121 protein-coding genes, 3 pseudogenes and 3 riboswitches (2 of these 127 only partly in view) are annotated in these 115,343 nt (G+C 37.6%); of the genes and pseudogenes, 37 read left to right on the top strand and 87 right to left on the bottom strand.

The window, feature by feature from the left end; translation table 11 throughout:
• Positions 1-59 carry the beginning of an epsilon-toxin family protein gene (locus tag ACE1MS_RS10940; RefSeq protein WP_012294440.1) on the bottom strand. It extends 922 nt beyond the left edge of the window, so only the first 59 of its 981 coding nucleotides appear in the window; it begins with the start codon at positions 57-59; the stop codon falls past the left edge of the window.
• Between the two features lie 498 nt (positions 60-557).
• Positions 558-896: an epsilon-toxin family protein gene (locus ACE1MS_RS10935; protein ID WP_258858680.1), complete on the bottom strand. Its 339-nt coding sequence runs from the start codon at positions 894-896 to the stop codon at positions 558-560.
• 1,189 nt (positions 897-2,085) lie between these two features.
• On the opposite strand from ACE1MS_RS10935, the pseudogene ACE1MS_RS10930 reads away from it, so the two are divergent.
• Together ACE1MS_RS10930 and ACE1MS_RS10925 are read left to right on the top strand one after the other, a co-directional pair.
• Positions 2,086-2,445 (top strand): annotated as a pseudogene (locus tag ACE1MS_RS10930) (glutathione-dependent formaldehyde dehydrogenase); the annotation flags it as partial.
• Between the two features lie 184 nt (positions 2,446-2,629).
• A complete protein-coding gene (locus tag ACE1MS_RS10925) occupies positions 2,630-3,286 on the top strand; it encodes a response regulator transcription factor (protein WP_012294438.1) in 657 nt (218 codons plus the stop codon).
• A gap of 103 nt (positions 3,287-3,389) precedes the next feature.
• Here the strand turns inward: ACE1MS_RS10925 and ACE1MS_RS10920 are convergent, their stop codons facing one another.
• From ACE1MS_RS10920 to ACE1MS_RS10890, 7 genes are all read right to left on the bottom strand, one after another.
• Positions 3,390-3,557 carry an IS3 family transposase gene (locus tag ACE1MS_RS10920; protein ID WP_080695197.1) on the bottom strand — a complete coding sequence of 56 codons (168 nt, stop codon included), beginning with the start codon at positions 3,555-3,557 and terminating at the stop codon, positions 3,390-3,392.
• The gene (locus ACE1MS_RS10915; RefSeq protein ID WP_012294436.1) at positions 3,499-3,825 is read right to left on the bottom strand and encodes an IS3 family transposase; all 327 of its coding nucleotides are present in this window, start codon (positions 3,823-3,825) and stop codon (positions 3,499-3,501) included. The genes ACE1MS_RS10920 and ACE1MS_RS10915 overlap by 59 nt, the downstream gene beginning before the upstream one ends.
• 3 nt (positions 3,826-3,828) lie before the next feature.
• Positions 3,829-4,200: an IS3 family transposase gene (locus ACE1MS_RS10910; RefSeq protein ID WP_081112813.1), complete on the bottom strand. Its 372-nt coding sequence runs from the start codon at positions 4,198-4,200 to the stop codon at positions 3,829-3,831.
• Positions 4,201-4,416: 216 nt separating this feature from the next.
• On the bottom strand, positions 4,417-5,049 hold the full coding sequence (locus ACE1MS_RS10905) for a type 1 glutamine amidotransferase family protein (protein ID WP_012294434.1): 633 nt from the start codon (positions 5,047-5,049) through the stop codon (positions 4,417-4,419).
• Positions 5,050-5,125: 76 nt separating this feature from the next.
• Entirely contained in the window at positions 5,126-6,088 is a 963-nt protein-coding gene (locus ACE1MS_RS10900; RefSeq protein ID WP_012294433.1) for a helix-turn-helix transcriptional regulator, read from the bottom strand.
• A gap of 307 nt (positions 6,089-6,395) precedes the next feature.
• Positions 6,396-6,818: a hypothetical protein gene (locus ACE1MS_RS10895; protein WP_036161646.1), complete on the bottom strand. Its 423-nt coding sequence runs from the start codon at positions 6,816-6,818 to the stop codon at positions 6,396-6,398.
• Between the two features lie 430 nt (positions 6,819-7,248).
• A complete protein-coding gene (locus tag ACE1MS_RS10890) occupies positions 7,249-7,872 on the bottom strand; it encodes a CPBP family intramembrane glutamic endopeptidase (RefSeq protein ID WP_012294431.1) in 624 nt (207 codons plus the stop codon).
• Between the two features lie 174 nt (positions 7,873-8,046).
• Between ACE1MS_RS10890 and ACE1MS_RS10885 the strand changes: the two genes are divergently transcribed.
• From ACE1MS_RS10885 to ACE1MS_RS10875, 3 genes and pseudogenes are all read left to right on the top strand, one after another.
• Positions 8,047-8,493, top strand: a complete 447-nt coding sequence (locus ACE1MS_RS10885; protein ID WP_012294430.1) for a LytTR family DNA-binding domain-containing protein — start codon at positions 8,047-8,049, stop codon at positions 8,491-8,493.
• A gap of 4 nt (positions 8,494-8,497) precedes the next feature.
• Positions 8,498-8,935, top strand: a complete 438-nt coding sequence (locus ACE1MS_RS10880) for a DUF3021 domain-containing protein (protein ID WP_080695195.1) — start codon at positions 8,498-8,500, stop codon at positions 8,933-8,935.
• Between the two features lie 322 nt (positions 8,936-9,257).
• Positions 9,258-9,446: pseudogene (locus tag ACE1MS_RS10875) on the top strand (DUF6262 family protein); the annotation flags it as partial.
• Between the two features lie 799 nt (positions 9,447-10,245).
• Here the strand turns inward: ACE1MS_RS10875 and ACE1MS_RS10870 are convergent.
• Both ACE1MS_RS10870 and ACE1MS_RS10865 read right to left on the bottom strand, forming a co-directional pair.
• Positions 10,246-11,847 carry a DUF4179 domain-containing protein gene (locus ACE1MS_RS10870; RefSeq protein WP_447402967.1) on the bottom strand — a complete coding sequence of 534 codons (1,602 nt, stop codon included), beginning with the start codon at positions 11,845-11,847 and terminating at the stop codon, positions 10,246-10,248.
• Between the two features lies 1 nt (position 11,848).
• Entirely contained in the window at positions 11,849-12,385 is a 537-nt protein-coding gene (locus ACE1MS_RS10865; protein ID WP_036161640.1) for an RNA polymerase sigma factor, read from the bottom strand.
• 1,163 nt (positions 12,386-13,548) lie between these two features.
• Between ACE1MS_RS10865 and ACE1MS_RS10860 the strand changes: the two genes are divergently transcribed.
• Positions 13,549-15,153: an ABC-F family ATP-binding cassette domain-containing protein gene (locus ACE1MS_RS10860; RefSeq protein ID WP_031418205.1), complete on the top strand. Its 1,605-nt coding sequence runs from the start codon at positions 13,549-13,551 to the stop codon at positions 15,151-15,153.
• 49 nt (positions 15,154-15,202) lie between these two features.
• On the opposite strand, the gene ACE1MS_RS10855 is transcribed toward ACE1MS_RS10860, so the two are convergent.
• From ACE1MS_RS10855 to ACE1MS_RS10840, 4 genes are all read right to left on the bottom strand, one after another.
• Positions 15,203-15,946, bottom strand: a complete 744-nt coding sequence (locus tag ACE1MS_RS10855; protein WP_036161638.1) for an amidohydrolase family protein — start codon at positions 15,944-15,946, stop codon at positions 15,203-15,205.
• Between the two features lie 164 nt (positions 15,947-16,110).
• Positions 16,111-17,346 (bottom strand): beta-ketoacyl-ACP synthase II, encoded by a 1,236-nt coding sequence (gene fabF / locus ACE1MS_RS10850; RefSeq protein WP_012294423.1) that lies wholly within the window; start codon positions 17,344-17,346, stop codon positions 16,111-16,113.
• A gap of 19 nt (positions 17,347-17,365) precedes the next feature.
• Positions 17,366-17,923, bottom strand: a complete 558-nt coding sequence (locus ACE1MS_RS10845; RefSeq protein ID WP_012294422.1) for a TetR/AcrR family transcriptional regulator — start codon at positions 17,921-17,923, stop codon at positions 17,366-17,368.
• A 79-nt stretch (positions 17,924-18,002) separates the two neighbouring features.
• Complete coding sequence (locus tag ACE1MS_RS10840) at positions 18,003-18,473, bottom strand: DinB family protein (protein WP_447402954.1); 471 nt, start codon at positions 18,471-18,473, stop codon at positions 18,003-18,005.
• A gap of 169 nt (positions 18,474-18,642) precedes the next feature.
• Here ACE1MS_RS10840 and ACE1MS_RS10835 point away from each other — a divergent pair, with 169 nt between their 5' ends.
• A complete protein-coding gene (locus tag ACE1MS_RS10835) occupies positions 18,643-19,251 on the top strand; it encodes a hypothetical protein (protein ID WP_036161635.1) in 609 nt (202 codons plus the stop codon).
• Positions 19,252-19,312: 61 nt separating this feature from the next.
• Positions 19,313-20,137 (top strand): S1C family serine protease, encoded by an 825-nt coding sequence (locus ACE1MS_RS10830; protein WP_031418196.1) that lies wholly within the window; start codon positions 19,313-19,315, stop codon positions 20,135-20,137.
• A 52-nt stretch (positions 20,138-20,189) separates the two neighbouring features.
• Here the strand turns inward: ACE1MS_RS10830 and ACE1MS_RS10825 are convergent, their stop codons facing one another.
• The 3 genes from ACE1MS_RS10825 to ACE1MS_RS10815 all read right to left on the bottom strand — a co-directional run bounded on the left by ACE1MS_RS10825 (position 20,190) and on the right by ACE1MS_RS10815 (position 21,743).
• Positions 20,190-20,675, bottom strand: coding sequence for a YkvA family protein (locus tag ACE1MS_RS10825; protein WP_036161631.1), 486 nt, complete (start codon positions 20,673-20,675; stop codon positions 20,190-20,192).
• 324 nt (positions 20,676-20,999) lie between these two features.
• Positions 21,000-21,200 carry a cold-shock protein gene (locus tag ACE1MS_RS10820; protein WP_004230088.1) on the bottom strand — a complete coding sequence of 67 codons (201 nt, stop codon included), beginning with the start codon at positions 21,198-21,200 and terminating at the stop codon, positions 21,000-21,002.
• Between the two features lie 222 nt (positions 21,201-21,422).
• The gene (locus ACE1MS_RS10815) at positions 21,423-21,743 is read right to left on the bottom strand and encodes a DUF1033 family protein (RefSeq protein ID WP_227256844.1); all 321 of its coding nucleotides are present in this window, start codon (positions 21,741-21,743) and stop codon (positions 21,423-21,425) included.
• Between the two features lie 87 nt (positions 21,744-21,830).
• Between ACE1MS_RS10815 and ACE1MS_RS10810 the strand changes: the two genes are divergently transcribed.
• From ACE1MS_RS10810 to ACE1MS_RS10795, 4 genes are all read left to right on the top strand, one after another.
• Entirely contained in the window at positions 21,831-23,558 is a 1,728-nt protein-coding gene (locus ACE1MS_RS10810) for a methyl-accepting chemotaxis protein (RefSeq protein ID WP_012294415.1), read from the top strand.
• Between the two features lie 42 nt (positions 23,559-23,600).
• The gene (locus ACE1MS_RS10805) at positions 23,601-23,882 is read left to right on the top strand and encodes an acylphosphatase (RefSeq protein WP_031418192.1); all 282 of its coding nucleotides are present in this window, start codon (positions 23,601-23,603) and stop codon (positions 23,880-23,882) included.
• Between the two features lie 722 nt (positions 23,883-24,604).
• Positions 24,605-25,255 carry a 5-bromo-4-chloroindolyl phosphate hydrolysis family protein gene (locus ACE1MS_RS10800; RefSeq protein WP_012294412.1) on the top strand — a complete coding sequence of 217 codons (651 nt, stop codon included), beginning with the start codon at positions 24,605-24,607 and terminating at the stop codon, positions 25,253-25,255.
• On the top strand, positions 25,252-26,325 hold the full coding sequence (locus ACE1MS_RS10795) for a toxic anion resistance protein (RefSeq protein ID WP_447402953.1): 1,074 nt from the start codon (positions 25,252-25,254) through the stop codon (positions 26,323-26,325). Before ACE1MS_RS10800 ends, ACE1MS_RS10795 begins: the two co-directional genes overlap by 4 nt.
• A 46-nt stretch (positions 26,326-26,371) precedes the next feature.
• On the opposite strand, the gene ACE1MS_RS10790 is transcribed toward ACE1MS_RS10795, so the two are convergent.
• The 9 genes from ACE1MS_RS10790 to ACE1MS_RS10750 form a co-directional block, all read right to left on the bottom strand.
• Positions 26,372-26,569, bottom strand: coding sequence for a DUF6501 family protein (locus tag ACE1MS_RS10790; RefSeq protein WP_012294410.1), 198 nt, complete (start codon positions 26,567-26,569; stop codon positions 26,372-26,374).
• 271 nt (positions 26,570-26,840) lie between these two features.
• Entirely contained in the window at positions 26,841-27,575 is a 735-nt protein-coding gene (locus tag ACE1MS_RS10785) for an amino acid ABC transporter ATP-binding protein (protein WP_012294409.1), read from the bottom strand.
• Between the two features lie 12 nt (positions 27,576-27,587).
• Positions 27,588-28,313 carry an amino acid ABC transporter permease gene (locus ACE1MS_RS10780; RefSeq protein WP_012294408.1) on the bottom strand — a complete coding sequence of 242 codons (726 nt, stop codon included), beginning with the start codon at positions 28,311-28,313 and terminating at the stop codon, positions 27,588-27,590.
• A gap of 169 nt (positions 28,314-28,482) precedes the next feature.
• Positions 28,483-29,340 carry a transporter substrate-binding domain-containing protein gene (locus ACE1MS_RS10775; RefSeq protein WP_031418189.1) on the bottom strand — a complete coding sequence of 286 codons (858 nt, stop codon included), beginning with the start codon at positions 29,338-29,340 and terminating at the stop codon, positions 28,483-28,485.
• 118 nt (positions 29,341-29,458) lie between these two features.
• Positions 29,459-29,645, bottom strand: a riboswitch (Lysine riboswitch).
• A gap of 297 nt (positions 29,646-29,942) precedes the next feature.
• Positions 29,943-31,199, bottom strand: a complete 1,257-nt coding sequence (gene odhB, locus ACE1MS_RS10770; RefSeq protein WP_031418188.1) for a 2-oxoglutarate dehydrogenase complex dihydrolipoyllysine-residue succinyltransferase — start codon at positions 31,197-31,199, stop codon at positions 29,943-29,945.
• Positions 31,200-31,290: 91 nt separating this feature from the next.
• Positions 31,291-34,116 carry a 2-oxoglutarate dehydrogenase E1 component gene (locus ACE1MS_RS10765; RefSeq protein ID WP_036168246.1) on the bottom strand — a complete coding sequence of 942 codons (2,826 nt, stop codon included), beginning with the start codon at positions 34,114-34,116 and terminating at the stop codon, positions 31,291-31,293.
• Positions 34,117-34,348: 232 nt separating this feature from the next.
• Positions 34,349-35,734, bottom strand: coding sequence for a HAMP domain-containing sensor histidine kinase (locus tag ACE1MS_RS10760; protein WP_036161625.1), 1,386 nt, complete (start codon positions 35,732-35,734; stop codon positions 34,349-34,351).
• Positions 35,731-36,408 carry a response regulator transcription factor gene (locus ACE1MS_RS10755; RefSeq protein WP_036161622.1) on the bottom strand — a complete coding sequence of 226 codons (678 nt, stop codon included), beginning with the start codon at positions 36,406-36,408 and terminating at the stop codon, positions 35,731-35,733. The genes ACE1MS_RS10760 and ACE1MS_RS10755 overlap by 4 nt, the downstream gene beginning before the upstream one ends.
• A 113-nt stretch (positions 36,409-36,521) precedes the next feature.
• Positions 36,522-38,549 (bottom strand): sensor domain-containing diguanylate cyclase, encoded by a 2,028-nt coding sequence (locus ACE1MS_RS10750; RefSeq protein WP_012294402.1) that lies wholly within the window; start codon positions 38,547-38,549, stop codon positions 36,522-36,524.
• 541 nt (positions 38,550-39,090) lie between these two features.
• On the opposite strand from ACE1MS_RS10750, the gene ACE1MS_RS10745 reads away from it, so the two are divergent.
• Entirely contained in the window at positions 39,091-39,639 is a 549-nt protein-coding gene (locus ACE1MS_RS10745) for a GNAT family N-acetyltransferase (RefSeq protein WP_012294401.1), read from the top strand.
• 72 nt (positions 39,640-39,711) lie between these two features.
• Here the strand turns inward: ACE1MS_RS10745 and ACE1MS_RS10740 are convergent, their stop codons facing one another.
• Positions 39,712-40,788, bottom strand: a complete 1,077-nt coding sequence (locus ACE1MS_RS10740) for an undecaprenyldiphospho-muramoylpentapeptide beta-N-acetylglucosaminyltransferase (RefSeq protein ID WP_012294400.1) — start codon at positions 40,786-40,788, stop codon at positions 39,712-39,714.
• A gap of 170 nt (positions 40,789-40,958) precedes the next feature.
• Between ACE1MS_RS10740 and ACE1MS_RS10735 the strand changes: the two genes are divergently transcribed.
• Positions 40,959-42,308 carry an MATE family efflux transporter gene (locus ACE1MS_RS10735; RefSeq protein WP_099805155.1) on the top strand — a complete coding sequence of 450 codons (1,350 nt, stop codon included), beginning with the start codon at positions 40,959-40,961 and terminating at the stop codon, positions 42,306-42,308.
• A gap of 41 nt (positions 42,309-42,349) precedes the next feature.
• Here ACE1MS_RS10735 and ACE1MS_RS10730 read toward each other — a convergent pair whose 3' ends face one another.
• From ACE1MS_RS10730 to ACE1MS_RS10705, 6 genes are all read right to left on the bottom strand, one after another.
• The gene (locus tag ACE1MS_RS10730) at positions 42,350-43,429 is read right to left on the bottom strand and encodes a Ger(x)C family spore germination protein (protein ID WP_031418179.1); all 1,080 of its coding nucleotides are present in this window, start codon (positions 43,427-43,429) and stop codon (positions 42,350-42,352) included.
• Positions 43,419-44,447, bottom strand: coding sequence for a GerAB/ArcD/ProY family transporter (locus ACE1MS_RS10725; RefSeq protein ID WP_197223963.1), 1,029 nt, complete (start codon positions 44,445-44,447; stop codon positions 43,419-43,421). Before ACE1MS_RS10725 ends, ACE1MS_RS10730 begins: the two co-directional genes overlap by 11 nt.
• Positions 44,444-45,877 (bottom strand): spore germination protein, encoded by a 1,434-nt coding sequence (locus ACE1MS_RS10720; protein WP_447402952.1) that lies wholly within the window; start codon positions 45,875-45,877, stop codon positions 44,444-44,446. The genes ACE1MS_RS10725 and ACE1MS_RS10720 overlap by 4 nt, the downstream gene beginning before the upstream one ends.
• Before the next feature lie 222 nt (positions 45,878-46,099).
• Entirely contained in the window at positions 46,100-46,786 is a 687-nt protein-coding gene (locus ACE1MS_RS10715; protein WP_012294395.1) for a CAP domain-containing protein, read from the bottom strand.
• A 444-nt stretch (positions 46,787-47,230) separates the two neighbouring features.
• Entirely contained in the window at positions 47,231-48,133 is a 903-nt protein-coding gene (locus ACE1MS_RS10710; protein ID WP_447402951.1) for a CobW family GTP-binding protein, read from the bottom strand.
• A 71-nt stretch (positions 48,134-48,204) separates the two neighbouring features.
• Positions 48,205-49,719, bottom strand: a complete 1,515-nt coding sequence (locus ACE1MS_RS10705; RefSeq protein WP_031418171.1) for a lmo1851 family serine protease — start codon at positions 49,717-49,719, stop codon at positions 48,205-48,207.
• Positions 49,720-50,521: 802 nt separating this feature from the next.
• Between ACE1MS_RS10705 and ACE1MS_RS10700 the strand changes: the two genes are divergently transcribed.
• The gene (locus ACE1MS_RS10700) at positions 50,522-50,794 is read left to right on the top strand and encodes a hypothetical protein (protein WP_012294394.1); all 273 of its coding nucleotides are present in this window, start codon (positions 50,522-50,524) and stop codon (positions 50,792-50,794) included.
• 56 nt (positions 50,795-50,850) lie between these two features.
• Here ACE1MS_RS10700 and ACE1MS_RS10695 read toward each other — a convergent pair whose 3' ends face one another.
• The 3 genes from ACE1MS_RS10695 to fabZ form a co-directional block, all read right to left on the bottom strand.
• Positions 50,851-51,597, bottom strand: coding sequence for a polysaccharide deacetylase family protein (locus ACE1MS_RS10695; RefSeq protein ID WP_036168261.1), 747 nt, complete (start codon positions 51,595-51,597; stop codon positions 50,851-50,853).
• Positions 51,598-51,993: 396 nt separating this feature from the next.
• Complete coding sequence (locus ACE1MS_RS10690) at positions 51,994-52,329, bottom strand: hypothetical protein (protein ID WP_447402950.1); 336 nt, start codon at positions 52,327-52,329, stop codon at positions 51,994-51,996.
• 140 nt (positions 52,330-52,469) lie between these two features.
• On the bottom strand, positions 52,470-52,895 hold the full coding sequence (gene fabZ, locus ACE1MS_RS10685; RefSeq protein ID WP_099805159.1) for a 3-hydroxyacyl-ACP dehydratase FabZ: 426 nt from the start codon (positions 52,893-52,895) through the stop codon (positions 52,470-52,472).
• Between the two features lie 244 nt (positions 52,896-53,139).
• Here fabZ and ACE1MS_RS10680 point away from each other — a divergent pair, with 244 nt between their 5' ends.
• Positions 53,140-53,757, top strand: coding sequence for a LysE family translocator (locus ACE1MS_RS10680; RefSeq protein ID WP_012294389.1), 618 nt, complete (start codon positions 53,140-53,142; stop codon positions 53,755-53,757).
• 92 nt (positions 53,758-53,849) lie between these two features.
• Positions 53,850-54,332 carry a DinB family protein gene (locus tag ACE1MS_RS10675; protein WP_289449028.1) on the top strand — a complete coding sequence of 161 codons (483 nt, stop codon included), beginning with the start codon at positions 53,850-53,852 and terminating at the stop codon, positions 54,330-54,332.
• 130 nt (positions 54,333-54,462) lie between these two features.
• On the opposite strand, the gene ACE1MS_RS10670 is transcribed toward ACE1MS_RS10675, so the two are convergent.
• Positions 54,463-54,627 (bottom strand): hypothetical protein, encoded by a 165-nt coding sequence (locus ACE1MS_RS10670; RefSeq protein WP_171821090.1) that lies wholly within the window; start codon positions 54,625-54,627, stop codon positions 54,463-54,465.
• A 141-nt stretch (positions 54,628-54,768) separates the two neighbouring features.
• On the opposite strand from ACE1MS_RS10670, the gene ACE1MS_RS10665 reads away from it, so the two are divergent.
• Both ACE1MS_RS10665 and ACE1MS_RS10660 read left to right on the top strand, forming a co-directional pair.
• A complete protein-coding gene (locus ACE1MS_RS10665) occupies positions 54,769-55,611 on the top strand; it encodes a copper amine oxidase N-terminal domain-containing protein (protein WP_031418166.1) in 843 nt (280 codons plus the stop codon).
• A gap of 82 nt (positions 55,612-55,693) precedes the next feature.
• A complete protein-coding gene (locus ACE1MS_RS10660; RefSeq protein WP_036161610.1) occupies positions 55,694-55,873 on the top strand; it encodes a hypothetical protein in 180 nt (59 codons plus the stop codon).
• 49 nt (positions 55,874-55,922) lie between these two features.
• On the opposite strand, the gene ACE1MS_RS10655 is transcribed toward ACE1MS_RS10660, so the two are convergent.
• From ACE1MS_RS10655 to ACE1MS_RS10645, 3 genes are all read right to left on the bottom strand, one after another.
• Positions 55,923-56,306 carry a VOC family protein gene (locus ACE1MS_RS10655; RefSeq protein WP_012294384.1) on the bottom strand — a complete coding sequence of 128 codons (384 nt, stop codon included), beginning with the start codon at positions 56,304-56,306 and terminating at the stop codon, positions 55,923-55,925.
• Positions 56,307-56,355: 49 nt separating this feature from the next.
• Positions 56,356-56,640 (bottom strand): ArsR/SmtB family transcription factor, encoded by a 285-nt coding sequence (locus ACE1MS_RS10650; RefSeq protein WP_375142630.1) that lies wholly within the window; start codon positions 56,638-56,640, stop codon positions 56,356-56,358.
• A gap of 576 nt (positions 56,641-57,216) precedes the next feature.
• The gene (locus ACE1MS_RS10645) at positions 57,217-57,687 is read right to left on the bottom strand and encodes an Lrp/AsnC family transcriptional regulator (protein WP_012294382.1); all 471 of its coding nucleotides are present in this window, start codon (positions 57,685-57,687) and stop codon (positions 57,217-57,219) included.
• Between the two features lie 215 nt (positions 57,688-57,902).
• On the opposite strand from ACE1MS_RS10645, the gene ACE1MS_RS10640 reads away from it, so the two are divergent.
• Positions 57,903-58,769 carry a DMT family transporter gene (locus ACE1MS_RS10640; RefSeq protein ID WP_012294381.1) on the top strand — a complete coding sequence of 289 codons (867 nt, stop codon included), beginning with the start codon at positions 57,903-57,905 and terminating at the stop codon, positions 58,767-58,769.
• 27 nt (positions 58,770-58,796) lie between these two features.
• Here ACE1MS_RS10640 and ACE1MS_RS10635 read toward each other — a convergent pair whose 3' ends face one another.
• From ACE1MS_RS10635 to ACE1MS_RS10620, 4 genes are all read right to left on the bottom strand, one after another.
• Complete coding sequence (locus ACE1MS_RS10635; RefSeq protein WP_447402949.1) at positions 58,797-61,859, bottom strand: hybrid sensor histidine kinase/response regulator; 3,063 nt, start codon at positions 61,857-61,859, stop codon at positions 58,797-58,799.
• 152 nt (positions 61,860-62,011) lie between these two features.
• Positions 62,012-62,350: a hypothetical protein gene (locus tag ACE1MS_RS10630; RefSeq protein WP_036161603.1), complete on the bottom strand. Its 339-nt coding sequence runs from the start codon at positions 62,348-62,350 to the stop codon at positions 62,012-62,014.
• Between the two features lie 165 nt (positions 62,351-62,515).
• Positions 62,516-63,019, bottom strand: coding sequence for an NUDIX hydrolase (locus ACE1MS_RS10625; protein ID WP_447402948.1), 504 nt, complete (start codon positions 63,017-63,019; stop codon positions 62,516-62,518).
• Positions 63,020-63,047: 28 nt separating this feature from the next.
• A complete protein-coding gene (locus tag ACE1MS_RS10620; RefSeq protein WP_036161596.1) occupies positions 63,048-63,518 on the bottom strand; it encodes a peptide-methionine (S)-S-oxide reductase in 471 nt (156 codons plus the stop codon).
• Positions 63,519-64,189: 671 nt separating this feature from the next.
• Between ACE1MS_RS10620 and ACE1MS_RS10615 the strand changes: the two genes are divergently transcribed.
• From ACE1MS_RS10615 to ACE1MS_RS10605, 3 genes are all read left to right on the top strand, one after another.
• Positions 64,190-64,669 (top strand): DUF6530 family protein, encoded by a 480-nt coding sequence (locus tag ACE1MS_RS10615; protein ID WP_012294376.1) that lies wholly within the window; start codon positions 64,190-64,192, stop codon positions 64,667-64,669.
• Positions 64,670-64,686: 17 nt separating this feature from the next.
• Positions 64,687-66,066, top strand: a complete 1,380-nt coding sequence (locus ACE1MS_RS10610) for an MATE family efflux transporter (protein WP_012294375.1) — start codon at positions 64,687-64,689, stop codon at positions 66,064-66,066.
• A gap of 323 nt (positions 66,067-66,389) precedes the next feature.
• On the top strand, positions 66,390-67,568 hold the full coding sequence (locus ACE1MS_RS10605; RefSeq protein WP_012294374.1) for a Ger(x)C family spore germination protein: 1,179 nt from the start codon (positions 66,390-66,392) through the stop codon (positions 67,566-67,568).
• Positions 67,569-67,596: 28 nt separating this feature from the next.
• On the opposite strand, the gene ACE1MS_RS10600 is transcribed toward ACE1MS_RS10605, so the two are convergent.
• Complete coding sequence (locus ACE1MS_RS10600; RefSeq protein WP_012294373.1) at positions 67,597-68,157, bottom strand: AAA family ATPase; 561 nt, start codon at positions 68,155-68,157, stop codon at positions 67,597-67,599.
• 96 nt (positions 68,158-68,253) lie between these two features.
• Here ACE1MS_RS10600 and ACE1MS_RS10595 point away from each other — a divergent pair, with 96 nt between their 5' ends.
• Positions 68,254-68,559 (top strand): hypothetical protein, encoded by a 306-nt coding sequence (locus tag ACE1MS_RS10595; protein ID WP_012294372.1) that lies wholly within the window; start codon positions 68,254-68,256, stop codon positions 68,557-68,559.
• 32 nt (positions 68,560-68,591) lie between these two features.
• Here ACE1MS_RS10595 and ACE1MS_RS10590 read toward each other — a convergent pair whose 3' ends face one another.
• The 3 genes from ACE1MS_RS10590 to ACE1MS_RS10580 form a co-directional block, all read right to left on the bottom strand.
• Positions 68,592-69,620: a serine hydrolase domain-containing protein gene (locus tag ACE1MS_RS10590; protein ID WP_012294371.1), complete on the bottom strand. Its 1,029-nt coding sequence runs from the start codon at positions 69,618-69,620 to the stop codon at positions 68,592-68,594.
• A gap of 211 nt (positions 69,621-69,831) precedes the next feature.
• Positions 69,832-70,248 (bottom strand): GNAT family N-acetyltransferase, encoded by a 417-nt coding sequence (locus ACE1MS_RS10585; protein ID WP_281486481.1) that lies wholly within the window; start codon positions 70,246-70,248, stop codon positions 69,832-69,834.
• 112 nt (positions 70,249-70,360) lie between these two features.
• Entirely contained in the window at positions 70,361-70,495 is a 135-nt protein-coding gene (locus ACE1MS_RS10580; protein ID WP_257216129.1) for a hypothetical protein, read from the bottom strand.
• 186 nt (positions 70,496-70,681) lie between these two features.
• Here ACE1MS_RS10580 and ACE1MS_RS10575 point away from each other — a divergent pair, with 186 nt between their 5' ends.
• Positions 70,682-71,212, top strand: coding sequence for an N-acetyltransferase family protein (locus ACE1MS_RS10575; RefSeq protein WP_447402947.1), 531 nt, complete (start codon positions 70,682-70,684; stop codon positions 71,210-71,212).
• A 51-nt stretch (positions 71,213-71,263) separates the two neighbouring features.
• Positions 71,264-71,536 carry a hypothetical protein gene (locus tag ACE1MS_RS10570; RefSeq protein ID WP_036168217.1) on the top strand — a complete coding sequence of 91 codons (273 nt, stop codon included), beginning with the start codon at positions 71,264-71,266 and terminating at the stop codon, positions 71,534-71,536.
• Between the two features lie 62 nt (positions 71,537-71,598).
• Here the strand turns inward: ACE1MS_RS10570 and ACE1MS_RS10565 are convergent, their stop codons facing one another.
• Complete coding sequence (locus ACE1MS_RS10565) at positions 71,599-72,069, bottom strand: GNAT family N-acetyltransferase (RefSeq protein WP_281486482.1); 471 nt, start codon at positions 72,067-72,069, stop codon at positions 71,599-71,601.
• Positions 72,070-72,254: 185 nt separating this feature from the next.
• Between ACE1MS_RS10565 and ACE1MS_RS10560 the strand changes: the two genes are divergently transcribed.
• The 3 genes from ACE1MS_RS10560 to ACE1MS_RS10550 all read left to right on the top strand — a co-directional run bounded on the left by ACE1MS_RS10560 (position 72,255) and on the right by ACE1MS_RS10550 (position 73,957).
• The gene (locus ACE1MS_RS10560; RefSeq protein WP_031418153.1) at positions 72,255-72,464 is read left to right on the top strand and encodes a YjcZ family sporulation protein; all 210 of its coding nucleotides are present in this window, start codon (positions 72,255-72,257) and stop codon (positions 72,462-72,464) included.
• A gap of 706 nt (positions 72,465-73,170) precedes the next feature.
• Positions 73,171-73,293 (top strand): hypothetical protein, encoded by a 123-nt coding sequence (locus ACE1MS_RS10555; RefSeq protein ID WP_257216131.1) that lies wholly within the window; start codon positions 73,171-73,173, stop codon positions 73,291-73,293.
• A 322-nt stretch (positions 73,294-73,615) separates the two neighbouring features.
• A complete protein-coding gene (locus ACE1MS_RS10550; protein WP_031418152.1) occupies positions 73,616-73,957 on the top strand; it encodes a hypothetical protein in 342 nt (113 codons plus the stop codon).
• Positions 73,958-74,801: 844 nt separating this feature from the next.
• Here ACE1MS_RS10550 and deoD read toward each other — a convergent pair.
• A complete protein-coding gene (deoD, locus tag ACE1MS_RS10545) occupies positions 74,802-75,509 on the bottom strand; it encodes a purine-nucleoside phosphorylase (RefSeq protein ID WP_031418150.1) in 708 nt (235 codons plus the stop codon).
• 111 nt (positions 75,510-75,620) lie between these two features.
• Complete coding sequence (locus ACE1MS_RS10540; RefSeq protein WP_447402946.1) at positions 75,621-75,839, bottom strand: YozE family protein; 219 nt, start codon at positions 75,837-75,839, stop codon at positions 75,621-75,623.
• Positions 75,840-76,086: 247 nt separating this feature from the next.
• Between ACE1MS_RS10540 and ACE1MS_RS10535 the strand changes: the two genes are divergently transcribed.
• Positions 76,087-77,928, top strand: a complete 1,842-nt coding sequence (locus tag ACE1MS_RS10535) for a methyl-accepting chemotaxis protein (RefSeq protein ID WP_031418148.1) — start codon at positions 76,087-76,089, stop codon at positions 77,926-77,928.
• Positions 77,929-78,146: 218 nt separating this feature from the next.
• On the opposite strand, the gene msrB is transcribed toward ACE1MS_RS10535, so the two are convergent.
• The 5 genes from msrB to ACE1MS_RS10510 form a co-directional block, all read right to left on the bottom strand.
• Positions 78,147-78,575, bottom strand: coding sequence for a peptide-methionine (R)-S-oxide reductase MsrB (msrB, locus tag ACE1MS_RS10530; protein WP_012294357.1), 429 nt, complete (start codon positions 78,573-78,575; stop codon positions 78,147-78,149).
• Positions 78,568-79,101, bottom strand: a complete 534-nt coding sequence (gene msrA / locus ACE1MS_RS10525; RefSeq protein WP_012294356.1) for a peptide-methionine (S)-S-oxide reductase MsrA — start codon at positions 79,099-79,101, stop codon at positions 78,568-78,570. Before msrA ends, msrB begins: the two co-directional genes overlap by 8 nt.
• 12 nt (positions 79,102-79,113) lie before the next feature.
• Positions 79,114-79,695, bottom strand: coding sequence for a YpmS family protein (locus ACE1MS_RS10520; protein ID WP_012294355.1), 582 nt, complete (start codon positions 79,693-79,695; stop codon positions 79,114-79,116).
• Positions 79,696-79,699: 4 nt separating this feature from the next.
• A complete protein-coding gene (locus ACE1MS_RS10515) occupies positions 79,700-80,629 on the bottom strand; it encodes a GDSL-type esterase/lipase family protein (protein WP_227256843.1) in 930 nt (309 codons plus the stop codon).
• 198 nt (positions 80,630-80,827) lie between these two features.
• Positions 80,828-81,670, bottom strand: coding sequence for a DegV family protein (locus ACE1MS_RS10510; protein WP_031418146.1), 843 nt, complete (start codon positions 81,668-81,670; stop codon positions 80,828-80,830).
• A 274-nt stretch (positions 81,671-81,944) separates the two neighbouring features.
• On the opposite strand from ACE1MS_RS10510, the gene trhA reads away from it, so the two are divergent.
• Entirely contained in the window at positions 81,945-82,580 is a 636-nt protein-coding gene (gene trhA, locus ACE1MS_RS10505) for a PAQR family membrane homeostasis protein TrhA (RefSeq protein ID WP_031418145.1), read from the top strand.
• Positions 82,581-82,704: 124 nt separating this feature from the next.
• Here the strand turns inward: trhA and ACE1MS_RS10500 are convergent.
• From ACE1MS_RS10500 to ACE1MS_RS10490, 3 genes and pseudogenes are all read right to left on the bottom strand, one after another.
• Positions 82,705-82,970: pseudogene (locus ACE1MS_RS10500) on the bottom strand (IS5/IS1182 family transposase); the annotation flags it as partial.
• A 254-nt stretch (positions 82,971-83,224) separates the two neighbouring features.
• Entirely contained in the window at positions 83,225-83,719 is a 495-nt protein-coding gene (locus tag ACE1MS_RS10495) for an HIT family protein (protein ID WP_099805169.1), read from the bottom strand.
• Positions 83,720-83,778: 59 nt separating this feature from the next.
• Entirely contained in the window at positions 83,779-84,255 is a 477-nt protein-coding gene (locus tag ACE1MS_RS10490) for a dihydrofolate reductase (RefSeq protein WP_012294348.1), read from the bottom strand.
• 161 nt (positions 84,256-84,416) lie between these two features.
• On the opposite strand from ACE1MS_RS10490, the gene ACE1MS_RS10485 reads away from it, so the two are divergent.
• Together ACE1MS_RS10485 and ACE1MS_RS10480 are read left to right on the top strand one after the other, a co-directional pair.
• Positions 84,417-85,334, top strand: a complete 918-nt coding sequence (locus ACE1MS_RS10485) for an alpha/beta hydrolase (RefSeq protein ID WP_031419847.1) — start codon at positions 84,417-84,419, stop codon at positions 85,332-85,334.
• Between the two features lie 62 nt (positions 85,335-85,396).
• A complete protein-coding gene (locus ACE1MS_RS10480) occupies positions 85,397-86,593 on the top strand; it encodes a class I SAM-dependent rRNA methyltransferase (protein WP_036161571.1) in 1,197 nt (398 codons plus the stop codon).
• 86 nt (positions 86,594-86,679) lie between these two features.
• Here ACE1MS_RS10480 and ACE1MS_RS10475 read toward each other — a convergent pair whose 3' ends face one another.
• The 3 genes from ACE1MS_RS10475 to ACE1MS_RS10465 all read right to left on the bottom strand — a co-directional run bounded on the left by ACE1MS_RS10475 (position 86,680) and on the right by ACE1MS_RS10465 (position 90,465).
• Entirely contained in the window at positions 86,680-88,668 is a 1,989-nt protein-coding gene (locus ACE1MS_RS10475; RefSeq protein ID WP_447402945.1) for a S9 family peptidase, read from the bottom strand.
• A gap of 71 nt (positions 88,669-88,739) precedes the next feature.
• On the bottom strand, positions 88,740-89,417 hold the full coding sequence (locus tag ACE1MS_RS10470) for a precorrin-3B methylase (protein WP_447402944.1): 678 nt from the start codon (positions 89,415-89,417) through the stop codon (positions 88,740-88,742).
• Positions 89,418-89,469: 52 nt separating this feature from the next.
• Positions 89,470-90,465, bottom strand: coding sequence for an ABC transporter substrate-binding protein (locus ACE1MS_RS10465; RefSeq protein WP_447402943.1), 996 nt, complete (start codon positions 90,463-90,465; stop codon positions 89,470-89,472).
• A gap of 164 nt (positions 90,466-90,629) precedes the next feature.
• Positions 90,630-90,817, bottom strand: a riboswitch (cobalamin riboswitch).
• Positions 90,818-90,992: 175 nt separating this feature from the next.
• Here ACE1MS_RS10465 and ACE1MS_RS10460 point away from each other — a divergent pair.
• Positions 90,993-92,933: a GTP-binding protein gene (locus ACE1MS_RS10460; protein ID WP_281486489.1), complete on the top strand. Its 1,941-nt coding sequence runs from the start codon at positions 90,993-90,995 to the stop codon at positions 92,931-92,933.
• A 108-nt stretch (positions 92,934-93,041) separates the two neighbouring features.
• Here ACE1MS_RS10460 and ACE1MS_RS10455 read toward each other — a convergent pair whose 3' ends face one another.
• The 4 genes from ACE1MS_RS10455 to ACE1MS_RS10440 form a co-directional block, all read right to left on the bottom strand.
• Positions 93,042-93,800 carry a hypothetical protein gene (locus tag ACE1MS_RS10455; protein ID WP_036168153.1) on the bottom strand — a complete coding sequence of 253 codons (759 nt, stop codon included), beginning with the start codon at positions 93,798-93,800 and terminating at the stop codon, positions 93,042-93,044.
• 232 nt (positions 93,801-94,032) lie between these two features.
• A riboswitch (cobalamin riboswitch) is annotated at positions 94,033-94,216 on the bottom strand.
• A 712-nt stretch (positions 94,217-94,928) separates the two neighbouring features.
• Positions 94,929-95,162, bottom strand: coding sequence for a hypothetical protein (locus ACE1MS_RS10450; protein WP_012294341.1), 234 nt, complete (start codon positions 95,160-95,162; stop codon positions 94,929-94,931).
• Positions 95,163-95,395: 233 nt separating this feature from the next.
• On the bottom strand, positions 95,396-95,659 hold the full coding sequence (locus ACE1MS_RS10445; RefSeq protein WP_036216056.1) for a DUF4190 domain-containing protein: 264 nt from the start codon (positions 95,657-95,659) through the stop codon (positions 95,396-95,398).
• Between the two features lie 319 nt (positions 95,660-95,978).
• On the bottom strand, positions 95,979-96,359 hold the full coding sequence (locus ACE1MS_RS10440) for a PH domain-containing protein (RefSeq protein ID WP_012294339.1): 381 nt from the start codon (positions 96,357-96,359) through the stop codon (positions 95,979-95,981).
• Between the two features lie 102 nt (positions 96,360-96,461).
• Between ACE1MS_RS10440 and ACE1MS_RS10435 the strand changes: the two genes are divergently transcribed.
• Both ACE1MS_RS10435 and ACE1MS_RS10430 read left to right on the top strand, forming a co-directional pair.
• Positions 96,462-96,608, top strand: a complete 147-nt coding sequence (locus tag ACE1MS_RS10435) for a hypothetical protein (RefSeq protein ID WP_227256842.1) — start codon at positions 96,462-96,464, stop codon at positions 96,606-96,608.
• Between the two features lie 27 nt (positions 96,609-96,635).
• Positions 96,636-96,866 carry a hypothetical protein gene (locus ACE1MS_RS10430; protein WP_447402942.1) on the top strand — a complete coding sequence of 77 codons (231 nt, stop codon included), beginning with the start codon at positions 96,636-96,638 and terminating at the stop codon, positions 96,864-96,866.
• 42 nt (positions 96,867-96,908) lie between these two features.
• Here the strand turns inward: ACE1MS_RS10430 and ACE1MS_RS10425 are convergent, their stop codons facing one another.
• The 20 genes from ACE1MS_RS10425 to ACE1MS_RS10330 form a co-directional block, all read right to left on the bottom strand.
• Complete coding sequence (locus tag ACE1MS_RS10425; protein ID WP_031419855.1) at positions 96,909-97,634, bottom strand: ABC transporter ATP-binding protein; 726 nt, start codon at positions 97,632-97,634, stop codon at positions 96,909-96,911.
• 13 nt (positions 97,635-97,647) lie between these two features.
• The gene (locus ACE1MS_RS10420) at positions 97,648-98,394 is read right to left on the bottom strand and encodes an ATP-binding cassette domain-containing protein (RefSeq protein WP_447402941.1); all 747 of its coding nucleotides are present in this window, start codon (positions 98,392-98,394) and stop codon (positions 97,648-97,650) included.
• Positions 98,387-99,196 (bottom strand): ABC transporter permease, encoded by an 810-nt coding sequence (locus tag ACE1MS_RS10415; RefSeq protein ID WP_036168142.1) that lies wholly within the window; start codon positions 99,194-99,196, stop codon positions 98,387-98,389. Before ACE1MS_RS10415 ends, ACE1MS_RS10420 begins: the two co-directional genes overlap by 8 nt.
• Entirely contained in the window at positions 99,193-100,161 is a 969-nt protein-coding gene (locus ACE1MS_RS10410; protein WP_031419857.1) for an ABC transporter permease, read from the bottom strand. The genes ACE1MS_RS10415 and ACE1MS_RS10410 overlap by 4 nt, the downstream gene beginning before the upstream one ends.
• Positions 100,151-101,737: an ABC transporter substrate-binding protein gene (locus ACE1MS_RS10405; RefSeq protein ID WP_447402940.1), complete on the bottom strand. Its 1,587-nt coding sequence runs from the start codon at positions 101,735-101,737 to the stop codon at positions 100,151-100,153. Before ACE1MS_RS10405 ends, ACE1MS_RS10410 begins: the two co-directional genes overlap by 11 nt.
• A 28-nt stretch (positions 101,738-101,765) precedes the next feature.
• On the bottom strand, positions 101,766-102,572 hold the full coding sequence (locus tag ACE1MS_RS10400; RefSeq protein ID WP_099805261.1) for an urease accessory protein UreD: 807 nt from the start codon (positions 102,570-102,572) through the stop codon (positions 101,766-101,768).
• Positions 102,565-103,194 carry an urease accessory protein UreG gene (gene ureG / locus ACE1MS_RS10395; RefSeq protein ID WP_036168136.1) on the bottom strand — a complete coding sequence of 210 codons (630 nt, stop codon included), beginning with the start codon at positions 103,192-103,194 and terminating at the stop codon, positions 102,565-102,567. Before ureG ends, ACE1MS_RS10400 begins: the two co-directional genes overlap by 8 nt.
• A 17-nt stretch (positions 103,195-103,211) precedes the next feature.
• Positions 103,212-103,952, bottom strand: a complete 741-nt coding sequence (locus ACE1MS_RS10390) for an urease accessory protein UreF (RefSeq protein WP_227256840.1) — start codon at positions 103,950-103,952, stop codon at positions 103,212-103,214.
• Complete coding sequence (locus ACE1MS_RS10385; RefSeq protein WP_012294328.1) at positions 103,894-104,340, bottom strand: urease accessory protein UreE; 447 nt, start codon at positions 104,338-104,340, stop codon at positions 103,894-103,896. The genes ACE1MS_RS10390 and ACE1MS_RS10385 overlap by 59 nt, the downstream gene beginning before the upstream one ends.
• A gap of 52 nt (positions 104,341-104,392) precedes the next feature.
• Positions 104,393-106,108 (bottom strand): urease subunit alpha, encoded by a 1,716-nt coding sequence (gene ureC, locus ACE1MS_RS10380; protein ID WP_197223983.1) that lies wholly within the window; start codon positions 106,106-106,108, stop codon positions 104,393-104,395.
• Entirely contained in the window at positions 106,105-106,473 is a 369-nt protein-coding gene (locus ACE1MS_RS10375; protein ID WP_012294326.1) for an urease subunit beta, read from the bottom strand. Before ACE1MS_RS10375 ends, ureC begins: the two co-directional genes overlap by 4 nt.
• Before the next feature lie 14 nt (positions 106,474-106,487).
• On the bottom strand, positions 106,488-106,790 hold the full coding sequence (gene ureA, locus ACE1MS_RS10370) for an urease subunit gamma (protein ID WP_012294325.1): 303 nt from the start codon (positions 106,788-106,790) through the stop codon (positions 106,488-106,490).
• A gap of 467 nt (positions 106,791-107,257) precedes the next feature.
• Positions 107,258-108,502 (bottom strand): methyl-accepting chemotaxis protein, encoded by a 1,245-nt coding sequence (locus tag ACE1MS_RS10365; RefSeq protein WP_447402939.1) that lies wholly within the window; start codon positions 108,500-108,502, stop codon positions 107,258-107,260.
• A gap of 158 nt (positions 108,503-108,660) precedes the next feature.
• The gene (gene aspA / locus ACE1MS_RS10360; RefSeq protein WP_012294323.1) at positions 108,661-110,082 is read right to left on the bottom strand and encodes an aspartate ammonia-lyase; all 1,422 of its coding nucleotides are present in this window, start codon (positions 110,080-110,082) and stop codon (positions 108,661-108,663) included.
• A 284-nt stretch (positions 110,083-110,366) separates the two neighbouring features.
• Positions 110,367-110,996 carry an NAD(P)-dependent oxidoreductase gene (locus tag ACE1MS_RS10355; RefSeq protein ID WP_012294322.1) on the bottom strand — a complete coding sequence of 210 codons (630 nt, stop codon included), beginning with the start codon at positions 110,994-110,996 and terminating at the stop codon, positions 110,367-110,369.
• A gap of 72 nt (positions 110,997-111,068) precedes the next feature.
• Positions 111,069-111,482, bottom strand: a complete 414-nt coding sequence (locus ACE1MS_RS10350) for an Rrf2 family transcriptional regulator (protein WP_031419864.1) — start codon at positions 111,480-111,482, stop codon at positions 111,069-111,071.
• 114 nt (positions 111,483-111,596) lie between these two features.
• Positions 111,597-111,803 carry a thymidylate synthase gene (locus ACE1MS_RS10345; RefSeq protein WP_198695974.1) on the bottom strand — a complete coding sequence of 69 codons (207 nt, stop codon included), beginning with the start codon at positions 111,801-111,803 and terminating at the stop codon, positions 111,597-111,599.
• A gap of 44 nt (positions 111,804-111,847) precedes the next feature.
• Positions 111,848-112,036, bottom strand: a complete 189-nt coding sequence (locus ACE1MS_RS10340) for a hypothetical protein (RefSeq protein WP_012294319.1) — start codon at positions 112,034-112,036, stop codon at positions 111,848-111,850.
• A gap of 178 nt (positions 112,037-112,214) precedes the next feature.
• Positions 112,215-113,192: a thymidylate synthase gene (locus tag ACE1MS_RS10335; RefSeq protein WP_447402938.1), complete on the bottom strand. Its 978-nt coding sequence runs from the start codon at positions 113,190-113,192 to the stop codon at positions 112,215-112,217.
• Positions 113,193-113,270: 78 nt separating this feature from the next.
• The gene (locus tag ACE1MS_RS10330) at positions 113,271-114,194 is read right to left on the bottom strand and encodes a hypothetical protein (RefSeq protein WP_447402937.1); all 924 of its coding nucleotides are present in this window, start codon (positions 114,192-114,194) and stop codon (positions 113,271-113,273) included.
• Positions 114,195-114,383: 189 nt separating this feature from the next.
• On the opposite strand from ACE1MS_RS10330, the gene ACE1MS_RS10325 reads away from it, so the two are divergent.
• A protein-coding gene (locus tag ACE1MS_RS10325) for a sensor histidine kinase (RefSeq protein WP_447402936.1) crosses the window boundary here: on the top strand, positions 114,384-115,343 show its start. 1,239 nt of this gene lie beyond the right edge of the window; the window shows 960 of its 2,199 coding nt (coding positions 1-960); it begins with the start codon at positions 114,384-114,386; the stop codon falls past the right edge of the window.

Below are 115,343 nucleotides of genomic sequence, written 5' to 3'. Positions count from 1 at the left end.
GAAAGTAAACTTAGACCAATAGTAGCTCCCATTAATATTACTTTTGCTTTGTTTTTCATAATTTCTCCTCCAATTTTAGTATGTATAATTTAGCGTATGGCTACATACTAAGTTTAGTTGTTATTATTTTTGGATTAATAAACAAAAAATATTAATTTTATAATACATAATCCATAAAAATTAATAATTGGTAGAATAATATAATTTTTAATTGAATGTTCAGTAATGGAATATCTACAGTATGATTGGGGCTTGAAGTGGTATGGTTTTAATTCATTCATCTCACCCAGTACTGTACAAGACATGATTAAAAGATATTAACCTTTTGTGGAAAAACTATAACAGAAACTGAACGGAAATAAGAGCAGAGAATTTACATACTTAGTACTATACCTCATACTGATGGGCAACTCCCCAAATTCAGTATAATGGTAGCGTCTAAACTAAAACCGTAGTGAACGAGGTGAAGGCCCCATAACTTTCGATGTTATCAAACACAAATAATAGAACTAAGAATAAATAAGCACTGATTTACAATGTTTTTTAGTTTATAGGAATTATTTTTGTTTCGACAAATGCCTGTATATTTTATTTGGTGGAACTTTAACAGCTTGTGAATTGGCAGTAATGGTGCTTGTTGTACTAATTGTAGTGGACAAATTAAATTCAAGGATTGCAGATACCTCACCCTCTGCTACAAAAGGAATACCAACTTTGCCTTTTGTAGTAATGGATGATTTGAATCCACTTTCTATGGAAGTGGATGTACTTTTGGTAATTGATTCACTAAAAGAAGTAATATTAAATGTCTGTTCTTGCTCTGAATTATTTATAAAAGTATTTTCTCCCATAAATATAGGTACCACATTTGTAACATTATTTTGTTTGAAATTTATTCCAGAGTATTCAACATCTTCACCGAATACAGGAGTACGAAGATATGGTATAAAACCAGCTATGGGTGGAATCGGCTCCTTGTGGACCTGTGTTTTCCATATTTAGAATATTATTTCTATGCTCTTGAACTTCAGCAGCTTTGACAATATTAGGAATAAGACCACTACCTAATAAAGTAACATTATTAATCCACTAGATACATATTTTCTTTTTATTCTAGAATCACATCCTAATAATTTATTTATTAATAGTTTATTAGATTTCACAGTATTTTACAAATTGTCCATAAACATACTCAAAAGAGGCTCATAATGTGGGGTTTTTCTTACTTTTTCACACTTTGTATTATAAATAATATTGAAATCAACGTGATAATACTTAATTAGAGCAGTAAAAAAATAAAATTCTTCATCAAATGACACATTTTTTTATGTAATTATGAAGTTTTTAATGGAGTAACTTTGTATGTTAAGCAATCTGGGACCCGATGGGGTAATGATTTGCAGTAAGCGTGGGGGGCACTGAAGAGTTCCGGAGTAACTTACACTTTAATACCTCCAATAAGGTTACACTATTGTACCTCTCTTCCTTATTCTAAATAGTCTTGTTTTCTCAGGATATATTTCTTATTTTAAAGTCTCTCATTCTTAGATTAAGTTTAGCTAGAATCTCTATTGTTTCAGTTGTTGCTTGCAATATGGCATCATTGGTCAAATGGTGCTTTCAGGATTTGATTTGTTGGAGCCACCCATATATCAAAAGTATAATGCAAAAACAGATTCGCTAAAAAGGACTTAGTAAACAACATCTGGGTGTAACCTCAGTTCGGTCAATTTTTTTCTTTTTATTTGATAAATTGCGCTTTGATTCCATCTTTTAATGTAGAATAGTATCAGGTTTAATTACATACTAACGTACTGCTTGCATAATAAATTTTTGAACAATATTATCGAACAGTAATGAACTCTATTACATAAGCAAAATACCAACAATGATTTCCCTTCGATTTTTATTGAATTTGGATAGGCTACTACCAACAACCCGATCCAACCGTTGACAAAGATATATGCTTTCAAGTTCTGTTTATAATTATTGTATAAGTCTATTTTAACTACTTAATATGGACAATCTTCTTAATTAAAACTATTCATTCCCCCATACCTGAATTTCCCCTACTCCCCCTCTTTCAAAATGACGCCTCTCGAATTTCTTTCAAGTGGCGTAAAACTTCAAAGTGGTGCTATGGGAGCTATCGTCACAGCCAGTCAAGCTGTACGTAAAGGAGGAACTATCCAAATTACAGGTGTATATGGAGGTCGATACAACGCCTTCCCACTCGGAGATATGTTCCAGCGTAATGTAGCGATTCGTACTGGACAAGCCCTAGTTGTTCATATCATGCCTCATGTCTATAACTTAATCGCAGATGGTAAAGTGAACGCAGGTGATATCATTACACACGTCCTCCCTCTTGAAAAAGCAAAACATGGTTATGAAATATTTGATACAAAACAGGAAGACTGTATTAAAGTGGTTTTAAAACCCTAAATATAGCGTTTTGGTACTTTTGTCTCTCTATTGCAAAAGTACCTTTTTCAATAGATCCGGGGCATTGAATCATTCTTAAAAACCACTACCACCTATTTTAAATGAGTAATTTTGTAGAAAATCTAGGTTTCTCCACATAAACTACAGATAGCGTGGTTATAATGTCAAACTAGGGGGATATCAAATGAACTATAAAATTTTTGCAGTAGTAGACGATTTAAAAGTTCAAGAATTAATTAAGCAGTTTTTGATGACACATAATTATTATGTAGAAGTAGTATCTGATGCAGACGAGGGAATAAAGAGACTAAAATCCCAATCCTATGATTTGATTCTCCTCGATATAAAAATGCCCAAAAGGTATGAAGTGGTCAAAATGTTTCGCAGTCAATTTAATATACCCATTATATTTCTAACTGCTTTAGAAGAAGAACTAGGTAAAATAAAAGGCTTTGATCCTGGGATTAACGATTACATAACTAAGCCATTTCCATTTCATGTGTTGATTAGACGAGTACAAGCAGTACTTAGAAGAAGCAATAATACAAATCTCGAAAATTATTTGTATTTTAATCAACTTCAAGTTGATTGTAAAAGAATTAAAGTTTATGTAAATAAAGAGGAAATACAGTTAACCACAAAAGAATTTAAAATTTTACAGCTACTACTTCGTAACGAGAAAAAGGTTCTTACTAGAAATACCATTATACAAAAGGTTTGGGATTATGAATATTCAGGAGAAACACGGAAGATTGATGCCCATATAAAAAATATAAGAAAAAAGTTAAATATACCCTATATTAAAACAGTAAGAGGTATCGGATACAAAATTGATGAATAGCATTGTAGAATCATGAAGAGGAATTCAATCAAACGATTTAAAACCACGCCTTTATATTTGAACTGCTCCCTGTCAAGTAGACAGTGGAAATAATAAAAAGCTTTTAAGCGGCTTTAGCCCTGTATTCTAATGGGCTTAAGCCGTTTAATCGTTCTTGGTATCTATCGTTATTGTAAAACTGGATATAATCCTCAATCGCTTGTTGTAACGCTTCAAATGTTTGGTGTGTACTGATAGCAACGATCACTATGAAGTAACGGTTGTTCTCCATCTTTTAAAGTAAGCATTGCTAAATCAAACGTCTTAAATACCAATTCATTATTATTTGAATGCCCCAATACATAACTGATAATAGAGCCATCGTAAAGATCTAGAATAGCGCTTAAATAAGCTTTCTTTCCATTTCCTAATTTGAACTCCGTCACATCTGTTACCCATTTTTCGTTGGGTTTTCTTGCAGTAAATTCACGATTTAATCGATTTTCAGCGACATGTTGTGCAGGTGAAGAAACATATCGCTTTCTTTTTCGACGAATCACGGATTATAAACCACTTATTTGCATTAATCGATAAATACGTTTGTGATTGAGCTTTTTATTGTATTTACGATTGATATTTAAAGTCATTCTTCGATATCCATAAATTTCTTCGACTTGTCGATAAATAGCTTGGATATCCTGAAGAATCGCTTTATTCTCTAGCTCTCTAACTGTTGGCGTACGTTGTAGCCATTTATAATAGGCAGCACGAGATAAACCGGCAATATCACATAAAAGGATTACTGGCAGATTTTCTTTCGCATGTAACTCTTGAATCGCTCTATATTTATTTTGTAAACGAACGCTTGTTAACGATTCCTCCTTTCGAGTTCTTCCAACTTTTTTTAAAAGGCATTTTCTCACGTAATCGTTCATTTTCACGTTCTAAACGTTTCATTTCTAGCTTGAATTTTTCTTCAGCTGTTAACTCCTGTTCTTCTTTCTTACGACCACGTTTATCCTGCAGAGCCTCTTCACCATATTTACTTACATAAACATATTTAAGTAATATACAAAAACCATGCTTTGACATTGTGTCTAAAGCATGGTTTTTATTTGAACTAATATAAAACTGCTAAGTTGATTTTTAGATCAGCTATTTATTGAATTCATTAACTGGAAGAAGTATTCAGTTTTATGAGTCTTATTTAGGTTATACCATGAATGCAATGTGTCAGGTGTAAATACATCTAATTTTTTCAGTACTTCCATAGTAAATTCTAGAGGTGCTACCCCTGATGCAGTAATTAAATTCACACCTGATACCGCAGGTCCCATCTCATGAAATTTTTCTCCTTTATAATTAGGACAGACCATTTTAATATACTCTAAGTCATTGCTTGTGTGTTTTCTAGAATCTAAGTATCCCATATTCGCAAGAGCCTCAGTTGCACCACAAATTGCAGCAACAATAGTACCAAGTTTTAAAGCTTCGCCAATTCTTCTTAAGATCGGTTGATGAATATCTTCTCTCCAAGTAGTCCCACCAGGTAAGACTAAAAGATCTTTACTCTTAAGCGTACATTCATCAAGAGAAATATCTGGTTGTATGCTCAGTCCTCCCATTGTAGTAATCATTTCTTTATTAGCTCCTACTGTAACTACTCTTAATGGGGCTAAATCTTTTTTGAAATATCTCCCTGAGTTTAGTTCAGCAATTAAATATCCATATTCCCAGTCTGACATTGTATTAAAAACATAAAGATAAACTTTTTTTGTTTGCATTAAATAACTCTCCTATCCGAATTGATATGCCTAGTATAATACAACTTCCCTGACACCTAACGTCAGGGAAGTTGTATTATACTTGATGAAATTTTATTAATTCCGACAGAACTTCAATAAGTCTTTTCTTAAGACTTATTGGCTCAATAACTTGAATAGATTTACCATACGGTAAAAGTAAATATGGTACATATGTATGTATAATATCCTTTTCAAGAAGAAATACTGCTTGATTAGAAGTACGTTCTTGTAAATAATGTCCTAAAAACCAATGTTGGCAAATATCTCCCAACGTCCCTGTATTCCCATTAATAACTAAAGAAGTAATCCCTTCCTTATCTTCTATAGTTGGAAGGAGGTTTTTCATAAAAAAGTCACTTGCTGAAAAATTTTCTGGCCGGTTAAACTTATTTTCGGTTAGCATTAGACTTTCAATTCGATCAATTCTAAAACTACGGATATCATTCCTAAGATGACAAAATCCAATCACATACCACTTATTATTCCAATAGATAATTCTGTACGGATCGACCAATCTATAATTTAATTGCTTTTCGCCACTTTTATGGTAAAGAATTTTTACTGAGTACCCGTCAGCTACGGCCTGCTCCAACTCCTTCAAAAAAGGTTCCAGAGAGAGTGAACCTAATCGACTTATTACTTCAAGACTAGTTAAATGTTGATTTATCTTTGTTTCCTGCTCTTGATTTGAGTATTTACTTAGTTTTGAAATGGCCCTATTTAGTGCTTCACCTCCATAATATCCGGCTTCTTCTGCAAAAACAGCAGCGTGGAATAGTGAAGTTTGCTCCTCAAAATCAAAAAAAAGAGGAACTTCAATAAAATTATTTAATAATGTATATCCACCGTTATGTCCTGTGTCTGAAATTATTGGTACACCACTTGTTGAAAGTGTATCAATATAACGATAAACAGTCCTTATATTCATCTCTAACTTTTCTGCAATTTGTTTTGCAGTAATTTTTTCACCTGAACTAAGCATCCATATAATTGCTAACATATTGTCAATTTTAGGCATATAAATCCACCTCTATTTGGAATTTACTATCTATCATATAAGTTTATTTTACTTAATTAGTAAAAATAAATTTTACATTTATCATTAGAATTTAACTTATTTCCATGAATTAGACAATTCTGTCTTGTTAATTTAAGTATAATTCTTCATAATCTAATTCTATTTTTGGGCATAACTCATCAACTGTGTTATTCAACAATCTGGCTCGGAGGTTGAACAACAAGTTAAAAAACACTCTTCAACTAAATGCCTCGTTAGTTTAGTAAGTTCAACAAAAAGAAGGCTAATTTTATTTTAAGTTGAATCTTTAGTTTTCTATGCGGATAAAGTATTTTTCATAAATATCTATTGCATCAATCTGTAGATTATTTAAGTTAATTTTCAAATCACCCTCACGCTCTTCATCTTCTTCACCCAACCAACAAATATAAACTTCACAATAATCACCTTGTGGAAGTAACTCTTTTAGTAAGTGACATAAATAGAGAAAAGTCTTTTTGGATTTTTTGTAGTTATGTGGTGAATGCATCTTTTGATATTCATTCATTTGCCAAATAGGCTTACCTTTCTCAGAAACTTCATAAATATAGGGCGTAGTAAAATGCTTCTGTTTAACTACATTACGATTTTCTTGATCTGAGAAAACGTAATCAATTTCAACTTCATCCTTTGTATAATACTCATTAAGTTTTACTGAAAAATTCAAACCAATATAGGTTGCCATACTCATTTTAATAAACTCCTTTTATAGGGTGACTTTTATAACGCTTCACTATACTATCAGCCTCTTCTTCAACTAAACTGCCCCGTTAGTTCAATAAGAGAAAAGAGCTACATTATGCAGCTCAATGATCTTCAAGTAAAGCTCCCTTTAATGGAATAACTAAAATATGGGCTTATTCCTAAAATCGCTTATAGCTTGTTGAACTAAATCACTCCGTTAGCCATCACGTCGGGTAAAATCGATGCTTCATCACAGAAAATGAAAGATTACTCCGTTTTTTTTATAGGAATTCAAGAGCTTAGATTAAACAACTGAACCTCATAGGTCCTGAAAAAACTTCAAATTTGCTAACAGTGGTAAATTAAATAACCTTTTCCCATAAAATTATTTAATATCGAGAGGCGAAATTACACAACATCCCTCTCAATTATTACCATTAATTTTTATTTAGCTGCCATTTCCCTGAAATAGCAGCTAGCATCAACCATGGCTCTATTACCATATTGATTAGAATATGGGCTACAATTGGTGCAAAGGTGCTCCTTCCAGTATAAATATAGAGCATAGCAAGTAGACAACCTAAGATTGTCGTTGAAAGAATTGCTGGAAGCGCAATTTTCATCTCTCCTCGCAATAACACCCATGCGCCATGAGCAATTCCAAACGCAATTCCTGAGATTATTACTTGTGAAAGATTTGAAAATCCAATAGATAATACATACTCCATGAGCAAATGTCTAAATACGACTTCTTCTACTATTCCACTTACAATAGCAGCCCATATACCAATCAATTTAAGCCAAGAAAATGTAAACAAATTGCTTTTTACTAAAGGTATTGCAGAAATTGTATAGGAAATATACCCGATTACGATGAATGCAGTGAAAAACCACATAGGTAAGTTCAAGTGCAGTTCCAGAGAATAGCCCAACCCATTCTCAATAAATTTTTTAGGATTAGTTACATACCAATAAATAACACTTAATGAAAGCATACTTGATATGCTTGCTAATATCCATCCTGCCTTTCTTTGCTCTTTTAGCGTTGTGATCTCGTTCATATTAACTGTCCCCTTATATTAAATTAATGTTTCTAAGGCCTAATATAACGACATCAAAGTTTAGCAACAATACGTTACATGTAACATGTCTTTATTGAAAGGTGAAATGCTTTTTATGGATGACAACCTGCATTATTCGATTTGTAATTTATGGTATATTTTTATAGAGAGGTGATGGAGTTGAAGATAGACATAAAAATTGATCCACAAATTGATGAACCCTACATAACAATCTGCGTTTCTAAATTAACGCCAACTATACAGGCTGCAATCTCACTCTTACAACAAGAAGAACAACAAATTTTAACAGGGACCGCTAACAATAAAGTGCATATTATCGAGCCTAATTCTGTTATAGCTATTAGGACGGAAGGCAAAGATTTAGTACTATATAGCGACGATGGTAATCGTGTACTTATGAATAAACCTTTGTACGAGTTAGAGCAGCAACTAGGGGAAGGATTTATTCGGATTTCTAAATCTGCCATCATTAATCCTAGAAAAATCAGAAATATTGAAGCTTCCTTTAATGGCACAATGGAAATCGAGCTTACTTTAGGAATAAAAGAAGTCATTTCACGCAATTATAAAAAATCATTTAAAGAGCGCTTGGGGGTATAAGTACATGAACTTTTTCAAGAATTTATGGTTTGGAATAAGTATGGGCTGTACAGTTTTTGTTTTTGTAAATCTTATTGGATATTGGTTGAAAGGGGATTTGTTTTTAGAAGCTGTTATATCTAATTTTCCACAACAAATTTTGGGATCAGTTACTGTTGGCATTGCCTGTATACTACCTTCATACGTCTATAGGACAGAACGTTTAACATTTTTACAACAAAGTGCTTGTCATTTTTTTATCGCTATAGGGACCTTTATAGCTGTCGCCTTTTCTTTAAAATGGCTTCCAACATTTTCGATAAAACTAACGATTCTATTGTTACTATTTAATGTATTAATTTTTGCACTAGTTTGGCTGTTATTTTATTTTTATAGTCAATCAGAAGTAAAAAAAATGAAGCAGAAAATCATTGTTCATACAGACAGTAGTAATAATCAATAGATTTCTTTGATAGAAAATTATTTAAAGAGGTTAATCAACATAAGAAGCCTCTTTTGTATTCAAGCCTCATTTTCCGGATATTTCCATTCGTTTTCAAACGACTTAAATTAAACAGTCTCCATCTTTATCCCCTACTAACTATTCTTCGGCTCATACAGCTATAACTGCATGAGCCGAAGATTATACAACTAACCTGACCTGTTAGTTTAAGTGAGAAACTTCACAATCTCACTCTGAATTTTAACAACAATATCAAATCCCGTTGAAAAGTGTTCCTCCACAATCTGGCCAAAGTTTGTAATATGAGGTTAGCCAGTTTTTTCTGGTTGACCTTTTTCTTTTAGGTCTAGCTAACACACATCAAAAAGTAGATGAAGCAATTAAAAGGCTTATAAAAGCGAATGAACGGATAAATTTTAATAGTGTGTCTGGCGAAGCTTATGTATCGAAAGCAACACTTTATAACAACAAGGACATCCGTTCGAGAATAGAAACACTACGAACTCAACAAGATTCTCCGGAGAAGGTGTTTGTAACGAAGCAAATTGTGTTGAGGTGTTTTTATTTGTCTCGTTTTAGTTAATCCTAGCTGAATATTGGATTGACAACAACTGCACCTATCGTGATGGTTTGTTGAACAGTCAAATTGGTTTATACTAATTTTCGCAACGACTGTTGTAAATTTCTTGAAAAGATAATATCGTAACTAAAGTTTTATTCATTACAACAAACCAGAAAGAATAGAAACAAAAGTTAGTATGGCAACAGGGAAAGTATTTATCAAAGCATATAAAGCACAAAATCTAGTTAAGAAATCATAACAGTTGATTTTTTCAAAGAGGAAATTCCTCAATTAGATGCAGATGTATTGTATTTAGCGGTCGTGGAAAGCTTTTTGAGGCGAAGCTTTCAATACATAAACACAAGTAAAGCAAACAAAAATCACTCATTTAGATGCGTTAAGCGTTGAAAAGCAATAATCTTTTCGAAAACAACAACCAAGGAAATAGTAAAGCGTATTTTGAATTAATCAAAACACGCTTTTTTTATACTCAAATGAGTCATCCTTTTATTATCATGTTGTTGACTTACAGTTCTTCACAGTCTCCTTAATCTACCATAAAACACCAAGCAGTCGTGTACTTTCGCTACGAAAAGACTTATATAAAACATTTGTAACTGCCGTTTCACTTACGTTACATAAAACATTTGTAACTGCCGTTTCACTTACGTTACATAAAACATTTGTAACTGCCGTTTCACTCACGTTACATAAAACATTTGCTGAAAGAAGTTACACTGCAAACGATTTACTGTAAAACAATAGTTTTAGCTCGATCCTCATTGACAGTATAAAGGAAGAAGTTTAATGTAATATCTTTTTCTTTTATATTTTTAAATGTTTCTACTTGGTTGTGTGTTCTTAACACTCCGTCATTAGAACGAGTTTCAGCAAAGATTCTTTTGCCATTCTCATAAATAACATTTTGTGTGATACCTCCAAATTGCTCGTTCTTACTTTCTGATTCAACAATTAAATCATTACCTTTCGTATAGTAGGTAATATCAATGGGATACCCGTTTAATTCTGCATTGATAGTCTTTGGAACTTCAGAAATATTTGTTAGCTCTACTTTGTCTTGCTTCCCAGCTTCATAAGAAACCTTCGCATCATTTAAAGTAAGAGAAATTTCTTTATTCGTAATATCCTTTATAAGCCCCAGTGTTTCAAAAGAAATATAATCTTTAAAATTATATCCCGATAATTCCTGTTCACCAATTCGTAATTTAAACTGACGATAGTTGAAATGAGCTATATTAGAATTAGAATCTATATATTTTTTATCAAAATAAAGCTTTACCTCACTCGGTGTAATAACAAGCTCATTAAATTGAAGTTGCTGAGAGCCTATCTCAATTTTTTCGTCTATATTCATAACAAATGTAGATTTTTTAGCAAGATCCTGATTGTATTGGAAATCTAGGCTCCATGTATCTGGTTTATAGCTTACTGTATCAGTATAACTTAAAAATACCCCTAATTTTTCTACCATTTCTTGTGGTATCTCTAGTGAATCACTACTTTTAATGACATTTGGTTGTGGACGTTTATAAGTAACGCCAAAATTGGCAATGTTTTCACCTTGAATTTTATAAGATAAATATGCATTTTCTATGTTATTGGACTTTTCCAGATCAATAAGATAATCCAATGTATACTGCCCGTTTTGATATTCATTTGAAGTGAATTCTATATGTGATATTCCATCTTGATTAATAGTAATCTTTTCAGGGAACGCATTTGATTGAAGCACATCTTTTAACTCTACACTTTTCAACTGTGTCTCCTTTACACCTCCAAGTTGAAGTGTAACATTGCTGTTGTGCGGGATTCCCTCATCTGTATGTAGAATCCCTACTATTTGATCCGTTTCCTGATTATATACTGCGTTAGTCTCCAGCTTTATTTCTTTTCCGTCATTTATTTTGAGTAATGCTTGTTCAAAATCTGCTGCATCGATTGGATATTTATGATCAATATCTAAGCTAAAGTTAATAGTAGTACCATTTTGATCTGAAATTATATTATGGATATTTAATAAACCAGCTTCGTTTTCTACAGTTTTATTGACTTCCTGTCCAAAGCCATTTTCTAAAGAAGTAATAATGCCTGATCTATTCATATTTCGCATCCAGTCCAAGATTTCTGTTGTATATTTAGCAAATACAGGTGTGGCTGATAAAACAATTGTGAACATAATGACGGTTAATATAACTTGTGGTTTATAGCTATGTTTTTTAGTTTTAAAATTATGATTTTGTTGTTTACGGATGATTTTACTCCACATTTCATTCTCAGTAGGATAATCTACTTGATCGTACTTCACTTTTTCTTTCATTAAATCGTCCATATTACTCACGATGATCCCTCCATTCAAATAACAAATTTTCATCTACTTGGATAAACTCTTTCGTTAATTTTTTACCTTTAAAAAGCCTCGATTTAACCGTCCCTTCAGGTATTTTTAGAATTTCAGCGATTTCTCTATCTTTACAATCATGCACATATTTCAATACCATTACCTTCCGTATACGAACAGGTAGTTTGTTCATTAAGTCGACTAACTCACTTTTATTTTCATTGAGCTGTATTGTTCGCTCAATATTTTGGGTATTGTCAACTCGTATCAATGATAGGAAATCAAGGTTTTCTTTTAATAGCAGTCTGTTCTTTTTCTTTAAATAATTTCGAGACATATTCATAGAAATACTAAGTAACCAAGATTTTTGATTTTGTATAGATTGGAAATCTTCACTCAAAGCTTTTGCAAATACATCCTGACAAAGGTCCTCTGCATCGTATTTATTTTGAAGCATGTAATAGCAAGCTCTGAAGACGTCCTTATAATATGTTTGAAACAAGACCCTTTCATTGCTAATTTGTTCCACAATCCCACCTCCTTTTCCGATTTCTACACAAGTAACAATTTAGCATTATAAATAGTTCATTTTTCAAATGAATACTTTCTTCGAATTTGATGGAGAAAGCACTTTATATAATTCAAAAACACTTATTATAATTATAAACTTCTTTAAACTAACGGCGTGCTTACTTTAACAAGCAAAAGACAAATCACCGACTTGATACTCAGCAACCGGGCGCTATTCCAGAGCAACGATAAAAGCCAAATTTCTCAATTTTAATGATGAGAAATTTGGCTTTTTATACTTATCGTTAGAATAGGTGGGAAATGATTCCTAAAGTGACACTTCAAGCTCCTTCAACTGGCGAATCTAAATTTTGATCAACAGAACTAACTCTCACATAACCAAAAATTAATATGTATTGATTCCTTTAATTCAACAACTTTTAACAAACAACTCAATACATTGATATTACTACATTATCGTTTTGTTTAACTAGGGTCTACTTAAAATGAACATTTATTAATAAGCTTTAAATTTAATATTGAACAGATGAATCCAATCACATGCCACTTAATATTCCAATAGATATTTATAGGGGTTTCGCCATAAAACAAAAACCCCGAATAGTCTACACTTTTTAAGTGTCTACGATTCAGGGTTTCAAGATGTATTCAAGAAGCTAGGTTTAAATAAATGTAATCAATTCTAAGCAGATATTACACAGACTTTATATCTCGTTTCCTTATCTATTGAAATCTCAGTAATTACTCTGAATTCTTTCATTTCAGCAAGTCTAAAAGATAAGGAATAAGCTATTTTATAATCTGGTGTATCATAACCATCATATTGGTATTATCTCCAGATTGCTTGGGTTGTAAGCTAGGCTGAAAAACAACATCATCCATTCTCAATGCTTTTACTTTTCTAGACATTTAATATCTTCCTTTCAATTAAGTATTAAAAGGTAATAAATTAGGGATAAATCAATTTCATTTACTTACCTGTTCTTTTCCCTAAAAACGTTTAAAAACCTTACTTATTTCGATTCGTATTTCCACACTCCATTATTCCTACACATATCCCGTTCAAGCAATTGCCAATAAACCTTGCTGTCATAATGTTTATAGACTATGGAACATATTTCATGATATACTAGAGCCATTGTGAAAAAAGGAGGAACTTGCATGATTCAAGTTAGTAATGTAGGTCTTCGCTATGGCGATCGTAAACTATTTGAAGACGTAAATATAAAATTCACACCAGGTAACTGCTATGGTTTAATTGGCGCAAACGGTGCTGGTAAATCAACATTCTTAAAAATTCTTTCTGGTGAAATTGAAGCACAAGAGGGTAACGTATCAATGGGCAAGGACGAACGTTTATCTGTCCTCAAACAAAACCATTTTGAATACGATGATCATACAGTGCTTGACACTGTTATTATGGGGAATAAACGCCTCTATGACGTAAAAACAGAAAAAGATGCTATCTATGCAAAGGAAGATTTCTCCGATGAGGATGGTATGCGTGCCGCTGAGCTAGAAGGTGAATTTGCAGAGCTAAACGGTTGGGAAGCTGATTCAGAAGCAGCAACATTATTAAACGGTTTAGGTATCTCTGATGACCTTCACTACATGCTAATGGGTGATCTTGAAGGTTCTGATAAAGTAAAAGTATTACTGGCACAGGCCCTATTTGGTCAGCCTGATGTACTATTACTCGATGAGCCTACCAACCACCTTGACTTAAAAGCTATTCAATGGCTAGAAGAATTCTTAATTAACTTTGAAAACACAGTCATTGTTGTATCCCATGACCGTCACTTCTTAAACAAAGTATGTACACATATTGCCGATTTGGACTTCTCTAAAATCCAATTATATGTAGGTAACTATGATTTCTGGTATGAATCTTCTCAATTAGCTCAAAAAATGGCTCAAGACCAAAATTCTAAAAAAGAAGAAAAAATTAAAGAATTACAAGCCTTTATCGCACGATTCTCTGCCAATGCTTCTAAATCGAAGCAAGCGACATCTCGTAAAAAAATGCTGGATAAAATCGAGTTAGATGACATTAAACCATCAAGCCGTAAATATCCATTCATCAATTTCCAAATTGGTCGTGAAATCGGGAATGATGTATTAACAGTTGAAGGTCTAACTGCCAGCCATGAGGGCGAATCACTATTCAAAGATATTCGTTTCTCCATGAACAAAGAAGATAAAATCGTTTTACTGGGTAGCCCACTTGCTAAAACGGCGCTTCTTGATATCTTAATGGAAGATAAAGAAGCAGATGCTGGTACATTTAAATGGGGTGTAACTACCTCTCAAAGCTACTTCGAAAACGATCATGACAAGTACTTCGAAGGCACAGAAAAATCATTAGTGGAATGGTTACGTCAATATTCTCCTGATGATGAAACAGAAAGCTTCCTACGTGGTTTCTTAGGACGCATGCTGTTCTCTGGTGAAGAAGTGAAAAAATCACCTTCTGTTTTATCAGGAGGAGAAAAAGTACGTTGTATGCTATCAAAAATGATGCTTGCAACAGCAAACGTGATTTTACTAGATGAACCAACAAACCACCTTGACCTTGAATCCATTCAAGCATTGAACGAAGGCTTAATTCGTTTCAAAGGGGCAATGATTTTCACATCTCATGACCATCAGTTCATTCAAACAATTGCTAACCGTGTAATTGAAATCCGTGAAGACGGTTCAATTTTAGATAAGCAATTAACATATGATGAATTCTTAGAGTGGAAAGATAGCCAAGGTTTAAGCTAATCCCAATAAAAATCCTCTACCGTACGTTTGGGTAGAGGATTTTTTGCATTTACTTGTTATACCATTTCCTAGCATTTTGATAGAGAATTTTATCCGCAGCCTGTTCATCAAAAAGCTCTTGAATCATTTCAACATCCGCCCATTCAAAAGGTCGTTTAGCTCTTGTCGATGGCAAATCTGTTCCAAACATTAACGCATCTGGATTGATGCTATAGATGGCTTGCAAAGCATTTTTCACATTCAATTCTACCCGTCCGAAACCAGTCGCTTTCACACGTATACCCTTTTCTACAAGCTTTAGCAAATGTGGTAGCCCTTCCTCCGATAAGCCCAAATGGTCAATTGAAATAGCTGGTAATGCTTCAAGCGTTGAAGCAATCTCAGGTAAATATTTGGCATCTATATAAAGTTCACTATGCCAGCCTGCCAGCTCAAACACTCTTCTTGCCAGGCTATCAAGTCTTGATAAATCCTCTGAACCGCCTCGTTGACTATTAAAGCGTAAGGCTCTAACCCCATTTTTATGTAAATGAAGGATTTCATCATCAGTCACTGTATACGGTAATTGTGTCACGCCACAAAAAGCAGGACCTAATTGTGTCAAAGAATTCAATAAATAATTCTGATCGAATTCTTGAAAGGAACCAGAGACAAGGGCGCCCCCCTCTACATTAAAAAGAGCTGTTTCCTTTTGATAATCCTCTACCACATAGCTTGGCGGTGTATAGCCTTGATTTTCTATAATTGGAAAATCAAAATTAATAATATGGAAATGCGCATCAAAAATTCTCACTATCCATCCCCCCCTTCTTTTAAACATATCATAGAAAGAACATAAGCGAAAATATTGATTATTTGTGTAAGTCCATAAGTAAAACTTATTATACAGGTGTAAACCCTTTCCTATAGACCATAAAAAAATGGTATGAAACGTTTATTTCATACCATTGAATGCTATTATTCCTCAAACTTTCTAAAAGCCAATACAGCATTATGACCACCAAAGCCAAAACCGTTAGACAAAGCTATGTTGACGGTTTGATGAAGCGCCTCGTTTGGAACATAATTCAAATCACACTCTGGATCAGGCGTTTCGTAATTGATCGTTGGTGGAATGATGTCTTCCATAATACTTTTTAAGGTAATGATGGCCTCGATTCCACCAGCCGCCCCAAAAAGATGACCTGTCATCGACTTAGTAGAGCTCACTTTTAATTGATAGGCATGCTCACCAAATACACTTTTAATAGCCTTTGTTTCCGATTTATCTCCCTCTGGTGTACTCGTACCATGGGCATTGATATAATCGACAGCGGTCACGTCAATATCGGCCATTTTTAATGCCAGTTTCATCGCACGAGCCGCCCCAGTATAGTCAGGGGCTGTTATATGGAAAGCATCTGTCGTCACCCCATAGCCTACAATCTCTCCAAGAATTGTTGCGCCCCTTTGCTTAGCATGTTCATATTCCTCTAGGAACACAATCCCTGCTCCCTCTGACATTACGAAGCCATCACGTTGACTATCAAATGGTCGACTAGCTTGTTCTGGTGCATCATTTCTAGTAGACATCGCCTTCATACGGGAAAATCCAGCAAAGCTCAGCGGATTTATCGGTGCCTCAGCCCCACCAGCTAAAATTCCATCTGCATAGCCGTGACGTATATTTAAAAATGCTTCACCAATCGCTTGGTTACCCGTTGCACAAGCAGAAACTGGTGAAAAGCTTGGCCCTTTAAAGCCTGTTTTAATCGCGATAATCCCTGCGGCCATATTGCTAATCATCATCGGCACCATAAACGGTGAAACCTTCCTTGGTCCATTATCAAGCATGGCTTGATGATTCGCTAAAATCGTCTCAATTCCTCCAATACCTGAGCCAATATAAACACCTAGACGTTCCTTCTCAACTTGCTCCATATTTAAGTTTGCTTGCTCCAAAGCCTGCTGAGATGCAGCCAGTGCATATTGTACAAAAAGATCATATTTACTTACTTCCTTTTTATCCATATACTTAGTGGCATCAAAGTCAGTGATAGAACCAGCAATTTGCGTATTAATGCCGTGGAATTCTTCTGCTTCTAACCTTTTAATACCTGATTGTCCTTCTTTAATATTCCCCCACAAGTCTGATACTGTTTGACCAAGTGGTGAGATGACACCATATCCTGTAACAACTACTCTACGTACCATCTATGTTTCTCCTCCTCGTTTACTTTAACAGTTCCTTTAATTGATCTAGCACTTTGTGAAAGAAATCTTCCCCTAAAACGCGTTTGTATTGCAAGGCACCCTTCGTACTAGAAATGAGCAATATGGCTAATGCCTCTAAATCCATTGTCGACTTTAATGAGCCATGGTGCTTAGCATCCTGAAGTAAGTCCACCAAGACATCTACTTCCATTTGGCTAAGTTGTTGAACTTTTTCTTGCATCGCAGGTGATAATTCTTGATAGTCCGCATGCAATGCTGAAATGGGACAAACACCATCTTGTTCTAGGAATTTTATCCGTTGTAATATAAAAGCGAAAGGTTTATCCTCAGCTGCAACTGTAGATTCCTTAATGAATGTATAAACCTCCCTTAATCCTTTTTGAATTCTTTCGCAAACTGCCAGCCCTAAGTCTTCCTTCTTTTCAAAATGATAATGAATACTTGCTTTAGTGACACCGAGCTCTTTCGCTAAATAATCATAACTAAATGATGTGAAACCTTTTTCTTGAATATTCTTCAATGTTAATTCGATAATTTGTGATTTTCTATTTGTCATGGCTCTATACTAACTTACTAGTAGGTAAGTGTCAACTAAAAATACAGCAGATACGTTGTTTATCTGCTGCAATGGAAGTCTATTGCATTTCCTTTGTTGGTCCCATAACACCCGGTACTGGTAAACCAGCTTGACGAAGTAGCACTGTCATTTGTCCGCGATGATGTGTTTGATGATCGATTAATGCACGTAATAATGCGCCTTTTGGTATTGGTCCTTTAAAGCCATTCACAACTTCAAGTAAATCTTCATTTGAAAGCTTTGCCGCTTCCTCTTTTATACCATTCACAACTTTCGCATACGCTTGTACAATTTCTACTGCTGATGTTGGTACAGGGTCTTCTTGACGAATCATTGGTACCTTTAAGCCTGCTAGATAACTAAAATATCCAGCCGCTCCAACTAAATGCCAACCAAGCCAGCCGAGTGTACTATGACCCTCCACGATACTTTGATCTAACTTGTCATCAGTTACTGCCTGTAATACTTTCAATGTTCCTTCTGCAGCCATTGTCCATTCCTGTAAAAAATCATCCGCTTGTCTATACATAACCATGCCCCCCATTTTTTAACTTCAATTCTATGTTAGTTAAATTTTTTCCTAGTTACAAGTTTCTAGCTTTTAGTTTACATAATAATATTATAATAAACATTAGCTATGATTCGTATAATTCCCTGCATTCACGTATAATTATAAAAAGTAGCGAAGGAGTGTGCCCATGAAACATCCTATTCTCATACTTACTGTTGCCCTTTTACTGACAGGGTGCAATGAAGAAATAAAAAATGAACCTGTGCACCCAATTGTCCAAGATCAAATGTCCCTACTCACCTTTTTCCCACCTGATGGCTCTATCGCTTATTTTCAAGGTGAAGGAAATGAATTTGCAAGCTTTACCCTACAAACTACCTATCTAGATCCACAACATATCGCTCAGGTTGAAGATAATGGTGGTGTCACCCTATTAAAAATTTATCGCATTACAGATTCAAAGATTGAGCTTATCTATCGTGAACCCGTTGACAGCAACCCTCGTTTACCTAGTTCAACAGAAGTAGCTGCTTACCCTGTGCTAGAAACAGTACTGCAACAACCTATACAAGTAGGGACAAGCTTTCAAGGCTGGACCATTCAATCCATAACCGCTAAAGTCGATACAGGAACAAAAGTCTATTCGAATGTCATCCAAGTTACACGCACGGAAGATCAATTCACAACGACCAATTATTTTGCACAAGGGGTTGGACTCATCAAAAAGGAAGATAGAATGGAGTCTGATCAAGAGCAGCCATTTGTCGTAACATCAACCTTACAAAAAATAGAATAGTATGATGATAGCAGGCGTTCTGCTTGGGCGCCTGTTATGTAGCAAAAGGAGGCATCATCCTATGAGTGACCTACATAAGCCAGCTAACGAGCAGGAAGAATTAACGGAAGAAGAATTTATTGAGCTTGTGTTAACTGAACAGCAAAAAGCATTAGCACAAGAGCAAGAAGACCGTCTTCAAGGCAAAAAAACAAAAAAACCCAAGCCATTCGTACGCTGGATTGTATGGAGTATGGCTTTCGTCCTGTTTTTCAATACATTCGCACTTATTTTTCAAATCTATTCCATTCCAGCTATCGAATTTATGAAAGTATCAACAAAGCTATCCGCACAAGAAGATATACAAACCTACAAAAAAGCTGTTGTGGAAATTTCGACAGCTTCCAGTAAAGGCACTGGTTTTGCCATCTCACCTGATGGTCTTATTGTCACCAATGCCCATGTAGTAGGACAAGCACGAACTTTATCCGTTGTGTTTCCTGATGAAGGAGTAATGGAAGCAGAGCTAATCGAAAGCTATCCGGATGTGGATTTAGCCTTATTGCAAGTACAAGCAGAACAGCTCCCTTATCTTCCGTTAGCAGATGATCCAACCTTCCCTTCCAATGAGCATATCCATTTTATCGGTAACCCCCTTGCCTTTACAGGAATAGCTAATGAGGGAACATTGCTGGAATCCATTCAATTAGACGAGTGGCAAGAACCCGTAATGATGCTGAAAGCGCCCGTTTATCGGGGTAATAGTGGTAGCCCCGTCATTAATCAACAGGGTGAGGTCATCGGTGTTATCTTCGCAACAATGAAATATGAACCTATAGGACGAGTTGGTCTGTTTGTCCCTGTCCAGCAACTCCACCACATATTAGAACAGGCGAACAAAAAATGAACCTGTAAGATACAGGTTCATTTTTATCAGCTATTAAGTTTACATAATAATATTATTTATCTTTATTTTCCTGTTTCACAAACTGAGCAATGGCTGATTTCACAGGTATTTTACTTACAACCTCATCACTAATCTCAGCGACCTTCTGGAGGGCATGCAAAAGATGATCATCCCCTGACCAATGCTTTTCCAGCACTTCTGGCCCTAATTTATTAATAATCGTATTCACCACAAATGTTGCCAACACAATATCATCTAAATAGCCACCAAATCCTAATATTCCCTCAGGCATCAAATCCATTGGAAACACAAAATACGCAATTGACGCACCAATCAATGCCCGACTTTTTTTATCCACCCCTGCATCGGTTAATGTTTTCACTAATAGATGAAATAAATCAGGCACAAACATTAAATACGGTGTAAATTTACTGCTTTTCCCCTTTTTCGACCCAAGAAATTCTACTAATTTTGTACGTAACTTCTGATAAAAATCTTGCTGCTCCTGTTCATTCGGTAATTTTGCTAAATTTTCCATAATAAATCTACCTCCAATAGTAAGTACCCTTGTTTGCCTTTTTATGACGCTAATCAGTTACTTTCATGGCACAATCCTTCACGTTTGTGGTTCTATCCGTCACTCTGCTCATTCTATCCACCGCTTTGCGCGTGATCCAGTACTTTGACACTTCTATCTGCATCTTTTGCCGCGCTATCCATTTCATAGCACATTGCCAGTACTACTTTATATTTATCCCATTTTAAGATTTATAATCATTGAACATTGCAATGATATAAAAAAAAGACATCCTATTTGCATAGGATGTCTGGGTTTAACGAAAGTAATTTTAATTTCTGAGAATTAAAGTTTAGTTACGTTAGCAGCTTGTGGTCCGCGGTTGCCATCTACAACTTCGAATTCCACTTTTTGACCTTCGTCAAGAGTTTTGAAACCTTCGCCTTGGATAGCTGAGAAGTGTACGAATACGTCGTTTTCACCTTCAACTTCGATGAATCCAAAACCTTTTTCTGAGTTAAACCATTTTACTGTACCTTGTTTCATTTAAGAAAACCTCCAAAAAATAAAAGTGAACAATATGTAATTTCTTCAGCGATTGAAAAAAATTCACATATTACAAAGAGTACCGTACTAATGCGATCACTTTTTGTAATATGTGAATTCATGTTTCCGGTGAAGCAATTAAATTGTTAACCTAAGTATAACCATCATTCATAATTTTGTCAAATAAAGAAAATTGTTTTTTTACTTTATTTCAAAAAATTTTTACATATCTTCCATTTTACATGCAATAATTCCATGATATACTTGTGCGTCATCATCACATGCCTCACAGTAGAAACTTTCATCCTCTGACCAAAAAGCCCAATATTGCCCTTCTTTTACTGCTTCATTATCATATGTTGAACGAAAGTGTGCTAATTTATGCTGTAAAGCCAGCTCAAACTGCTCCTTTGCTTCAAATGTATCGTGTGTTTGAATAAAAGCTTCCCAGCCCTCAAATTTCCACCAAGGCTCATAGTCTGCTTTCATGTAAATAATTGTATACATATTTGCCCATTCCTTGCTGTCATAAGATATTTTCATTTTAGCAAACACACCCGAAATGTCTATTAAAACCACCTGAATTATGCTATTATTACCTTATTATACATAATTTTTGGAGGTTTTTATATGTTTTCAAGCATTCGACCTAAAGCTGAGCTAGAAGAACTACTAAAACGTGGTACAGATTTACGTGCAACAGGCCGATTCCATCAAACATTGGCATTTAACCATTTCAATACGCAAGATGAAGAGCATTTAAAGACGCTCTACGAAAAGCTAAAAGATATTACTCCTTCTATGAATGCCATTTTTCACCACTATTTAAGTGAGATATCCCCTACCTCTCAATTAACCATTAGTGAAGAAAACATTAATCAATACTTAACACAATTTTTCCTAGCAACGCGGGATGACGAATATGTGGATGAAACCGTCAAGTTTTTCAATTTATTCCGTAAGCATCAATATGAGCCTGGTAAATTAATTGTCGTTTTCAATCAGTTTGCCTTTTATATTACTACTTATATTTTACATAACTTTGGAATGAAGCCCAATAAAGCCTTCCAGTTTATGAAATCCTTCCAGTCCGCTGTCAATGTCGATCAGGAACTATTAGTGGAGGTATTGACGGAGCGCATCATTGAGAATGTTGTGGGTGAAATATCATCCTTGATGGACGTCAATGCCAAAATCATGTATATGAAAGATTTAGTATTTAGTTTAGATAAGCAAAATGAGGAGATCCAGTCCTCTACAGCTGCTACTGAGGAAATTGCCGCTTCAATCAATGAAGTTGCCCGCATGTCCTCTCATATATCTGAGAAAACAACTGAATCTGTTGACCATGCGACACAAGGTAAAAATGCCATTGAACATGCATTATCAGAAATCTTTAAAACGGAAGAAACGTTTACTTCGATTGTAGAATCTTTTTCAGAATTACAAAAACGGGTGAATGATATTGAACAAGTCGTGACATTAATCAACCAAATTGCGGACCAGACCAATTTACTGGCTCTAAATGCCTCCATTGAAGCTGCACGTGCGGGTGAACATGGCAAGGGCTTTGCGGTTGTCGCACAAGAAGTACGAAAACTTGCGGAAAGCACAGTCTCGGCTTTGAGCGAGGTTTCAACGAATGTTCACCATTTAAAGAGCTATTCCAATGAAGTCTCCGACTCGATTACTGAAACAACAGCAATCATTAAAGAAGCAACTGTTGAGGCGAAAGAATCGTTACCATTATTGAATGCGATTGTCCATGCGATTGAAGGTATTAACTTAGATGTGACCAATACAGCAGCGATTTCGCAGCAACAGGCGGCAGCCATCGATGAAGTCTCCTCTAGAATGATTGAAATTTCTAGCTTGCAGGAAGATATTCGAGATTATAGTCATAATACATCCAGTGATATCCACCTTTTAGGGAAAGAAATCAATCGTTTCCGTAATGATATTATTGCCAATAATAATGTACAGCTTTCATCCATAGCCCTTTTACAGCTATCTAAAGCTGATCATATTTTATGGAAATGGCGCATTTATAACATGTTCCTTGGCCTAGAACATGTTGAACCAAGTGATGTTTCTTCGCATAGAGAATGTCGACTTGGCAAATGGTATACAGCTTCTCGTACGGTGGAGCGTTTCGGTCATTTACAGGATTATCATGATTTAGACAATTATCATTTACTTGTCCACGAATCAGCGAAGCGTGCGGCAACAGCCTTTAAAGCTGGCAATATCGCACAAGCTGATAGCCATCTTAAAGAAGTAGATGAAGCGTCAACTCAAGTTCTATATTATATTAATAACTTAATTGCCTATTTAGAAAAGGAACGAGTTATGCAATAAAGAGAGAGGCTCATCCCCTCTCTAATGGTAGGAGGTATTTCCTTGAACAAACGAGCAAGTATTAAATTTTTTGGTGACGTCTATGGGACAGGCTACCGATTCTTTATTAAACAAAAAGCCATTGAATTAGGGCTAAAAGGGTATTGTAGATTGAATGCTGCCGAGCAAATTGAGGTTGAAGTAGAAGGACCTGAAAAAGCGCTGAATGAATTCCTTCTTTTTGTCCAAAAGGGTGTTAGTCCCCAAGCCGATTCCAATTCATTTTCTTTAGAGTTATATGATGATTTAAAAGGATATGTACGAATGGAGTCAGACATTGTTTAGTCTGGCTCTTCTTTTTTACAAGGTATTAAAGGTAAATGCACCCTATAATAATTAATGATTTATATTCTTTTTTAGGTATTTATTATTGAATATGGCGACCTCTATTAAACCAATCATACATACGGCTAAAAATAATATAGACCAATTGATTTTTCCAGATAATACAAATGTATAGATAACGTCAATTACACAGTATAAGAGTATGATGCTAGCAATAATTATTCCTTTTTTATTGTTCATTTTTCCACCGCTTTCTTTTTTCACAATCCTATTATCATATATACCGACTTTATTATACAATAATTATCCTATTTTGGTTTATTAAACTATTTTAAAATAAGCACTTAGATTGGTGGTTCGTTTAAAAGCAGTTGTTGATGTTTTGTATTAGGGAATAAAAAAGTAACATCCATGCTTAATTCTTACACTAGGAAATAGAACCGCACGATCGAAAAATAAGTCAACACGTTTATTTCAAGCTAGACAGCACATAAACCTAATCATTAGAATTTCGAATCCATACGATATGATGTTCACAAATCTCTTAAAAATAAGTGGACATACATACTGAACAACTTAATCCTAGTTATTCTAGGTAATATCATTGAGAAAATTTGCGATTCGCAGTAAAATTTATGTAAGGTTTCATTTTTCATTGAAACTTTATGTCGATTATTTCGTATAAGAAGATAGACATATTGAAATGCAAGGAGGAAGAAACAATGCTTAGTATTGGACAGTTTTTTTCTAGACATACTGCTAGCTTCGTTATTTCGCTAACAACTGTTTCTATCGCAGCAATTGCAGCAAATCCTGGATTCTTCCTTGGTGGTTTACTGTTTGCTGGTTCATATGCGACGAGTACAGCGTTGCTGAAACATAGACAAAAAAAGAAAGTCATGCAAATAGCAGGTATCACAAAAGAAGAATTCAAACACATTGAAACACAATTATCAACCGCTAATAAGCAAATTCAAACATTAAGTCAAAACTATTTACGTGTACGTTCCGTATCTGCTTTTAAACAACTACTGGAGATGACCCGTATTTCAAAAAACATCGTCAAAATTGTCAAGACAGACCCACGTAAGTTTTACAATGTTGAACCCTTTTTCTATGCACATTTACCTTCAGCAGTGGAATTAACGGATAAGTATACAATGCTTTCTAGACAGCCTGTGAAGGATAAAGAAATTCAATTGACGTTATCAAAAACGCGTGAAACACTAACGGACTTAAATGATACGATTCAAATTGATTTAAAGGATGCGCTTGCGAATGATATTGACCACCTACAAATGGAGATTGAATTCGCAAATCGTTCTAATCTTAGACGTAGAGAACAATTGGACTGGCGAGGCGATGACAAATGACGGCAGATGAACATGCTTTTCAATTAAATACCATTCCTGGTCTTTCTCCATTAGTACAATCTTATTTAGAAACAACTCCACAAAATGAGGCGATGGCGACGTACGAAACGCTATCGCCTCTTGCGCAAAGTCGGGCTTTACTATATGCCAGCCAAATTGATTTAACTGATTTTGAATCATTGCTGTCTTTAGGACAGGATTCACAGCGTTCCCTGTCCCAGTTTGCGGATCGAATGTTAGCGCAGGTGAAGCAAAAGGACGTGACCAAAATAGGTCAAATGCTAGACTCCTTAATGCAAACCTTAGATCGCGTAGACCCGACAGCTTTAGAGCCAAAAAAACAAACCTTTTTCAAAAAAATATTTGGTGGTAAAACAGAGCCTACTGTGAAACAAACCCTAACAGAATTTGAGCGTATTAGTATTCAGGTGGAACGTATCGGGGTGCAATTGGAACGTGCTCAGCTCCAACTAATTCGGGATGTAGAGAATTTAGAAGCACTTTATACACATAATCGAGGATTTTTCGAGGAACTAGCTACTGCGATTGCAGCTGGTCAAATGAAAAAGCAGCAGGCCATTGAGGTGGAGCTTCCTACAAAAATAACAAGTGTCCAAGCAAATAAACAGCCTCTTGCCATTCAACAACTAAATGATTTCGCTGCACAAATTGAGAGGCTGGATCAACGTATTTATGATTTACAGGTTTCTCAACAAGTAGCCCTACAAACGGCACCACAAATTCGTATGATACAGCAAGCGAATCAAACATTAGCTGAAAAAATTGAGTTTTCCATTGTCACATTAATTCCTTTATGGAAAAATCAACTAGCAATGATGCTATCCATGCATATGGATCATCATTATGCACAGCTTGAGGAACGATTATTACAGACACAGGATCGTTTTGCAAGACCTTCATTCGAACAGCAAGTATCGAAATTTAAGGAAACGCAATATGAGCTACAAACAGCTATAAAAGATGTGTTCGCCTTACATACGGCGACGGAACAGGAAAAGCAACAGTTGCAAAATACGACGGATATAAGAGGCTATCAGAGGGATTCATGAAAAAAAGGGTGGCTCAGTAAATGATCTGAACCACCCTATCTTCTTTTTATGCAAAATAATCTTTATAGTAGCCACCGACGTTGCCAGTGTTATCAATGATAAAAATGAACTCTTCTGTTTCATTTTTTACTTCATATTCTTTTCCTACTGTTAAAACATTTGATACTAGGTATTTTGATGCATTGGTATGTTTGCAAGTCACTGTTCGTAATGTTGGCGCATCTTTCCATTTTAAATGTAACATATTCTCTCTACCTCTCTTTACTAGCATAAAGCTAATGTCTAATGCCTATTTTATAATATTTTTAGGCTTTTGTGGAGAAAAAAGAAATACAATACCTAATCTATCCAAAAATAATTTTACATTTGAGGTGTTATGATGAGCTTTGGCGGTGTACCACAATGGTTTTTTATTATTGCAATAGCATTCGTAATCTGCTTTGTCCTTTATGCAGAATGGAATTCCAGAAAGTAAGTGAGTCTCTATTATAGGACTCACTTTTTTTGATGAGGTCCTACTGCTTTAATGTTCGTTTTAAAAACTCTTTCGTCCGATCATGCTGAGGGTTTATTAATACCTGTGATGGTGGGCCCTCTTCGACAATTACACCTTTATCCATAAAGACTACGCGATCTGCTACCTCTTTGGCAAACTCCATCTCATGCGTTACAATCAGCATCGTATTGCCTGCATCAGCTAATTGACGCATCACTTTTAATACCTCCCCTACCATCTCAGGGTCTAGTGCTGATGTAGGTTCGTCAAAAAGCATCACTTCAGGATTCATGGATAATGCTCTGGCAATGGCTACGCGTTGCTTTTGCCCCCCTGAAAGCTGTCGAGGCTTTGCGTTTACATATTGTTCCATACCAACAATGTTCAAATATTTAAGCGCTGTTTCCTCTGCTTCCTTCTTCGAGCGTTTTAAAACTTTTATTTGCCCCACCGTACAATTATTTAAAACATTGTGGTTGTTAAATAAATTGAATTGCTGGAATACCATCCCTAAATGTGTTCGATATTCTTGGATATTGTGTTTTTCATCTAGGATGTCTTCCCCTTGATAAATAATTTGCCCACCACTTGGTGTTTCTAATAAATTAATGCAACGAAGTAAAGTGGATTTGCCTGAACCAGAGGAGCCTATTAAGCAAACAACTTCTCCTTTTTCCACTTGAAAATTAACATCTTTTAACACTTGGTTACGTCCAAATGATTTACTTAAATGTTCAATTTTAATGACTGCCATTTGTGCGTCCCCCTATATTGCTTCTTTTTGTTCTTTTTGATAGGCATCTGGTCCATCTAAACGTTTTTCAACATAGAGAAGGATTCGTGATGCAGTGAATGTCATTATGAAATAAAGAATACAAGCTACAAAGAACGATTCAAAATAACGGAAGTTGTTACCGGAGATTGATTTTGTTTGGAAGAATAATTCTGTTACTCCAATAACGTTTAGTACAGCTGTATCTTTAATATTCATAATTAATTGGTTGCCTGTCGCAGGCAGTACGTTTCGTGCTACTTGTGGTAGGACTACGTGAAGCATGATTTGGAAGTGATTCATACCGATAGCTGATGCTGCCTCATATTGACCATTATCAATCGATACGATACCACCTCGGACAATTTCTGCCATATAGGCACCTGTATTAAGTGAAACGACTAAAATCCCCGCTGTAATAAAGTGCATGTCTATGCCAAATGCGATATCTAATCCATAGTAGACAACCATAGCCTGTACAATCATTGGTGTACCACGGAAAAATTCAACATAGCATGTGAGTATAAAATTAATAAGCTTTAAGCTATAAAATTTCACACCTTTTTTACGAACTGGAATCGTATGCATAATTCCGATGAAAAATCCGATAAATGCACCAATAATTGTACTTATAGTCGAAATCAGTAACGTATAATACGCACCTCGTAAAAACATTTGCCAGTTGTTTTCAATAATTGAAAGTATCCATTCAAGACTCATGATGTTCCTCCTTACAATGTCATGTTGCTTGCTATCTTTTTCGTGCCCTAGCTTTTTCTACTAGTCTATGATTTATTTCGCTAGGACATTATCATTATGTAGAGAGGTTCTCATTTTAATAATGATGAAATGATAGTGCACGGACTAGCAACTAGTCCGTGCCATTTTTTTATTGTGCTGCTGGTTGCTGAGAAATAGCTTCTTCCATTATCGCTTGACGATCATCTTCAGAAATACCTTTTAGGATTTCATTGATTTTTTCTAGATTAGCATCATCTTTACGTAAGCCTACAGCAATCGAAGTATTTGAAAGATCTGTATCAAAGCCTTCTTCAAATGCTACGTATGTGAATTTATCGTTGGCAGCTGCCGCAGAAATTCCTTCAGGACGTTCGGCTACATATCCATCAATTTTGCCTGCCTCTAAAGCTACACGCATCGCTGGGAAGCTTTCCATTGCTGTTTGTTTATTGACACCTTTAATTTGATCAATCACATTGTAGTTGGAAGTATTCAGTTGTGATGTAATTTTTGCGCCAGAGAAATCTTGGATTGATTTGACACCTTCATATTTACTACCTTTTTTAATAACCATTACAAAATCAGAAGTATAGTAGTTTTCAGTAAAATCAATTGTTTTCTTACGTTCTTCTGTTGGCGACATTCCCGCGATGATTGCATCAATTTTATTAGATTGTAGCGCTGGTACTAAGCCGTCCCATTCCAATTTGACGATCACTAATTCTTTGCCTAAACCTTCAGCGATTTTTTTCGCCATTTGTACATCATAGCCACCTGCATACTCTGCGTTATCTGCAATTTTTACTGCTCCATTTGCATCGTTTTGCTGTGTCCAGTTGAATGGTGGGTAGCCCGCCTCCATTCCAATTCGGAATTCACCGCCGCCTTCTTCTTTATCTGCGCCAGCATCACCTGAACTACTTTCTTTTTTGTCACTAGTGCCACATGCAGCTAGCACAATTGCCGTCATGATAGAGATCATTACTAACAACCATTTTCTTTTCATGAAAAACTCCCCTTTTCTGTAAAAAAATAAGACAACTGTACGAAAAAAGACCTAAGTCTTGTGAACTTAGGTCTTACCTTTTATGACAGTTGCCCAAATCCTCACTAGTATTCCATGTTTCCGAGATAGCACAACCTAGTAAACCTGGAAATGAATTTACTAGGACAGTCCTGCACTTATTCACTGCAGACCCAGCATAAAAGTACGAGCTCCTTTTATACTTCGGCGATATTTCCTTCTTCATTGCGTCTTTGTTTGCTTGTACTCAACAATGAACTAATAAATACCGCGCCTCTACCTCACTGATGTTTGTTAGTGAGGTTTGTTTATTTAATTGATATTTAGATACTACTATAAAACTAGTATGTACGTCAAGAGAGTTTTATCATTTTTCTGACTAATGACAATATTAGGGTATTATGCTTGCCCTATCCATTATTAATCTACGTATTTTTATCCATATATCTGCTGGAAAACAACATATTTTTACTACCTATTCTTTTTATACTAAGTAAATAGTTTTGGATTATCAAAATTACTAATGACTTTAGTGATACAGAAGCCAAGAAAAAACCCTGCAAAGTTTGCAGGGTTTAAAGGAATTATGAATTTAATAATAAATCTTCAGGATTTTCGATTAACTCTTTAACTGTTTTTAAGAATCCTACAGAATCTTTTCCATCGATGATACGGTGATCGTAAGAAAGTGCTACATACATCATTGGACGGATTTGAACTTCACCATTTACTGCAACCGGACGGTTTACAATGGAGTGCATACCTAAAATACCAGCTTGCGTACCGTTCATAATTGGTGTTGACATTAATGAACCGAATACACCACCATTTGTGATTGTGAATGATCCACCAGCCATGTCATTTAAGCCTAATTTTTTATCACGAGCTTTTGTCGCTAAGTTAGCGATATCTTTTTCGATTTCTGCAAAGTTTTTGCTATTCGCATCGCGTACAACTGGTACTACTAAACCTTCTTCAGTTGATACTGCAATACCGATATCAAAGAAGTTATTTAAATGAATTTCATCGCCAGAGATTTGAGCGTTTACGTATGGGTATTTTTTCAGTGCTGCAACAACAGCTTTAGTGAAGAATGACATGAAACCAAGTTTGATGTCGTTTGCTTTCACAAACTCTTCTTGTTTACGTTTACGAAGTGCCATGATGTTTGTCATGTCAATTTCGTTGAATGTTGTTAACATTGCTGTTGATTGTTTAACTTCTAATAAACGTTTTGCAATTGTTTGACGACGACGGCTCATTTTTTCAATCGTTACACGGTCAGAATTAGCTGCTGGTGTGAATACAACTGGGCCACCTGTAGTTGCTACTGGTGTAGGTGCTGCTACTACTGGTGCTGTACCATGTGCCGCTACATCTTGTACACGTACACGGCCTTGTGGATCTACTGGTGATACCGCTGCAAGGTCAATACCTTTTTCACGTGCAAGTCGACGTGCCGCTGGAGATGCAATGACACGCTCACCAGAAGTTTCTTCTACTACAGGTGCTGCTGCTACTGGTGCTGCAGGTGCTGCTTGTGGCGCTGCTGGAGCTGGAGCTGCTTCAGCTGGTGCTGCCGCTACTGGTGCAGCTGCTGCGCCTTCGCCTGCTTCTACAATTGCGATAACTTGACCAACTAGTACAGTATCGCCTTCTTCAGCTAAAATTTGTGTTAATACACCTGCTTCTTCAGAAATGATTTCAGCGTTTACTTTATCTGTTTCAAGTTCAACGATGAATTCACCTTTTTCAACGCGATCGCCCACTTTTTTTACCCACTGTGCGATACTACCTTCTGTAATCGATTCTGCTAATTCAGGGACTTTAATTTCAGCCACTTTCATTTCCTCCTTTGATTAACGTGCATGATGCACATAAAAGGGCTACTGCTTATGGGCAAGTAGCCCAGCTATCAATATTTATATGTGATTATTTAACCTTTACTGGCTCAGCAACTGCTTCTTCAATAAGTGATGATTGAGCTGCTTTATGAGAATCTGCATCTCCTTCAGAAGTTGAGCTCATTGCAGGACGACCTACATAGCGAAGCTTTTTACCTTCTGCAAGTTCATATAATGTTTCTAGAGCATAATTCCATGAGCCTTGGTTTTTAGGTTCTTCTTGTACCCATACGATTTCTTTAGCATTAGGATACTTAGCAATAATACCAGCAACTTGCTCTTTTGGGAATGGGTAAAGTTGTTCTACACGAACAATGTGTAAGTGATCGAAACCTTCTCCATCTTTCACGCGATCTGCTAAGTCGATCATCACTTTACCAGTACCTAATACGATACGCTCTACAGCATCCGTTTTTGTACCTAAGCCAGGTTGTTCAATCACTTCTTGGAATGAACCATCTGCTAATTGCTCAGCATTAGCTGCTGCTAATGGATGACGCAATAATGATTTTGGTGATACAACCACAAGTGGACGAACACCTTCAGTACCTAATAACGCTGCTTGGCGGCGTAATAAGTGGTAGTAGTTACCTGCATTTGAACAGTTTGCTACAAACCAGTTATTTTCTGCTGACATTTGTAAATAACGTTCCATACGGCTTGAAGAGTGCTCTGGACCTTGGCCTTCATAACCATGTGGTAATAGAATCACCATGCCAGATTTTTGACCCCATTTAGAGCGTGCCCCTGAAATGAAGTTATCAAACATTACTTGTGCCATATTCGCAAAGTCACCAAATTGTGCTTCCCAAACTGTTAATACATGGCCATTTTCTAGATTGTAACCATACTCAAAGCCAACTACCCCTGCTTCAGTCAGTGGTGAGTTGTGTACTGTAAAGGATGCACTTGCACCAGAAATATGATGAAGTGGTGTAAAGACATTACCATTGTTTTTATCGTGAAGCACTAAGTGACGTTGTGAGAAAGTACCACGTTGAGCATCTTGACCTGTGAAACGTACTGGTGTGCCATCTTGGATAATTGTTGCATATGCTAAAGTTTCCGCATGACCCCAATCGATTTTTGCAGATGCAAATGCATCACGACGTTTTTCTAAAATTTTTCCAAGCTTTTTCTGTGGCTCGAAGTTTTCTTCAAACACTAGAAGCTCTTCGTTGATTTTACCTAAACGTTCTGCACCAACTGCTGTATCAATTTGTGGGAACTCTACTTTTAATTCTTCTGGCATTTCTAATTGATGATGCTCATCTTTTGAAGCCATTTCTTTTACATGATCGTAAGCAGCTTGCATTTCTGCATAGATAGCTGTATCTAATGCTGCTACATCTTCAGTTGATACAAGACCTTCTGCTACTAATGCTGCACCATATAACGCACGAACAGTTTCGTGCTTAGAAACTAATTTATATGTTTCTGGGTTTGTAACCGTTGGATCATCTGTTTCGTTATGACCGTGACGGCGGTAACCAACTAAATCAACAACAATATCTTTACCAAATTTTTGACGATAGTTAGCTGCAAAGCGACCTACTTGAGCCACTGCTTCTGGACTATCTGCATTCACATGAACTACTGGTACTTCATACCCTTTTGCTGGGTCAGATGAGTAAACAGAAGAACGAGAATCATATTGTTCCGTAGTGAAACCAATCATATTGTTCGCGATAATATGAATAGTACCACCAGTTGTAAATCCTTCAGTTTTAGCGAAGTTTAATACTTCAGTTACGATACCTTGACCTGGGAATGCTGCATCACCGTGTACTAGGATTCCTAAGCCTTTTGTACGATCATGAACCGCTTGACCTGGCTTTGAAGTGTCATCTTGTGTTGCACGAGTAGCACCTAGAACTACTGGGTTGCCCACTTCTAAGTGAGATGGGTTGTAGGCAAGTTTCACATTCATACCTGAATCACGGTTATAAGAAGCACCCATATGGTATTTCACATCACCTGTCCACCCTTTTGTAATTTCAAGGCGACCATTTTCCGGCATAAATAAATCATTTGATACATGTGCAAAGTCAGAGAACATCATGTCATAAGGTTTATTTAAAATATGTGTTAAAACATTTAAGCGACCACGGTGTGCCATACCAATACGTACTTTTTCAACACTTAGCGCTTCTGCAGTTTTAATGATTTCATCAAATAGTACAATTTGCGTATCTAAGCCCTCACCAGAGAAACGCTTTTGTCCTACAAATGTTTTATGGATAAATTTCTCAAAATTTTCAACACGTGTTAAACGATCTAATAAGGCTTTCTTTTCATCAGAAGAAAGTGCTTGTTGGAAAGAGCCTGATTCAATTTGCGCTTGAATCCAATTACGTTCTTCTGTAGCTACTACATGTTCATATTCAAACGCTACTTTATTTGTATAAATAGCTTTTAAATAGTCAATTGCATCCTTACCATTTTTCACGTTTGCTGGCACATCTTTGAAGAAGATTGCTGCAGGAATTTCAGCTAAATCTGCAGCGCTTAAGTTGAACGCGCTTTCGTCAATTTGAGCTGTTTGTAGTTCACGGTTTTTCAGAGGATAAATATCTGCCGCTAAATGACCGCGTGAACGAATTGCATCGGCTAATCTCACAGCGGCTAACACTTTTTTGTAATCGCCAGCAGGAGCCGCTGCTGTATGACTAGCTACAGCTACTTCACCTTCTACTACTACTGGTGCACCAAATTGTTGGAATAAAGAAACTAACTCCGGTTCTACTTCTTCAGGAGACTGTAAGAATAAGTCGTATTGCTCCATCACATATCCTAGGTTAGGACCAGAGAAAGCTGACCATGGAGAACTTACAGTTGTAACGTTGTTCGACATGAAAAATGACCTCCAAATTTTGCCTTACGGCAGTTCCATTAATTAAATTGCAATTAATTATATAATATTTAGCCGTTCTTTAAAAGAATGTTTCACACTACTTTTCCATATTTTAAAGAACGTTTTTTCCATCTCAATCTTACTACTCTTCACAAAAAATACAACTCTTTTTAGCAAATTAAGCAATTTTTTTCGCAAAGGATAGAATAATGAAATAAAGCGTGCATTTTTCTTAATATTTTAGCGGGATCTTTAACGAGAAAACGGTTCCAATATTAACCTCACTCTTGACTTCTACCGTGGCATTATACTTTTCAAGCAACATCTTCGAGATACTTAATCCTAAGCCTGTTCCACCAATTTTACGGTTCCTTGCCTCATCCACTCGATAAAAACGATCAAATATAAAAGGAATATTGTCTTTTGCTATTCCTATACCATTATCAGCAATTTCTAAACATGCATAATTTCCAGCAACTGAAATAGAAATTTGTATCTCAGGAATTTTTTCACAATAACGAATTGCATTTTCTATTATATTACGAATGATTTGACTTAGTGCATTTTCAGTTATAAATAAAGGACCTATTTCATCATTTTTCGACAGCATAATTCGCGCTTTTGGATGTACAAGCTCCATTTCATCGATAACAGCTTCAATTACAGCTAGTGCATTCGCCTCACTCATTTCATCTTTTTCCTCACGTCTTGCAAGCTCTAATAATTCCTCAATCATTTTACGCATGCGAGCAATTTCTGTTAATGAAGTATCAATCGACTCCTCTAAAATAGCTGGATCATTTTTGCCCCATCTTTTCAACAGAGAAAGATGTCCTTCAATTGCTTGGATGGGCGTACGAAGCTCATGAGAAGCATCAGCGACAAATTGTTGCTGCTGTGTAAAAGAAATTTGCAGCTCATTCATCATGGCATTGTACATGTTCAATAAATCACCAATCTCATCGTGTGACGTGTTGGTTAACTGTATGGGCTCATTAAAGCCTTGATCCATCACCATTTTCATGGAAGCACGTAATTCACGCAATGGCTTCATTAAATAATTGGCTAGATAATACCCAATAGAACCTGATAACACCAATGCCCCAACACCTGCGATGAGCATGGCTGTTAATAGATAATGCATGAGCGATTGAAAACCAGTGAGCGGATGGACAACCTGGACATATCCTTGAAAAAAGCCTAAGCGTATTGGTTCATTCATGACCAGTACATCCTGCTTATCAATGGTCGTCTCAAAAATCTCCTGCATGGAGCTAAGTGGTGCAGCAGCTGAAGTATTATTGATACGCAAAATATCCACGCCGTCCGCATTAAACATTCTAACAGTTTCATCTCGGTCGACAATCGATTTGAGCAAACCAGTATTTTGTTGAATTTGTTGAATCGTAATATCTGGTCCCTGTGATTGTAAAAATGAAATAATATCCCTGCTAGTCCGTTCAACTTTGCTTTCCTCATCATTTAATAGCCACGTATGGAGGGAAATATAAACAACCACGCAAATAATCGTATAGCTTAAAAAAATCACACTACTGGAGGTGAGCATCCATTTTTTCTGCAAAGATTGACGACGGAGGTACATAAGTAACTGATTCATTCACGCATCACATACCCAACCCCTCGAACCGTCTCAATATAGGCATTCGTATCACCTGGGAGCTTAGACCGTAAATGACGTATATACACATCTACCACATTGGTCTCTATATCTGTATCATAGCCCCATACAGATGTTAAAATATGCTCGCGTGTACAAACTCTATTTTTGTGTTCAATTAATAGTTTCAGTAAATCATATTCTGTCTTAGTTAGGTCGAGTTTATTCCCTTGCACGAAAACTTCATAGGCTGCAATATCTATCTCAATATCACGCAAACTCAAACATTCACTATTTGCTGGCTCTTGTGTTGTTGCACGACGTAAAATCGTTCGAATTCTTGCTAATAGTTCTTCGATCGCAAATGGCTTGACGATGTAGTCATCTGCTCCAGCATCGAGACCAGCTACACGATCCATAACAGCATCTCTTGCCGTTATTAAAATAATAGGCACTTGAGATTGTGTCCTAATTCGCCGACAAATTTCAATACCATTAATACCCGGTAGCATCACGTCTAGTAATAGCACATCAAATGCATCTGTTGTTGCCAGGGATAGCCCTTCCCGCCCTTCAAAGGCAACCGTCACGTCATAGCCTTCATGCTGTAATTCGAGCTCAACAAAACGCGCAATATGCTTTTCATCTTCCACTAATAATATTTTCTTAGGCACATAATCACCTTCTATTCCGAAATAACGATGTAGGATTTTTATCCCTATACTGTTATAGCATAACATCAAATAAAAAGTCTGTCTCACAACGAATAATTTGTGGACAGACTTTTTTAATGGGCTTCCGAAATATAGAGATTATTTTTCCCTGCTTCTTTTGATTTATATAGTGCTTGATCAGCCAAATCCATTAATTCATCCAATGTTTGGGCATGATCTGGATAATACGAGATTCCTATTGAAGCAGTTGGCGTAAACTGATGATTCTCAATCATCCAGCCTGTTGCTAATTCATCTCGAATGCGACGGATAATATGCATAATTTGACTATGCCTTTTTTCAATTTCCCTCGTTAGACCTGTGAGGATGACAAGAAATTCATCACCCCCTATTCGAATAACGATATCATGACTTCTAACGGTTTTGCTCAAAGCCTGACCAAAGCTCTGAATAAAAGCATCCCCTGTATCATGGCCAAAGCGATCATTGACAGCTTTAAAATCATCCCCATCTAAATAAAGCATCGCTATACTTGCATTGTTTTCGTTGGCTTCTGCCAATATTGTCGGAAACTCTTTTTGTAAATAACGGCGATTAGGAAGTTGTGTTAAAGAATCATGGTAGGCAAGATACAGCAAATCATTTTCTCTCTCTTTACGATGGGTAATTTCACGGGACACCATCATAATTTGTGAAACTTTTTCTCGATCAGGGTCATGAACCACCGTGACATTGCCTTCTGTCCAAATAGGTGTGCCGTCCTTCGCCTTCAATAAAAGCTCGAACTGTGTATCTGTCTGACCAGTATAGTTATTTATAAATGTTTGCCATTCATGCTGGCTTTCTGTATCAATAATGGCACTGTAAAACTGACCTTGTAGCTCCACATTTTCATAGCCTAAATATATTTCATAGGAGGGTGAAGCATAAATAATGATTCCATCCTCATTCGTGATGACAATTAAATCATTTGTATTTTCTGTAATGAGACGGAAAGTTCGTTCAATATTTTTTAGTTCTGTGAACATTCTTTTCTTGTCTGTAATATCATAGTTAATGGTTAAAATTTGTTCAATTTCACCAAACTCATTTTTTAATGGGACGATAGTTGCCTCCACCCAATAATCAGCATGATATTTGGTCCGATAGCACAGCTCTCCTCGCCAGATTTCCCCACTAGCAAGTTTATCATTGATTAATTGTAAAAAATTTTGTGTTTGGTACCGTGGCTTAAGTAGCGCATAAGGCTGACCAATTAATTCCTCTTCTGTGTAACCTGAAGCTTGTAAAAACATCTCGCTCACTTCTGAAATATGACATTCACTATCTAAAATAGCAATGGCCGTAGCTGAATTTAATGCCGACTTAAACACTTCAAAGCCGTGAGATTTCGAACGTAATTCTGCTTTTTGCAAGGTGAACTGTGTGAAGTCCTGCATAATCAGAAAGATTGCAAAGGAATTATCCTCCTGCATGACAGGCGAAAGTGACAGTAAATACATGCGTTCTTGGTGATCCAACGTAAGCAGTCTTACAAACTTTTCATGAACGTTTTCTCCTCTAGCCGCTTGTTGTAGATACCATTTAATTTGCTGAACTTCTTCTTTAGGAACAATCGGTAAATCAAAAAACATTTTTTGTTTGACGGCTTCATTATCTATTTGAAAATCTTCCATAAAGCTTGAATTCACTTCATAAATCATACCTTCAGCTGATAACACAACAGTCGAAAAAAAGGCATGATCGAATAGGGACCGCATAAATAAAAACTTATCTTCAATACTACGGTCATAATGAATTTCCTTTGTAATGGCTAAAACAAAGTCTTCCTGATTATAGCGCAAAGGGCGTACAGTTGTTTCATATTTACGAACCTCCGACTGTACATATGCATAATCTACATAGTCAACCTGAATATGTTCTTCAATTGCATGATGATAGTTTTTCTGAATGATCGAAAAATTTCGATTCGAGGTAACGGCGGAAAGCATTTTTCCAATTACATCGATCGATAACAGTTCTCGAGCTGCATTGTTTAAGCGAATATATTGAAAATCTTCCTTTACTTTTTTCATAAGAAAAACAAAATCATTGCCAATAAATAATTCATTAAAAAAATCTTCGCTTAAAAGATACTCCATACTGTCACCTCCAGAAAAAGGCCATTGCCATCATAATAAAATGCTATGTATATACGTCATTATACGCAAAAACTAATTCTGCTATTATAACATAAAAATAAAAAATTACCGTTCTAGAATTAGATAAATTATATCCTTTTAAGGACATTTTTGATAATTTAACTATTTAAATATAAAAACATAATACTATAGAACTATTTAATTGATTAATTTTAGATAAAAGTAATAGAATTTACTTAATTTTAAATATGTCAAATAAATGAATCATTTCTATCTTTTTATCAGAATTTACTGACTATTAAACTTAAAATTTTGTTTTTTACGAGCAAAATGATTGCATCAAACAGCTAGCATGTTATATTATATTTAAAAAACTAGTCTTTTTTCGGTATGGTCGAAATCAGTAAGACAGCGGGAGATTATGGAATATCATAGTTATAACGTCTAGTTCTTTGGGTTTTAATTCCAGTACGAAATTTAGTTTTCTTCTTTATGCTTCAACGGAATTGTTTTAACTACCCTAGTAAAGGAGGCGTTTCGTATGCTTAAACATCGAGACCTGCATGAATGTACAGAGCTTTATGAGCTATTATCACACCCTTCTGTATTCCCTTTTGTCCGTCAGAAAGCCACATCCGCTGATGAATACTGGTTTATGACAAAGCAATTGATCGAAGAGGAAGCGAGAGGACTCGCTATCTCGAGGACCATTACTGATGACTGGGGTCAACCAATCGGCACCATTAGTATACACGATGTTGAAGACGGTGCAGGTTTTTTAGGAACGTGGATTGGACTCCCTTACCAAGGAAAAGGCTATAATCAAAAGGCAAAAATGCTTTTTTTAAACGAGTTATTTTTTGAATATAATTTTCATACGGTATTCCTCCGTATTCGCGTTGAAAATATAAAATCACAGCGTGCTGCGTTAAAATTACCCTATGTTGTGAGCGCTAATGAAAGTCACCCAACTTTGTTAGCTCAAGTAAATAGTGGTATGGCACAATTTGATTTATTTAAAATTCCAAAGGATTTATTCTACTTAACAACTGCTTATGAAATGCAAGAAGGCGAAGAGCAAGCAATGTAAGCCTATTACTATAAGAAGAAGCTATGAGGTGTTGTCATCATCGACATCCCTCATAGCTTTTTTAATGGATATTTATTTTTGATAGTGCAAAATTAATGACGCCATCTCGTCAGGCGTTTTTGGTTTCTTTGTTTTGGACATCGTTTCAACCATTTCCACTTGTCGCTCTGTTAATGTATAAACAGACTTCATGAAGGATTCCTTTGTTAAAGCTTCTTCCTGTAACACTTCTGCATAGCCTTGCTTTTTAAATAAATTAGCATTTAATATTTGATCACCACGGCTTTTTTGAGCAGATAATGGCACCAAAAGCATCGGTTTATGAAGTGCCAAAAATTCAAAGATAGAGTTTGACCCCGCTCGAGACACAATGAAGTCTGCTGCATGCATTAAATCAGGCAACTCTGTCGTCACATATTCAAATTGTTTGTAGCCAGGCAATGAAGCTAACGTTTCATCATAATTCCCTTTCCCACATAGATGAATTACATAAAACTGTTTTAAAAGCTCTGGTAAATTTTTTCGAAGGGCATCATTTAAAACCACTGAGCCCAAGCTTCCACCCATGACAAGCAAAACAGGTTTTAATGTCGTAAAGCCACAGTATGCTAATCCTTTTGCTCTTTCCCCTTCCAACAATTCAGGACGAATGATGGAACCTGTACAAGTTGCTTTATCATTTGGTAAATGCTTCAATGTTTCTTCAAAAATGGTGAACACGTGAGAGGCAAAAGGTAAAGCAATTTTATTGGCAAGCCCAGGTGTCACATCTGATTCATGGATTACGACTGGAACACCTGCCAGTTTGGCTGCCATGACAACAGGGACAGAAACAAAGCCCCCTTTCGAAAATACGACTTGCGGCTTTACTTTTTTAATAATACGAAAAGCCTGCATCATTCCCGCAAGCACCTTAAATGGATCAGTAAAATTTTTCATTGAAAAGTAACGACGCAATTTGCCGCTTGCAATACCATAAAAAGGTACATCAGGGAAAGCCTCGCCTATTAATTCTTTTTCAATACCTTGTTCTGAGCCAATATAGTGGACATCATAACCTAGTTCAAGTAAAGACGGGAGTATCGCTTGGTTCAACGATACATGGCCAGCTGTCCCACCACCGGTTAAAATGATTGTTTGTTGTTTCACATGAATTCTCCTATTCCTTAAAAACCATTGTAGGTAGACTACTTTTTGTTTACAGTGTTCTATTTTACTATATGCCAACGAAAAGATATAGATGAAGCCATAAAATTTCAGCTTTTCTCTCTTTACATATGCTATACTTGTTCATTATGTTAATGAAGGAAGTATCATACATGTATCAAACATCCACTTTGAAAGAAAAATACGCACTACTTTTAAAAATGATTATCCCTATTCTAGTGACACAAGTAGCCATCTACCTTGTTTCTTTTTTTGATGTGTTAATGTCAAGTCGCTATGGGACGTCTGATTTAGCAGGTGTATCGATTGGTTCCTCCATCTGGATGCCGATTTATACAGGACTATCTGGCATTCTCCTAGCCATAACACCGATTGTCTCCCAGCTTGTTGGGGCAAAAAAGGAAATGGATGCTAAAAAGGCTGTTCAACAAGGCATTTATGTCGCCATTACACTGTCCATCATTATTTTCATCGGACTTTTCTTTGGCATCGATTGGATACTTAGCAAAATGAGCTTAGAAACATCTGTACATACTATAGCTAAGGGCTACATCTATGCGATGTGCGCTGGTCTATTACCACTATTTTTATTTTTTGTTATGCGTTGTTTCATTGATGCACTCGGACAAACACGTGTCACGATGATCATTACCTTAATGACAACACCTATTAATATTGTATTGAATTACATTTTTATTTTCGGAAAATTTGGATCACCTGAGCTTGGTGGAATTGGAGCCGGGGTAGCCACAGCCATTACTTACTGGCTGATTTTCTTCATTACTGCTTGGATTATCGCAAAACGAGTGCCTTTTGAACGATTTCGTATGTTTCACGATTGGCGCAAGCCTGCATGGCTACAATGGAAGGAAATTTTGCTGATTGGTGTGCCGATTGGCATTTCACTCTTCGCAGAAACAAGTATTTTTTCAGCCGTCACAATGATGATGAGTAATTTTAGCACAACCATTATTGCTGCCCATCAGATTGCGATTAACTTCACTTCCCTCCTTTATATGGTGCCCCTAAGCATTTCGATGGGTGTCACCATTTTAGTGGGCTTTGAAATAGGTGCAGGCCGCATGCGAGATGCACGTACATATAGTTATCTTTGTGTGGGTACTGCCATCATCTTTAGCTTTATTTCTGCTTGTATACTCTTTATTTTCCGTGAACCCGTTGCGCACATGTATACGACAGATAGTAACGTCATTGAATATGCCGTGCAATTTTTAGTCTTTGCCGCTATTTTTCAGCTATCAGATTCCATCCAAGCCCCTGTACAAGGTGCTTTAAGAGGCTATAAAGATGTAATGATAACATTTATTATGGCCATTATTTCTTACTGGGTAATTGGTTTACCAGTTGGTTATTTGCTTGCGACCCACACAGATTTAGGGCCTTTTGGCTATTGGATTGGACTCGTTGCAGGATTGACTACTGGCGCTGCTACACTATTGATTCGCTTGCTACTTGTTCAAAAAAGAGTGACTGCTGCCTAATAAAAATCGCCTTATCCTAAGTTCTAGGAAAGGCGATTTTTTTAACGTAAAACTCCTGTTCGAATGATTTTTACATCCACTTTCGGTTTGAGTAATAAAGAGGAAAATTCTGTATGCCAATCTTCTTCCTTAAACATGTTCGGATGGTAAGCCCGAATATAACGACCAATCCCTAATGTATCAGACTTTTGATTTTGAAGAATCCGCAAGACTTCTTCAAATTCAGCTTGCATTTTTTCCTCTATCATTTGTTGTACGTCCTGAAAAATTTCATCCTTATATAAATGATCGTGCGGAAATTCTTCAACCTCCACATCAATGGTATAGCTCATATCTATTGTTCGCAATTCCTCATTGACAGTCCATTTGCGCTTCACCTTTAATACATCGACAGTAATCGGATTGACTTTCCCATCCTTTTGCCACAGATAGCTCATCCGTGCCGCTTTACTTTTTTGATTCATTAATAGCAGCATCGTTAAGGATTGGGACGGTGTTAATACAGTGCCCGTAAAGCTTGGTCCAGTAAATAAACCTAAGCCTCCTGCCACCACATGCTTTTTATCTTCACTAAGTTGAAAATAAGGCAAAGCTATATCAATTGTCTGATCAAAAAGCATCGAACCTACTTCTTGTAAATTGACCTTCGGAAAATAGGTATTATCTTCTGAACTTTCAATAAATCTTTGGTAATAGCTTCCAGCACTATTCGTTAAATCTTTTGTCAAATCTACAAACGGTTTGACATCCCCATCCGTAAGCGCCATTTTAATAGATATAGGATTTTGGGGGTCCCGAAAATAAATATCCAATAGTTCATAGATCGATTCTCTCGCTGTATGATCAGAAATTAGAATCGTTGATAGCTCCGATAAATCAAGTGTTTGCTCCACTTTTAAATTTGCATTTGTCCGGACTTCACGGGGTGACAATCCTTCTGCTTCGATAATTTCCGTGTCTTGAGTCATCGAAGTCGGATAGGCATAATAACCTTTATACGCTCCAACATATCCTTCTATCCCTACGAGTGTCACAACGGAAGAGTTTTTATAAAGGCGCTCATCCCAACATCCAGCTAGCAGTAAGAACGACATGGCAATCATTAGCCCTTTACGATACACTTTTTCCCCTCCATTTATTCCAACCGATAATGACTATGGGTAATAAGAAAGTAAAGAAGATAAATACATAGTGTAAGGAATTTTTGATCAACTCAATGCTTCGAAAATGAATGACAAAGAGTGGTAGAATGGCTAGAAAAATATGATACACAATAATACGACTATTTGGATGCTGCTTTTTTTTCACAAAATGAAGCATTCGAAAAGATAGACCAAAAATCATGACGGTGACAATTGACCAAGAAAGCCAAATATAAACGAAAAAAATATCAAGTCGCTTGACAAATGTAACTTCCTGGGATTTTAAAATATACATAATGGGCTCCGGTATGAGGTTGATTTCTTCGATTGAGAAAAACATTTGTGTAAAAAGAACTGAAATAAAATAAAACACAAAAATAACTAGCTGATACATCAATAAGGGCTTTCCTTTTACCTGTAAATCTTTTTGTAAAAATGGTCGGTAAATTAGATACATTTCAATCCCAAAGTACGCATAGATGCTATGAATCAAACCAGCTCCTATTTGTTTTGTATGCTTCCATTCTATGGGGAAAAGATTACTCCAAGTTAAATCTGGTATCGCTAGCATTAGAAAAGTGATGAATAGGAAAATGATGGGAATCAACATCACACCAATATTGATGACCGTTTCGGGTCGACTTAAGTTGGCATATAGTGATAGTACAACAATAATGACAACGACTATCCACTCAGGTGTTTGTGGCAATACCCACGATGCCAAAACATAGCTCATATAGGCAATAAATACAGCAGTCAATAACAGCCAATAGATTTGATAAACCCAACGAAAAAAAACATTTAAATAGAAATACGAATGATACCGTTCAAAAAATAGAAGTAGGCCATAATGTATCATACTCGCTACAATAAAAATTAACCATGAGCTATTTTTACTGGAGCTAATTAACGGCGTTTGAAAGGCGATGTAGACAATACCCGTTTGAAATATAAATAATAGTAAAAAGAACTGCGCCTTCGTCAAGGAAATATTCATGGTGTATCCTCGTTTTTGGCTTGTTCATCCTTTGGTGGTTGGAAAGATGTGACTTGCACGGTCGGCTTGATAAACGGCCAGCGTAAAAAAATTTTCAGCACAGCCTTCGGTTGAAAAGGAATGATAGGCGAAAAATAAGGCTGTTTCAAAGACGTCAAATTAATAAGATGAATGAGTAATATGACAACCCCCACGACAATCCCTAAAAACCCAAACAAAGAGGCTAGCACCATAAAGGGAAAACGTATCATCCGAATGGTACTATTTAATTCAACCGACGGGACAACATAGCTGGAAATAGCCGTTAAGGCGACGACTATTACCATTAAATTGGATACTAATCCCGCACTTACGATAGCATCCCCTATTACTAACCCCCCTACGATTCCAATCGTTTGTCCTACCGATTGTGGTAATCGAATACTTGACTCTCGAATTAATTCCATAATAATCTCTAGAATCAACGCTTCAATCAATGGTCGATAAGGAATTTCATTGACATCGTTTTTCACTTGATTACTTAATTCCAAAGGTAGGACTTCAAAGTGAAAACTAATGATCGCTATATAAAAAGCGGGCAAAAAAACGGCAGTTATAAATGACAGAAGACGAACAATTTTATAAAAAGAACCGACGACAACTCGACCATTATAGTCATCTGGCGTTTGATAGAAAGAAAAAAAAGTAACAGGACCAATGAAAGCCGTCGGTGAAATATCCGTCATGACTACAGCCTTACCCTCTACTAAATTGGCTACTACACGATCTGGATGCTCCGTATTTAACAATTGTGGAAAGGGAGATAACACCGAATCCTCTAACGCATCACTTAATTGACCAGAGCTATAAAAATAATCTATTTGAAGAGCTGCAATCCGCTTCTCTATCTCTTGTAATGTCTCTGGCTTTATTACCCCATCCATATAAAGATAATAGGCTTTTGTTTTCGTTTGTCGACCAATCGTAAATGATTTTACTACCAGTGCAGGATTATTGACACGCCTACGTATTAACGCTAAATTGGTATCCACACGTTCAATCAGACCTTCATGTGAACCGCGCAAAATACTTTCGTTACTCGGCTCTTCGAGATTTCGACGAACTTCATTCACTATAGTAAGTGCCAGCATTTTTCCTGTTTCAGGCAAAATAACGATGGTTTCTCCCTGACATACTCGCTCAATGGCGAGGGGTAATGAAAAATTGTCTAATGTTGTAATTAATGTTTCACTCCAAAAAGGTTTATCGGTATCTAAACGTGCATAAATGGTATCTAGAACTTTTTGCACTTCCTTCGCATCTACAAGAGACGTGTAAAAGCATAAAATAGCAGTATTTCCTTCATGCCAATCTACCTGTCTGACTGTCAAATCAGAGGAATGGTAGAATGCTTTTTGCAGGCTTTTTATCATATATTCCACTCTATCCATAAAACGCCTCCTCTACTTGAGAGTATAAGCATTTTTCGCTTATTTCAAACGCGTTATAGAGGGATTCATCGCCAAAAAAGATGCCCTGACGATATCATCTTGGCATCTTACTGAAAAATATTTTTAGCTGTAACTGTACATCCCCCTTTTCTACCTTCATGCCATCAAAAAAATGCCCTATAAGCCTAGTAGACTTATAAGACATTTTCTTGAACACAACTCTTATTTAGTAATAAATTGTTGCGTCCAGTAATTACCTGATTTCACGTAGCCTACACCAATATGCGTAAACTTACCATTTAAAATATTAGCACGGTGACCAGGTGAATCCATCCACGCTTGCACTACTTCTTGTGGTGAACGTTGACCTTGTGCAATGTTTTCTCCTGCACTTTTATAGGTAATCCCTAAAGCTTTCATACGATCAAATGGTGAACCGAATGTTGGGCTTGTATGTGAGAAATAGTTATTACTTTGCATATCCTGTGATTTTTCGCGAGCTGCCGCCATTAATTTATCATCCGTTTGTAATGGTGATAAACCAGCTTTTGTACGTTCAGCGTTTGTTAATTTTACTACCTCTTGTTCAAATGCGTTCACATCTGAAGTTGTTGTTGAAGGTGTAGAGCTAGCTGGTGGTGTTGCTGGTTTTTCGTTTTGTGATGATTGATTATTGTTTGGCGTTGCTGCCGTATTATTAGTATTTGTTGAAGGCGTCTCATTAGATGGTGTAGATGCCTGCGGGAATTGAATATTCCATTTATGATTGTTAGACCATTTATAATAAACTTTACAGTTTGTTGTTTGCTTTACTGAATTCCCCTCTGTTGTATTTGTAGCAGCAGAAGCTATTTGAATTGGAGCTGCTAAAAGAAATGTTGCACAAATTGCAGTTAGTGTTTTTTTCATGTTTGCAATTCCTCCTTCTATGCCATTTATCGTAAAGGATAATTTTCATTCAATTCTTACCAGCATTTGCTAACTACCCCAACGCGGAAATAAATACGCGAAAAATCTACGTTTTTTTGCTATATTTCTTAGTAGGATTAACCAATCTATGAAATACTTACGTTTGAAAGAGGGTTGACACCCCTTTAAATCTAGCTAATATTATCGTAAATTTGCCCCGAAAGCGAGTCCAAAATGTATGCGTTATTCACTGATTCAGTCCCTCTAAATATCCTTATCGAAAGCCACCAGAATTGTGATATCACTACTTCTAGTGGCTCTTCTCACCATTTATATTACAAACATATTACAGACACGTTACATTCTCTTTACATAAAAATAAAAAAACCTGCGTAATCTACACATTGTCTAAATTGTGCAAATATCCACAGGTTTACATTTTCTTTATTGAATGCCAATGACAGGAAGAGATCCTACGTTTTCACCGATAATAACAAGCTTCGCAGGCATTTTTATATATTCCGGTAGCCATTGAACCATGCCATATGCATATTGGAATAGCATTGGATTTTTAACTCCTTCAATCGGTACATATCCTTTCATTCGATAAATTGTTTCAGGTAAGGCACGTACCCATTCTTCAAATTGCTCCTGGGTAAACTCCATATCAGCGAATTCTACTAAGCGCGAGCCAAGTTGCATAGAGGCTATCCGCGCTTTTACAATATCAGCTTTATCCATTTGTGCGGTTGCCTTTAAGCTTTCTAACAATGACAAAGGTACTCGTCCATTTGTCGTTTGCAAAATAAAGGCATGGGGATTTAAGCTTTGTAGCTCATAGACTACTTGCGCTTGCTCTGCCTCTGTTAAAAGATCTGTTTTATTCGCTAGTAATAAGTGAGCATGGCGAATTTGTTCCATAAATAGAGAACGTACTTGTGGTGTCAGAGTATCACGGTGAAGCCATAGCTTAGAATCTGCCACTGTAACAATGCCTTTGACATTAAGCTGATCAGCAAACAATGGTGAATACACCGCATCTAATGCCTCAACTGGATGAGCAGCACCAGTTGTTTCAATTATTAATACATCAAAATCACTATCTAATAGAAGAGATTGAATTTGTGCCTCCGTCTTTTCAGCACCTGAACAGCAAATACAGCCTTCTAGCATCTCTTTGAGTGGAATATCCTTTTCCACGGCCTGTGAGTCAAATGGTAGCTTGCCAAGTTCATTCATAATAACGGCGGGCTTTAAATTTTTTTCTTTTAGTTGGCGAATTACATCTGTCAGCATTGATGTTTTGCCACTCCCTAAAAAGCCACTAAATAGGTATACATCCTTCATTCTCTTCTTCCTCCTATAAAAAAAGCTGTCGCAGATGCCGTGAAAGACGACTGTTGCGACAGCTGTATTTGTTAGTTTGTAGTTTCCTCAGCCTTTTCAGCTGTACCTAATAGAAGCTCTTTCGCTTTTAACAACTGAGGATCATCAGCTTTCATTTTTGCACGTAACGCATCCATTAATGCATACGTTGTATTTCCTGTTAAAACACCTGTCTCTTCAAGATTATTCGCAGCTTGTAATTGTTCTACTGCACGCGCTGTATTGTCATCGAAAAGACCATCTACTTCACCAGGTTCATACCCTAGTACTTGAAGCATCTCTTCTGCCGCCTTCACAGTGTCTGATTGCATACCTGCCTTCATTTCCATAGAAGCGTTCAAGTATGGTAACGAGGCATATGATGGGTAAGCAACCTTAACATCAGGAGTAATCCCTTTTTCATTAATCCAGTTACCGTTCGGCGTTAACCATTTACCTGTAGTAAATTTCAGATTAGAGCCGTCCTTCAACGGAGTGACATTTTGGACTGTGCCTTTACCAAAGGATGTTTCACCAACCACCTTTGCACCAACAGATTCTTTTAAGGCACCAGCTAAAATCTCAGAGGCAGAAGCACTACCACCATCAACTAGAACAGTGATTGGTAAATCGTATTTTTTACCAGCAATCGCATTTGTGACTTCTGGTTCTGCATCTTTTTCTTGTACCTGCACAATGGCTTTGCCTTCTGGTACAAATAAATTAGAAATATCCACTGCAGCCTTTAAGTAGCCACCAGGATTTTGACGTAAATCTAAAACAATCCCCTTCATACCTTTGCCTTCGTACTCAACAAGGATTTTTTCAAGCTCTTGAGCAGTTTGTTCACTAAACGATGTAATTTGAATATGGGCAATATTGCCATCAAGCATCTCACCGTATACAGTTTCTACTGGGATTTCATCACGAACAATAGTCATTTGTATAGGCTCAGTATTTTCGCCACGTTTCACTGATAATTTTACAGATGTTCCTTTTTCGCCGCGAATTAACGCAACTGCTTCTGTAGCACTGAAGCCTTGAATGCTTTTCCCATCGACCGTTAAGATGATATCTTTTGGTAATAAGCCTGCCTTTTCAGCAGGAGAATTTTTGATCGGTGACACAACTGTAATATAACCATTACGTTCTTGAATTTCTGCACCAATTCCTTGGAAGCTTGAAGATAAACCAGAGTTAAATTGGTCTGCTTCTTCCTTCACCATAAAATCAGAGTACGGATCGCCTAATGCATCGAACATGCCATTAATAGCACCATCAACTACTTTTTCATCCTCAATATCTTTGTAATAGTTATTTTTCAGTAAATCAAATGCTTCATATAATTTCGTAAATTCCTCACGTTCTACAGGAACTTTCACTTCTACCACTTTCTTATCACCAAATGTTAACGCAAAAATCGTTAAGCCGGCAGTAATAAGAATTGTAAAGAACATTAGCATGATGAATTTAAACGGTTTTAATTGTATAAATTGTCCTGCTGGCTTGATTTCAGCAGGCGTTGGCTCTTGCTGCTGCTCTGTACTTTCTTTTTTCTGTTCATCCATCTTGATTGTCACCACTCTCATATACACTAACTTGTTGTCACACTATTACCATCTTAACAGGTTATACAGAAGACGAAAAGAAAAAGACTGTCCAAATTTTATGACAGACCTTGTCTGATCATGCTTCCAACCATCTAGCATCCTAATGCTCATGAATCCATTGTTCCCTATAAAAGCTTTAGGTATATAATGGTACTGCCTTCTAATTTTACTCATTTCCTAGTAGCAGTCAACTAAAAAATCAATTGACTCATAGAAATACTATAAGAATATAACGTGCCAATGACTCAAAAAGTTTCAAATCATGGACATTTTTTTCACAGGTACTCCTAATACTGTGCTGAAGCTTTTTATAGACCGAATGAACCGTTAATCGGTGAAAAGAAGTAAGCTGTCCATTATAGATGACAGAGAAGACTTCATAGGGTGGCGGCGATTTCTCCATCAACTTTTCCATGCTTTTAATCTTGAACCAGGTCAACTGAGAGGCATAGCTTGCTGGCTGCGACTAAGACGTTTTCCGTTTCCGTCGTAACTTCCACACATAAGAAAGCCTACTAATCGTTTATTCCAATTAACAGGGAAATGCAGGAACCCCTTTTTCTTGCTCCTTCAATAACAGCTTATCCCCCCCAACAATTGTCTATCCATCTTAACGATCTCTATATATGTCAATGACCGCTCCTCCAATATGTTGTCGTTCTGTTAATTTTACCATTTCCTGTGAATCAATTAAATCGTTCTCCTTTTCTCTTCCTCACGCATATGATGCAAGTAATGACAAACATAAGGAGGAAAAATAATGGGAAGAAATAATAAGCCCAATCAAAACAATGATTCCCTAGAAATTTATGCAGCTAAGTTAGCTTATATTGGTACTGCCATTTCAACACTAGGAGATGGCCTACAGACTATTGCATCAGGTCTCGCACTAGAGGCACTTGTCAACGCTAATAAGGATACTTCTCAAAATAATAATGGAGACAGTCAGTCGAACGTTCAAATTGATACTATGCAGAAGCAAATTGATTACTTAATTAGTGAGCTGAAGCACATCAAAAAATTGTTAAAATAACCTTTACATAAAGAGATAGCACCATAAAAAGTAGTGTTGAAAGAAGACTCTCAACACTACTGTTTTTTTTCCATTTTTTTATGCGCCATCTGCACTTCAAGCAATTCTGAAACCGTCACAAATCGATAACCCTGTTTTTCAAGCTCCGGTAATATTTGCTCCAGTGCCTTCACAGTTTGTGCTCGATTACCTCCACCATCATGGAATAACACAATATTACCTGCCTTTACTCCTTTTAATACGGTATTCACTATTCGATTAACTCCTGGACTTTTCCAGTCCAGCGTATCCAAATGCCAGGACCACATCACCACTTTATAGCCCTCTTTGGCAATTGCATCTATCATTGCATCGGAGAATTGCCCTTCCACCGGACGGAATAATGTTGGTTTAAAGCCGGTAATACTGTAAAGAGTTGCATTGGTTTGATCAATTTCCTTCATCAAATTCGAGACATTTGTTTTTAAAGGATGCGTATAGGTGTGGTTGGCCAATTCATGCCCTTCATCGTACATTCTCGAAATAAGCTCAGGGTTTTTTTCTGCATTTTGACCGACAATGAAGAAAGTGGCTTTTGCTTGATATTTATCCAAAACATCCAGAACATCCGCTGTGTAGGTGCGATGTGGTCCATCATCAAAAGTAAGAGCAATGATTTTCTCCTCCGTTTGGATTTCCCATAGTATTTGCCCCGCTTCTTCATAATACTTTCTCCCTTTATTGTCATAAGTACTCGCCTTGACATAAAAAAATGACACCGTAACCAAACAAAGTGGCAGTAAAAACAGTAATACTTTTTTCAAATCTTCACGTCCCCAAAATTTTTTTCGTACTTTATTATTTGAGGAATTCGCAAAAAAATGCTTACGTTTCAATAAATAATAAAAATGCATTTTACCATAACTGAGAGATAATGGCTGTGAAGATAGGTTTTCCAACAACACCAAAATCTTCTAAATTAAGCTCGTCCATCATAATAAGATTTCGACTATAGGCATTTTGATAGCCTTCGCTTTGACCTATTAGACTTGGTCTTATGTAGACTATGGTGAAGCGTTAAACAGCTTTTTGATAAACCATTGGACCATTTATTCGAGTCACGATGTTCTGGCGTTTTAAGAGGCTAAAAATGGAAATGTTCAATGATGCTCTGAATAATGCTCATCTTCATTTTTAAAAGTTGTAAAATATCGCAAATACTACATTTGGACAAGCCATTTAAAACGGAAGCAATCAACATAAAAATGGGCAAAATGACCCCGCTCAATGTTATAGAAATTGTCTTTAAACGCAAAATTTGATACGCCTGCTGCCATAAAATACGGATTATATAGCCTTAGCTCTAGCTTTGTATATTGTTGATGAAAAAAAACAAAATAGCACTGATAGATAGCTCGATGGGGTTTTTTATGGTGAATCTGTTTATGCATTTTTTGTACAAATCGATCACAAAAATCATTATCCAATGCATCCTCAGCCCTTAACAACCCTTCTTTTCGTTCAAAAACAGCGACCCAAACCCCTCTTTCTCTCATAAATGTTTGCTGTTTGTCCATTTACTATATGAAAGAAAGTTAGTGGTGTAGTGCGCTTAGAGGCATCTAATGACCATTTTCACAAAGAAGCTTAAGCTATAAGCGCTGTACATGGCAAAATTGTCCCTTCATTGCGTACATTAATTACCAAACGCGAACACAAGCTCCATTTCACAAACCATTTCTCCATCAACTGTCGCGAGTCCCTTCCCTTTACCGATTGAGCCTTTTATGCGTGTAATTTCAACTTCAAGTCGTAATTGATCTCCAGGTTTCACTTGTTTTTTAAAGCGACATTCATCTATTCCTGCCAGTAATCCTAGTCTTCCCTCATTGCCATCCTTCGTCAGCATGATTACAGCGCTAACTTGGGCTAATGCCTCCACAATGAGCACACCTGGCATTACAGGATACTGAGGAAAATGTCCATTAAAAAACTCCTCATTGATGGTCACATTTTTAAGACCAACCGCACGTTTCCCTTCCTCTAATTCCACAATGCGATCTACTAAAAGGAATGGATAGCGATGTGGCAAAATTTCTTGAATTTGTTGACTAGTTAACATGAAGATACCTCCCATTTTTTAATGACCTAATTCTATCATTAAATATTATTAGTTGGTACTAATAATATCGTTACATGCATAAAAATTCCATTCAATCTGAATAAACCACCTCGTTCAAATATTTTCTGAATATTTTTTCATTCCTTTTTCAATATTTCTTTATCGACAGGTCTATAGTCACTAGAATATAATATGTCATGCATTCACCCTAGAATGATTAGTTTATTAGAATAGGATGGTAAGCATGTTATCTTTTATCGCAATAGTTCTTTTATTATTTTTAATTCCAGGACCTGCAGTTATTATCACCATTACACAAACGCTAAAAAGTGGTAAGAAAAACGGCATTTACACAGCCTTAGGTATCGGCCTCGGTGACTTAGTCCATACGTTAGCAGCCGTTTTAGGTCTATCAGCTATTTTAATGCAATCTGCCACAGCCTTTGAAGTGGTGAAATATGTTGGTGTAGCTTATCTTGTATATTTAGGGATACAGATGCTTGTTACGAAACCGAAGAAAATTGAACAACCTACTGTGGAACAAAGCCCTGCGAGTACATCATTCCGCCAAGGCTTTTTAGCAGAAATACTAAATCCAAAGACGGCCTTATTTTTCCTTGCCTTTTTACCACAATTTATCCAGCATAATGAGACATCTATTACAGTCCAGCTGCTGACACTTGGCATTACTTTCGTAGTAATGAGCGCGTTGTATACTATTTTACTAGCTGTTGTGACAAGCTTTATCGGTGAAAAAATCTTTACAAAAGCAAGTGGCAGCTCCCGTTGGCTTGAAAAAACAGTTGGCTTTGTCTATATCGGTCTCGGTGTAAGACTAGCTTTGCAAACACAAAGTAAATAAATGTGACTAGAAGAACCCTCATCAGAGTTCTTCTTTTTTTTTGCAGGAAATTAGGTGAAAATAGCTAATACATACTTCAAGGAGGTTTTACAATGAATCAGCGACAAGAAAATTTATTTCAACAACTACAGCATTACCGGAGCGAGCTACTACAAGTACTAGATGATGTAACAGAGGAAAAGGCCCATATCATTCCAACTGGCTTCCGCAATAATATCCGCTGGAATATGGGCCATTTATATCTTGATCAATATTTATGGATAGAGGCTCTAACGAAAGAAAAACAAGAGGAATTAAATTCTTTCGTTCACTGGTTTGGGTTCGGCACCTCACCTGATGATTTTGATGAAAATACGCCATCTTTTGAGGCATTAAAAATATTATTGGCACAGCAGCCAGAACAGCTAAAGGAACAATATGGTCATCGACTGATGGAAGAATTTTCCCCTATTGAGATGGGCATGCAAACCATTGAACAAGTGTTATGGCGGACTATTTTCCATGAGGGCATGCATATACAGGCTGTCTTAACGATTCATCGGATTCTAAAGGAGTTTCAGCAGGAAGCTTCTTAAAATCCTTTTGCCACTTAAGGGTGATTGACATCAACCAATATTCTATCTATCTTTATCAAGCAACTATAGGATTTTTATGTAAAATATAACAAGCTTATAGATCAACATAATCTATAAGCCGTGACGCCTCTTACTGTTTCGGTGTATTAGCTGTCAAAGGATTCGCATTAGCTACTAATTGAACAGGTGTTGTCGTTTGTTGGTAGCTATCCTTCTGTCCTTGACTTGATTTCCCGTAACCTTTCATAGCAGCGAACAATGCTGCACCTACTATGCCCCAAGTTAAAAACTTCACAAAAAAACCTCCTTTCACGATTAGTATTCGATTTCAAAACCGGTTTATACACTGTTAAAAATTAATAAATAGTAAACTATCACAATCGTAATTGAATTTTATGGTAAAATAAGGTCGTAAAAATAAAGGAGGATAATTTCCATGAAAAAAATCTTTACAGGCTTATTATTAACCTCTGTATTATGGACAGCTTCCCCTGCTGACGCAGCAACACCTCAGCTTATGATTGACGAAGTTGTTGTGAAAACAGATGCAGCACCTGAGGTCAAAAACAATCGTACCATGGTACCTTTGCGAGTAATTAGTGAAAATCTAGGTGCACAGGTTCAATGGAAGGATTCACAAATTACTCTTACCATGAACCAATCAACTGTTTTGTTAACATTAAACAGTCAGACCGTCATGAAAAATGGTAAGGCCGAGCACTTGGATGCAACACCATATCTTAAAAACAATCGTACTTATGTACCGCTTCGCTTTATTGCGGAAACATTCGGCAGTCAAGTTGATTACAAACAAAGTACTGTCACTATTGCCACTAAGCCATTATTATTAAACAATCAAAAAATCAAGGCCCTTCACTATGAATATCACATGACGATGGGTGGCATTATTCAAGAAATGAAGGGCAATAGCTATCATCACGCTATGTTCAAGATTTTTCAGCAAAAAGGAGCTAAAGTAGAAGCTCCTAAAGACTATTCTTGGCAATTAAATCTGGACGTACCTGGATCTTATTATAAGCTTGGACAATATGATTTTTTAAACGCTGACAATAAAAGTGTTCAGCAGTTCGATATGTACTCATTAAATCAGGCATTCCCGGATGAATTATTAGAAGGTTATCCTACTGTTCTTCTCCATGATGTTAGTAATGATAGTTGGTATATATTCTCAGATATTAACAAGGAGTCTATTCAAAAGCTTATTAATGCGGCCACTAACAACGGATTCAACAAAATTATTAGCAACACCGTTGCTTAAAAAATAACAGTAAACTAAACATATTCTGTATGAAAATGTGCAAAATATTCATATCAACGATTTATGGATGGAGGTTTGCCTCATGCAGAAATTACTGTCATTTAGTTTGGTATTATTTTTATTATTTGCTTTATCAGCCTGTTCATCAGAGGAAGCGCCGCCAAGCGAAGAAGCTGAAGCTAAAGAACAGACCGTGAATGCACAACCAAAAGAAAACCTCGACTTGTTAAATGTTGACCGAGGTTTAGCAATACACAAATAAATAAAAAAAGCGTGTTTGGACTAGACTCTAAACACGCTTTCAATATGAATTATTTTTGGATAATCTGAATAAGATTGCCACAAGTATCATCTAAGACCGCTATTGTGACCGCTCCCACTTTTGTTGGCACCATCGTAAATTCTACGCCTTTTTCTAATAATTGCTTGTATTCTTCGTGAATATCTGCTACACCAAACATCGTGGCAGGAATACCCTCAGCAAATATTCTCTTTTGGTAATCCTTTGCGGCAGGATGTTCATCCGGCTCCAGTAAAAGCTCAGTTCCTTCTAAATCATTTGGCGATACAAGCGTCAGCCATCTATGTTTTCCTAATGGTTCGTCTTCCTTTTTTACAAATCCAAGCTTTTCTGTATAAAATGACAATGCCTTTGCTTGGTCTGTTACAAAAATACTGTTCACAATAATGTTCATTTGAATAGCCTCCTCTGCTAGTTAACGCAACTTGCTTGCCTCCACCTGTTCATGTTCGTAAAATTATTCTACCCACTCTTTCAATAAGTGGCTCATTGTAAAACATAACAATTCGGTAGTTGCCCTTCCTCATGAAAGTGACAAGCCCGGTCCCCTCCAAAACAACAAGATGTTTAGCAATTGCTTGTCTCGTTATGGAAAGCTCATACTTCAAAAGTAGATGAACCGTGAGCTCATACAAGGTCATTTCATTTCGTTCACATAGTTCATCTATGATAAGCCTCCTAGTCGAGTTCGCAAGTGCTTTAAATATAGCATCTTTGTCCCATTTCATAAAACGAGTATAGACAACTTTTTTTGCCCTCTTTTTAAATTTTTTAGCGTCTATCATTTGCAAAAACACACAAAAAAAGCTGTCGCCGACACGTTTTTTAGAAAACCTGTCGAGGACAGCTAAGTCTTATAATCACCATTAAAGCACATGGCGTTAGTCGTGCACTATCACATTAAAGAAAAGCTACCAAATGGATATCTGTTGCAATGCTTATTCACTAGGGCAATTTTGCAAAATTGTACAACTGCTCATTATTCACGCTTTAGATATTCACAACATCAGCTGAAATACGCCAAACCGCTAAGCCAAATAAAATGTCGTCTTGTGTTGTTATCATTATCTACATATTTGTCGTAATGCGATGCGACTATTCAATTTCTGGTATAGTGCTTGGTTTGCTGGGTTTAAACCAGCAATGTTAACGCTTATTCGTTGTCCTCCCAACCAGGAAATAATTTCCACAATTGCACCATGGACATTCAAAACGAAACAGGTATTTGTAAATCCATGTGAGTAAAAGCTCTCATGAAGAGGAACACAGCAAGCATGAGTAGAACACTCACACTTGCTGTATTTTTATAAGGGTAACACCGTGGAATATTTGATTTCCCGTAACGATAAATTTGTTTGAATTCTAGAGATCCCTAACTTATTTAATTTCCGAATAAATCGATTCAATTCTTGTCGATCTCGAATGACGATTTTTAATAAGTAATCATAGGCACCTGTTAAACAATGACATTCCAATATTTCTGTCATCGTTTTTAAGCTCGTTTCCAATTCTTCTATTTCCTTCGCTTGATGGATATCCGTACTCATAAAAACATAGCACAGTAAATCAAATCCTAGTTTTTCCTGATTTAAAATAGCAACTTGCTGATCGATGTATCCTTCGTTTTCCAATCGTTTGACTCTTGTATGTGTCGCTGGTGGCGATAAGTTTACACGTCTAGCCAATTCGGCATTACTAATATGAACCTCTCTCTGCAAAATATCTAAAATTTGAAGATCCATACTGTCTAGACCTTTCGTTTTGCTATCCTCCATAGCTGTGTCCCCTTTCGATTATTTTTCGTTATGTATTTACGAAGCTATTTTTCCGAAGATTATTTTTATAAAATCACAATAACTTTAGTTTATTTCAAATAAAATCACTTTCACAAAATATTATACAGTCAATTCACAATTGATGCTATGATTCTTAGTATACATAAAGGTAAAAGAGGGTGTTACGAGCTTTGGTTAAATTGTATATAGGTCTAATGCTTATCACAAGTTTACTGTGGGGTGGAAATTTTGTTGTTGCCAAGACGCTTGTTGCACATGCATCACCTTTGACATTGACAACGGTCAGATGGTTAATTGCTGTCATTGTCCTTGTCCCTTTAGTTTGGTGGAAAGAAAAAAAATTAGTTCCTCCAAAACAAGCCATTGTTCCGTTAATGTTGATGGGGGTTACTGGGGTTGCTTTCTTTAATATCTTTCAATTTTTAGCATTGGAGCGTACGACATCTACTAATGCTGGGCTTATCTCTACTATGAATACAATATCCATTGCCCTGTTTTCGTTTGTCTTGCTTAAAGAAAAAATAACAAAGTGGCAGTTATCGGCAATGATTTTATCCTTGTTCGGAGTAGTTCTCGTTCTTTCAAAAGGAGATTGGCAGCTATTGCTGGATTTCCAGTTCAATACAGGTGATTTATGGATGTTGGCAGCCGTGTGTGTTTGGGGACTGTATTCCGTCTGTAGTAAATGGGCTATGCAAACAACCTCACCATTAATGGCTACCTTTTATGCAGGAATATTTGGTGTGCTGATGCTCCTACCATTTACGAGCACAGATTTCACCTTCACAAATGTCAATACATCTTTCATTCTTTCCATGCTATATACGGGTATTATCTCAACCGTTGTTTGTATGGTATTTTGGAATATCGGTGTACAGAAGCTAGGCGCGACAACATCGGGGATTTTTTTAAACTTCAATCCAATTTTCACCGCCCTTCTCGCCTATTTATTTATTGGAGAAAATATGTCTTGGCTTCAGGGAATTGGTGGACTTATCGTCATTGTGGGATGCTATTTATTCACTCAGTTTAAAGCAAAAGTTCCGCAGGCGATTATATAAAGAAAAAATGCATGGCACACTGAAGTGTCATGCATTTTGTTTTACAGGCTTCTTTACAAGAACCACAAAAGAAACAGCCGTTCCTTCATGAAGCTTACTCGTAATGTGCAATCCTTGCCCGTAATGCTGTTGAAGACGAAGATGGGTATTCATTAAGCCAATGCTTCCGGATGGCTGTTGTTTTGTCTGAAGCAACTGGGACAATCGTTGTTCATCTATGCCAACACCATTGTCCGAAACCGTAATTTCAAGTTGTGATTCACTTTCATAAATCCGAATATGGATCGTTCCCCCTTCTGTACGTTTTAAAATACCGTGCTGTAAGGCATTTTCAACTAAGGGTTGAATCGTTAATGATGGAATAAGCACATCTGTAGATGCCTCTAAATCCCATTTAACCTGAATACGATCGCCGAAGCGCTCCTGCTGAATATAGAGATAAGCTTGAATTAACGTAAGTTCATTTTCTAACGGCACAAGTGCTTCAACATTTTGAAAATTATAGGATTCTCTTAAAAAATCACTGAGTGCCTCTACTAATCTACTTGTTCGCTCACTATCCATTTCACTCAACGTTAAAATGGCATTTAACGTATTAAAAAGAAAATGAGGCTCAATTTGTGCCTGCAGCCAAGCAGCCTCCATACGATGACGCTCCTGTATAGATCGCTTCACCTTTATTAAAGCCGCTACTCGTGATCGTAGCTCTAGGGCATCGACAGGCTTGGTCACATAATCATTTGCACCTGCTAAAAAACCATTTTCAAGATCCTGGGGTTGACTACGCGCTGTCAGTAATAATACAGGTAAATCGGTGATGGAGAATTGCTTCCGAATAAGACGAACTAATTCGTACCCTGACATTTTAGGCATCATCACATCTGAAATAACTAAATCCCACTCGTGTGACTGAATACATACTAGCGCTTCTATACCACTTGTCACCGTAACAATGTCATACGGTTCATTCGCTAAAATGGTCTCAACGACCCGCAAATTAATAGGCTCATCATCCACTACCAATATACGCGGATGATTAAACTCCGTACTCTGTTCATGTTCCAAGTCAGTTTGTAAAGGTGTTATGCGCTCTGGAATCTTGCTAACACTTTGTCGTCCCTTTTCAAGTGGCTCTTGGACATTCGATTCAACCGCTAAGGGCAATGTAAATGTAAAGGTCGAGCCTTGTCCAACAATAGATTGGGCTTTCAATGTACCGCCATGCAATTCAATGAGCCGCTTACAAATGTTTAGTCCTAGCCCAAACCCTCCTTCTACCATAGTTTTACTGATCGTCCCTTGCTCATATCGTTCAAATATTCGACGCATGGTTTCATCGTCCACACCAATGCCTGTATCCGTAATGACGATGTTCGCCATTCCATTGCGTGTATAACTCGAGATTGTAATCGACCCTTCATTCGTAAATTTCACAGCATTATGCACTAAATTAAAGACAATTTGAATCACACGATTTTCATCAGCTAGCACTCTTTGAAAATCTTCAGGTATTTTCAGGACAAACTGAACAGGCTTCCCCTCAATCATAAAGCGCAGCATATCAAAAACACCCACAGCAATGGAATGGATGGAAACCCTACTTAGTTGTAATTGTTGTGTATTGTCTTTCAAACTTACGACATCCAGCAAATCATTTAACAACAAAGACATCCGATTACCTACGGACAGGACAGTTTCTAAATCAGTCACACTTTTTGCAGTTAACCGATTGGCTTCACGATCAAGTACCGCTTTGGACATATTGATGATGCTATGAAGTGGATTCCGTAATTCGTGAGAGGTACTTGCCAAAAATTCATCCTTAATTTTATCAGTCTCTTGCAATTTATGAGCAAGCTTCTTCGTATCGGCATGTACCTTTGCGTAATCTTTAAACCACAATGTCGCTAAACAGGCAATTGTCACCATCAAATCAAATGGATAAGAAATGACTTTAATTCCTGTAATCAGCAGCATGACATCCCAAAGGATACTATTCACAAAAGCCACTAGGCCTAATAAAATAAAGACATTACTGCGAATATCTTTGATGGATTTTCCGGTCATCAAAATCAAAGTAATCACTATGGGAGCCCCTAAAATAACCATATAAAAAGCTTGTATGGAAACAAGATAACGTATGGGTAAAGTAAAGGCTAATAGGATTGCCACCAAGCAGAAAAAAGTGTACATCCGTTTATAGTGCTGTAAATGTGGCGGTAGCCAGTGCTCTATACACTGCAATAACGAGTAGCCAATGCCTACCATAGAAAGATGGACTAATATAAATCCCCAATCATAATTGATGGGAAACCAAAATGAAAGAAGTTTATCATCACTTCCTAATAAATAATAAAACATGATATTTACGGTTAAGATCGAAAAGAATAGTAGGCGTTTATCTTTATTTCCAACTAAATAGAGGATAACAGAGTAAATGGCATGCAGGACCAAGACCACTGCCACGAATAGCTGCATCGTGATGGACAATTGTGTCTCCCGATTGATCACATCTTCTTGTCCAAATTTTATAGAGCGTACAATTCCCCCATTACAAGGATCTTGAAAGTTGGCTACTTGAATGACCAGTTCGATTTCACTTTCACCATTTATCTCAAATGATGCTGTAAAGGGTATATTTTTAGCCATTGTTTGCGCTCGATTTTCACCTAGCTCTCCTGATTTCGCAATTAAGCGATCGTTTACATATATTTCTGCAGCACTGCGAATACTTGGAACTCTTAAACTAAAGGTTCTTGCCTCTTCTGTATTAACCAGTATTTTTAGTTGATAAGAGCCGTATCCAAATGGGCTTTGCTCTCCTTTCCGAAAAACGTTGTCCCAACCATCTGGGACTTGTATGTATGAGTGGTTGGAGGATTGATGATCCATCAACCACTGTGATGGATGGAAGGACCATTCGCCATCAAGTGTTAATGCATCATGTTGAAAATCAAAATCACGGACATCGATTTGCCCCTTTATTGCAGATGGTTGATCTGGCTGCGTAAATGAATGGAGCCACAACATACGAGAACCTGTTAACAACACTATAAATAATATAATGATAGCCATAATTCTATGTTTCATAGTGAATGACCATAACACCTCCTAAATCTAAAATGGTAGAGTGATTCAATAACCACCTATTTTACCAACTCAACTTATACAGAATCTGAACAACCCATTTTGCCCTAAAAAAAACAAGACAGTCTAGAGACTATCTTGATTTCCCATAAATACTATATCTTCTGCGGTGGTATGATGCCTGTAACAAGTAAGATAAAGAATACCAAACCTATCAGTACGAATAGTAGTGATGCTATAAATACAGGACCTGCTTTAAACTGAAATCGATCTCGCTCCTGGATGATGCCTGTTATGGCTCCAGATTGTGCTGCAAAAAACCTTGACATAGCTCCTCCACTACTTGTAAAGTAGAGCGTTCCTAATGTAAAGGCAGCCCCTGTGAAAAACATGACCTCAATAAATCTGACAGAAAATACGGAGGCAATCCAATAAGTTAGGACGAATTCTATCATAAATGCAATAACCATCATAATAAAATACTTTCGGTTCATTAAAAAACCCCCTCTCTTTTCAATTTACGAAAATTATTGGTAAAGGTTTCATTTTTATGAAAACACTGTATATGTTCATCTCCAACTGGGCACGTCTGTTTCATTTTAAACATTTAGAAGAGCCGTGTATGGTCTACCATTAACTCTGCTGAAAATGAAAAAACCTTACTGTTTTGAAGGTCTTTGCTGTAGTGCACAATCCAATATTTCCTTATAAAGAATATTCCATTTGTGATAATAAAAAGCAATATCATTCGGATTTACAAACATACGTTGAGCAGATTCAAATTCTCCCCCAAATGGGAGCAGATTTGTTATCGTCATTTTGTAGAATAGTTGATAGCCAATTTTAGGGTAGGGACTATTTTTTGTCCATAATGGATTTTCACTATGGTCAACGATAATATGCCCTATCAACTTACATTCCCCTTCCACATAGCCCTCTTCCAGTGCTTCCCGTTTTAAGCAATCCTCTGGGCTTTCACCCGGTTCAATATGTCCTCCTGGAAAATCCCATCCTCGATGATTTACATCCACCAATACTAATTGATCCCCTTGAAAACAAAAGCCGTGAACACTTGTTATTAGATGATGTGGGGGCAATAAGTTATTTTTTTCCCAAGTTAATTTAACGATGGATTCTCCCCAATTCACATAAGTGTTTGTCAATTATTTCCTCCTAAAATAATAATCTCTCTTACTGATACTTATTTAATAGTTCTACTGGAATATGACAATAATCGTTTGGACATCTCGCTAACCTATCTTGATGTTCCTCTGCGCTTCTTACATAATTTGTCAGAGGTAATACTTCAACAACAATCAAATCATAATCATTTCTCTTACAAAGAAACGCCTGTGCCTCAAGTAAGTGTTCCGGATTTTCACTATAAACGCCAGTTCTGTATTTCTCGCCTACATCCTGTCCTTGTTTATTCAAACTGTAAGGATCAATCATTTCAAAAAAATACCCCATTAATTCCCTGATGGATACAACGGACGGATCAAATCCTGTTTTTACACATTCGGCATACCCATCGTAATCACTCTCAAGTGTAAAACTTGTTCCGTTGGCTCTTCCTGCCTCTGTAAACACAACGCCTGGTAACGTTTTTATAAAAGCTTGAACTCCCCATAAGCAACCACCTGCAAAGTATACTACTTCCAATCTCATTCCCCCCTTTTTAGTAAAAAATAGTCCCATCTATATTTTTGTAAGAAATTCCTAAATTTTTATTCCATACTACCATGAAATTGCACCAAATTACAGGCAATTTTCTCTCAACATAAAAGGACCAGGATACCCACTATGTTGGGAAGCCTGGTCCTTTTGTGAAAAAGTGAAGCTTACTACTTTGCTTTAGTTTTGTATCCTACTATTACAGTAGTTGTTTTCATCCTGAAAAAGTTACAGCTTATCTAAACATTCTATTAAGAACTTTTTGATTATCATCTAAATGCTTCCCTCGAACACAAGTGAAGAAGACCGACGAAATTGAAGTTTGCTATAATCTACAAGACATAGTCCAGAACATTCAGCATACTTTTTAAAATATGTATTTCCCTACACCTACACTTGTACATACTCCTTCCCTTTATAAATACTTCGTTATCATTCTATTTACTAATGCCTAGCAGCATAAATCGTCCATCTCCATATGATTCAAAAAAGAAGGGAAAACGTAGAATCACAATTAGCTTCATCACCGTCAATTTGTCGCTAGCCAATGCAATAAAGTTTATTTCCACTAAAGATTGACTTATGAAGTCGCAAATGCTAAATTTACTAAAGCAGTAATTTAGTAAATTACTAAATCCAAATGATAAGGAGTTTTTTTCATGAACATCCCCACACATTTAAAACATAAACCCGTAATTGTTGCCGAAAACTATGCCAATATCGATGGACGTACCGCCTATCAAACTGATGCTCAAGGGCTTTCTCTCGGCTTAGCTCAGTGGAATGACAGAGGCAAGGTGGATATTTCAGCAAAGGTTTGGCGTCATACAGGTGGCAAATGGTCGCGTCAATCAGAAGAGCTTCCCCTACATCGTGTGCTTGACCTTGCTATTTTAGTCTGTGAGGCGCAACTTCATTTTAAAGAGGCCTATCGCTATGAGCATTTATATGATGAAGAAAACCCCGTGATTAAGCGTGTAGGCTTACAGGGCGATGCCATGACTGTGGAGGTTTGTACAGAAAATGAGCAAATCCATGAAGATATTCAGCTCTTTCAGCAAGCGTTAAATAATGATGGTGAGCTAATCGGTGAACGACTACGCACATTGTCACGAATCTTAAAAGAAATGGGTTATTAAAACTCAAGAGGAACATAATGATGAATGCACAAATGTTACAAGACGATCAAAAGCTTCGGAAGGCCTTTTTAAATTTTTTAATTCCGGTTATGTTGGCAAATGTCCTACAATCCGTTGGGCAGGTTTTTGCCATGTTTTTAGTGGGGCGTAATTTGGGTGTCGATGCATTAGCAGCGATTTCAGCCTTTTTTCCATTTTTCTTCTTTTTAATGGCATTTGCCATTGGTATTGGATCAGGTAGCTCCATCTTAGTGGGGCAAACCTTCGGGGCTGGTAATCATGCTAGGATGAAGGAGGTTGTTGGTGTAACGCTCGCCTTCACAACGATTTTATCCATTGTTGTGGCAATCTTTGGTGGCTTTTTTATTGAATGGATTTTACGTTTTATGCAAACACCGGCTAATATATTAGATATGAGTATTAGCTATGCCCAAATTTTATTCTTCACGTTACCAATTATGTTCTGGTATATGGTGTATACAACCTTTATGCGTGGAGTTGGTGATTCGAAAACACCATTCCTATTTTTAGTAATCAGTGTTGTGTTAAATATCGCCTTCCTTCCTCCATTACTGTTCGGTTGGTTTGGCCTGCCTGCATTTGGCTTAAATGGCGCTGCTTATGCGTCTGTGTTATCAAACCTAGTAACAATGATTCTGTTACTGGCATATTTGCATAAAACCAAGCATTTACTCCGTTTAGACAAATCTATTTTACAGCATTTTAAATTAAAGAAAGATATTTTAGCTTCATTATTAAAGCTAGCGATTCCATCTAGTATTAGTATGGTTGCTATATCTGTGGCAGAAATAGCTGTCATAGGCTTTGTTAACGTTTATGGCTCCAATGCAACTGCAGCTTATGGTGTTGTGAATCAGGTGGCTAGTTATGCACAGGTACCTGCGATGAGTATTGCTATTGCCACATCTGTATTTGTCGCTCAAGCATTAGGAGCGAATTCTACAGAAATGATTAAAAAAATTCGCCAAATGGGTGTTCGTATTAACTATCTTTTAGGTGGTGCGATTATACTTATCATGTATCTATTTGCTGAGCCAATTTTGGCCTTTTTTATCGATTCACATGATACTGTACTCATTGCCAAAAATTATTTATATATCGCCTTTTGGAGTTATTTAATTTTCGGTCATACACAAACGGTTTCAGCTACGATGCGTGCAACAGGCGTCGTTTTATGGCCTACAATTTTCTTAGTTATTACTATTTGGGTAGTTCAGGTACCGTTAGCGTTCCTATTATCCCACCACACTTCATTAGACTTAAATGGTGTATGGCTCGCCTACCCAATTACCTTCTGTGTACATTTCATTATGCAATATACCTACTTCAAGCTAGGCTGGCAAAAACGAACATTAAAAGCAATGCTTAACGATTAAAGGATTGAGGACATGAAAAGAGCTCATGTCCTTTTTTCTATAAACACAAAATGACCAGGTGCTCGTCAGTGAGCCCTGGTCATCTTGTGAAAAGTGAATTTTACTACCTTGCTTTAGTTTTTTGTATTCTACTAATGAATTAGGCGTATATCGTTTAAAAAAGTTACAAATAAAAAAATATTTTTTTCATCTTCTTCGATTTATTTTACCCCAAGGTTTAATAGACAATTAAAACATATTGAATTACCCTACTTTTTTTTATAAAAACACCACCTTTTGTCCAAGCTATTATTATAAAATAGCTACTTGAGAGTGGAGAAACCATGAAAACAACCTTCAAATTTATAGTGATGATTTTTCTTACAACCCTGCTCGCAGGTTGCTGGGATATTACAGAGCCACAAAGAATGTACTATATCAATGCAGTCGGTGTTGATTACGTTAATGATGAATATGAGGTCTATTTACAAATTATTAATTTTGCAGATGTCGCTAAATCCATTCAACCCAGGTCAAATACTGAACCTGCTGAAATTGGTCATGCCAAGGGAAAAACCATAGAAGAAGCTATCTACAAATTGTACCGATCGTCTGACCAGCAAATTTTTTGGGGGCATATGAGATATATTATCTTCTCAGAGAGAGCCATGGAAAATGAGCGGTTTATCCCAGTTATTGATACGTTTATTCGCTTTCGAGATACAAGATATCAAATTTGGATGTATTGTACAAAGGAATCAGTGAACGATGTCCTCCTTGTCTCACCAATATTAAAAAATTCACTGTCTTCTTCAAAACTAAGTAACCCAATCAACCCAACAGAACAAGAAACGTTTATTGAACCAAAAAATTTACGAGAAATCGTTATTGGGTTAAATGAGCCAAACCACGAAGTGACTGTACCTTATGTCTCCATCAAAAAAGATTGGCAAACGGTCGATGAAAAGGTAGAAGAAACGTATTTTTCAGGTGTCGGTATTTTGTCGAAAGACGGCGTAAAAGGTTTTTTGAAGGACGAGGCTGCTAGAGGTAATCAATGGATGCATAATTACACAAACCGAGGTGAAATCACCTTTAAATTAAGAACTGACGGTAACGAGGAGTTGACCGTTAGTATTAATAAATTACAAGTAGAAAAAATACCTATTGTAAATAAAGAGGATGTTTATTTTGATGTGGAATTAAAACTTCATGCAACCGTCCAAGGCTTTAAAGGGAAAGTCAGCGAAAAGGAATTGAAAAAGCAAATTATTCAGGAAGTGAAAAAGGAAATCAGAGAAACCTATACGGAGGGATTAAAATTAGATGTAGATATTTTTCGATTATCAGAGGTACTCTATCGAGATAACGTCAAAGCATGGAGAAAAATAGAAAAAGAAGGAAAAATCCCTTTACAAGAGAACTCTATTCGTAAAATATCTATTGATGTTCAGCAAATAAATCCAGGACGCAAAACGTTTTCAGAAATCATTAAAGTTAAAAGACAGGGTTCTCCTGAATAAAAAACGCTTGGGAGCCAAGCGTTTTTTTTTATAAGTGAAATTGCTCTTGGACTATTTTTGCTACATCTTCCGCACTTAAATTTGTGCTGTTTATCTTTATATAGTTTGGGAATTGGATTTCGTCCTCTAAAGAGTTCAATCTGTTTTTCTCTATTGAGGTTAACAAGTCATTTTCAGACCAAATAAGGTCCCTTTTTGAAGGCTTATGCTTCAGTCTATTCGAGCCTTTATTGCGATGCAGTCTTTCTTCTAAAGCAGCCTCAAGCTCTACATAGTATACCTTGCCCCCTTTGGATTCAAAAAGCTCAGTAACCCCCTTTACATAATCCCAATCGTCTTGAACATCGAACGCCCAAACAAATGTGAAAATTAATCCATATAAATGACTAGCTGAAACTTCTTTGAAAATCTCCTGTCGAAATAAATTGACTAATCTCTTCCCCTCTTTCGTACCGTAGTCAAAGAAATGACTAACTAAATCAATTGTCATATGATTATGAAATAGCTTTAAATTAGTTATTTTGGCTAATTCCTGCCCAACTGTCATTTTCCCAACAGCTTGAGGACCAAATATAAGGACAAATTTCATTTGTTACCTCCTAGAAAATGCTCTTAATTTTTGAGTATAAAATAATTTTCACAGCAAATAATAGTTGTAAATAGTTCTAATCGAGGTGAAAAATAAATGGAACATTTCCCACTAATACATACGAACTTTTGGGATGCCGTCATCGCTGTTCCAGTGGTGATGATGCTAACACAGTTGATGAAAAAGCTATGCCATATTAAACCTTTTTGGGTTCCCTTCATCGCTTTAGTTATCGGCTTACTTATTTCCGTCTTCATCAGCCATCGCCACCACCTGTTAGCTGGCTTGTTTATGGGCTGGTTTTATGGCTATGCAGCTATTGGTAGTTATGCTTCCTTGAAAACCTCTTATATTACATATAAGCAGAAAAAACTAAAAAAACAAAATCGGTTTTCCCCTTAGATTTGTTAGGGACTACGTACAATTCAAAGTTCTTAAATTAAAAATAACCCCTCTTCTATCCCTCTCATCATATCGATTGCTCCATTTGATTGATTGGAACAGATCACTACCTTGAAAGAGGATTCTGGATAATATGCCGAGTGGAAGCATACTCCAGGATCGTACCCCATAACATGATATTTCAAAATAGATTGATGACTATTTTTCTTAATCCAGATGCCATGTCCATAACCACTACTTTCACTCATTTCTACATGTGCTAATAGAAGTTGCTTCGTTAAAGCTTCATTTAGTAGTTCAAAGTTCATCAGAGCATCCCATAACTTCGCCATATCACCTACTGTGACAAATGCTCCCCCATCAGAACCACCTTTGACAGGTAATGAGTAGATATTTGTTTTCCATGTACCATCTGCATTGTCGATATAGCCTAAGGCCGTGTTAGAAGGTAGAGCGTCCAATGAGAAATAGCCAGATTCCGTCATCTTTACACGATCAAAAATAAATTGTTGAATGTAATCTGAAAAGACCATACCTGATATATGCTCAACAATTAATCCTAATAAAATATAACCTGCATTATTGTAGTGAAATCTAGCACCTACTTGATATTTCATAGGACGATTTTGGAATAAAGGTAAAAAATCACTCAATGTTCGAAGCTGATACATTGGATTTTCAATCCACAACTCTTCAAAATCATCCATTTCCTCCTCATCAAAATAATCTGATATCCCTGATGTATGCGTCAGTAAATGATTAATCGTTATTTCCTTATCAAAATGTGGAAATGACTGATTGAGACATTCACATAGTTTAGTGTCAAAAGAAAGTTCTTCTTGTTCTATTAGCTGACAAATAGCTATTGCAGTAAAAATCTTACAGCCAGAGGCAATACCAAAACGAGTTTTTGCATGATTTTTGATTTCCTCAGAACGATTTGCATACCCAAAACTTTGGTTGACTACGATACCCTGCTTTGGATTCTCTACAAGCACGGTACCTGAAAAATTAATCTTCTGTTGAATGTCCAGTATGATGTTATCTAAATTTGTATTCATCCATTTTCTCCTAATTTAATTAAATTTTTTTAAATAACTGTTCACTACCGCACCATAAATTTCCCCATAACGATGACGTTTCACATTGTTCTCTCTTAAGGATAAGGTAAAGGGACCAATTACTAACACTCCGAAAATTTTTAATAGATGCCGCTCCTTTCTTCCCTATGTAGATGGATAATTTATGATGTATTTAATTGAAAGCTGTATGCTAAAATGTAGGACCCGTTAATAGGCAGGCAAACCGCTCCACACCTGGGTATTTTTCTCCTAAACTTGTCATGTGAAATCCTATCTTTTTATAAAAAATCACAGCATCTCTATCCGTTTCGGCATAAATGGAAGAAAATGAATGATGATGGTGAATAGACTGAACCATCCTACGCCCAATTCCTTTCCCACGATGCGCTGGCGATACGGCTATATGTTTAATGACACACGGATGTGCATCACCTATTTCAATTCCTATACAGCCAACAAGTTCTTGATCCATGTAATAGCCATATAATTTCCATGCCAGGGAATGTACATACAAATCATATGCCTGATCCACCTTTGCTTTGGATGTGGCATAGGATAATAATACTTTCACTGCGGGTTGAATAGGATAAGATTGAATAATTTCCAATGCACTCTACCTTTCTATTATGGTTATACAGATAGACCTTGTTTTATTTCATAAAAGCGTTGGGATGGATGAATTATCCCTACTCCCTTAATAAGGATATAGTCGAGGCATGTTATACGTTGTTTCTTTTTTTCCACAACACTAAAACAAACATTAGTAGAAATAAAAAAGTCATGCCGATCATAATCACTGAAAGTGGATCAACAATCATAAAATAGCTGTCTCTTACCTGATAGCTGCTACTCATGGTAAACCTCCTATTTCATAAGTGATATGTAAGTGTTTCTTATTCTTGTACCAAGAAATAACGAATGATTGCGGTGTTTGTAGGTTTCTGCACTAATTTGCACGATACGTATCTCCTATTTTATATTATCCATCCAAATAATGGTATGTTATATTACTTAAAAGATAGATTATGGGAGGGTTCATAATGAAAATTAGAAAGGCAATCGTCGAAGATGCTACAGGTATTGGGACAGTACATGTCGATAGTTGGAGAACAACCTATAAAGATATAATTCCAGATGAATTTTTAGAAAAATTATCTTATACACAACGAACACTTTTATGGGAACGTCATCTCGAAGATCTTACTAAATTTATACTTGTAGCTGAAAATGACGACGGAGATATTATTGGCTTTTCTTCTGCGAGTCAGAGGGAAACAGCACCTATTCCCAATTCCATTTATTTAGAAACACTCTATCTCCTAGAAGCCTATCAAGGGAAAGGTCTAGGTAGGCTTTTATTGAAAGAACTATTTCTTTTCTTTCAGCAGAAAAACTATTCCAAAATATATGTAGAGGTGTTGGCTGACAATACATCAAAATATTTCTACGAACATTTTGGCGCAAAGCTTTTAACAAGCCTAGACATCAATATTGGGGGCAAAGTAGTAGAGGAGCTAGTTTATGAATGGGATGATGTCAATAAAGTAATAGAACTATTATGGGATGCATAAAAGCACCCAAATGAATTAGCAGCCTTTAACTACAGATTGGGAGGGTTGAAATTGGCGATTGGCGTAGTTGTTATTGCTTTGGTGTTAATCGTATCTATTGTTTTCATTATATGTCTGGGTAAATCGAAGAAAACAACATTCATTATTTGGGGAATCACTTTAATGGTAGTCATAGCACCACTGTTTGCCTGGGTGGTTTCTATTTTGTATGGCATAAAAGAAGGCGACGGTTTTGCAGCAGTAGGACTCATGGTCATCTTGTTCCCCTTTTTATTTCTCATTGGGCTGGTTATACTTCTCGTCGGTGTATTCAAAAAATTTTAATATATACCACTCCTGTTTATATTTTACTTCTTTAAAAATAAACAGGAGTAAAGTTAGAATGCTTAAATTAAAATCTTCTCAAAGCTTAGGATAACTTTATCTTCGTAAATTCTCTCGTCAAACTGTATAAAACCAAGCGAAGTCCAGAAGTTGACAGCGCCTTTATTAGTAGAATGTACTGCGATATGAATACAGTTTGCTCGTTGACTTCTCATTAATTCCTCGTACATCATGTATATTTTTTTGGCATATCCTAAACCTTGATATTTTTTATGGACCGCCAATAGACTGATCCAAGGTTTTTGATGACGAGGGCTTAACATGCCATAATCCAAAATAGCTAGAAAGTCATCCCCTTTTTTTACCAAGTATCTTTCAACCTGTAATTCTTCTGTTTCTTCATGTATAGCTAGAATATCCTCATTCCCAAGAACCTTTTGATCATAGGCGATTAAATTATATGCCTGATTTGAGTTCATAATATCCTTTTCGATTTCCACGAATGTCCTATCATTTTTATGAAAGGTAAACATTTTTTATTTCTCCTTTTCTTTTGCTAATTTTATAGTACCTCAAATTGGAGTACATTGGCGTTTATTTATGTATCCAGGATAGACCTTATTCTATCCGTGACTCTTTTTTAGCTGACATTAGACGAATACCCCACTCCCTTCAATGACAAATTACATACTATAAATTGAAGAAAGGAGAGGTTTTCATGGGATATTACGGAAACGTAGGAAATGCAGGATATTATGGTAGTGTAGGTAATTACAATTGCTGTTACAGCGGTTATGGTAATGAGTATAACATGGGCTACTGCATGGACCATGGCAAAGGTAATAGTTCAACATTTGTCTTAATCGTGATTCTATTCATTCTACTCATCATTGTTGGCGCAACATTCATGCAAAAAGAAGATTGCTAATCATTAGTGATAAGAGATAACTATAACTTCTTTTGTCAATCACCCAAGGGTCCTTTACAGCCAGGTGGCCCTTGGATTTTCACTAAGAAAAAAAAGAAAAACAACCGACTAACATTTGTCGGTTGCTTCACAAATTACGATATTAGTCTTGAATAGCTGGCTCTAATGCGACAACCATCATGTCGTTGAATTACTTGTACTTTTTTAAAGAACAGGATACTTCATGAATGTTGATTTAACAACATTCTACCTTTAAAATACAACTAAAATTGTTTACCTTTTTATTACGTTAACTAAATATAAGAGGTTGGTCGCTTTTGGTCACCGAAAGTCGACTGCTTTTAAAGGAGACTGCCAGTAAAAAGGTGGTCTCTTTTTAATTGCCCCAGAACTTGTAGGATTGCTTCTGTATTTCAAAAAGATATTTACCATTTCACCACTATCTTATTCATCGCATCATAAGTGGTTTGCTTATGCCACCAGTTGCCTTTAGTCAAGTAACCCCGATTCCGTACTGTGCTGTTTTTGCCCCTATAACCATTTCTGCTCGCATTTTTTTGATGGTGGTAACCTTTGTATCTCAATTCGAGCTGTAGCGTGTGAAGACGCTGAAGCTTTCTCTTTTTCAATCGTAAATTTGAAACCTTTTCCATTTGCATCCGTAAATTAATTACAACACTTTTTCTTTATAATAGGAGGTATTTAAATGGACTCTTTTGCACTTATGGCTTTTTCTTTTGCTTGTTTGTCATTTGTCTTTGCTATTTCAGCTGATTCTAAAATCAAAAAATTAGAAAAACGTATCGACGAACTCGAAAGAAGCCAGTAATTTCTTTAAAGCATACATACATAATAGGCTTATAGAGCGATGTATTTTAATCGCTCTATTTTGTTTATTCCTCAATATGTCCGTTTTCTTTTGATCTCTCCATATTATATTTTGCAACTACTAGGGTATTTTGTCTTTTTATATGGATTCACCTATGTTTATAGATTCACTAATAATACATTTTCTACTAAACAATTCACACTTTACCTTTGTTTTTAAAGAAACTTGATTAATAAGTCTATAGAATGTAGAAGCGTAATGCATATTATGAAAATGTAATCTGCAGATTATTAATCTTAAGTTAAAAGGAGGTGAAAATTACATGCCTTTAACTACTGGTCCAATTGAAAATACAGGAAATCTACCAGCTAATGCCTCTAGCGTTCGTATCAAAGTTCTTAATCTTACTGGAGGTTTATTAACAGGAGTAGTAAGGGTTTTCAGACTAAACGGCACGAGACAGTTATTATCAACAACTCCTTTTGCTGCTAATGCCAACGCTTCTACATTTGTAACTCCAAGTGTGAGTGGTTCTGCTCAATATGAGGTTGAAATTGTTCCTAATCAAACTGGAGGATTATACAGTGTGTACGGTCGAACAGCTTCAGGTGTAATTATCGATGCCCAACGATTTGTAAATTCAGAATTAACGCAAATTCTTTAATTTTATAAATCTATGCTTAAAAACGTGTGAGCCTTATTAACAGGCTCTTATTGTGGACTAAAGGTATAAAGAAGTGCACTCTTTATACCTTTAGTTATTTTTTAGCCCTTTCATTTTTACTTATGGCAACGCGACTCTTTCTTTTTGATGGTCAATCGCCTCACCCAGCACTTGATGAAATTCTTTCATTTCTTCCATACTTAATCCCCGTTCCGAACTTAACCTCATCCTCTATATTCCTGTTATCATCCAGCATAAATTTTGAAATAGCAACATAAAAAAATTCCATCCAATTGATTAGTCTCAACCCGCAAAGAACAACCTTCACCCATCTTTTACACTCCTGTTTAGCTGCATGTGGTGAAGAAAAACAGGAGTGTAAATAGTAGGAGCCTATAGTCGTGAAATTTCAGCAGACGAAAAAGAATATATTCAAATAGTAATGAATGGCGATTTCGATCCTTTAATTACTAAAACAGAAGGAAAAGCAAACGAAGTACAACAAGACTATAACAATCTTGCATTAGCATACGAAAAATTCAATGGTATAGATGAAGACCTACCGAGTGTATTCACAACAGCTACTCAACTAAAATACGTTTACGTAGTTGAGAGACTTGAGAAGATAAAATATATATCAGATGAGATTAAAGAATGTTAATGAATTAAAAATTGTAGCACAAGATAAAGAGGAAGAGTGGAGTTAATACCTATAGTCACTTAACTATGAAAGATAAAGAAAAAGCAACCGACTACTTTAACTCCATTTTACAAAAATGGTCGTTTTTTGGTCGGTTGCTTTTATTAAGGTATTTCATACATGTTGAAAACGCTGTTATATCAACTAGTCTTGAATAGCTGCCTCTAATGCGACAACCATCATGTCGTTGAATGTTGTTTGACGTTCTTCTGAAGTTGTTACTTCACCTGTAATGATGTGGTCACTTACTGTTAGAACAGAAAGTGCTTTACGGCCAAATTTAGCGGCTAATGTGTAAAGAGCTGCTGATTCCATTTCTACAGCTAGTACACCGTATTGTGCTAATTTTTCATTTTGATGCTCATCTGAGTAGAATAAATCTGCTGTGAAGATATTCCCTACTTGTAAGTTAAGTCCAGCATCTTTCCCTGCGTTATACGCTTTCAATAATAGGTCAAAGTCTGCGATTGGTGCGAAGTCGATAGCTCCACCCCAAATGATTTGGTTCATACGTGTATCAGATGTTGCTGCTTGTGCTAAAATCACGTCACGCACTTTCACATCTTTTTGAATTGCACCACAAGTACCTACACGGATTAATTTTTGAACATCATATTCTTGCATTAATTCTGTCGCATAGATTGAAATAGATGGCACACCCATACCAGTTCCTTGTACTGAAATACGTTTGCCTTTATACGTACCCGTATAACCAAACATATTACGTACCTCGTTGTAGCAAGTTACATCCTCTAAAAATGTTTCCGCGATGTATTTTGCACGAAGTGGATCTCCTGGAAGTAAAATTGTGTCAGCGATTTCACCTTTTTTTGCATTAATATGAACACTCATACTGCAATCCCTCTTTTCTGTCAGTTATCACTATAAATAATACTGTGTTTCTGTCATTTACGCAATGCTAGACGTCTAGCAACTAAAAAATTATTTATAGTTTTCGTACAATTATGCCTGTCCCTCATATAATTCCCACAAATGATCAAAAGCTTCAATTGTTAAATTTTCTGTAGCAAAGGATTCAATGTAGTTGGATAGTTCGTTAAAGTCTGTGCTTTGCTTTGGAAAATTATGCTCATGAAACATTTCCTCTGCAAACCGTACCTTAGGGTCTGACCAGTCGCCTCCCCGAAATGTTAGGACATATAAATAAAAACTTTTTTTCATCACACAATTTCCCCTTTTCTTGCATTTACTTTTCGATAGTGTATCAGAAAAACCGTTATTCGTCATAATTTCCACTACTAAGATATATTACCTATCCAAGGTTTTAGCACTATTTTCTTGGACAATCCTGACTTTTGTCACAGCTATAGCTATCAGAAAAATTTAAATTTTTAGAAAAAATAATAGAAATATCTAGTAAAATAAGATAAAATGGAAATCGATTACTAAAAATTAGGAAGGTGATGCGATGAAAAAGACTAAGAATATTCATGATGCAGCAAAAAAACGCCCGACTCTCTTCACTTTTAGCTTTTTTAAGAGAAAGAAAGCTTCTATACAAGAGAAAAACGGGATCAATCCCCGTCCTAATAGAGTAAAACGACAACGTTTTTACCATTTAATTAGAGGAAAAGTGCTTATGATGTTCGCACTTCTTATTGTAATTAATGGTGTAATGGGTATATTGTCTTATGTCAATATACAGAAGCTTCAGCAGGAGATGGAGGATTTCACTAAGAAGAATGTCTTAGAGCAGTTAACAGTAAATCAACTTGCGTATGAGATTGCAAGGCTGACGAATTTGGAACAAAGTTACTTAATTACAGGTAATGGCATTTATTCTACTTCATATCATTTGAAAATTGATACTATTAATAAAAAATTAACGGCTTTAAATGAACAATTTCAGGATCGGGAAGTTGAGCTTGGTCATATACAGGCTATTGACCAGTATTATAGAAATTACTTGGATTATTCAAAAAAAGTGATGACTATGCGTGATGAACTTGGTCTTGAGCAGGCCCGTAAGCTTATGATGGGGGCTACTGGGGAAACAATGAAAACCCATATTGATAATAATATTGAATCCATAAATATTGTAATGGATGAATCGAATAAAGCTAAATTAGACAAGCTTAATCAACAAGTAAACCTTTCGATCACTACATTCTTTATCGTATCTATTATAGGGTTTTTAGCCATTGTTATGTTTGGTTTTATGCTCTTTAAATCTTTGAAACGTAATACACAAGCGATTAATGACTCCATCCTTGATATTGCTCAGGCAGGAGGCGATTTGACGAGGCGTGTGAAAGTGCGAAATCATGATGAATTTTCCATTATTGCTGCTTCCACAAATACGTTGATTGAATCCATTTCCAATTTAATTCGACGTGTAAGTGAACTGGCTGATCATGTATCAAGCAGTAGTCAGGAGCTCATGTCGCTAGCAGATGAAAATGCTCGTACCATTCAAGATATTGCGGATGCGACTGCAGATATTGCAAGCGATAGTGATAATACCATTTCTAGTATGAATAGTGCACAACAAAAAATGAGTGATTTAGAGCACTCTATGCATCAATTGAACGAACAAGCCAGTGCCGTACATCGTGCCTCTATAGCCATGCAGCAAGCAGCCGATGAAGGAAGCCTTTCTGTGGAGCAATCTTCGCTTGTTATGCAATCAATCGAAGAAACTATGGCTTCCACAACATCCACGGTCGAGGCTTTAGGTCGTAAATCTGCCGACATTACATCAATCATTGGTACCATTACAGCCATTTCCGAGCAAACAAATCTACTAGCTTTAAATGCAGCGATTGAAGCGGCTCGAGCTGGCGAGCATGGTCGAGGCTTTGCCGTGGTAGCGGATGAAGTTCGAAAACTAGCTGAGCAATCCCAAAGTGCTGCCAAGGAAGTAACTGCTATCGTGACATCTATCCAAGATGAAGTTACATCTATTATTGCTCAAAACCATGAAGGAGTCACTACGGTCATTCGAGGCGTAGAAGTAACCAATGAAACCAATCAATCTTTGGCCAACATTTTATCGCATACACAAGAAACAACAACGATAATTGCAGCCATGGTGGATAAAATTGCATCTACACTTGACTTTAGCAATGCCGTAGCGAGCGACTTCATTCACGTCAATGCCTATGCTGAGCAGTCCGCGGCTAACACCGTAACATCCGCAGCCGCTGCCACGCAGGGCTCCGCTTCCATGCAGGAAATCAACGCGGCTGCCACTGAGCTTGCTCAACAAGCTGACAGCCTGCGAAATCTAGTAGGAGCATTTAAAGTTTAAGTTTTTTCTAAACGTTATTGTAAATTTAAGAGGGAATCCTTCCAATGAAAGGATTCCTTCTTATTTTTTGAGGAGGAGATGCTTCAATATGGCGAGGTGTGAATCAGCCAAGGTCAGAGGTGCTATCCGCTCGTTCTATCCTCACTTCACACATTCTATCCTCTACTTAGTTAATGCACAAAAAAACCTAGCAAGGTCGCTCTTGCTAGGATGATATTTTATTTGAATAATGATAGGAATTGGCCGTAGCCTTCTTTTTCTAAATCTTCTTTTGCTACGAAACGTAGGGATGCTGAGTTAATGCAGTAGCGTAAGCCTCCTAGTTCACTTGGGCCGTCTGGGAAGACATGTCCTAGATGGGAGTCTGCTTCTTTACTGCGTACCTCTACCCGACGCATACCGTGGGAAGTGTCGAAGTGTTCAGTTACTTCTTCTTTTTGGATGGGCTTTGTAAATGCTGGCCAGCCACAGCCTGAGTTGTATTTATCCAATGAGCTGAATAGTGGTTTCCCAGAGACGATATCTACATAGATGCCCTCTTCAAAATGCTCATCAAACTCATTACGAAATGGTGGTTCTGTCCCATTTTCCTGTGTCACATAATATTGCATGTCTGTGAGTTCTTTTAAACGTTGTTCTTTATTCATGTTTGTTCCCCCAGTGATGCTCTTGAAACGCTCGGCGACCACTTCCAACCGAATAGCGTTCATAGTGCATTGGATTTTTCTTATAATAATATTGGTGATAGTCCTCAGCCGGGTAAAATGTGCTAGCAGGTAAGATTTTCACCATGATCGGTTTATCAAATTTTCCAGAGGCTTCTAAATCAGCCTTTGAACGCTCTGCTAGTTGACGTTGTTCTTCATTATGATAGTAAATGGCTGTTGTGTAGGATTCGCCACGATCGTAAAATTGGCCTCCTGCATCTGTCGGGTCTATTAAGGTCCAATAGATGGATAGTAGTTGCTCATAACTATAAAGGTCATCATCGTATACGATTTGCACGGCTTCTACATGTCCGGTAGTTTCTGAGCACACTTGCTCATAAGTTGGATTGACAACATGTCCACCTGTATAGCCTGATAGCACCGACTCAATGCCAGGTGTTTCGTCAAATGGCTTGACCATACACCAAAAACAGCCTCCTGCAAATGTTGCATATTGCTTTGCCATTCATTTCACTCCTTATTCACCAGGAACAATAATTTCTAATAAAATTTTGTCATTTGGTAAGTCTAATTCTTTAGCACGGACACGTGATCCTGATGCTATGTTAATTCGCGATAAATCAATATAGATTTCTGCTTTATTGGGGTTCACGGTAATCCAAGAAGGGAATTCCACCGAATCCCGCATAATTTTCATGGTCGTCTCCGGCGGAATGTTTAATAGCCCGACATTCATTCCCGTCTGCTTTAAAATAATATTGCCCTTGTCATCCACAATTGGATCAAAATTCATGGAAATCGGGATTTCCGTATAAAACACGGTAAGTGTGCTTCGTAATTGAATATCATCGCCGATTGTAAAATCAAGTGGTAAAGGCGAGCCTTTTGCTGCATCCTTTAAATATTTTTTGGAAATCGATTCTAATTCCTTTGTTGTGGTTTGCACCACGAGTACATTCCCTTTGCTTTCACTTTCACCTGCTGAACTCTTCGCAACATCGACTCCATCTACTGGTCTAGTTGCTAAAAAAACGACGAGGAGGATTGCAAAAAGCACTGTGCCTGCTAAGGCGAAAAACGCGACTTTCCATTTATTCATTTTGTCACTCCTCGAAGCCTATTGCCTTGTTAATCTTTTCTTCCATACCACACTGCTCCATTGCTGCTAGTATACGTTCTGTCATTTTTTCATATCCCTTTGCATTGGGGTGGAAAAAATCTGTATGATAGACGAGCTCTTCATTTGAATCAAATAAATCCTCCACCGATACGTAGCATGCATTGGAATCTTCGCTCGCTACTTCCTCAATCACATTATTCCATTCTGTGATAATTGTATCGAATTCATTCGCCTCATTGGTCACAATCGAAAATGGATTGTAGAATCCAATGAGTAGGATAGGCACTGTCGGATTTTTTGCACGAATTCCTTCCACGATTTTGCTATAGCGCTGCTTATAGGTCCGCAATTCTTTATCGAATGCGTCACGCTTCAGATTAAACAAATCCTGTTTAACCACTTTCATGACATCATTGCCACCCATTGTTAAAGAAATGAGCTGCGCTTGCTGCAACTCTTCATCATAATGCCCTTTTTTCACTAATTTTAGTAGCTGATCACTACGTCTGCCCCGTTTGCCACGATTATCAACATCCACCTCGGAAATCGAAGGCCACGTAAGCAATGAATCTGCTAATCTTCCTACATAACCGTCTTGACTATACTCATCACCGACACCATCTGTTAATGAATCTCCCAGTGCCAAGTAATGCAGTTGCTTTGCATTTTCTTCATCAATTTGCGATAAATCCTCTGCTGATGGCTCAAAAAAATGTTCAAAAATTTGCGTCAGCATATTCTTGGAGGTTTTTTCCTCTTCTACTGTTTGTTGCTCATCCTGCGTCATATCTTGCTCCGTTTCTGCTTGCTCGCCGTCAGGCTCTGCTTGCGGATTCGGCTCATCGATTGATATTGCACAACCACTTAGTACTAAGACGATCAAACATGACAACATAAATCGCCAAATGTCCATTTGACCACCTTCCATCCCTTTCTGTACCTTCTATTATAGAATAGTTCATACCCTAATGAAAAGTGACTTACCCTCTGTTCTCCATAATTTTGTGTTGTTGTCAAATTTCCTCTTTTCCAAATGCCGAACAAGCATCCAGCTAAAAGGTAAAAAATGAAAAAAAGCCACTACATTTACTTATGTAGTAGCTCCTCACTATTATTCTGCAAAATAAATAAATCCGATTGCACCTGGTCCAGTATGTGTCGAAATAATTGGGGATGTAAAGGCAATTTCAACTTTATCAAAACCAGTTCCTTCGATTAACTCTTTTAATGGATTACCCATTGTGATGAGGCCATCTGCATGAGAAATACCGACCGTTTTAACTGTTTTCCCAGCCGTATCTGCTTGGAATTGTTTAAATAAGTAATTCACAACCTGTTTATGGCTACGAACCTTGGAAACAGGATTGTAAACGCCACCCTCTAGGTTAGCAATAACTTTGATGTTTAGCAATGAGCCGATAAAGCCCTTTCCTTTACCAATTCGACCGCCTTTAATTAGATTCTCAAGGGTATCCACAATCACATACAAATGTGTGTTTGCACGTACTTTATCCAGACGGGCCACGATGTCCTCAACCGTTGCTCCAGCATCGCGCATTTTTATAGCCTCACGTAGCTGGATAGCTAGACCAATTGCAATAAAGCGTGAGTCAATCACAGTCACATCGGCGTCTGTCATTTGAGCTGCTTGTCGTGCTGACTCCACCGTGCCACTCATACCACCTGTCATATGGATGGATATAATTTGATCGCCATCTTTGCCTAACTCATCATATAATTCCTTAAATTTCCCTGGTGCAGGCTGCGAACTTTTCGGCAAATTTTTAGCATTTTTCATTAAGCCTAAAAAAGGTTGTGGCTCTAAATCCACACCATCTATATATGTTTCACCATCAATTTGAATTGTTAATGGCACGATATGTATGCCATGCTGTGCTACTTCTTCTTTAGTTAAATCACAAGTTGAGTCCGTTACTATATGAATTCGTCCCACTTCGACACATCCTTTTACTTCATTAAAATTTATTATATAGACTAATGAATCATTATGTAAACATGACATTTGTCATTAGGTTAAGCCTTGATTTCTTTAGAATGTAAACGCTACCTTTGATACTATAGCGTTTCCTTTAACTCTTGTCTATCAAAGCCCCTAAAAGAATATGACAGCCTTATGACATTTTTGATATGAAATATATGACAAATGTAAATGTTCATATATAAATTATTGGGGTATAGTAAATACATGAACGAAAGGAGTGTTGTAAATGATTGATTCATTTGACTATAAATCTTGGAAGGAAGAGCTGTGGAATGCCATTACACACGGTATTGGTTTTCTTGCAAGTATTCCAGCACTAGTTGTTTTACTGGTTACAGCTGTGCAAACAGGAAATGCTCTACATATTACTACTTTTAGTATTTTTGGCACCTCTGTCATCATCCTGTTCCTAATGTCCACACTGCTACACAGTATGCCAGAAAAATATAAACACTTTTTCGCTATTTTGGACCACTCGTCCATTTACATTTTAATTGCTGGTACGTATACGCCGTTTTTATTAATTGCCGTTGGTGGCACATTAGGTTTGACTTTGTTATGTATTATTTGGACATTGGCTGTCCTAGGTGTTCTTTTTAAATGTTTCTTCATCAATCGTTTTGAAGTCCTATCTTTAATATTTTATATTGGCATGGGCTGGTTAATCATTTTTGCTATTAAGCCCGTTTATCTATACTTAGGCTTTTACGGCTTTGCTTTATTGCTAGCGGGTGGTCTGTTTTATACGATTGGTGCCATCTTTTATGCTTGGCGCTCTCTCCCTTATAACCATGCAATATGGCACCTCTTCGTATTAGCTGGCTGTGCCTCTATGTACGCTTGTGTATACTTCTATTTATAAAAAAAGTCGCTCCCTTCATAAGAGGGCACTGAAAAACTTATGTTTTCATAAAAGCGAACCTTTTTCAGATAAAAATAAGGCACTTCTTGTTCAATTTTGAACAGGAAGTGCCTTATTTCTGTCTCACTGGATCTTCTGTTGCCATATCCAAGACTACTAGGTCGACGTCTGATACATCATTCATCGCTTTTAATAATAAGTACTTAATCATGCGAATTGGAGGAATGGTATTACGTCCATTATCTAAACAATATTTTGTTTTTAGCTCTTCTAAAAAAAATGAAAATTCAACAAGTTCATTGACCTGGCGAAGCATGTTATCTTTTGGCACAACAATATCATAGATTGCCATGTATGGACTTAAATTAAGGGTTCCTGATTTGAAATCATTGGGGCTCCACCTACATATTCATTCTTTTATGATAAAGGAAAGTGTGACTAAAATAATAGTATGATACATTGCGTTGTTTGCAGAAGCATCGCTCGACTCCTGCGGGAAAGCGAGACAGACGAGACCCCGCACGATGCGAAGCGTAGGAGGAGACTCGGCGCTCGCCCGCGGAAAGCGAGCGGAATGCTTCGGAAAACAACAGTAGAGTCACAGTGCCAAATGAAAAAAAGATGGACTTTTTCAGTGCCCTTCTTCACAAGGAGCGATTTTTTATGGAATCTCTTAAAAGCTTAATCGAGTCCCTTACTTCTTTTTCATGCTCCTCATTATTCATATTTTTCCTGGCATGAAGTAACACGGGCCTCAAGGATTCAACGGATCGCCCGAATGCATTCATCCATTCATAGCGGGGCACCATCCAAATGTGGAAATGATGAGTCGTATCTTCGTTGTAAAAATAATAAACGTATGCTATGCCCAATACTTCCCTTTGAGCTTGTCTTATTTTTGTTAAGAGATGGATGTAATCCAGTTTTTCGTCATTATTTAATTCATCCAAGCAATGAATATGACGCTTTGAGGCTACTATAACTAATCCCTTTATTGGATAAGCTATATCCTGATGGGCGTGAAAATAATCCGTTTCAATTAGAACACCCCCATTGGGCTCGATTTGTCCACTTATGATTGCACAGCTCAAGCAATCAACATAAACATTTTCTCCACTCGATAATACTATGTTGCGCATCAATATCTCCCCTAAATATAGAAGTAGCACGGTCTAGCAAAACCGTGCGTCTCTCCATGTTATTTACGTTCAAAAATTTGATATTGGAATGTATAGCCTTCTGAAGCTGTTTCAGGCTGTTCAGCAGCAACCTCTACAAAATCCTGCTCATAGCTTGGGAAAAAGGTATCGCCCTGAAAAGAATGATTGATTTTCGTAATATATAAGCGATCTGCTATTTCCATCGATAAACGGAAAATTTGCTCGCCGCCAATAATCATAATTTCCTGTACATCCCCTGCCATTGTTATTGCTTCTTCTAGGCTTGTCACAATTTCAATGCCTTCTGCACGATAATTTTCATCTCGTGTAATAACAATATTACGACGTCCTGGTAGTGGACGACCAATGGATTCAAACGTTTTTCGGCCCATAATCATTGGCTTGCCCATTGTTTTGTTTTTAAAATACTGCAAATCTCCAGGTAAATGCCAAGGCATTCCGTTATTATACCCAATTACATGGTTGTCATCATGTGCCACAATTAAAGAAATCATACTGTCCCTCCAAATACTTTCTTCCCTTTTATTATAAACACAATTCAATCATTTCACCTCTTTTATAAAAGATTTTTCTTTTTCTACAATTAAATCCTAGTAAAATTATATGAATAGTTTATAATATAAGATATAAACGTCAAGATAAAGGAATGATGAGGATGACTACATTAAGAAAAGAAGCTGTTCATTATATTCAAGCTCAGCATGGTGTGACACCTTACTATCAAGTCACACCACAGGAAGCTCGTGCGATGCGGACGGTTATGCCATGGCAATCCGTACACAAACCAACACTTGCGTCCATACAAGAACAAGCAATTACAGTGCGTGATGGTGCTCAAATTACACTACGACTCTATATCCCCATTCATCACCAACCATTACCGGTTATTGTCTATTATCATGGTGGTGGCTGGGTATATGGTAATTTAGAGTCAGTTGATGCTGGCTGTCAGCTATTAGCAGAACAAGCACAAGCTATTGTCGTTTCAGTAGATTATCGTTTGGCTCCAGAATTTCCTTTTCCAACTCCATTACAGGATGCCTACGATAGCTTAGTATGGGTGCATGACCATATCAAAGCATTTGGCGGCGATGCTGCTCAGTTGACGGTTGCTGGGGACAGTGCCGGCGGAAATTTAGCAACGGTCGTGACCCACTTAGCTGCTTCTTCGGGTGGTCCGTCTTTGCAAGCACAAGTACTCATTTATCCCGTTACGAATGTAGATTTCACGACCGTTTCCTATCAGGCTTATGGTGAAAATTTCGGCCTCGATAAAAAAGGTATGCAATGGTTTTCTCAGCACTATACAGAGGAATCCAACTATGCGAATCCATTTGTATCTCCTCTACAACTTGAGGATGTAAGCCATATGCCTAAAACCCTCCTCATTGCAGCAGAGGCAGATGTACTCTTTGACGAAGGTTTAAGTTATGCCCAAAAACTGGCGGACGCAGGAGTACCTGTAGAGCATATGACCATGTCTGGTTTGATTCATAGCTATTTTAGCAAGATGCATTATTTTGAAGAGGCGACCATCGAAACAGTGGCAAAAATTGCTGAATTCCTGAAATAAGCTTGGCTATCCCGTCCAAACAGTGCGATAATAGAGCAAAACGTTTTTTAAAGGATGACAACATGACACAAACAATTGCCCTACAAATAAAGCAGCCTTTTGCTGATCAATTAAAAAAAGGCTACCCATTAATTTCAAAAGATGCGGTGGATGCACGACAACTCCCTTCCGAGCAAGGGACACTACTTAAGCTGATGGATCACCATAATCGTTTTATTGGTACAGGTTACTTCGGTATTCAAAATAAAGGGATTGGCTGGGTCTTGACGACTGATATCAATGAAACCATCGATAAAGCTTTTTTCATTAAAAAGTTCAAAAAAGCCATACAACTCCGAGAAGCATTTTTCCAGAATGAACATACAACAGCCTTCCGTGTTTTCAATGGTGAGGGTGATGGCATTGGTGGCCTAACGATCGATTTCTTTAATGGCTACTATATGGTGAGTTGGTATAGCGAGGGTATTTACTCATTGAAAGAAGTCGTTTATGAGGCGCTTGCTGAAACCATCAACTACCAAGCTATTTATGAGAAAAAACGATTTGATGGTAAAGGCCAATATATGGAACAGGATGATTTTGTTATGGGGACTCCTGGCGAATTTCCAATTTTGGTCAAGGAAAATGGGATGACCTATGCAGTACATTTAAATGATGGTGCGATGACAGGGATTTTTCTTGATCAACGGGAAGTACGATTAGCTATTCGTGAGCGCTATGCAAACACAGCCAATATGCTTAATACCTTCTCCTACACAGGGGCATTTTCAGTAGCAGCCGCGCTTGGAGGAGCTATTAAAACAACAAGTGTTGATGTTGCGAAGCGCAGTTTAGCCAAAACAATTGAGCAGTTTAGCGTCAATCAAATTGATTATGAAGCCCAGGATATAAAAGTAATGGACGTTTTTCATTATTTTAAATATGCACAGCGTCACGCATTAAAATTTGACCTTGTTGTCTTAGATCCACCTAGCTTTGCTCGTACAAAGCAAATGACGTTCTCAACGGCGAAGGACTATCCAAAATTACTAAAGGATACAATTGCGATTACAGCCAAAAATGGTATTATTGTGGCTTCTACAAATAATGCAAGCTTCGGTATGAAAAAGTTTAAAGGATTTATCGACCAAGCATTTAAAGAGACTCGTACACGCTATAAAATTGTAGAGGAATACGGTTTACCAAAGGATTTCCGTGTGCCTCGTGAATATCCTGAATTTAATTATTTGAAGGTCGTTTTTATTCAAAAAATCGACTAACTGATCTAGAATCACACTTTGCTGTGATTCTTTTTTTCGATAAAAAAGGCTTAAGAAGTATGTTCACTTCCTAAGCCACCTCTTTGTTAAAGTTTTTCCACAAACCAATCTCGTATATATTCCAGACGATGAATTCTTAATGTTGGTTTTCCGCTTCTTGACAGTTCATGATTCGATTCAGGGAAGCGGACGAATTTTGTTTCTTTCTTACGATATTTCAAGGCGATAAATAATTGCTCCGCCTGTTCAATCGGACAACGATAATCTTTTTCACCGTGTAAAATGAGCAACGGTGTTTCGACATTGTCTACATACTTCAATGGAGAATGATGCCATAGCTTCTCCATATTATCGAGCCCTGCTTGTATTTGCCAGTCTGTAAAGTAATAGCCGATATCACTCACACCTGCAAAGCTAATCCAGTTTGAAATTGAGCGTTGTGTAACTGCTGCCTTAAAGCGGTTCGTATGCCCAACAATCCAGTTGGTCATAAAGCCACCATAGCTCCCACCTGTTACACCTAGTCGATCCTGATCAATGAAATCATAGTGCTCTAAAGCATAGTCCACTGCAGCCATTAGGTCTTGATAGTCATTGCCACCATAATCACCACGTACTGCATCCACAAACGTTTGTCCGTAGCCATGACTTCCGCGCGGATTTGTATACAGCACCGTAAAGCCTTGAGCAGCTAGGATTTGGAATTCATTGAAATAAGTGTTGCCGTACATCGCATGTGGACCACCATGGATTTCAAGAATAAGAGGATATTTCTTCCCTTTTTCATAGCCCACTGGCTTCATGATCCAGCCATTGACCTTCCAGCCCTCAGCTCCTTCAAACTCAATACTCTCAGGAACAGCTATCTCTCTCGTCTTTAAAACTTCTTCATTGACGGTTGTCAACCGTTCTTTTTCACCCGTCTTTAAGTTGACGTAATATAAATCGCCCGGATTTGTTGTCGTACTTATTGCGACAACTGCTTGGTCATTTTGAGCATCTAATGAAAATCCATAAACATATTGATCATCGTGAATAGCTGGATAAATCTCTCCATCCACATTACCAAAATAAATTGCCGCATTGCCGTGATCTGTTACTTGGAAGTAGAAACTATGATTATCATTCATCCATTGCACAGGTGGAGCTGCTACCCCTTGCAGGAAATCACCGATGACATAGTCACCGACAGGGGCATCAAATTCACTTGTGGCACAGTTTAGCAGATTTTGTTCCATATCATAAATCCATAGCTTCGCTTGTGTGGCATTTTCAAACTCACGTTTTCCCCCAACGAAGGAAAGGAAGCGGCTATTAGGAGACCATGATGTTTGGTAATAAGAGCCAATTCCCTCGGTTACCTTGCGACTCTTTTTTGTTTCTATATCTAATAAGTAAATATCCGCATTAAATGAAAAATCTAAATCCTCTGCTTGATCTGCTAAGTACGTAAGATAGTTGCCATCGGGCGACCATGTACTCAGATGGCAATGCTTGTTCCCTTCTGTCATTTGCTCTAAGTCACCAGATTTTAAATCGACAATAGCGATGTGGGTATGCTGGTCCATATCCGTAAATCCACCAGCATCTGATTTATGTTTCATCTTATCGATTTCTAGCGGCTTTAGTTCTTTTTCTTCTTTCTTGTCATCTTCAGCTTTATCTAGAATAGTTTCATCTTTACCGAGCATAACGGAAAAGGCAATTTTCTCTCCACATGGAGACCAGACAGGCGTTGACGCACCGTTTTTACAATACGTTACTTGTTTTGCCTCCCCACCTGTTTTCGAAAGCACAAAAATTTGCGGCTTGCCTGACCTTGTAGAAGAAAAAGCAATTTGACTGCCATCTGGCGACCACACAGGAGAGCTTGTCCGATAGTCACCATATGTCCATTGCTGAGGACGTTTGTCTTTTAAATTTATATAAAACAAATTAGATATATAGTCCTTTTTCTTCTCATCAATACGTGTCTCTACATAAACTACCTCAGTCCCATCAGGTGAGAGCTGTGGATCTGCCACTGATTTCAAGCGATAAAGATCCTCTGGTTGAATCCCTTGTTTAGATGTCATGTTCTTGCTCCTTTGTATTGTCATTTTCTATGCTCTACTACAATATTTCGACACCCTAAGTATTATTCCTGCTACTCGATCGATTTTTTTACTAGTTCCCAATAAGCATTCGATTTTGTTCTGCGATAAAACTTATAAAAAGGTTCATTGGAACGAGCTTGGTCCTGATAAAGACGAATGATTTGTAGCAAAAAATCTTCAATATGGTCGATCCTTACTCTCTTTGCAAAGAGAGTACCCGCCTGTGCTTTCGTCCCCATAGGAATGGCTCCTAGATAAACATCAAAGCTCTCATGCTGATAGACCAAACCGATGTCATCATATGTGGGATTATAACAGGCGGATGCACAGCCATTCACATTGACTCGCATTCTTGCAGGCACGGTTATACCATCCAACGCCTGATAGAGCTGTTCTGTTTGAGGAACTGCTTCCATTTTTTCACCGTCACAAAAATCACATGCTTTCATAACAATATGAGGCCCTGACGATGCAACAAACAGTCCAGCCTCCTGTAAGGCACGGGTAGCTTCAGTTAATTCACTAGAGGGAATCGATAATAATATGCTATAGGAAGCCGAGTATTTAATGGCTCCCTTCTCTCCTACAATTTCTGCTATTTTTTGAAATTGGGCTGGTGTGTAATGCTTATTGATAATGCCAGGGCTTACTGCTAATCGCGAAAATCCACCTTGCTGATTAAGGGTCTCAAATGTTTTATCTGGTATGTTTTGACGAAATGCGTTCAATAGTTATCGCTCCTTAAGAAAAAGGAGCTAGCACTTTGCTAGCTCGAAATTTTTAAAAGTTTTCTGGGTAGAAGCCCTTAGCTAAAATTTGAATGGCCTCTGCTGCACGGACCCCTTCAGATGCCGCTGAAAGTGGAAGGATGACAAAGCGATCATTTTTGACTGCTTCCATTTCCTTCAAGGCTGGATCATTTTTTAAGAAATTTATCTTTTGTTCAGCCGTTGTTTCACCATAATTAATTATGACAACCACCTCTGGATTGCGATCTACTGCATCTTCCTTCGACACGGTTGTCCACCCTGACTCCACATCTCCAAAGATATTTTGACCGCCAGCGATTGTCACCAGCTCATTCATAAAGTTTTGGCCAGCTGTGAATACATCTTTTTCACCACTGTCAAAGACTAGAACACGTAAATTTTCTCTATCTTTTGGTAATTTAGCTTGAACTTCTTCGACATCTTTTGTCATTTGTTCAATGAATGCTTCGCCGCGATCTTCCACGCGGAATATTTCTGCAATATGACGAATATCAGTGAAAATATCCTCTAATGTTGGCTTTGTCATATTAGAAGCTGTATGTAAATACGTATGAATTCCTAATTCCTCAAGCTCCTCTGGTGTTCCTACACCTTTTTCACCAAAGCCACTTTTCCAGCCTGCATACAAGAAATCTGCCCCGGCATCAATGACTTGCTCCTTCGTTGGGTATTGATCTGAAAGAACAGGAACTTTATCGTAGGCTGCTTGAAGCGGCTCGTAGATTTCGTCATCTAAATAAGCAGTCCCTACCATGGAATCCTCTAGCCCTAATGCAAGCATAATTTCTGTTACATGCTGATTTAAGCTAATTGCCTTTGTAGGTGCTTCCTTATAGGTTTGGGTAGTTCCATTATTTTTAATGATTACCTCAGTCGTTGTCGCCTCAGACGGTTCAACTTTTTCAGTTTGCGTTGCTGATTCAGGCTTGTCCTTTGTACCACACGCTCCTAAAACTGCGATGAGCGCGATGAGCATGACCAGCCATATACTTCTCCATTTTTTCATGTCCTTTTCTCCTTTGTTGTCATAAATATAGAAAGAAATCAGAGACTTCTTTGCTACCAGGATCATTGGAAGGGCATAAAAAAACCCTCTTGTCGCCAAGAGAGTAGCATAGTGAAAAAACGGTATAGTTACCTTTATCACTATCCCCATCCTCGTGGTTCTTAGTTAGCATACACATACTGGCAGGTATCCTGGCTTAGGTTCATCATCTATACACCTTCCCATAGTTAAACTACAGTGGCATCCTGTATAGACTCCCCATTTACAGTTGCGGGACAGCATCGGAATTACACCGATTTCCCTTTTAAGCAAAATGACAAATGCCATTTGCACCAATATGTTTTATTCATTCTATTGATAGACTAGCAGTTCATGAGTTAATTCGCAATCAGAGTAAATTGCAAAATCTGCAATCATCATTATATTAGCACTATTTCGACAAAAAGACGAATCATTTTACAAGAATTATTTGTGCTAGTATTCTGATACAATGAGAACATAGCCACCTATAGAAACGAGGATTTAGTATGTACAAGACGATTGGGGTTCTTGCTCATGTTGATGCAGGAAAAACAACCTTTTCTGAGCAAATGCTTTATCATACCAATAGTATTCAAGCGCGGGGGCGTGTCGATCATCAGGATGCCTATTTAGATAATCATGAGCTTGAGCGTAAACGTGGCATTACAATATTTGCCGAGCAAGGTCGCATGACTATCGGCGACGATACATATACGCTGATCGATACACCAGGGCATGTCGATTTCTCCCCTGAGATGGAGCGTGCCATTCGTGTCATGGATTATGCCATCATTATTATTAGTGCTGTAGAGGGTATACAGGGTCATACAGAAACTGTATGGCAGCTTTTACGGAACTATCATGTCCCTACATTCTTTTTTATTAATAAAATAGATCGTGACGGAGCAGATGTGAGAGCTGTTATGACTCAGCTGCATAAGGATTTCTCAGAACATGTAATCCTCATAGATGAACCACTGCAGGAAAACTATGTTTCAAGCACGATTATGGAATGGCTGGCAGAGCGTGATGAAGAACTGCTAGATAACTTTTTGAATGAAACATTGGAACATCGCCAATGCATGACTAGACTACAAACGATGATTAAAAATGAGGATGCCTTTCCTTGTTTTATAGGTTCTGCGTTGAAGGATGAAGGCATTGAGGAATTTATTGCTCAACTTCCATTCCTAACGGGTACTCACTTCGAGCCAGAAGCACCTTTTCAAGGAGAGGTCTTTAAAATACGCCATGATGGACATCAACGTTTAACGTTCATCAAGGCCCTTACAGGCAAGTTACATGTTCGGGATGAATTTACATTTGGAGATATCACAGAAAAAGTAACAGAAATTCGCCTATATAACGGCAGTCGATTTGAAACTGTTCAGCAAGTTGAGGCTGGTGAAATCTTCGCTGTTAAAGGGCTCAGTCAGGCAAATATTGGGGATCGAATTGGCAGTAAATTGCTATCACTGCCCTATGAGCTTGTCCCTACATTACAGGCAAAAGTTCAATATGAGGGTGAGCAACATATAAAAGAAGTATTAAGGATTTTCCGTTTACTAGAGGCCGAGGAGCCGTCATTGCGTGTCGTGTGGCAGGAAAAATTTCAGGAAATCCATGTGCACATAATGGGTGTCATTCAGTTAGAAGTCCTGATTGACGTGTTATTGAAACGTTTTGCATTACACATTTCTTTTGGAGAGCCGCAAATATTATATATGGAGACAATTGGGACAACCGTTACAGGCTACGGTCATTTTGAGCCACTCAAGCATTATGCAGAGGTTCATTTATTAATGGAGCCTAATGAACGCGGAGCAGGAATTACCTTTAGTAATGCCTGTCATGCCGATGATTTATCAGTGGGCAACCAGCGTCTCGTTGAGAAGCACTTGTTTGAGCGTGATCATCACGGCTTACTCACAGGCTACGCCGTCACAGATATTCATTTTACGCTATTAACGGGGCGTGGTCACAATGAGCATACCTCTGGTGGTGATTTCCGAGAAGCTACTTTCCGAGCACTACGTCAAGGACTAGAACAAGCACAGAACATCCTGCTTGAGCCATATTATCGCTTTAAAATGAAAGCTTCCAATGATTTTATTGGCCGTATGATGACTGACATTCAACAGGCTGCCGGCACATTCGACGACCCAGACCTCACCGAAACTGACGTTGTTTTGACAGGACGTGCACCTGTAGCAACCTTTATGAGCTATAGCACAATCTTTGCTGCCTATACCAATGGGAAAGGCTCACTTACCCTCCAATTTGATGGCTATGATGTGTGTCATAATGCAGAAGAAGTAATAGCCCAGATAGGCTATGATAAAAATGCGGACCCTGAATACAGTTCTTCCAGCATTTTTTGCGCTAAAGGCAAAGGCTATACTGTCCCTTGGCAAGAGGCTCAAGCAGCCATGCACTTTCAGGGATAAGTCAAGTAAAGTATTTGCAAGGACGGTGTGTTAGGCTAATAGCCTCAGATGAAGCATGATACGCTGGCATAAATAAAACAAGCCCCCCGCTTCATGGAGGGCTTGTTTTCATATCGCACCGACAGCTTTCTTTGAGGGCTTATGGACCTGATAAGCAGGTTCAACCACCACATAGCCCTGCGTATTAGTGAAGTCGATTAAAACTTTACCAGGCTGACTTTTTAATATTTGTAGTTGATCAATTAATGTTAACAATAGCTCATGGCCGTTCCCTCGTGGATGCCAATTTAAGTGATCACCATTTAACTCCTGAACCGCATCCAGAAATTGTTTATATTCCTGCTGCGCGAATGCGATTAGTTGATCCTGATGAGAAATTTCCATTAAATCATTTATATAAGTTTCATAAAAACGTATAACAATGGAGCATAGTAAATCATTGACACGTGCAGCGCTTAACACGGGATTGGGCTCTTGTGAAAGGCGATCAAGGTTAGGCTTTGCTCGTGTTGAATCAATGCGTGTAATTAAGTGATACGGCTCCCCGTTCACCTCATATATAATAGGGTTCGTCGGCATATACATCATAAAGCTATTCGTCTTCGTTTTCAGTTGATCCGTTAACGTTGCCAGAGCAAAAAGATGGCCTTCTACCTCACCATTTCTTATCCAAATAATGTCTTTATTATATAAAATTCGCTCAAAAAAGCGGTTGTTGCGAATCAGCTTCGTTGCTAATAATTGATCAATCAGTGATTCAACCACCATTCTTGTTTTCGCTTTTTTAGCAATTTCTGTCCTTGGCTGCTTACAAATGGTCATATCTACAAAAGGCGTTTCCTGTGTTATCGTTGCATGAATATTCATCCTATGTGCATCCCCTTTGCGTACATATTTTCAAAACAAAAAGGACTTCCTTCTATGTTTGAGGAAATCCTTCGCTTTAATGTGATTCATCACACAATGCCAAACAAACCCTAAGTAAATGTGAAGGAGTTCGAAAATGAACCCTTTCATGAACTTTGGGCGTTTGACGTACTGTGACGAACAGAGCATTCTGTTTTGTCAACATGCCACCTCCTATTCCTCGTAGGTTTATGGTGTGTACTCATAACAGGCAGGTATCCTGACTCATGGTCATCGCCACTTTTCCCCTTCCCATCATTTGACAGTGGTTGCTGAAAAGTCGCTCACATTTACAGTTGCGGGACAGTGTCGGATTCACACCGACTTCCCTTTTAAGCAAATTGCACGCAATTTACACCTATTACTACACGCTATTCAATTGTCATAGGAATCGGGTGTACTCCACATTCCTATTAGATTACTAAAATCAATTGTAAAGTAGTGGATTTCTAAAGTCAAATATCACAATATTTTCCAAACCATTTCTTCACTTAATCTTACAAACTCTGAAATTCTGACAACATGTCTTCCTATTTACTTTGATGGTATGATACTTCCTCAGCTTCATGCGGGTCATCTCTTTCGAAATCCCCTCGGATTCTCTACGCAGCATAATACTGAATAGCTTCAATTTCTTTACCGCTATACGTTCTGGTCTTTTCCAACGAATCAGCAAAATGGTCGTCTTTTTCACATATTAAATCAACGAAACTAGTTAATGTTTTCTCCTAATACGTCCTTTACCGAATATCTTCTTTTTAACATCCGTATCACCTTCATCTATTTTTCGGCGTATATACTCGCATGAGAATAAATTTTAGCGAATGATTAACGGCTTTTAAAAAAGGAGTTACGACACTTTTATTTTAGGTTATTAGTTATGTAATATTTGATAAAATAAGTTACGAGCGCAGGGGATTCCTGCGCTCATTTTTTTAACGCAAAACCGCGAGTTAAATCGGGATAAGACACTTGCATCATTTTGAAATACTAACATAAACAACCTATAAACGCACCTCAGACAAACCTATACGCACAACTACGCGATTCAACGATTCTCGCTACATCTGACAGCGTTGAGTGATGTAACTAAAGAGTAATAACTTCACCAGAGTATTGTCTTAATTGTTCAATGGCTACTGTTACGGCTACTTCCTCAGTCTCAATCAAACTCAATCCTTTTTTAATAGGACTCCAAAATTCATATCCGCAGTCTTCTTGCCACATATATACTTCTGTTGTAAAAAGACCATCTCTCCGTTTTATAATTTGAACTTTATATTGATGACTTGGAGACATTATTTCCTTTAGCATCTGTTCCATCGTTTCACCATCTTTACAAATAGTAATGTGTATAACTATTATTCTTCAAAAAGAAAAAAAGCTTTGAGCAAAATCTTAAAAACAGGGGGCTTGGGAAGGTCATGCATTTTCAACACAAAAAAAGAGGTTTATGGTGTGTATTCGTAACAGGCTGGTATCCTGACTCATGGCCATTTCCACTTTTCCTCTTCCCGTCCAACTTAAAACGGTATTTTCTAAGGTCAAATACTAAGCTAAACACCAGTAATTGAATAAAAAAGGATAATAGACAATACTGCAAAGGTTTGAATGATAATCCCGATCACGCTACAAATTAAACCAGAAATTGCCAAACCTCTGCCATTTTCATTTCTTTTAGCAATTTCCTTTGTTGCCATTCTTGATAAAACTACTCCGAAAATCCCAAGAACTAATCCAATAAATGGTACGATGATAGAAAGAATACCAAGCGTTAATGAAATGATAGATTTATTATTCATTTCAATTTTTTCAACCATTTCCCTCAACCCCCAACAATCTAATGTTACGAATCACACTTCTTCAAAAAACAGTTCCATCCATTGAATTCTATCAATATTATTGAAATATATCTATTATTTTACAATATAAAAGGTTATGCGTAAGGTAGAACCAGTCAGCGTTTCTTTGCTAATTTCTAAGCTCTGTGCGCTTGCTCCCTAATTGGAACGGGGCGACAGCAACACCCCTCACATAGTAATTTCCCCATCCCTATTCCCCCTTTCTAAGCACAGCCAAAAAAGCCTCGCATCTATGCGGGCTTTGTATGTGATTCGTGATTTTGGCTTTATTTCATTATTACGAGACTAAAACATACTGCGCTAAAACACTTTGCACTTTATAAATATTGGTCGCCTTATTGAAGCTTTTTTGGATAGGTAGCGAACTGCCTGATACCCATATTTTTAGCTCTGCGTCTAAATCAAATGTACCAGCCGTTTCTACTGAAAAATGAATAATATTTTTATAGGGGATCGAATGGTATTCCGTTTTCTTACCAGTAACTCCTTGCTTATCAATGAGGATTAATCGTTTATTCGTAAAAATAAATATGTCTCTAATAATTTTATAGGCATTTTTGATGGTTTCGTTTGGAATTAATAAATCTTTGACCTCCTCCTGTAATTTTTCAAAATTCACCTCGCTTGCATTGCCGATTAATCCATCAAATAAGCCCATTCTTTATCCCCTTTCAGCTTTTGTTTGTTTAATATATTATGAAGAGAACCGGGCTACGACTCCAAGTTTTGGTATTATTTTTTCTGTAAGGAGGGGGGTTCATTGCGAGCATTCCTATTTATTATCATGTCCCTCCTAGCTACAGTTGTTTTAGGCTGTACGGATAAAGAGCTAGCAGTGGGCAAATTGGCGAAGGTCAGCATTTCTAACGGCGAAGGATTTGACACTGTGAATACTGATTTTATCTAAGAATATGAGGATGAAGAGTCTCTTGAAATGTTCCATGAAGTCATTACTACTGCTGTGAGAAATAAGGGAATTGTTAATATGGCTACCCCTCCATATGATGTACAAGTAGTGGATATGGATGGAAACCAATATGGCTTCCATCTTTGGGTAGGGGAAATGGGTCAAAAGGGAACGTTGATGAACGTGAAGGATACCCATACGATTTATAGCATCTCTGAAGATTTGATTTCCCCACTTAGATCATTGCTGCAAGAATAAAAAACACTTTCCATTCAAATAAGGAAAGTGTTTTTGGATTAATCATACTACGGCTTGAAACAGCATTTGCGCATATCGGTCTGTAAAAGCAAAGCCACCTTCGCCTTTATGGCTCTCATCGACAATTTTACCCGACTTCATGACATAAATACGATCACACAAATAAGAAACCGCCTTTAAGTCGTGCGATATAAATAAAATGGCCATGTTTTTTTCTTTTTTTAAAGTTATTAATAAATCTATCATTTCTCGTTGAATCAAGCGATCTAAACTCGAAACAATTTCATCACAAACTAATAGTTGGGGTTCGACTAAAATCGACCTTAGTAAATTAACCCGTTGTCGCTCCCCTCCACTTAGCTCAGATGGCAGGGCTTCTAATATATCGGTTGGGAGCATCACTTTTTCTAGCATTATCTGTAGTTCGCGATCAGTCAAAGACTTATGTGCTGCCATTAGAGGCTCACGTAACAATTCCTTGACGGTCCATACTGGATTTAAGGCAGCCGTAGCATTTTGAAAAATGATTTGGCAGTTCTCATAAAAATGCGAGCGATTTTGCTTCGTCATCAATTGATTTTCAAAAAACACCGCCCCTTTTTCAGGCTTTTCTAGCTGCATTATCACTTTGGCTAAAGTACTTTTCCCACTGCCGCTTTCTCCTACGAGTCCTACGATTTCACCTTTTCCCACGGTTAGGTTTATATTCTGTAATACTTGCTGTCCTGCTCGATAGCTTTTACTAACATGATTTACATGAAGCAACAATATCAACCGCCTCCTAAAAATGATGAGCGACAAGCTGCTTCGTATATGGATGCTTGGGCTCCTTAAAAATTTCAGACATTCTCCCACTTTCTACTATTTCGCCATTTTTCATCACCAGAATAGAATCAGCCATCTTAGCAACTCCTAAATCATGCGTAATCAATAGTATCGTCGTCCCTAAGCGGGCATGGAGATTTTTTAGCAATTTGATAAATTCTTGTTGATGGAGCATATCTAGTGCAGAGGTTGGTTCATCCGCCATCAAAACGTCTGGTTCATGATAGAAGGCGCAGGCAAGCATGCAGCGTTGTAGCATGCCACCTGAAAGCTCAAATGGATAGCGATTTAACACATCCTTAGGTAGGTTTAACTCCTTTAAAATGGCTGTGATTTTATCTAAAAATTCCTCTTCCTTTTGCCCTAGCCTCGAAGCGGTCAACCTATAGAGTTGATGCTTTATTTTTTGGGTGGGTGAAAAACTATTCATTGCATCCTGAAAAATGGTAAAAAAATGCTTTTTGCGTAGCTTCACACGCTCCTGTTCTGACATTGTCATGACATTTCTTTCATTAAATAAAATGGAACCCTCCATAGTTGCTCGTGCTGGTAGCATCCCAAGCAGAGCTGAAAGGGTCGTACTTTTGCCGCTGCCACTCTCGCCAATGATAGCGGTAATTTGACCTTTAGGTACAGTAAAAGTCAAGCCTTGAATAAGGGATTTGCCGTCTAATTGAACAGCCAAATTGTCAACTTTAAACATGCGTTCGGTTCCCTCCTTGTTTGAAAGTACCTCCAATAACTTGCACACATAAAATCGTTATAAAGATTAACAGTCCAGGGAAAAGACCCATCCACCAAGCACCCACAAGTAAATCATTTTGCGCTGTGTACAGCATTGTTCCCCATGATGGAGTAGCTGGTGGGACACCAATTCCTAAAAAGCTTAAGGAAACTTCGGTAAAAATAGCCCCAGCAAAATTAAAAATGGTTACCACAAATATCGCAGGCATACAATTACGTAATAAATGGCCAAAGAGAATTTTCCACAACGGCGTGCGGAACATTTTCGCCATCTGCACAAACTCTTGCTCCTTTAATCGGATAAACTCTGAGCGGACGATACGAGCTGTCACAAACCATCCCGTGATACCCATCACCATCGCCATACGCCACATACTGCCCTGCATCATTGCCTGTAGAGCTAGCACGATGACCAATGAAGGAATTGTTAAAAAGGCTTCGAGAATACGCATCATTACTGCATCAATGGCACCACCAAAATAACCACTTATGCCCCCATATATGATACCAATTATGCTAGATAGGACGACCGATACAATGGCAATAAATAGCGTCACCTTCCCCCCCACCAATAAGCGAGAAAGGACATCTCTACCCAACTGGTCAGTCCCTAATAAATGTGTGGCATTAGGTGCTTGATAAATTTGATTCATATCCATTACATTAGGCTCAAAAGGAGCTAATAATGAAGAAAAAATAGTCGTTGTAAAAATAAGAGCTAAAAGCACAAGCCAAAAAATCGGATATCGCTGTTTTCTCATACAAAGCCCCCTCTTCTTAATCGAGGGTTCAAGCCAATCATCAGTATGTCAATGACGAACAAACAGATGACCACGACCACGCCTATGATTAAAATAGCCCCCATCAAAACGGGGAAATCTTTGAGCATGACGGATTTTACCAAAAGCTGTCCTAAGCCTGACCAACCAAATAATGTTTCGACCACAATGGAGCCTCCGAAAAATGATGGGATGGTCACCCCAACATAATTGATATAAGGAATGACAGCATTTCGTAAAATCATCCTTCGAATTTCACGTTCTGGTACTCCATTCGCGCGTGCTACTTGAACATAGTAGCTATGATTCTCTACTTTCACACTATCCTGCAAAAAACGGGCAAAGATGCCCACATGCGACATCACGAGGACTATAAGCGGGAGTGCCATATGATATAAACGATCCATGTACCCTCCGTTGCCCCGCACATCATTCATTCCTGAAGTAGGAAACCACCCTAATGTTATGGAAAAGACCATGATGAATACTATGCCTAGCCAAAATGGTGGTATGGCTGAGCTTGCAATACTAAAGATGGAAAGTCCGCGGTCGAGTAATGAGCCCTCCCTCATGCCAGCCTGTAAGCCTAGCCAAATAGAGGCAATCGTTACTAGAAATAACGTCAGAACAACGAGCTGTAGTGTGTTGGGTAACCGCTCAAGTAAAATCGTCAAAACAGGTCTTCCTTCTTTAGCTGAATATCCCAAATTCCCTTGTAGTGCTTCACCTAACCACCGTCCATACTGCAAGAGAACAGGTTGATCGAGTCCAAAGGCTTGTTCAATACGTTCCTTCTCTGCGGTCGATAATGTTTGGGCATTGCCTCCATAATAAGCTGCTGCGGGATTACCAGGAGCGGCATGCATCATGAAAAAAGAGAGGAAGCTCACGATAATGAGGACAATTGTCCCCATTATCATTCGCTTCCCAAGCCATTTAGCGATCATTCCATTTCCACTCCTCAACATTCCATAAGAAGCCTGCCCCATGGTGACCTAAAATTCGCTCTTTAACACCATTAATTTGTTTATCGATACCATATACAGCATCTACATAGGCAAAGTAGGCAAAAGGTGGGTCTTGAGTTAGCTCCTCCTGCAATGCCATATAGACCTTCTTACGTTGCTCAGGATCGACTGTAGTACGGCCTTCCTCTAGCAATGCATCTACTTTTGCATTGGCATAGCTGCCGTAATTATAGCCAGCACTTGTGAGACTGGATTCTCCAGAATGGAATAGGCTGTAGGTATGATGGTCCGCATCATAGGGACTTCCCCATCCAACCATAAAGGCTTCTGTTTCTTCAATAACAATATTGCTCCAATCTAGCGCGGCCACTTTCACATCTGCCCCAACAGCTTTATAGCCCTCTGCCACATAATTGGCCATATTTACACGCACAGTATCAGTTATGGGCGCAGTAATGGTAAATGTTAATTTTTGACCATCCTTATAGCGGAAACCGTCATCGGCTAATTGCCAGCCTGCTTGCTCGAGCAGCTTATTTGCTTTTTTTACATCGTAAGTATAATGTTCGATTTTTTCATTTACAAAATTATGTTGTTGTAGCGGTGAATAAGCTTCTGTTCCATAGCCATGTAATATACCTTTTACAATGCCTGCACGATCCGTTGCGTAGCTAATTGCTTTTCTTAGTGAAACATCCTTCCAAATAGGATACTTCATATTAAATAAAACACCTCGATAATCAGCGGATTCAACCTCGTACATTTTTAAACGTTCGACTTTTGACAGTTCCTCAACCTGATTTGGATCAAGTAATGCAATATCCACCTCACCCGATTTTAGCTGTAGGGCACGCACATTGCTATCAGGGATAAATTTAAAAATGACTTGTTCAATCGAAGCCTTTGTCCCATAAAAAGTAGGAAATGCTTTTAGCGTCAGGCTTGTCCCTTTATCCCATTGTTCAAACCTATAAGGCCCTGCGCCGATTGGCTGTTGGTTAAATGAAGCGGTTCTCATTTCCTGTCCTTCGAAGGCATGCTTTGGCAAAATAGGCACAGTTAATTTGTCTAGCATCGGTGTAAATGGTTCATCTAATTGGATGGTCATTGTCGTGTCGTCGATTTTTTTCATGCCCGTCACATGGATAAAATCAGATTTTAAATAGGAGCCGTTTGCATCGTCAAGAATACTTTCAATGGTGAAAATAATATCGTCCACCGTTAAAGCCTGCCCATCATGAAATAGCACATGATCATTAATCACAATTGTATACGTCATCTGGTCATCTGATATTTGAATACTTTTAGCCATATCAAATACTGGTACATTGTGTTCATCGAAACGCATCAAACCTCTAAATAAAAAGGCATCTAAATTCGTTTCCTCTAAAAGAGGGTTTAAACCTGCAAACTCTGACTCAGAAGCAAAAACAAGCTCATTCGCCTGAGAAGCTGACGAAGCAGATGACTGTTTCTCCTCGCCTTGACTGGACTCTTTCGTACAGCCCGCAAGACAAAGTATCATTAGAAGTATCCATACTGAAAACTTTTTCAATTCACTATCTCCTTTATCACAACAGAAATTACAATAATGCTGTCATCTGTTCAAACATACGGTTTATTTCCTTGTGAAGTGTTCGTTGCTCTTTGGCGAGCCATCTACAATGAATCGCCTGATCTGTTAGCTTTGTTACGCTTGCCTGAAGAGATTGCTCCTGTTGAATTAAATCCTGTAAATCTCGCATGTTAAGATTTTTCACTAGTGGTGACACAATCCATAAAGAGCCGATATAAAGTGCTTTTTCGAGCAAGCCAAGCGCTGCAAAATTCATTTCCTGTGGTTTGAAATGGATGGAATCAAACGCAATAAGTTGTTCCTCTACATAGACCTTATATTTCGACTGGTAGGCTTGATAATCAAAGACTTCTCCTCGCATTTCTCGACCTGGTGCAACAATTTCACCCCAAATTAATGTCGAGCTCTCCTTCATGCGAATGGTTGTATCTGCTTGAAACTTGGCTCGTTCAAATGGAATAGTTACTTCAGGGAGCCATTCTAATCGTGCCTCATCAGCCATCTCAACGGTAATAGCCTGGGTACAATGATTGCCTGTATGCGAGGGATAGATTTTCAATGCCGATTGTTGCTTCAGCCTTACTCGGCTTCCTGACGCAAGTTTGACATTGATTTCATTGCGGTCTCCCGCTACCATCCCACCAGAGGATTCCATCAAGAATACTGTGGCAGTTGGATCACTACCTTCATATAATTCACGGCTAGCCTTTAGAGGAGGCTGTTGGTACACATGAACCAGTCGTGTATAGCCCCTCCTAGGCTCAAAGGCCATTTCTAATTTGCCAAAATGATTTATTTTCTGTGGATTAACCATGGTTGTCAACGGCTTCTGCACCTTCAAGTAGCATATGGTGCTGAATCCATTCAACCACCTTATCTACATTCGTTTGAGAACGAACATCTGCAAAAATGTATGGACGGCCACCACGCATTTTTTTCACATCCTGATCCATGATGTCTAGATCGACCCCCACATGAGGCGCCAATGATGTTTTATTGATTAGCAGTAAGTCTGAACGCGTTAGCGCTGGACCGCCTTTACGTGGGATATCCTGTCCCTCTGCCACATCAATGACGTAAATATAGCCATGCACTAGCTCAGGACTAAATGTTGCAGATAAGTTATCCCCACCACTTTCAATGAAAATTATATCCAAATTTTTGAAGCGTTTAGTTAAATCATCAATCGCTGCAAAATTCATTGATGCATCCTCACGAATAGCTGTATGAGGACAACCTCCTGTTTCTACCCCAATAATACGCTCTTCGGCTAAAACACCATTCGTAATTAAATATTGGGCGTCCTCCCTTGTGTAAATATCATTGGTAATTACCGCTACTTGATAATGCTCATGCATCACACGTGTTAATTGATCTACTAATGACGTTTTTCCTGACCCAACTGGGCCGCCGATGCCAATACGTATTGGTTTCATTGTTATCCTCTCTCTTTCTATGAAATAAATAATCTGGAATATAAAAACTCATGTTTCATGGATGCCAATTCAATCCCTAACGCATTATTCGTTAAATCATCCATCGTTAACGACATCACTGTTTGCGCTGCTTCTTCTACCGAAATCAATAGCTCATTCAATGCTTGGACACCTGTATTTTGACCAAATGGTACAGCACGTACAGCATTTTGTACTAAGCCGCTAATTGAAGCATACATAAAGGTCATCACTGCGTGAAAGACATTGACACCAAGTGCCTCGCAATAAATTCCATAAAGCACAGCGTAATGTCCCTTCACTTCTTCACGCTCAATTTTCTCCTTCCATTGCAATAAAAAAGGGCATTCCATAAGTGGTGTCACCGTTCGCACAAATTGCTTCCCTACGTTTACACTCGCCTCTTTAGATTCTTTGGCCAGCTTCATAGCCCCACAAAGTTCATCCAGCTCTGTAAGACGAGCAAGATCTCTGTCTTTTGCTGCGTGGAATGCTTCTTGAATTAGTATCGCATCTCCATGCACTAAATTATGAAATAAATAGCCCTGACAAAATTCGATTAATTGATCCTTTGTGCGAATGAGATCTGCTTGAATATACGTTTCCATACCATAGGAATGTGTATAAGAACCTATTGGAAATGCCGAATCATGAATTTGCAATAGTTGCAGTATAGATAAATTAGTGAGAGTGTCCACGGTATTTGAATGGCTGCTTGAAACGTCTTTCTGTTGTTTCATAGTGCACCCCTATTTCATCTAATAATGGATTAATCGTATGATCCGCTCGTACGATGATTTCATTGTTTTCAATTAGGCAAGGGGTATGGCGATTCCCTAATTCGAAAGCTGATTTTCCCATTTCATGCATGTCGTTTGGCGTTATAACAATAACAGGCTCTAATTTTGTACGGATGGCGATACGACGGTGTTCATCCTCCCATAATAAATCGCCATATTTTAATGGTTCATCCCCTTCTAAACGTAAAGCAATGTCCGTACCTTGATCTGTTTCTGTGCGTAGGATTCGTTTGCTTAATTCCTCCCACTCTAGTTCAATCCACTCTGTTTTCTTTTCATGATGTTCTTCTTCATGTGCAATGTTCCCCATGATTTTTTCAATTAACATATGTTTAGCACCTCATCGTCTTTTTATTGGCTGTTACGCTCACTTTAATTGCTTAGAATAAGAAATATCGTTGAGCCATCGGTAGTACATCCACTGGCTCGCATGTTGCTAATTCTCCATCAATTTTTACTTCATAGGTTTCTGGATTCACATCTATTTTTGGCGTCTCACTATTTAGTTTCATGTCAGATTTTTGAATATTTCGGCAATTCAAAACCGTCCCAATCATTCTTTTCAAGCCTAATTTTTCTGGCAAACCTTCTTCGACAGCTATTTTTGGTAAAAATGTCATGCCACAATTTTGAGGACCCTGTCCATAGAAGCCATAAGTTTGACGGCCTTTCATTGGCTGTGGTGTTGGAATGGATGCATTTGGATCTCCCGTAATCCCATAGACGGCAATACCAGCCTTGATGACCACTTCTGCCTTTACGCCAAAGAATGCTGGGTCCCATAAAACGATATCGGCTAATTTTCCTTCTTCCAATGAACCTACTTCATGGCTAATACCATGTGCAATTGCTGGGTTAATATTTAGCTTCGCCATATAGCGCTTGACACGGTAATTATCATGCTCCTTGCCCTCATCCTGTGGTAAAGGTCCACGTTGCTTTTTCATTTTGTCTGCTGTTTGGAACGTCCTAATCGTCACCTCTCCCACACGGCCCATCGCCTGTGAATCCGAAGACATAATGCTCAGGATTCCTAAGTCCTGCATAATATCTTCTGCAGCAATCGTTTCAGGACGAATACGTGAATCTGCGAATGCGACATCTTCTGGCACATCATGCTTCAAGTGATGGCACACCATCAGCATATCTAAATGCTCATCAATCGTATTCGTTGTAAATGGTTTCGTAGGGTTCGTCGAAGCTGGCAAAATATTTGGTAAAGATGCCATTACTAGCTGGTCTGGCGCGTGTCCACCACCAGCACCTTCTGTATGGAAAATATGAATAACACGTCCACCGATGGCATTGATTGTATCTTCTACAAATCCTGCTTCATTTAATGTATCGGAGTGCAGGGCTACTTGAATATCGTATTCATCTGCAACAGTTAAGCTTTGGTCTAGTGCAGAAGGTGTTGCCCCCCAGTCCTCATGAATTTTCAAACCAATGGCACCTGCACGAACTTGCTCAATAATTGGTGCTGGGTCTGAGGCACTGCCTTTTCCAAGTAGTCCAACATTGATTGGAAAGCCTTCCATGGCCTGTAACATGCGATGTAGATGCCATTCACCAGCAGTTAAGCTTGTCGCCTTTGAACCTGCTGCTGGTCCTGTTCCGCCGCCAATAAAAGTGGTTGTTCCTGCTAATAGGGCCGTCTCTACTTGATCGGGACTGATGAAATGGATATGGGTATCAATAGCACCTGCTGTAGCTATAAGCCCTTCACCTGCATATACCTCTGTCCCTACGCCGATAATCATGTCCTGATCGACACCATCCATACTATTCGGATTGCCAGCTTTGCCGATGCCAATAATTCGACCATCTTTAATACCGATATCAGCCTTCACAATACCCGTATAATCAATGATGACGACGTTTGTGATGACGGTATCTAGCACACCTTCATTGCGTGTATTTTTACCGTTTTGCCCCATCGAAACACGCAATGATTTACCACCACCAAAGACACCTTCATCTCCATAGGATGTATAGTCCTTCTCAATTTCGACCCACAAATCCGTATCGGCTAAACGCAATTTGTCGCCAACTGTAGGACCGAACATTTTCGCGTAAGCTTCATGTGTTACCTTCATTTTTCTTCCGCTCCTTTAAAGCCGCCTTCAATTGCCTTGTCTAAAATTTCATCTTTATGATGGGTAGACCCTTCTGTTAGCTTATTTAAGCCAAAGACATGCTGCTTACCACCAAATTCGACAAGCTCTACTTCTTTTTCTTCCCCAGGTTCAAAGCGAACGGCCGTCCCCGATGGAATATTTAAATGCATACCGATTGCATCTTCTCGATTAAATTCTAGAAATCTATTGACTTCGATAAAATGAAAATGTGAACCTACTTGAATCGGGCGATCTCCTGTATTGGCTACTAGTACCTTTTTGGTTGCCCTGCCTACATTGATTTCAATTACACCCTTCTTTGGTCGGATTTCTCCAGGAATCATTTACCCACACTCCTTTACTGAATTGGACGGTGAACTGTGACCAGTTTCGTACCATCTGGGAAGGTACATTCCACCTGTACATCTGAAATCATGTCACCGACACCCTCCATTACGTCCTCTGCTGTCAGAACATGCTTTGCCTCACTCATTAGCTGTGCAACAGTTTTTCCATCTCTAGCACCCTCCATTATAAAACTACTAATAAGAGCAACTGCTTCTGGATAATTCAACTTTAAGCCGCGAGCTTTTCTTTTCAGCGCAAGTTCTCCTGCTACATGGAGGAGTAGTTTTTCTTGTTCTACTGGTGATAGCTTCAAATTAATCTCTCTCTTTCCTATATTCAGAATTATCTTTCAATAACAATTTTCGAAGCATACTTCCTTTCAATTGCATGTGCTTTTTAATAACCATTTAGTTTTTAAGCATATAATTGTTGTCTTACAAATTATGATTTCGCAAGGGATATGCGAAGAGAAATAGAAATGACTTGTTGACCCGGCAAACGCGGGTTGCAATAGTTGAAGTGAGTAATAGAGGTAACAGCTAGTCCATTATAAAAAACTACATTAAAAAATTCAACATTTTTATTTATCTGTGAATTTACAAGTTTTATAAATAACTCACAAAAAAAGAGGCTTATTTTACAGAAAATCGGTCAACTGTAAATAAGCCTCTTATCATGTTGAGTAAAGTGAAAATAAAATTATACTAAAAAAATTGTAATTTTATGTTATTAGGGTTATTATTTCAGGGCTATAAACCCTTGAAATTTTTCACTTATATCTTATACCCCAAACTTATTTGTTAATTTTTGTAAATCATCAGCTTGTATGCTTAAATCCTGTGTGACGTGATTGACAGCTTGCATAGACGTAGTTTGCTCATCCATTGATTGCAAAACAGCCTCTGTATAATTCGATAATCTGCCCATTCCATCCGCAATCGTTATGACGGTTGATGCCACCTCATTCGCGCTACTAGCAAGCTGTTCAGCTGTTGCAGAAATGTCTTCAAGCTGGTTATTCATTCGACTTACATGCTGAGAAATTGTCCCAAATGATTTTGTCGCCTCATCAATGACATAAACACCTTGCTGAACATTTTTCAAATCCTCGTCCACAGAGGAAGCGACTTGTTTTGTATCATGTTCAATACCTACGACTAAGTCAACGATTTGCGTAGCAGATTGCTTCGATTGCTCAGCTAATTGGCGCACCTCTTCGGCCACTACTGCAAAGCCTTTACCATGTTCTCCCGCCCTTGCTGCTTCAATGGCAGCATTTAAAGCTAATAAATTCGTTTGATCTGTAATCGCTGTAATCATATCAGTCATCGATTTAATATCTGACATTTTAGTGGATAGCTGCTGCATAAGACCACTAGTTATCTCTGTTGACGATGAAATATATTGCATCTGTTCTTTCGCTACATGTAAAATGCTTACCCCGTTTCCAGCAACCTCATTCGCCTCTTTGGCATGACTAAAAACATCCTGTGTAGCTACCGTAATTCGTTCAATTCCATCAACAGTTTCTTGCATAGCTTGGGCACTATCACTAGCGGATTGTGCAGCTTGCTTCAAGCCATCCGATGTTTTCTCTATCTGTTGGTCTACTTCTTCCACAGCTAGCGTAATTTCATTTGTACTTGCTGATAATTCTTCAATACTCGTCGATAAATCTGTAGAGCTATTCGCAATTTTTTGCGTCATTGTTCGTAATTGATTTTTCATGTCTAAAAAAGATTGTGCTAGCTGAGAGATTTCACCTTTGTCATGTACCTCAATGACAACTGTATCTAATTTGCCAGTAGTAATCCCTTGTGCAGCCTCCGTCAGCTGTTTGATGGGCTGTATCACTTTAAAATGGACATAGACCGTGTACGAAAGTGTAAGGACAATTCCTAAAATGGTTAAAACAGTTGCAAGCCATTCTAATGTTGTTACATTGGCCAAATCTAAAAATAAAATAATAATCATTAACACATTTAAAGCTGAAAAGCCAAGTAAACTCTTATTTCGTAAACTCATAACAAATTCCTCCAACTAAAATATTACTTCCATACCATTATTATAGTTGAATAATCCTAAAAATATAAGAAAAAGCCCCCTTTTCATAAGAATAAAGGTCTAAATCTCCATAAAAAAGACCGTAGACAGCCACGAAGGCATATCTACAGTCCTTACCATTATTTTAAATTCATGATGCTAGAGCCAGCGATACCTGGGTGTGTCATTTCATATGGGTCTAAAATTAGGTCTAGCTGTTCATTTGTTAAGACACCCGCTTCAATACAAAGTTCACGGATTGAACGACCTGTTAGAATCGCTTCACGCGCAAGACGAGCAGCAACTTCATAGCCAATATGAGGGTTCACAGCAGTTAGTACCCCTACACTTTTCTCTACATATTCTTTCATACGTTCTTCATTTGCTTCGATATCTTTTAAGCAGTTTTCTGTAAACGCACGGAAGACATTATTCATAATGCTGATAGATTGGATAAGGTTAAATACTAAAACAGGCTCCATAACATTTAACTCTAATTGACCAGCTTCAGAAGCTAATGAAATTGTATGGTCGTTACCAATTACTTGGAAAGCCACTTGGTTCAGTACTTCTGGCATAACAGGGTTCACTTTACCCGGCATGATAGAAGAACCTGGTTGACGAGCTGGTAAAAGGATTTCCCCTAATCCGGCACGTGGACCAGAAGCCATTAAGCGTAAGTCATTAGCAATTTTCGACATATTAATCATACAAATTTTCAACGCACCCGATACTTCTGTATAAGCATCTGTATTTTGTGTAGCATCAACTAAATGTGTCGCACCTTTTAATGGTAAACCAGAGATTTCTGCAAGGTGCTCATCGACAGATTTAATATAATCTGGGAAGGCATTTAAACCTGTTCCTACAGCAGTAGCGCCCATATTTACATCATATAAGTTTGGACGTGTTTGACGAATACGTACAATATCACGGTTGATGACACGGCAATAAGCTTCGAACTCTTGTCCTAAGCGAATTGGCACAGCGTCCTGTAAATGCGTACGTCCCATTTTAATGACATGTGCAAATTGCTCTGCTTTTTGATGGAAAACAGATTGCATATAATCCATCGTTTCTAATAATTCATCTATTAAATTTAACACAGCGATATGAATAGCTGTTGGGAAAGCATCGTTTGTTGATTGTGACATATTGACATGACTGTTTGGACTTACTGTATGATAGTCACCCTTTTCTTTTCCTAAAATTTCTAGGGCACGGTTGGCGATGACTTCGTTGGCATTCATATTGATGGATGTTCCTGCTCCACCTTGGATTGGGTCTACAAGGAATTCTGCATCCCATTTGCCATCAATTACTTCTTGTGCTGCTTCGACAATTGCCTCACCAATTTCTTTTGATAATAGGTGTACTTCCATATTACTTAAAGCAGCTGCTTTCTTCACAATCCCCATCGCTTTAATAAGTGAAGAGTGAATTGTGTAGCCTGTAATCGGGAAGTTTTCCGTTGCACGTAATGTTTGAATTCCGTAATAAGCCTCTGCTGGTAATACGCGCTCACCTAAAAAATCTTTTTCTATACGTTGTGTTGACATCATTGTCGTCTCCTTTTATGTAATACTCACACTTGATAGTAGCTAATAAAAGTCGTATTGTAAACAGTCATTTTTCTGTAAACGAAAAAAATCCTTCAAAAAAGCAAAGAAATCGCTAAAAACCGAGCACATTTTAATAATGCCCTAGCATTATTAGCCGATTACCAAAATAATTAGGCAACTGTTTGAGAACGTATTACAACAGCTACTGTCTCGTTCAGCAATTATGCAAAAAAACCAATAGAATAACCGACTAGGTCCATTCTATTGGTTTGTTCCTTCTTCTATTATTTATTCGATGTGACAGTAAAACGGCTATTTTGATGTTGAGGATTTTCAAGCTCATCCAATACTGCCACTGCATAATCTGCGTAACTTACATAACTTTCACCAGCTTCATTTACTAATAAATGATCTACCCCTGCTGTATAGTGACCTGTACGTGGACCTTCTGGATCAAAAAATGCAGACGGACTTAAAAATGTCCAATGGATAGCAGATTGTTGTAGATCCTGTAGGTTTTGTCCTTGATTTTGCGCAGTTGCTAGGTACAAAGCTGGGAAATCTGGTGTTTCCATCACACGAATTTGTTTTTCAGGGTCTACAAAAAGGCTCCCTGCCCCTCCGACAACAAATAATCTTGTATCAATGCCTTTGAAAATTTCGATTAAATGACGACCAGCTTTCACATGTAAATCCTCCTGACCTGCTGGTGCGCCAAACGCATTCACCACTACATCGAAGCCTTTCATTTCTTCTTGCGTTAAATGAAACACGTCTTTTTCAATTACGGGGATAGCTGTTGTTACTTTTGCTGCAGAACGAACGATGGCTGTTACTTCATGACCACGTTGCACCGCTTCCTCTACTATTTTTTGTCCTGCTTTACCTGTTGCACCAATGACAGCAATTTTCATTGTATGTTCCTCCTTAAATTATTAGTTGTAACTATTTTAGTTACAGGTTAGATACAGAAAGACCATCTTCGCTTAAGTACGAAGCTGATCTAGCACATCCTGCAAAGTTTGTGCGTGTAGCTGTGCTTCCATTGCCTGCCAAATAGATGTATACACATCTTCCAAAGTATGTTGGATTTCTCGTCCCACTGCACACGCTGGATTTGGCTCATCATGAATTGCAAAAAGCTGTTCTGGCCCATCGATTGCTTGATAAATTGCTAAAAGTGTTAAATTCTTTGGCTCCACTAAAAGCTCGTACCCTGCAACCCCGGAATGTGATAAAAGTAATCCTGCCTTTTTCAGAACACCAATCATTCGTCTTACGACCACTGGATTTGTATTTACACTCCCAGCGATAAAGTCCGATGTAAGTAAGCTTTTATCAGATGTTGTAGCAATTAGCGAAAGAATATGGATCGCCACCGAAAATCGACTGTTCACCATATGTATCACCACCTGTTGTAACCATTATAGTTACAGGTGTGTAAAAAAGCAAGCACTTTGTTTTTCACTACCTGTCTTTATTTTTACGTTTCTTCATTTCATTATACATACAACTTAGATTTTATTTACATATATCACTAGCTCCTGTCGTATTTGCCCATTGTCCTCATAAAAATCTAAATTATGAAATTCATATTTAAAATGACCTACCGGAAAAGTCACACTTTCTCCCTGTACAGCCGCAAGTATACCTGCCACATCATGTGAAACCATGTGTAATAATTCATCGCCCGTGATTGAATCTAGAAAGATTACGTTCATAAAAAACACCTCCACAGCTATTATAGCTTAGAAGGCGCTTACATTTATAGTCTTTCTTTATAGCCTTTCATACGAATTTCTTCAATCACTTGCATCATGTCGAAAAGTTGTTGCCGGGATAAATGGGAAGTGTGAGCGTCCTGCGCCTTTTGCTCGGAAACCATTTTTCGTTCTAGATGATTAGACTGTTGGGGATTATCCTCCACTTGAAGTACTGTTGTTTTCTTCACCATTTCACCTCTACCATAAATTTGACCGACATTCCATTTCAAATCATGCTAACAATCCCACAATTACTATAATCAAGTTCCTAGCAATCAGTCATCCAACTGCTAGCCTATTTAGTAAAACATATATTTTGACCTACTTATTGAGCCTAAAAAACAGCAGCCAAACTGGCTGCTGCTTATGTTAGACCGCAATCGGCGCTTTAATAGCGGGATGTGGGTCATAGCCCTCGATTGATAAATCCTCAAGCTCAATATCAAAAATCGAAGTTTTATTTGGATTGATGTGTAATGTCGGTAGGTCCTTTGGCTCCCGAGCAAGCTGTTCTTTTACTTGTTCTACATGGTTCGCATAAATATGAGCATCCCCAATGCTATGAATAAATTCACCCACCTCTAATCCACACTCATGTGCAATTAAATGAGTTAATAATGAGTAAGAAGCTATATTAAAAGGACAGCCTAATAAAGTGTCTAAGCTTCTTTGCATAAGCTGACAGCTTAATTTGCCATTAGATACATAAAATTGGAACATAACATGACATGGTGGCAATGCGGCTTTACTGCCCTTCGCACCTGCATTGATTACATCCTCAGGGTTCCACGCATTGACAATAATCCGACGTGAATCTGGATTATGCTTTATTTGATGAATGACATCCTGTAACTGGTCGATGCTTTCCCCAGTAGAAGTTGACCAATGACGCCATTGCTTGCCATAGACATTACCAAGCTCTCCATATTTTTGAGCAAAATCATCATCGGCTAAAACACGCTCACAAAAAGAGGCTAACTCTTGTTGGTACATGGTATTAAATGCGTCATCGACTAAACAACGTCGACCAAAATCGGTCATATCCGGGCCAGTATAATCATCTGATTCCACCCATCTTTTAAATGCCCATTCATCCCAAATATGATTATTATGTTGCAATAGATAACGGATATTCGTATCCCCTTTAATGAACCATAACAATTCGCTCGCGACAAGCTTAAAAGGTACGCGCTTTGTCGTTAAAAGTGGAAACCCTTTGCTTAAATCAAAACGCATTTGATAACCAAAGACGCTATATGTCCCCGTCCCAGTTCGATCCTCTTTTTTCGTGCCATTTTCTAATATATGTTGTAGTAAATTTAAGTACGCCATTTCTGGATGCGTCATTTTTCTTCAACAGCTCCTTCCAGTTTGCTGTTGACCATTATACCATTTCATCCCGGATTTTCGTATGAAGAAATTATTTCATTGTAAGCCTGAATGAGAGGAAGAGTTCTTCAGATCTCTCGAAATCTCATTCTCTGTCGTGACAAAAAAGGTAGGAAGCAAAATAATATTTAATAAAACAGGGCCTACAATCACTAATAAATCGATGCCTGGACTAAAATATAGACCGAATGCTGTAATCAGCCCCGAAAAAACAAGGAATACAATTTGCGCAACAATAATCATGATTGGCAATGATTGATACATGTAATTTAGCTTACGGAACTGATGTAAATTGGCTGGATTGTCGATGACTTTCCTTTTTAACCGTCTCGATAAAATAAAACAAGCAAGCAATTGAACCACCATAAAACTAAAATAAATGACCGCATAAAGGATAAATGGACGTTTCTGTATCGTACCATCAAAATGACCGACTCTTTGGTTTAATAAATCATTAACGGCTCCTTCATACACATATTGACGTTCACTTAAAAAAGGAAAAGGCTCCATAAAACCGAGTGCTGCCCAATCCTTCGTATTCACCGTCCAATTCGATAATTTACTCGCTAAAATTTTCAATTGAATTGGATCTTGCTCGCCAAACATTCCTACCAAAATACTATAAGGAATGGCTACTTTTAGCTGTCCATCTTGTTTTTCTTGAAATAGATCCTGAATGTAAAAGGTATAGGATACATCTGATTTATTGGTATCGTAACGAGCCTCTTCAATTTCCCAATGGCTGGCTAGGGATGCTTGAATGCCATTTCTCATCTCCGTATATGGGATATCTTTATGTAATCTCTTTGGAATTTTATAAACAAAATGGTTATCACTACCGATTAGACAAATTTCAACTTCCACTTTATCTTCATTAACCATCTTAGCCTTCGTGGTCAATGGGCTCGTAATCAACGCAATCAAGAAAAAAAGAATCAGTGTTAAAACGCCTTTTTTCACGTAAAAGTCCCCCTTTTCGTCATAATTATTAAATTTACACTATCATAGCCATGTCCGAAAAAACTATTTCGTCATTCCGAAAACGCAATAGTGGTTTTCCGAAAGCCTATATTTCGGTATTCCAAATTTATCAATAATTAGCGATAATATATAGGAGTTTATTATCATCTAACAAACAGAGGTTTCATAATGAAAAAATGGACATATGGTATTTTTCTTACCTATTTAATGCTCGGCACCTACGTATTAGCAATTGCCATAAAAACACCTTTTATTAGTCTCACCCTTGATACGACAAGCGGACAAGCAGCTATTATGGATAGCTACTATTCTTCCTGGGCTTCTCAACAAAATATTGAACAGGGTGATATTGTTCTAGCCATTGATGGGCAACCTTCCTGGGAAAATCGCTCTGTGCAATTATTCTCACTAATTAGAAGTGCCAAACAACTAACTATCCAAAAGTCTGATGGGACGATTCAAACAATTGATGTGAGGCATATAGATATGCCAGAAGAATTATATTTGCAAATTCTATTCCCGATTTTCTATTTTCTTCTCGCTTTCGGTGTAGCTATTTATTTATGGCGACGCAACAAGGATAACCCTCCAACATTTTTATTGACGTTATTTTTATTAACCTGCTCCTTGGCTTATATTAGTACAGGGGCATCAGCAAGGGGCAATCTCATTGGCCAAGTAGTTATTGGTATAGGTATTATTTTATGCATGGTGCTTTTCATTCATTTTTTACAGCACTTTTTCCATTATCTTCAAATTCAATGGACTTATATGGACAGCAAGTGGCTGTATTTTTCACCATTCATCATCCCTGGTTGTTACTTATTGGAAGGCTTAAAACCGTCATTCCGAGAGATTACCCCTCTCCTGAACTTAGGTATATTCGCCATCCTTGTGCTATATGCTATTTATATTTTATTAACGAGTTATTTGCGCACAAAATTGGCTAAAATTCGGTTGATTGCCATTGCCTTTATCATTCCGTTTTTACCATTTCTGATGTTTTTCGTGACACCTGAAATTTTAGGGCATAAGCCGTTATTACACGCTGACATAGCCTCGTTATTTTTATTATTTATACCTTTTTCATTTCTGTTCATCCAAGTGAACGAACGATTATTTGATATT

It is taken from the genome of Lysinibacillus sp. fkY74-1, assembly GCF_053165895.1.
The sequence above is the reverse complement of the archived record's forward strand: the minus strand, read 5'-3'. Positions and strand labels throughout refer to the sequence as shown.

Excerpts from the sequence above, each read along its gene's own strand:
- ACE1MS_RS10925 (WP_012294438.1), top strand. The coding sequence starts at position 2,630 with ATGAACTATAAAATTTTTGCAGTAGTAGACGATTTAAAAGTTCAAGAA.
- ACE1MS_RS10920 (WP_080695197.1), bottom strand. The coding sequence starts at position 3,557 with ATGGAGAACAACCGTTACTTCATAGTGATCGTTGCTATCAGTACACAC.
- ACE1MS_RS10910 (WP_081112813.1), bottom strand. The coding sequence starts at position 4,200 with ATGAACGATTACGTGAGAAAATGCCTTTTAAAAAAAGTTGGAAGAACT.
- ACE1MS_RS10905 (WP_012294434.1), bottom strand. The coding sequence starts at position 5,049 with ATGCAAACAAAAAAAGTTTATCTTTATGTTTTTAATACAATGTCAGAC.
- ACE1MS_RS10900 (WP_012294433.1), bottom strand. The coding sequence starts at position 6,088 with ATGCCTAAAATTGACAATATGTTAGCAATTATATGGATGCTTAGTTCA.
- ACE1MS_RS10895 (WP_036161646.1), bottom strand. The coding sequence starts at position 6,818 with ATGAGTATGGCAACCTATATTGGTTTGAATTTTTCAGTAAAACTTAAT.
- ACE1MS_RS10890 (WP_012294431.1), bottom strand. The coding sequence starts at position 7,872 with ATGAACGAGATCACAACGCTAAAAGAGCAAAGAAAGGCAGGATGGATA.
- ACE1MS_RS10885 (WP_012294430.1), top strand. The coding sequence starts at position 8,047 with ATGGAGTTGAAGATAGACATAAAAATTGATCCACAAATTGATGAACCC.
- ACE1MS_RS10880 (WP_080695195.1), top strand. The coding sequence starts at position 8,498 with ATGAACTTTTTCAAGAATTTATGGTTTGGAATAAGTATGGGCTGTACA.
- ACE1MS_RS10870 (WP_447402967.1), bottom strand. The coding sequence starts at position 11,847 with ATGGACGATTTAATGAAAGAAAAAGTGAAGTACGATCAAGTAGATTAT.
- ACE1MS_RS10860 (WP_031418205.1), top strand. The coding sequence starts at position 13,549 with ATGATTCAAGTTAGTAATGTAGGTCTTCGCTATGGCGATCGTAAACTA.
- fabF (WP_012294423.1), bottom strand. The coding sequence starts at position 17,346 with ATGGTACGTAGAGTAGTTGTTACAGGATATGGTGTCATCTCACCACTT.
- ACE1MS_RS10845 (WP_012294422.1), bottom strand. The coding sequence starts at position 17,923 with ATGACAAATAGAAAATCACAAATTATCGAATTAACATTGAAGAATATT.
- ACE1MS_RS10840 (WP_447402954.1), bottom strand. The coding sequence starts at position 18,473 with ATGTATAGACAAGCGGATGATTTTTTACAGGAATGGACAATGGCTGCA.
- ACE1MS_RS10835 (WP_036161635.1), top strand. The coding sequence starts at position 18,643 with ATGAAACATCCTATTCTCATACTTACTGTTGCCCTTTTACTGACAGGG.
- ACE1MS_RS10830 (WP_031418196.1), top strand. The coding sequence starts at position 19,313 with ATGAGTGACCTACATAAGCCAGCTAACGAGCAGGAAGAATTAACGGAA.
- ACE1MS_RS10825 (WP_036161631.1), bottom strand. The coding sequence starts at position 20,675 with ATGGAAAATTTAGCAAAATTACCGAATGAACAGGAGCAGCAAGATTTT.
- ACE1MS_RS10820 (WP_004230088.1), bottom strand. The coding sequence starts at position 21,200 with ATGAAACAAGGTACAGTAAAATGGTTTAACTCAGAAAAAGGTTTTGGA.
- ACE1MS_RS10815 (WP_227256844.1), bottom strand. The coding sequence starts at position 21,743 with ATGAAAATATCTTATGACAGCAAGGAATGGGCAAATATGTATACAATT.
- ACE1MS_RS10810 (WP_012294415.1), top strand. The coding sequence starts at position 21,831 with ATGTTTTCAAGCATTCGACCTAAAGCTGAGCTAGAAGAACTACTAAAA.
- ACE1MS_RS10800 (WP_012294412.1), top strand. The coding sequence starts at position 24,605 with ATGCTTAGTATTGGACAGTTTTTTTCTAGACATACTGCTAGCTTCGTT.
- ACE1MS_RS10795 (WP_447402953.1), top strand. The coding sequence starts at position 25,252 with ATGACGGCAGATGAACATGCTTTTCAATTAAATACCATTCCTGGTCTT.
- ACE1MS_RS10790 (WP_012294410.1), bottom strand. The coding sequence starts at position 26,569 with ATGTTACATTTAAAATGGAAAGATGCGCCAACATTACGAACAGTGACT.
- ACE1MS_RS10785 (WP_012294409.1), bottom strand. The coding sequence starts at position 27,575 with ATGGCAGTCATTAAAATTGAACATTTAAGTAAATCATTTGGACGTAAC.
- ACE1MS_RS10780 (WP_012294408.1), bottom strand. The coding sequence starts at position 28,313 with ATGAGTCTTGAATGGATACTTTCAATTATTGAAAACAACTGGCAAATG.
- ACE1MS_RS10775 (WP_031418189.1), bottom strand. The coding sequence starts at position 29,340 with ATGAAAAGAAAATGGTTGTTAGTAATGATCTCTATCATGACGGCAATT.
- ACE1MS_RS10765 (WP_036168246.1), bottom strand. The coding sequence starts at position 34,116 with ATGTCGAACAACGTTACAACTGTAAGTTCTCCATGGTCAGCTTTCTCT.
- ACE1MS_RS10760 (WP_036161625.1), bottom strand. The coding sequence starts at position 35,734 with ATGAATCAGTTACTTATGTACCTCCGTCGTCAATCTTTGCAGAAAAAA.
- ACE1MS_RS10750 (WP_012294402.1), bottom strand. The coding sequence starts at position 38,549 with ATGGAGTATCTTTTAAGCGAAGATTTTTTTAATGAATTATTTATTGGC.
- ACE1MS_RS10745 (WP_012294401.1), top strand. The coding sequence starts at position 39,091 with ATGCTTAAACATCGAGACCTGCATGAATGTACAGAGCTTTATGAGCTA.
- ACE1MS_RS10735 (WP_099805155.1), top strand. The coding sequence starts at position 40,959 with ATGTATCAAACATCCACTTTGAAAGAAAAATACGCACTACTTTTAAAA.
- ACE1MS_RS10725 (WP_197223963.1), bottom strand. The coding sequence starts at position 44,447 with ATGAATATTTCCTTGACGAAGGCGCAGTTCTTTTTACTATTATTTATA.
- ACE1MS_RS10720 (WP_447402952.1), bottom strand. The coding sequence starts at position 45,877 with ATGGATAGAGTGGAATATATGATAAAAAGCCTGCAAAAAGCATTCTAC.
- ACE1MS_RS10715 (WP_012294395.1), bottom strand. The coding sequence starts at position 46,786 with ATGAAAAAAACACTAACTGCAATTTGTGCAACATTTCTTTTAGCAGCT.
- ACE1MS_RS10710 (WP_447402951.1), bottom strand. The coding sequence starts at position 48,133 with ATGAAGGATGTATACCTATTTAGTGGCTTTTTAGGGAGTGGCAAAACA.
- ACE1MS_RS10705 (WP_031418171.1), bottom strand. The coding sequence starts at position 49,719 with ATGGATGAACAGAAAAAAGAAAGTACAGAGCAGCAGCAAGAGCCAACG.
- ACE1MS_RS10700 (WP_012294394.1), top strand. The coding sequence starts at position 50,522 with ATGGGAAGAAATAATAAGCCCAATCAAAACAATGATTCCCTAGAAATT.
- ACE1MS_RS10690 (WP_447402950.1), bottom strand. The coding sequence starts at position 52,329 with ATGAGAGAAAGAGGGGTTTGGGTCGCTGTTTTTGAACGAAAAGAAGGG.
- fabZ (WP_099805159.1), bottom strand. The coding sequence starts at position 52,895 with ATGTTAACTAGTCAACAAATTCAAGAAATTTTGCCACATCGCTATCCA.
- ACE1MS_RS10680 (WP_012294389.1), top strand. The coding sequence starts at position 53,140 with ATGTTATCTTTTATCGCAATAGTTCTTTTATTATTTTTAATTCCAGGA.
- ACE1MS_RS10675 (WP_289449028.1), top strand. The coding sequence starts at position 53,850 with ATGAATCAGCGACAAGAAAATTTATTTCAACAACTACAGCATTACCGG.
- ACE1MS_RS10665 (WP_031418166.1), top strand. The coding sequence starts at position 54,769 with ATGAAAAAAATCTTTACAGGCTTATTATTAACCTCTGTATTATGGACA.
- ACE1MS_RS10660 (WP_036161610.1), top strand. The coding sequence starts at position 55,694 with ATGCAGAAATTACTGTCATTTAGTTTGGTATTATTTTTATTATTTGCT.
- ACE1MS_RS10655 (WP_012294384.1), bottom strand. The coding sequence starts at position 56,306 with ATGAACATTATTGTGAACAGTATTTTTGTAACAGACCAAGCAAAGGCA.
- ACE1MS_RS10650 (WP_375142630.1), bottom strand. The coding sequence starts at position 56,640 with ATGAAATGGGACAAAGATGCTATATTTAAAGCACTTGCGAACTCGACT.
- ACE1MS_RS10645 (WP_012294382.1), bottom strand. The coding sequence starts at position 57,687 with ATGGAGGATAGCAAAACGAAAGGTCTAGACAGTATGGATCTTCAAATT.
- ACE1MS_RS10640 (WP_012294381.1), top strand. The coding sequence starts at position 57,903 with ATGCTTATCACAAGTTTACTGTGGGGTGGAAATTTTGTTGTTGCCAAG.
- ACE1MS_RS10635 (WP_447402949.1), bottom strand. The coding sequence starts at position 61,859 with ATGAAACATAGAATTATGGCTATCATTATATTATTTATAGTGTTGTTA.
- ACE1MS_RS10630 (WP_036161603.1), bottom strand. The coding sequence starts at position 62,350 with ATGAACCGAAAGTATTTTATTATGATGGTTATTGCATTTATGATAGAA.
- ACE1MS_RS10615 (WP_012294376.1), top strand. The coding sequence starts at position 64,190 with ATGAACATCCCCACACATTTAAAACATAAACCCGTAATTGTTGCCGAA.
- ACE1MS_RS10610 (WP_012294375.1), top strand. The coding sequence starts at position 64,687 with ATGATGAATGCACAAATGTTACAAGACGATCAAAAGCTTCGGAAGGCC.
- ACE1MS_RS10605 (WP_012294374.1), top strand. The coding sequence starts at position 66,390 with ATGAAAACAACCTTCAAATTTATAGTGATGATTTTTCTTACAACCCTG.
- ACE1MS_RS10600 (WP_012294373.1), bottom strand. The coding sequence starts at position 68,157 with ATGAAATTTGTCCTTATATTTGGTCCTCAAGCTGTTGGGAAAATGACA.
- ACE1MS_RS10595 (WP_012294372.1), top strand. The coding sequence starts at position 68,254 with ATGGAACATTTCCCACTAATACATACGAACTTTTGGGATGCCGTCATC.
- ACE1MS_RS10590 (WP_012294371.1), bottom strand. The coding sequence starts at position 69,620 with ATGAATACAAATTTAGATAACATCATACTGGACATTCAACAGAAGATT.
- ACE1MS_RS10580 (WP_257216129.1), bottom strand. The coding sequence starts at position 70,495 with ATGAGTAGCAGCTATCAGGTAAGAGACAGCTATTTTATGATTGTTGAT.
- ACE1MS_RS10575 (WP_447402947.1), top strand. The coding sequence starts at position 70,682 with ATGAAAATTAGAAAGGCAATCGTCGAAGATGCTACAGGTATTGGGACA.
- ACE1MS_RS10565 (WP_281486482.1), bottom strand. The coding sequence starts at position 72,069 with ATGTTTACCTTTCATAAAAATGATAGGACATTCGTGGAAATCGAAAAG.
- ACE1MS_RS10560 (WP_031418153.1), top strand. The coding sequence starts at position 72,255 with ATGGGATATTACGGAAACGTAGGAAATGCAGGATATTATGGTAGTGTA.
- ACE1MS_RS10555 (WP_257216131.1), top strand. The coding sequence starts at position 73,171 with ATGGACTCTTTTGCACTTATGGCTTTTTCTTTTGCTTGTTTGTCATTT.
- ACE1MS_RS10550 (WP_031418152.1), top strand. The coding sequence starts at position 73,616 with ATGCCTTTAACTACTGGTCCAATTGAAAATACAGGAAATCTACCAGCT.
- deoD (WP_031418150.1), bottom strand. The coding sequence starts at position 75,509 with ATGAGTGTTCATATTAATGCAAAAAAAGGTGAAATCGCTGACACAATT.
- ACE1MS_RS10540 (WP_447402946.1), bottom strand. The coding sequence starts at position 75,839 with ATGAAAAAAAGTTTTTATTTATATGTCCTAACATTTCGGGGAGGCGAC.
- ACE1MS_RS10535 (WP_031418148.1), top strand. The coding sequence starts at position 76,087 with ATGAAAAAGACTAAGAATATTCATGATGCAGCAAAAAAACGCCCGACT.
- msrB (WP_012294357.1), bottom strand. The coding sequence starts at position 78,575 with ATGAATAAAGAACAACGTTTAAAAGAACTCACAGACATGCAATATTAT.
- msrA (WP_012294356.1), bottom strand. The coding sequence starts at position 79,101 with ATGGCAAAGCAATATGCAACATTTGCAGGAGGCTGTTTTTGGTGTATG.
- ACE1MS_RS10520 (WP_012294355.1), bottom strand. The coding sequence starts at position 79,695 with ATGAATAAATGGAAAGTCGCGTTTTTCGCCTTAGCAGGCACAGTGCTT.
- ACE1MS_RS10515 (WP_227256843.1), bottom strand. The coding sequence starts at position 80,629 with ATGGACATTTGGCGATTTATGTTGTCATGTTTGATCGTCTTAGTACTA.
- trhA (WP_031418145.1), top strand. The coding sequence starts at position 81,945 with ATGATTGATTCATTTGACTATAAATCTTGGAAGGAAGAGCTGTGGAAT.
- ACE1MS_RS10495 (WP_099805169.1), bottom strand. The coding sequence starts at position 83,719 with ATGCGCAACATAGTATTATCGAGTGGAGAAAATGTTTATGTTGATTGC.
- ACE1MS_RS10490 (WP_012294348.1), bottom strand. The coding sequence starts at position 84,255 with ATGATTTCTTTAATTGTGGCACATGATGACAACCATGTAATTGGGTAT.
- ACE1MS_RS10485 (WP_031419847.1), top strand. The coding sequence starts at position 84,417 with ATGACTACATTAAGAAAAGAAGCTGTTCATTATATTCAAGCTCAGCAT.
- ACE1MS_RS10480 (WP_036161571.1), top strand. The coding sequence starts at position 85,397 with ATGACACAAACAATTGCCCTACAAATAAAGCAGCCTTTTGCTGATCAA.
- ACE1MS_RS10475 (WP_447402945.1), bottom strand. The coding sequence starts at position 88,668 with ATGACATCTAAACAAGGGATTCAACCAGAGGATCTTTATCGCTTGAAA.
- ACE1MS_RS10465 (WP_447402943.1), bottom strand. The coding sequence starts at position 90,465 with ATGAAAAAATGGAGAAGTATATGGCTGGTCATGCTCATCGCGCTCATC.
- ACE1MS_RS10460 (WP_281486489.1), top strand. The coding sequence starts at position 90,993 with ATGTACAAGACGATTGGGGTTCTTGCTCATGTTGATGCAGGAAAAACA.
- ACE1MS_RS10455 (WP_036168153.1), bottom strand. The coding sequence starts at position 93,800 with ATGAATATTCATGCAACGATAACACAGGAAACGCCTTTTGTAGATATG.
- ACE1MS_RS10450 (WP_012294341.1), bottom strand. The coding sequence starts at position 95,162 with ATGGAACAGATGCTAAAGGAAATAATGTCTCCAAGTCATCAATATAAA.
- ACE1MS_RS10445 (WP_036216056.1), bottom strand. The coding sequence starts at position 95,659 with ATGGTTGAAAAAATTGAAATGAATAATAAATCTATCATTTCATTAACG.
- ACE1MS_RS10440 (WP_012294339.1), bottom strand. The coding sequence starts at position 96,359 with ATGGGCTTATTTGATGGATTAATCGGCAATGCAAGCGAGGTGAATTTT.
- ACE1MS_RS10430 (WP_447402942.1), top strand. The coding sequence starts at position 96,636 with ATGTTCCATGAAGTCATTACTACTGCTGTGAGAAATAAGGGAATTGTT.
- ACE1MS_RS10420 (WP_447402941.1), bottom strand. The coding sequence starts at position 98,394 with ATGTTTAAAGTTGACAATTTGGCTGTTCAATTAGACGGCAAATCCCTT.
- ACE1MS_RS10415 (WP_036168142.1), bottom strand. The coding sequence starts at position 99,196 with ATGAGAAAACAGCGATATCCGATTTTTTGGCTTGTGCTTTTAGCTCTT.
- ACE1MS_RS10410 (WP_031419857.1), bottom strand. The coding sequence starts at position 100,161 with ATGATCGCTAAATGGCTTGGGAAGCGAATGATAATGGGGACAATTGTC.
- ACE1MS_RS10400 (WP_099805261.1), bottom strand. The coding sequence starts at position 102,572 with ATGGTTAATCCACAGAAAATAAATCATTTTGGCAAATTAGAAATGGCC.
- ureG (WP_036168136.1), bottom strand. The coding sequence starts at position 103,194 with ATGAAACCAATACGTATTGGCATCGGCGGCCCAGTTGGGTCAGGAAAA.
- ACE1MS_RS10390 (WP_227256840.1), bottom strand. The coding sequence starts at position 103,952 with ATGAAACAACAGAAAGACGTTTCAAGCAGCCATTCAAATACCGTGGAC.
- ACE1MS_RS10385 (WP_012294328.1), bottom strand. The coding sequence starts at position 104,340 with ATGTTAATTGAAAAAATCATGGGGAACATTGCACATGAAGAAGAACAT.
- ureC (WP_197223983.1), bottom strand. The coding sequence starts at position 106,108 with ATGAAGGTAACACATGAAGCTTACGCGAAAATGTTCGGTCCTACAGTT.
- ACE1MS_RS10375 (WP_012294326.1), bottom strand. The coding sequence starts at position 106,473 with ATGATTCCTGGAGAAATCCGACCAAAGAAGGGTGTAATTGAAATCAAT.
- ACE1MS_RS10365 (WP_447402939.1), bottom strand. The coding sequence starts at position 108,502 with ATGAGTTTACGAAATAAGAGTTTACTTGGCTTTTCAGCTTTAAATGTG.
- aspA (WP_012294323.1), bottom strand. The coding sequence starts at position 110,082 with ATGATGTCAACACAACGTATAGAAAAAGATTTTTTAGGTGAGCGCGTA.
- ACE1MS_RS10355 (WP_012294322.1), bottom strand. The coding sequence starts at position 110,996 with ATGAAAATTGCTGTCATTGGTGCAACAGGTAAAGCAGGACAAAAAATA.
- ACE1MS_RS10350 (WP_031419864.1), bottom strand. The coding sequence starts at position 111,482 with ATGGTGAACAGTCGATTTTCGGTGGCGATCCATATTCTTTCGCTAATT.
- ACE1MS_RS10345 (WP_198695974.1), bottom strand. The coding sequence starts at position 111,803 with ATGAACGTAATCTTTCTAGATTCAATCACGGGCGATGAATTATTACAC.
- ACE1MS_RS10340 (WP_012294319.1), bottom strand. The coding sequence starts at position 112,036 with ATGGTGAAGAAAACAACAGTACTTCAAGTGGAGGATAATCCCCAACAG.
- ACE1MS_RS10335 (WP_447402938.1), bottom strand. The coding sequence starts at position 113,192 with ATGACGCATCCAGAAATGGCGTACTTAAATTTACTACAACATATATTA.